The following is a 111,671-nucleotide window of genomic DNA, read 5'->3' as shown; positions in this document are numbered from 1 at the left end:
TTTTTACAATATGGCCATTATGCATGAATGCAACGCGGTCGCAGAGCTCTTGAGCTATGGAAAGCACGTGTGTGCAGAGAAAAATGGTGTTACCTTGTTTTGTGTAATCTTTGAAAAATGTTTTAACCTTTTTTTGAATAAGCGGGTCAAGATTGACAAGCGGTTCATCAATAAAGGCAAGTTTTGGTTCAAAGAAGAACGCTTGGCTCATCATGAGTTTTTGGCGTGTTCCGCGCGACAAGTCTTTACTGAGTTTGTGTTTTTGAGAATCAAAAGAAAGAAACTCAAACCAATGTTTCATTTTTTTCTCAGCGTCTTTGACGTGTCTGATTTCGCTGACAAAGCGCAAGTACTCTTCACTGGTAAGAAATGAGGGAGGAACTTCTTGTTCGGGAATCACTCCAACCTGTTTTCGTGAACTAACTGGTTTTTCAATTACGTTTGTATCAAGCACGCGAATAGATCCGTGGTCTGGCGCGCTTTGTCCGGTAAGAAGGCGAATCATTGTTGATTTTCCCGCGCCGTTTGGTCCAATAAGACCAAAAATTTCTCCCTGTTCAACGCTTAGTGATACGTTATTAACTGCTTTGAGCGAGCCGTACGTTTTTGTTAGGTTAGACACATCAATAACTGCTCCCATACGCATATCTGTAGTCTTAGAAATTATATATCTTTCACTATGCTGAATATCGCGTCTTGGTACGTGTTTTTGTCAGAGAAATAAACGCGAACTCCTAAGTGTTCGAGATGTGCTAAAACAAGTTTATTGGTGAACTCTTTTTGAAACGGGCAGATAAAAAGGATGGTGTCAAATCCGGCAGCATGTGCTTTTATCCCGTTATAGAGTACGCGCTGTGCTATCCACTTGTATGAATTCTCAAACTCAATTGCAAGAGCGGGCTTGTTTTCTTTGAAGAGTGCAATATCAATGCGCGAGCCAAGCGGTGTTCGGTATTCTGCTTTTGCATTGACTGAAAGTGATTCGCACACGTGCGTAACGTTTTCAATCATGGATGCAAGCTTCACACTAGATGCTGATAATCTGGAAAATAAAAAAGGAATGGTTTTGCACACAATTATTGTGTGAATTATGATGCGCTGGACACGTTTTTACCAGTCTTCATCGTCTGAGTCTTCGTCGTCATCGTCTTCAGGGTCATCTTCGTCATCAAATTGGTATTTTTCTATCATCGTTTAATTCACCTTCTTTTTGTGTAGTATAAACAATCACCAAAGTGTTTGTTCTACTCTTCCCTACAACAGGCGCTTTTTATATGCGTTATGCAAAATCATTTATAAACTATTTAAAACAGTGACGGGTGATACAAAAATATTTAATTCAGTTCTACTGCTAGAGTCATACTATGACTGATGCGCTCTACCTTGATGATTCGTATCTTAGAATCTGGACTGCCCGCGTTGTTTCTCTCAAAGATGACACTTATGTTGTGCTTGACAAAACTGCGTTTTATCCTACTGGTGGAGGACAACCCAGTGATACGGGAGTGATAAGAAAGGAGGGTCAGGCGTTTCGTGTGGTGTTTGTGGGAAAATTTAACGGCACTATAAGTCATGAAGTTGATGCGCCCGGTCTTGCTGTTGGTGACATAGTTTCATGCGAAATTGACTGGCAGCGCAGATACGCACTCATGCGCGCACACACGGCATCGCACGTGCTTAGCGCAGTGCTTCTCAAAACAGCACACGCTAAAATTACGGGAAACCAGCTTGGTCTTGACAAGTCACGTATGGATTTTTCTATGGACGATTATTCCCCAGAAAAGCTGCAGCAATTTGTGAATGCCGCAAACAGTTTGCTTGCAAAATGCATTCCTATTACTATTTCATATATTACGCGTGAACAAGCACGCGCAAAACCTGAGCTTGCGCGTCTTGCAAAAGGCTTGTTAGGAAAAATCACCACCCTGCGTGTAGTTACCATAGGCGAGGTTGATGAGCAGGCAGATGGGGGAACGCACGTGAAAAACACGCAGGAAGTAGGTGCTATTAGACTGCTTAAAACAGATAATAAGGGAAAAAACAATCGCCGACTCTATTTTGAACTGGTTTGATTAAAGGTACAAGAACCCTTCGCGATGCGTTGGTTTTCGCAAAATCTCTTGCAACATTCGCTGTGATGCTGAGTCAGTGAAGATAAGTCTAAGATAGGTCTGTATTGTGCCAAGAATTTCTTCTGTTTGTTCCGCCACGTCTTCAAGCCCATGCGTTTTTGCATCATCTTGTGCGGTTTTGAGTGTGTGGATGAATCGCTGAAAATATTCATCGCCTTCTTTTGTTTGCAGTTGTGTAATGTTTTTGCTTTTTCCCTGCAAGTGTTGCGCGTACGAGCAGATAAGAGTGCCAAGAACGCGTGTTCGTTCTTTTAGTGATGATTGTTTCATAAACGAATCAAGCCACGCGCAGTACTCAGCAGGGGGCAGTTCGTTGAGTTTAGCATAATCAATATCCATACTTCTTTTTTTAAAAAAACGTGTTCAAAAGCTTTACTGCACTCAATGGTAGAGAAATTGTTCAAGATACGAGTGTTTTTTATTCTTTCCGGTGAGTGTTTCAAGCCCTTCTAACGCGTTTGTCGCGCGCCAAAACAGGTCAGGCAAATTCTTCTTTTTTGAGAAATAGTGTATCACTTTCATTGCGTTATACGCTTTATCAAGATTAAGGCGAAACTCATCTGAATGAAGCGCGCTTTCACTTAGCGCTTTTGAAATGTAGCGCTCATACAAAACCTTGCACGTGACAAGCACATTCCCCATGGAAAGGTTGCATGCGCTTAGTTTTCGAAGCGTGTGCAAGTACTCACTGAGCGTTTGGGTGTCAACATCCTCAAAGTCCATACATTCCCGATTAGCGGACATTGAGTATAATAATGTTTTTGTATGCAAATATGCGTAATAATTGTTGGTATAGCTCATGAAAATTGTTAATTTCGCGCATTTCTTTAAAGACACGCGAAGCGTGCTTGAACTCAATGGGGAACTGCCCAAGCTTGAAAGGGGTTACCCAAAAGATGGCAATCTCATGCTGAGCTTGAGCAATGAGAAAGGGGAGCGAAAAGCATTCAAGCTTTCAGTTGTTGAAGCGTCACGTCTTGTGTTTGCACTTCAAAACTTTATTATGAAACACGAAGATGAATTTGCACGCCTAAGCGAGCGTACACCGGCAAAAGCCGGTTTAAGCGCGCCTTTGAGCGAGCGTACACCGGCAAAAGCCGGTTTAAGCACTCCTCTAAGCGCGCGTAACGCGGATAACCAAAAATCGTCGTTAGACAAAGACAAAAACGTGGCGTCAGCATCTATGGAGAGCGACCCGCTCAAAGACATTCTTATTTGAACACGTCACGCTTTGAGCAGTTTGAGAAATGGCATGTATGATTTCGTGTTTATGATATGCTTGTCTTGTGCGTATCCTCTGCGTGCCATGCCAATTCCTGCATCCATGCAGTGAAGTGAATCAGTATTATGTGCGTCAGTGTTGATGATAAGTTTGCATCCTGCGTTTATTGCTGCATGAATGTGCTCGTCTCGAAGGTCAAGCCGCTCGGGTGACGCGTTGATTTCAAGATACGTGTTTGTTTCCTTGCTGGTGTTAAACACGCGTTCCCAATCAAGGGTGTAGCCTTCACGCTTTCCAATAACGCGCCCGGTAGGGTGTGCAATAATGCGCACGTACTCGTTTTGCATAGCTGCAAGGATACGAGTTGTGAGTTGCTGTTTTGTTTGGTGAAACCCGCTATGAATTGAGGCAATCACATAATCAAAATCTTTGAGCGCGTCATTTTTGAGGGTGAGTTTTCCTTTTGAATCAATATCCACTTCTGCACCCTGTAAGACGTGAAAGTCTTGTTTGTCAATTTCTTTTCGCTGTTTTGCTATTTGTTGTTTGTTCATGGCTCCTGCTATTTTGAGCGTTCCTGCATGGTCGCTAATGCCCATGTATGCGTAGCCCATTTTTTTGCAGGCATGAATCATCTCACCAACGCTGTTTGCTCCGTCACTGTAGTGGGTATGCATTTGCACATCTCCGTGAACCTTTGCTACGAGTGTTGGAATCTTTTTGTTTTTTGCGAGTTCAATCTCGCCTTGATTTTCGCGCAGTTCTGGGGAAATGTACTGGAGTCCAAGTCCTGCGTACACGCTTTTTTCGTTTTTCCCTGCAATGCGTTTTTCTCCTCTAAAAAGACCGTATTCTGAGAGTTTCAAACCTTTTTTTTGCGCGATTTTTCGCAGTGCAATATTATGATATTTTGAACCAGTAAAGTATTGGGCAGCGCTTCCAAAACTATTCTTGTCAACCACGCGCACATCAACGTGCAGACCGTTTTTAAGCACAAAGCTTGTTTTCGTGCTTCCTTTTGCAAGCATGCGCTCTATGCGTTCAAACGCATTAATGTGCGTGATGAGTTTTTTTGGCTGGGTTGACGTGACGAGAATGTCAATATCACCAATAGTTTCAGTGTAGCGGCGATAACTTCCTGCAATAAGAAATAATCCTGCAGCAGGGTTACGCGTGATGTGTGTTTTGAGCGCGTCAATGTCACGCACCACGTGGCCGCGAACATGGCGGTCTTTTGTTTTTTGCGCAAAATGAATCGCTTCTAATAGGTTTTTTTCGCGTTTCTTACCCATACCTTCAAGGTTTCTGATTTTTCCTTCTTCTGCTGCTTTTTTGAGGCTGGCAAGATTTGTTATGTGTAGCGCGTCGTACAAGTGTTTGATGGTTTTTGGTCCAAGCCCCTCAATGCGTGAGAGTTCTTCAATATTTACCTTGCTCTTTTTCTTGAGCCTTTCGTAATAGCGAAGCGAGCCGGTTTTAATGAGTTCAGCAATTTTTTTTGCAATTGAGCTTCCTACATGAGGAATGTCTTCGAGCAATCCTTTCTGGTACACGTCATTGATGTCTTCACTCATAAAAGCAATGCTTTGTGCTGCTGCACGGTACGCGCGGGGTTTCCATTGCACGTCTTCTAATTCAAGAAGGTCTGCTATTGCTTCAAGTACGCGTGCAACACGTGTATTATCCATAGGTTATACTCCCCTGTATTGTTTTGTTTTTGTCGTGCATAAAAACATTCTGTACTCTGTTTTTGTTGCAAAAAAGAAAAAAAAGAAAAAAAATGCAGAGGAGAGGTGGTGAACATGAGGGGGGTTTTTGTCTCCCCCCATTTGCTGCGAACACCCTTTTTTTTGGCGTGGGAAGGATGTAGTCGCGTGCTTTTGGTGAATGTCGTTTTGTTGGACTCCCGAATGCCCTTGTTTGACACTATTCTCTTGTCACCCTATTTATAAAGCCATTATGAAATCATAATCAAGACGCATGGTTCACAAGACTTAAAAGGCAAAACGCGCAGGTACGAGATAATGGATGTTTCTCTTTTAGGCGTAACAAATAGTGTATTAGAGCTTGCAATTTCTTGTATCACATTTATTATTGGTTTGTACTTGTTTAGAATCCAGCTTGTTACGCGGGAGCGAAAGCACAAATTGCTTGGCATCGGGTTTTTGCTTATTAGCATAGCCTTTATCACAAAAGTGGGCCTTAATATTGCAGAATTGTATTTTTCGTTTTCAAACCTGTTTTTGCGTTCTGTGTGGATTCTTGCGTATTCAGCATTTCTGCTTTTTGGCTACACAACCCTTGACAAGCTTTTTTTAGATATCCGCAGGTATCGCTTGTTTGCACTTCAAATTATTATTTACGTGTTAAGCTTGTTTCTTATCTACACGTATTCCCCTCTCTTCCATGAACTGATTGGTGCAATCCTGCTTACGTTTCCCGTGCTTTATTTTTACGAGAACTACGCTAAAAAACGCTCAAGAAACGCTCTATTGGTTCTTTTAGCCTTTTTCGGGCTTTTAGTAAGCCATTTGAGCTATTTCCTAATATTTATAAATAGTTCACTATTTTTTGTGGACAATCTCGTGCGTGTGGCGTCGTATGGCGTCCTTTTGAGCGTGTATGTTCTCACACGCTCATCCTAGGCGAAAAAAAGGTGGGGTGAGTAAAAACAACAATGGCTAAGAAGCGAAATCGGTTGCAAATCATTTATGATATTCTTAAAACCATCAAAATGAATCCTTCAATCAAGCGCACGCACTTAATGTACAAGACAAACTTAACATATATTCGCCTTGCAAGCTATCTTGATGAACTTGAAAAAAAGAAGCTGGTTGTGATTGGTGATGAAATCCACTTAACTACGGAAGGAAAAGCATTTCTTGACCACGTGGGAAAAATGCAAAAGTTTGTGGACAGTTTTGGTCTTTAGTCTTGAACAAAGAAGATGTCTTTTGTGTGTTCAATCACGCGGCCTTTCAAACCTTGTTTTGCGGTTATGCTCAAAACGCGGGCAGTAGTCCACGTTTTTTTGAGCACAGAAAACACCACGCGTTTTGAAACGCGTTTCATTTCACGAATCGCGCGCTCAGGTTCAGATACGTCCTGGAGCAGGGTAAGCGAGAGCGCGGTATCAAAACTTTTGTCCTTAAATGGCAGTGCGCACGCGTCACCAATGACTTTTATGCCGCTCAGGTGTGCGAGCATGCCTGGTGAGCTGTCAAGACCAACCACGTTTTTGATGTGTTTAGTAATAATTCCTGTTCCGCAGCCTATGTCAAGGGTTTTTCCCTGAACAAATGTTTTGAGCGCGTCCCACTTTTCTTCCTGTTCGCGCCCATACAATTCATCATATCCTTTGCTAATCGCGTTATAATACGCGCGTGTTTTTTTCATCCTTTTGTCACCAAAAGAGGTGTTACGCGCGCGACCGTGTTTGAAATGCCTGCACCTGCAACACTTGCAATCACTTCATCAACATCCTTGTACGCGCCAGGTGCTTCTTCTGCAAGCAGGAGGGGGTTGGTTGCTTTTGCAAGAATGCCTTTTTTTTCAAGCTGGGCTTGAATGTTTGCACCCTTAAACTCGCGAATCGCTCCTTTACGGCTCATTTGTCTGCCCGCGCCATGACATGAACTGCCAAAACTCTTTTCCATTGCGCCTTGGGTTCCTGAGAGAATATAACTTGCAGTTCCCATGCTGCCTGCAATGAGTACGGGTTGTCCTGCACGGCGATACGCACTTGGCACTTTCTCGTGACCAGGTGCAAACGAGCGTGTCGCGCCTTTTCGATGCACCATTACTTCTTTTTTCTTTCCGTTAATGGTGTGGATTTCTTTTTTTGCAATGTTGTGGCACACATCATACAAGAGAGTTAAGCCTAGTTCGTGCCAGTCTTTTTTGAACACGCGAGAAAATGCTTCGCGAACAAAGCTGGTGATCATTTGGCGGTTTGCAAACGCAAAATTCACGCCACACACCATTGCTTCATAATAGTCAATGCCTTGCGTGCTTTGCACGGGTGCGCACACGAGTTGCGGGTCGGGAAGCCAGATGTTGTTTTCTTTAACTGCGCGGTTCATGATGCGCAAGTAATCGCTTGCAATTTGGTGGCCAAAGCCCCTGCTTCCGCAATGAATCATAACAACCACTTGGTCTTTGGAGAGTCCGTATGCGTCTGCAATTGTTTTGTCAAACACCTGTTCAACGCGCTGCACTTCAAGAAAGTGGTTTCCCGCGCCAAGCGTGCCAAGCTGGGGCATGCCTCGTTTTCGCGCGTCTCTGCTCACTTTTGCGGGGTTTGCTCCAGGCATGTTTCCGTTTTCTTCACTGTGTGCAGTATCTTCTTTGATGCCATACCCGTTATCAACGCACCATTGTGCGCCGCGTTCCATGACTTCATCAAGTTGGGCAGCAGTGAGTTTAATCCTGCTTTTTGACCCAACACCCGCGCGCACGCGTTTGAATAATTCATTTGTGAGCTCGCGCTTTACTGCTTGAACATCTTTTGTAACAAGAGTTGTGGTGAGCATGCGAATACCGCAATTAATGTCAAAACCAGTCATGCCTGCGCTGATAATGCCCTCTTGCAGGTCAAATGCGCCTACTGCGCCAACTGGAAGACCATACCCCCAGTGAAGGTCAGGCATGCCAACAACAGGCTCAATAATGCCCGGGAGGCATGCTACATTGGTGAGTTGTTCAAATGCTTTGTCATCACCAGAATCAATAATGTTCTTGCTTGCAAAGATGTGTGCGTCAACGCGCATTTTTTCCCGAACTGTTTTTGGCAGTTTCCAGGTAAAGTCATTGATTTTCTCAAGCTTGTCTCTTATCATTATATATCCACCACCACGTTTGCAACCCATGCATTCTTTTTTTGGGAGACTGAGTAATTATAATAGGTAACTCCTTTTACGTGTGTCTGAATAAGGTTTGTGTTTGTTTTCATGCCGTGTGCGGTTGCGTTCACGTTTTTTCCGCGTATGGTTACGTGAAAGTCTTTGAGCATGACCTGTTTTGTTTCAAAAGTGATAAGCACTTGTGTGAGAAAATTGTAGAGTTGTTCTTCAATATCGCTTCCCTGCGTTTTGATACGGTATTTTTTTTGTCTGCTTACTTTTTTTGTGTCATACATGATGTTAACCATGCCAAGGGCTGCGTCTTCAAACAGTGCTTCTTTTTTCTTAGCAGTAACGCGAAACATAACATCACTTGTAAGGTCGTCAACGTACTTGTAGCTCATTATTTAATAGCGCGTACTAAACATTTATTAAGCCTTGTGAGTGTCTTGTTTGCCAAATGACTGCTCAATCATTAAAGGAATTGTATTTGGCATCTGGAATCTGGAAGGAGCCACGACACGAGTTCTTAGAGTATATTAACACAAATAAGCCCTCATATGTCGAGGGGGTTGTTATTACTAAATTACATAATGCCGTAATGCAAGTGGTACCTCATTTTCGTTCGTTTTTTTCTGGAGAAAAAAATCCTGCCCAAATCCTTGTTGACGGGTCTGTGTTTGAAACACACACCCTTGAGGAATTCTTTTCTGTGCTTGAACACCATGAATACGTGCATGCAAAAGAGCACACGCTTGAAAAAAAGCCGGTGTGGCGTTCATCATTTGAAGACCACCTGTACCTTTTACTAAAACAACATCCTGAATTGTGGAATGGTTTTGTTACCTTTCCAAAAAACACGCACTCAAAAAGAAACTTTTTTCTCTCAAAACTCTCGCCCCTGTTTTTAGATAAAATTTATCTTGGTGATGAGCGCTATTGCGCGTTTGAAGCAGAACTTGCGCAACGTATTTGGCATGTGCATGAAACATTTGATGAGTTTCTTGCAAACATTAAGAATAGAATTTCAACTGCAAAACAGTCTCAAGAGGTTCACCCCCACCAAACGATACTGTTTGATACTCGTATCCTAGGTGAATCAAAACTCACGTTTGAATCTCTTCAACAGGTAGCACAGTATATGGAAGCGCGCGTGTCATACCTTTTTCCCGCCGGCGAACTTCCCGCATATGTTGAAGAATTAGGCCACATACTTACAAACGATACGCCATCACGGTATGCGCATGACACATTCATAAACAGTACGTGTTATCTTGACCGCGTAAAAGAGCCTAAAAGAGGGTTTTATCTCGAAAAATCAGAAGAATTAGATGATATTATTTGCAAAACAGATGAACTTGTTGAACTTTTTCGCGCACAATTTTCAGGACGCAAGACATAACGTTTAAATAGTATTCTGCATTTTTGACTTAAGTGAATACTTCATGGGTCATCAGGTAGGATTTCGACACCGCCCACGCAGAGGTAGCCTGCAGTTTTGGCCACGCGTGCGTGCAAAGCGACCATATCCTTCTGTTGCATCATGGCCCCGCTCAACTGAAGCAAAACTACTTGGTTTTGCCGGGTATAAGGCGGGCATGACCCGTGTGCTTGCAATTGACAACAAAAAAACATCGCAAACAAAAGGCGCTGAAATCGCGCTTCCGGTTACTATTATTGAAGTGCCACCTCTCAAATTCTTTGGTCTTCGCTTATACTCGCAATCTCTTGAAGGTCTTGCGCCTCTTACTGAAGTGTGGGCTGACACAAAAGACAAATATCTTGTGCGAAAAATCAAAACACCAAAAACGTTCGCGTCAGAAAAAACACTTGCGCAGGTGCAAGAAAAACTCAAAGATGCTGCTGAAATCCGCATGCTTGCTCACACCCAACCACACCTTGCACGGCTCGGAAAGAAACGACCCGACGTGTTTGAACTCAAAGTTGGCGGAGAACTCACCGCTGCGTTTGAATACGCAAAAAACCTGCTTGGAAAAGAGCTTCGTATATCAGACGTGTTTGACAAAGGAGAGTACGTTGACACGTTCTCAGTGAGTAAGGGAAAAGGTTTTCAAGGTTCAGTTAAGCGTTTTGGCGTCCGTATCCTGCAGCACAAAGCAGAGAAAGTTAAGCGTAAAGCAGGAACACTTGGTCCATGGACACCAAAGAAAACATCCTTTCGAGTGCCACAACATGGTCAAATGGGTTTCCACTCACGCGCAGAATACAATAAACAAATCCTCCAAGTTGGTGAAACTCTCAAAATCAAGGGCGGGATTGTTAACTATGGAGACATTACTCATGATTACGTGCTTGTTCAAGGAAGCATTCCGGGCTCAAAAAAGCGTCTTATTATCTTGCGAAAAGCACTGAGACCCTCACAAAAAACACGACATGCCGCACCTGAGCTCACACACGTGGCATTGAGGTCACAACAATGACAAGCGTAAACGTTATCTCACTCAAAGGCGAAAAGAAAGCAACAACCACGCTTCCAAAACAGTTTAGTGAAGCCTATCGCCCTGAAATCATTAAACGTGCATTCCAAGCACAGGAATCCCATAGCAGACAACCCTATGGTCCAAGCGCGCTTGCAGGAAAATTATTTTCAGTATACTTATCAAAACGCCGACGAAAATATCGCGGTGTCTACGGCAAAGGTCGTTCAAGAACGCCTCGAAAAGTGCTTTGGAGACGCGGAACCCAGTTTAATCTGCGCGCCGCAGTTGTGCCTTTTGCTGTTGGCGGACGACGTGCACACCCTCCAAAACCAGAAGCTGAACGCATGAAGAAAGTCAACCAAAAAGAGCGCAGACTCGCAATCCGCTCAGCACTTGCTGCAAGCACTAATATTGAGCTTGTGAGAAAAAAACACGCTCTTAACAACATCAAAACGCTTCCAATCGTGTTTGAAGACGCGTTTGAAAAAACAAAGAAAACAAAGGACGTGGCAAACGCGCTTACTGCAGCAGGACTGGTAAGCGAGCTTGAGCGCGTGAGCAAAAAAGGAGTGCGTGCAGGAAAAGGAACTATGCGCGCAAGAAAATACAAAACCAAAAAAGGTCCGCTTGTTGTTGTTTCAGGCGCGTGTGACGCACAAAACGCGATTAAAAACATTCCCGGAACCGATGTTGTACACGTCAAAAACTTGAACGTCAGCGCGCTTGCGCCAGGAGCACACGCAGGCAGGCTTATTATTTTCACTCAATCAGCACTCAAAATCCTTGAAACTGAGGCGCTATTCACATGAACACGCTTAAATACCCGTTAACAACCGAGAAGTCAGTGCGGCTCGTTGAGTCAGAAAACACGCTCACGTTTATTGTTGATGAGCGCGCAAACCGAACGAGTGTACGAAAAGATGTTGAAACCGCCTTTAAGGTTAAGGTTAAAAACGTGCGCATACTCAAAACTTCAAAGGGACTTAAAAAGGCCTTTGTCATGCTTGCAAAACAAAGCAACGCACTTGATGTGGCAACTGACCTTGGAATGATGTAACCATGCCAAAACGTATACCCCTGCAACGACGTGGAAGAGCAAAACCTAAATTTAGGCCACGCACTCACAAATCACTTGGCAAAATCGAACTTCCAAAACAAGAAAACACGGGTATTATCCTTGATTTATTGCATGATAACATTAAAAGCGCACCCATCATGAAAGTTAGGTTTGGCAAAGATGTCATGCTTCTTGCCGCAACCAACGGCTCGCGCGTTGGCGAAAACATTATGATTCACAAACTCGCAGACCTTCCTGAAGGCTCACTCGTGTGCAATGTTGAATCGCGACCCGGTGCGGGACCAAAGCTTATTCGCTCAGCTGGCGGTGCTGGAAGAATTGTTGGCAAAGAAGGAAAGCTCACTAGCGTTCTTCTCCCGTCAAAAGAAATCAAAAAAATTCACAGCGAATGCCGCGCTATTGTCGGCAGAGTTGCGGGTGCTGGAATGACTGAAAAACCCATGCTTAAAGCAGGCGCAGGCTTTTATGCAATGAAAGCAAAAGGAATTATTTGGCCGCGCGTGCGTGCAACAAAGAAAAACGCAGTAGACCACCCATTTGGCGGCGGCGGAAAAACTCTTGGAAAGAAAAAGACCGTCAGCAGACACGCATCACCCGGACGAAAGGTTGGTTCAATTAGTGCACGTAGAACCGGTAAACGAAGAGGAAAAAAGTAGGTAACCAATAATGGCAAAAAAGAGATTTTCGCAACGAAAAGGGCAAAAACAATCAAGCGATGATTTGCTCTTTAGAAAAAAAGAGTTCAAATACAGAGGTAACTCTCTTGAAGAATTGCAAGCACTTAGCCTTGATGAACTCAAGAAACTTCTTCCCGCACGCGCGCGAAGAAGCGTTGAACGCGGATTCTCAGAACGCCACCAAAAACTCCTTGAAAAAATCAAAAAAACACCGCTCCCTGAAGAAGGAAAGAAAATCAAAATCATCAAAACACATTCACGCGACATGCTCGTACTCCCAAACATGGTCGGTTACGTTCTTGGCGTGCATAACGGCAAAGAATATGTTGAAGTACGCGTACGACCCCGCATGGTAGGTCACTATCTTGGCGAATTCGCACTCACGCGAAAACCTGTTTCCCACGGTTCTCCGGGTATTGGCGCGTCAAAATCAAGTATGGCATCTGCGAGTAAGAAGTAACTATGACAAAACACTATATGAACGTAAAAGAGAACACTGCCCGTGCAAGCACGAGCTATGCTCCAATCTCGTTCAAACACTCAGTGGAAGTGTGCAACTATATTCGCGGAAAAAAAGTATCGCTTGCACTCTCATATCTTGAACGCGTCAAAGACAAAAAAGCAGCTATCCCCTTTAAGAGATACAACAAAGACATGTCACATAAACGCGGCATGGGACCGGGCAGGTACCCGGTTAAAGCATGCGACCACGTTATTAAGCTCATCTCTAACGCAGTTAAAAACGCTGAAGACAAGGGATTAAACACGCAAAGTCTTATCATCACTGAAGCGGTTGCAAACCGTTCAATGTCACGAAGCTGGCTCAAACGCTATGGGCGGGGCAAGCTTACAAGCATGTGGCTTGTAGTTGAGGAAACAGAAAAAGTTGAACGAGCAAAAGAAACCAAAAAACCCGCAAAAAAGGCTGAAAAAAAGCAAGAAACAGCAGAGAAAAAAGAACCAAAAAAAACTGCGCCTAAAACAACACATGAGGAAAAACAATGATTGAGCGAAAATTCATCTCAGAAAAGGTACGAGAAGTAAAAATTAAGCAATACTTAAAAGAAACATTCTCAAAAAGCGCGTATAGTCACACAGAACTTCAAAAAACACCGCTTGGCATGCGTGTTGTCATTTACACCTCAAAACCAGGTCTTGTTGTTGGCGCTGGAGGCGCAAACATCAAAGCAGTAAACATAGTGCTTCAAAAACGCTTCAATCTTGAAAATCCGCAAGTTGATGTTGAAGAAGTCAAACAACCTTCCCTTGACGCGCAAATTATGAGCGAACGACTCGCGTTTCAGCTCACGCGCTGGGGCGTTCAGCGGTTCAAAAAAATAGGTTACTCAGCACAAGAAGAAATCATGAGAGCTGGTGCAAAAGGTGTTGAAATCCTGGTGTCAGGAAAAGTGCCGGGAAAACGCGCAACAACATGGCCATTTAGAGCAGGATATCTGCCAAAAACCGGCTACGTGTCAGACTATGATGTTGATGAAGGATTCACAACTGCAAAACTCAGGCCAGGTATTGTTGGCGTAACTGTTCGCATTCTACGCGCTGACGTTCGCATGCCTGATGAAATCACGATTTACGATATCAAAAAACAAGACTTAAGCACAGTGCAGCCAAAAAAAGAAATAAAAGAAGAAAAAACTGCTCAAACAAAAAAAGACGCTGAAGAGAAAAAAGAAGCAACACCCGGCATGCAGGAAAAAAAGCAAACACAAAGCATAAACAAAGAAAAACCCGCAAAAAAGGCTGAAAAAAAGCAAGAAACCCCTGTTGCTAAAAACACGAAAAAAAATGAGGAAAAAACAGCATGAAAGCAAAAGACATTCGAAACATGGAGGAGAAAAAACGCGCAGAACTCCTTTTTGAGCTGCAAAAAGAACTCATGCGATTACGTTCACAAGTGCGCTCAGGACTCACTCCTGACAATCCATCACGCATAAAACATGTGAGAAAGGATATTGCGCGCTTACTAACTATTAACAATGGAGGCTCAAACTAGAGAATGAGTAAAATTTGCTCAAACTGCGGCTTTCCCGAGGATTTGTGCGTATGTGAAAGCCTTGCAAAAGAGCAGCAAAAAATACGCGTTCGAGTTGAAAAACGCCGCTACAGAAAAGATTACACCCTTGTTGAAGGATTTGATGAAAAAAGCATTGACGTCAAAAGCGTGGCAAAACAACTCAAAAACAAACTCGCGTGCGGAGGCACGTTCAAAAACGGCATCGTGGAATTGCAAGGAAACCACCGGGACAAGATTCAGCCCGTACTCGTGGCGCTTGGTTTTCCCGAAGAAAGCATAGACGTCCTCTAAAATCACATGAACACAATCGAAAACGTGCTCAAAGATGAGCTCATCGGGCTTCACGTTGAAGTAGTAGCAAGCAAGAACAAAGACCAAATCGGGCTTAAAGGGCGCGTAGTTGACGAAACAAAAAACATGCTCGTAATCGCGCAAAACAGCACAGAGAAAAAGGTATATAAAGCCCAAACAAGTTTCAAGTTCACGCTCAAAGACGGACAAAACGTGCTCGTAGACGGGATTTTACTCCTTGCACGACCCGAAGAGCGCATCAAAAAAACAATCAGGAAAACACGATGGTAACAAAAACAATACCGCAACCAAAAAACATTGGCATCAAAGTAGTTCCACCAAAAGACACGTGTGACGACCCAAAATGCCCATTTCATGGTTCACTAAGCGTTCGCGGAAAAATCTTTAGCGGTACGGTCACTTCAGACAAAATGCACAAAACCGTTAAAGTAGAATGGGAGCGACGCGTATACGTGCCAAAATATGAGCGATACAGAAAAGAAAAATCCCGCGTAACCGCGCACAACCCGCCCTGCATTAGTGCAAAACAAGGCGAAGAAGTGAAGGTTATGGAAACACGAAAGCTCTCAAAAACCAAAACGTTTTGCGTAATTGAGGTGAAACGAGCATGAGACCAATTCCCTCAACAGTGGGAAGACCGCTTCCTATTGGCGCAGAAATTAAAGTGGTTGATAACAGCGGAGCAAAAATCATTAAAGTCATTGGCGTCAAAAAATACGGCGGAGTAAAGCGAAGAATCGCCGCTGCAGGTGTTGGTGACATTGTTGTTGCAAGCGTGAAAGCAGGAAAACCTGAAATTCGCAAAACCGTAGTAAACGCGGTTGTTATCCGCCAACGCAAAGAATTCCAGCGCCCTGACGGCACGCGTGTTTGTTTTGAAGACAACGCAGCAGTCCTCGTTACTGACATGGTGGGCAGCCCAAAAGGAAGCCGCATCAAAGGCGCTGTTGCACGGGAAGTTGTGCAACGATACCCTACGCTGGGTAAAATATGCAGTATTGTAGTGTGATAATTACTATGAACATATGGAGCAGGTTTTGGAACGCAAGCAAGAAAGCATCAAAACAGCGCAAGTACCGTTTTAATGCTCCAAATCACGTGCGAAGAAAGCTTATGGGAGCGCACCTTGCAAAAGAACTTGCAAAAAAATACAACACGCGCAGCGCGCCTGTTCGCGTTGGCGACACCGTCCAAGTCATGCGCGGCGAGTTTAGCGGGAAAAAAGGAAAAGTTGAGCGCGTTGACACGCGAAAACAACGAGTCTACATTGAAAAAGTGTCAATTGCAAAAAAAGACGGCACTCCCGTGCAACGACCCATACACCCTTCAAACCTTATGATAACCTCAGTCACAAGTGATTCAAAACGATTTGCAAAGGCGAGTAAAAAATGAAAACAAAACGATTGACCGCGCCAAAAACGTGGCCTATTAAACGAAAACACGGAAAGTGGATAATCTCACTTAAAGGCAGCAATCCACAATTAAGCATACCTATCACGATTATTTTGCGCGACGTGCTTGGCATTTGTGAAAACAAAAAAGACGTCAAACGCTTGCTCCATCTTGGCAAAGTTGTTGTAAATAAGAAAAAAATCGCTGACACAAGCACGGCAGTCAACCTTTTTGACGTTGTTGAGCTTGTTGATGAAAAACAAGCATGGCGGCTCTCGCTTACTGAAAAAGGAATTTTCACCCTTGTTCCTATTAAAAGCGATGAAACAGACAAGAAGCTTGTGCGCGTCATTGGAAAGAAAATGCTTCCTGGAAAAAAATTGCAACTCAATTGCAATGATGGAACAAACATTTTGGCAGGAAAAACTGTTGCACAAACTGGCGATTCACTTCTCATCTCGCTTCCAGAAAAGAACATCCTCAAACACGTTAAACTCGAAAAAGGAGCGCTTCTCTTTGTAACTGGCGGTTCTCACATAGGCGAGCTTGCAAAAATGAGCGATTTTCAACGGTTCAAAGGACCGCAACAAGACCGAATCGTACTCTCTGAAAAGAAATCACAATTTGAAACATTGGAGGATTATGGCTTTGTGCTTGGAACTGACAAGGCAGTAATAACCATACGATGAAAGACGTGCTCGTAGAAAAAGTGACACTCAACATTGGTGTTGGAGAAGCAGGAGATAGAGTTAACCATGCAGTTACTATTCTCGACCGCATTGCAAACCAAAAAGCAGTCAAAACGTATGGAAAAAAGAGAATTCCAACCTGGAACGTTCGACCCGGTCTTCCTATTGGCGCAAAAGTGACGGTGCGCGGAGCAAAAGCAGTTGCGCTACTCAAGCGATTGTTTGAAGCAAATGACAAGAAACTGCGCGAGAGACAGTTTGACCGTGAGGGAAACGTTGCTTTTGGCATTCGAAGCTATATTGATATTCCTGATGTTCGCTATGACCCTGAAGTCGGTATTTTCGGTCTTGACGTGTGCGTCACGCTCAAGCGAAGAGGCTACCGCATAAAAGAACGAAAAATAGCAAACGCAAACGTTGGCACAGCACATAAGATTAAAAAAGAGGAAGCAATTGATTTCGTAAAGACCGCGTTTGAGGTGAATATTGTATGACATCAGGTTCGTGGACAAAAATCCTTAAACAATTGAAAAACAACAAAGCAAAGAAAACACGCTTCCTCAAACACAACAAACCAAAACAACCAAAGTTTGGCAAGGGTTCACGACGCTGCCGCGTGTGCTGGCGTTATGGCGCGCACAACCGTAAATACGGTTTAAACGTGTGTCGTCAATGCTTTAGAGAACTCGCACCAGAACTTGGATTCAAAAAATACGGGTGAACAAAAACTACCATGTCAAGAATGACCCTTATGAGTGATGCACTCAATCAGCTCACAATGTACGAAGAACTTGGTAGAAAGGAGTGTACTCTTATTCCTGTTTCAAATCTTATTATTGACGTGCTCAAAAAGCTCAAAGACCTCAACTACATCGGCGAGTTTGAAATTATTGAAAGCCAGCGCGGAAAAATCGTGAACGTACATTTACTTGGGAAAATCAACAAGTGCCACGCTATTAGGCCGGAATTTAGCGTTAAAGTCGCTGATTTTGAAAAATATGAGAAACGATTTCTTCCTGCACGAAATTTTGGCTCGCTTATTCTTACCACGCCAAAAGGGGTGTTGAGCCATCAGGAAGCAAAGTCAAAAAAATTAGGGGGCAAGTTGCTTGCATACGTGTATTAACTATGAAAGACGAATTATCTATTCCTCAAGGAGTAGACGTGCAACTCGAAAACCACATCCTGACCGCGAAAAAAGCAGGCATGACTCTCTCACGACCGATGCGCCACCCACTTCTTACTATCACACAGGTTGAAAACGTTCTTGTTTTTGAAACAAAAAAAGAAACGCGAAACCACAAAAAAATTCTCAAAACCTTCAAATCTCACGCGAAAAACGTTATTGCTGGCGTGCAAGAACCCTACACGTACACGCTTAAGATTTGCAGTTCACACTTTCCAATGGACGTTTCAAAACAAGGAAATGAAATCATTGTCAAAAACTTCCTTGGAGAGCGAAAACCCCGCAAAGCAACGGTGTTTGAGGGAGTTGACGTTGCTATTCAAGGAAATATCATCACCGTACGCTCTCCTGATAAGGAAGCAGCAGGACAAACAGCAGCAAACATTGAACAATCAACTCGTCTTACGCTTCATGATCGCAGACGCTTTCAAGATGGTATTTACATAACCGTTAAGGCAGGTAGAGTGCTATGAGTTTGAGAATTAGACGCGTAATGAAACGAAGAAAACCCGTTTTCACGCACCAAGAAAGCCACAAGAGAAAACGACTCTCACGAAATGGCTACAAAAAATCAGACGGGTACGGCCGAGGCCAGCGCGTTGGAAAAAGGGGAAAGAAATTCTCACCAAAAGTTGGCTATGCAAGCCCTAAGAGCGTGCGCGGACTGCATGCATGCGGAAAACCCGAAGTGTATGTGAACTCAATTGGCGAGTTTGAACGCGTGGACGGCGATGTAGTGGTTCGTCTCTCCTCAAAGCTGGGTCTTCGCTCAAAAGAAGTAATTGCGCGCAGAGCAGTGGAGAAAAAAATCCGCATCCTCAATTTTAAGGCTCAAGACTTCCTCAAAACGCTTGAAGAAACGCTCAAAGCCCGTAAAGATAAAAGAAGCGCGTTTGTAAAAGCACGTGCACAAAAGCAAAAGCGCAAAGAAGAAAAAGAAGAAAAGAAAGCAAAAGAAGGCGCAGACACGAAAAAAGAAGAGAAAAAAGACGATATCAAAAAGCTTGAAATGATGGAAGGAAGCAAAAAGAAAGCTCCTAAGCAAAAACATGTAAAACAACAGGACTTTCAAAAAGAAAAAACAAAAGGACTTCAGGGTGTGTAACTAAATGACTGATTTAAGCGCTCAAAAACGAATGGCAGCCGAGATTCTTGACGTTGGCAGGAATCGCATTAAAATCAGTGATAACAAAGAACACGCTGAAGAGCTCAAACAAGCAATCACGCGTGAAGACGTGAAGCGACTCATTGTTAAAGGTCTTATTAGTTGCGCAACCGTAAAAGGAACCTCGCGAGGACGAATCAAAATCAAAAACACGCAAAAAAAGAAAGGCCGACGAAGCGGTCCTGGAACAAAACGCGGGCGAGCAACATCACGAACACCAAAGAAACGGGCATGGATAATTAAAGCGCGCGCGCAGCGAGACCTCCTAAAAACCCTTAAAGGAAACAAAAAAGTCACAAACAAGACATTTACTAAAATGTACTCGCTTGTCAAAGGCGGATTTTTCCGAAGCCGAGCGCACATTAAAACGTATTTAGGAGATAATGATTTGTTTGTAAAACAAAAGAAGTGAACCCCACTATGGCAAAAAATGCAACTTACGCAGTAAAATTTCGTCGAAGAATTGAAGGCAAGACTAACTATAAAAGACGTCTTGGACTTCTCAAAAGCGGCATGCCACGATTAGTGGTAAGAATCACAAACACGCGTGTTATCGTCCAGTTTGTTGCATACGAACACGCAGGCGACAAAGTCCTTCTCACAACCAGTTCAGACATGCTAAAAAGCCATGGCTGGAAAGGTTCAACAAAAAACGTTCCTGCAGCATATCTTACCGGCTTGCTTGCAGGAAAACAATCGCCAGTAAAACAAGCAGTGCTTGACTCAGGCATAAGCCATCCAAACCAGCGCATGTTTGCTGTTCTCAAAGGCGTGCTTGATACGGGAGTAAGCGTTGCACACAGTCCTGACACGCTTCCTTCTGATGAGCGCATCAGTGGCGCGCACCTGCAGGAATCTGTTGCAAAGCAGATTGCACGCGTAAGAGCACGTATTGAGTCGGGTGCTGCAAAAAGAGTTAAAAAGGAACAACCGGTTAAAAAAGCAGCAAAGCCAGCAAAAAAAACAGCACAAAAGCCGGCAAAAAAGTGATACTACATGAATCCACAACCCTCACGTCAACGAAGAAACGCGCGACCCGGTCAAAAGCGGGATAATCGTCAGGGTGCGAGACGTCCTCGACGTGAAGAAATGCCAAAAGAAGAATGGAAGCCAAAGACGGATTTAGGACGACGTGTAAAGGCAGGAGAATTTGAATCACTCAATGACATTCTCAAAGCAGGTTTGCGCATTACTGAACCTGAAATCGTTGATTTTCTTGTTCCAAACGTACAAGTTGATTTTATTAATATTGGTCAGTCCAAAGGAAAATTCGGTGGGGGTAAGCGAAGAATTTATCGCGTAACCCAGAAAAAAACTGCTGAAGGAAACAAAATCAAATTCACTGCTATGTGCGTTGTTGGCAGCCCTGAAGAAGGATTTGTTGGCCTTGGATGGGGTTCATCAGGAGAAACCGTTCCTGCACGCACAAAAGCGGAGCGAAGCGCAAAAATGAGCATTATCAAAGTACTCAAAGGTTCAGGCTCATGGGAGTCAACAGTTGACGAACCGCACTCATTCCCGTTTAAAGTAAGCGGAAAAGAAGGAAGCGTTCGTCTCACATTTATTCCTGCAGCAAAAGGCACAGGTCTTGCTGTTGATGATTCATCAAAACAATTGCTTCGCATGGCTGGATTCAAGGATGCGTGGAGCATTACAAGCGGACAAACTCAAACGCGAATCAACTTAGTAAAAGCTGCATTCAAAGCGCTTAAGCAAACACGAGAGATGAGAACATGACCCTTGCAATAATTCGTCTAAGAGGAAGCGTGAACACGAGCACGGATGTAGAATACGCGCTTAAGTCACTCAACCTCACGCGCGTTAATCACTGTTCGCTTGTAAATGATTCGCCGTCTTTGCGCGGCATGTTAAAGCGCGTTCGCGACTACGCTACGTATGGTGATGTGCATGAAGAAACTCTCAAGGAATTGATTGCAAAACGCGGACGAAAAGTCGGCGACAAAAAGCTTTCAGCAAAAGAAGTTGATGACGTGCTCAAATCCCTTAAAGAAGGAAAAACGCTCAAACAAGCAGGCATCAAACCCCTGTTTCGTCTCAGACCCGCTCGAAAAGGACTTAAAGACACGAAAAAACACTATCCTCGCGGGGACCTTGGTGATCGGGGCGAAGCTATTAATGATTTACTCAAACGAATGATGTGAACACTACCATGGTTGTACATAAACGAAAAAAATTCTCAAACACGCGCGTTCCGCACAAACAACACGGAAAGCGGCATCGTGGTAGTGGAAACCGTGGCGGTGTTGGTAGAGCAGGCCGCGGTAAGCGCGGAAAACAAAAAAACCAGATGCCGGCATTCCTTGGAACGCTTGGCAAGTACCGGCTCAAGCCAAAAACAAAACCGCTTGCAATCAAAAACATCAGCGACCTTCCAGAAAGCGGCAAAGTTGAACTTAAACATACGAAACTGCTTGGAACAGGCAGCGTGCGCGCAAAACTCACGGTGACCTGTACGGTTGCTTCGAAAAAAGCAATTGAAAAAATTGAAGCAAAAGGCGGCAGTGTCGCGCAAACAAACCCGCGCGCTAAAGAAGAGTAAACCTTTTTTATTCCCGTCTTGCTCTAAGTATGCATGGCTGGTCCTATCTCGCACGTGGTGCTTGCAGCACGCGTATTTGACACGTATTTTTCAGACAAGGACAAAAAAGAATTTTTCATTGCAACGCTTCTTCCTGACATCCGCTACCTTGCCGGATTCAAGCGCGATTTCACGCACAAACGCAGCGTTGATTTCAAACATATTCAGGCAATGGATTCATTTGATGCTGGCTTGTATTTTCATAGTTACGTGGACATTCTTCGCATACGCATCCTGCAATCAGCATACGTGTCGCAAGGCGTCATGACGCCGCGCACGTACTCGGGGAGTTTTAAAATTGCTGAAGACTTAATTCTCCACAGCAAGATACTGGACTGGACGCCATTTATTCACTATCTTGATACGGTAGTTGCAGGAGAGCGCGCGTTTGGCATTCGCGAGAATATTCTCACACAATGGCATAGCGCAACACAAGACATTTTTAGAACAAAACATACCGCAAAGACGCTTAAAAGAATAGGTTTTAGCGCGCAAAAAATCGTGCGCGTGCAAGAACAAGTTGCGCACATTAATGCCTTGCCCGAAGTTAAAAAGAGCGTGCTCGCGTTTTATGAGCATTTTGCAGAACATGTGGCCAAGCACCCTAAATTGGTATTTCACAAGCGGAGTGTTTAGCAGAACAAAGCCTTTTTAAACGCTTGACATTTTAGAACTTTGGTTATGAGTTGGCTTTCAAACCTGCCAGAAATCAAAGCTCCAACGGGCAGAATCAATCTTAACTCAAAGTTGATGTGGACTCTAGCGGCGCTTGTGATTTATTTTATTCTTGGTTCAATTCCTATTTACGGTTTGAGCCCTGCATATAAAAGCCAGTTTGAAACGCTTGCTATCCTGCTTGCGGCAAATTTTGGCTCGCTCCTGTCTCTTGGTATTGGGCCAATCGTGACGGCAAGCATCATCCTCCAGCTCTTGCAGGGCGCAGGCGTGTTTAAAATAGATACGTCAACGCCTGAAGGAAAAGCAAAGTTTCAGGGATTGCAAAAAGTGTTTGGCATTGTGTTTATTGTTTTTGAAAACGCGCTCTACGTGATGAGTGGCGCGCTCCCGTCTGCTGACGGCTCGCCGTTTACTATTATGCTTATGATTGTGCAGCTTATTGTTGCAGGCCTTGTCGTGCTCTACTTAGATGAGCTGGTAAGCAAGTATGGCGTGGGTTCTGGCATCAGCTTGTTTATTGCAGCAGGCGTGTCTGCCCAAATCTTTGCAAACGGTTTGAGCCCGCTTCCTGACCCCACCAACCCAAGCCTGCCAACAGGCCAAGTCTGGAAAGTGCTTGCGTTGTTCTTGCAAGGACAGCTTGAAGCCGTGCTCTGGCCTCTTGTTTCGATTGTAGCAACTATTGTTGTTTTTGGCTTGTCTGTGTATTTGCAGGCAACCAAGGTAGAGATACCGCTGAGCTTTGGAAGGGTGCGGGGCCACAGCATTAAGTGGCCGCTTAAATTCATTTACACAAGTAACATTCCAGTTATTCTTGTAGCTGCGCTTATTGCAAGCATGCAGTTTTGGGGTTTGATGATGTTTAACCTTGGTATTCCCCTTCTCGGTTCGTTCGAGCCTTCAAGTGATGGGCAAATGGTTGCAGCAAGCGGTCTTGTTAAATATATGAATCCGCCTACGCTGCGAAAAATTATTCTTGCTCCTGAAGTAAGTGATTTCATCTCATTTGGTGTGTACTTGTTTATGATGAGTTTTGGTGCCATGTTCTTTTCCATATTGTGGGTGATGATAGGAAATCAAGACCCCGGAACCGTTGCTGACCAAATCTTGTCATCTAACCTGCAAATTCCTGGCTTCAGGCGCGACAAGCGTATTATTACGCGCATGCTTGCGCGCTACATCACGCCGCTTACCGTGCTTGGGGGTTTGAGTGTGGGTATTCTTGCTGCTGTTGCAGACTTGCTTGGCGCACTCTCTCGGGGAACGGGTATTTTGCTGTCTGTTATGATTGTTTATGGCATGTACGAGCAAATCTCTCGCGAGAGTATGGAGGATGCAAACCCTCTTATAAGAAAACTGTTGAAGTGATAGTAGAATGGTACAATTAATGGTTCATACAGCACGAGAATTTCTCCAGCTTGGGGGCATTATCATATTTGCAATTCTTCTCAACATTGCAAGCCAGTTTATTTACAAAAAGTTCTCAAATCAAGGCAAACTTCAAGAAATTAACGCAACAATTAAGGAGTTGCAAAAAGGCATCAAAGAATTGACTGATTCTGATGCTAAGCTCAAAGCGCAGTCAGAAATCCTCTCACTGAGCCAAAGCAAGTTTCAGTACACGCTCAAGCCTATGCTCGCGTCAAGTGCCTTATTTATCGTGTCATTTCCCTTTATCAGCAACCTTTTTAAAGGATTCACTCTTTTGGTGTTTGAGAAATCATACCCCATTATCGGTCCTGATGTGGGGTGGTTGCTTACCTACATCTTCATCTCAATTATCGCCTCAATGGTGATTCGAAAGAAGATGGGTGTGAGCATATAATCAAAAAAAGATTCGTGATAATTCATGAGACGAGCACAAAGAAGCAGAAGTCTAAAACGCGTAAAAAAGCGTGTTCCTAGCGGTGAGTCCCGGCTCTCTTTTAAAAAAGAGCTTCCTGGTAAGATTGTGTGCGCAGAATGCGGCAGTGAATTGCATGGCATTGCGCGTGAAAAACCAATTCGGTTTAGCAATTTAAACAAGTCCGCGCGCACGGTTTCAAGAAAGTATGGTGGCATGCTTTGCAGTTCGTGTTCTCGTGAATCAATTCGAAAAGAAGCAAGAGTGATGTTTGCATGATGAATATTGGAAGAGTGTGTGTAAAAATTGCTGGCAGAGAAGCGGGCAGTATTGCGGTCATTGTTGACCATGTTGATGATACCTTTGTGCTTATTGATGGCGTGGTTAAGCGAAGAAAATGCAATAAAAACCATCTTGAGCCAACCTCAAAAATTATTGAGATAAAGCCAAAAGCTGAGAAAAAAGAAGTGCTTGACAAATTGGTTGCAGCAGGTCTTCTTCCTGACGCTCTTGCTAAAAAAGCAAGCGAGAAGAAATCAAAAACGCCGGGCGAAAAACCCGTTGCAAAACGTGCCATGAAAACGGCTGAAAAGAAAGTCAAGAAAAAAACCGCTCCAAAAAAAGCTGAGCCAAAAGCTGAAAAAAAAGAAGCAGCGCCAAAGAAGTCCGCTCCAAAAAAGAAAGCGCCTGCAAAAAAAGCAGCTAAGCCTGCAAAGAAATAATCTCTTTTTTTTACAAGCATTTATATGCCTGTTTTGACCACAACTAGGTATGAAACTCGCGTTTGTGTTTCTTGCTCTTTTTTTACTGGCCGGCTGCACGCAGCTTGCAAGCAGTGACCAGCAAAACCTTTCAGACCAAACCAAGTTTTCAGATTGTCTTTCTTTTTGCCAAGCTCAGCCGCATATTCAGTGCGTTGGTGAGTGGGACGTAACGGGCGTGATTCCAAACTGTCAGTGTAATTATGTGTGCGCCATTGTTCAGTAAAACGTTTTTATACTTGCTGATTTTTTCAAGCAGATATGATACTAAAACAAAATGCTGTTGCAGGCACGTATGGGGTTGACCCTGCTACGCGCAGCGTTAAAGAGCGTTTTGTGTCAGGCATTATTATTCTTGATAAACCAAGAGGTCCTCGGTCACAGCAGGCAATGGATTTTTTAAAGCGCGTTTTGCACGTAAAAAAAGCAGGATATTCAGGTACTCTTGACCCAAACGTGACTGGCGTGTTGCCTGTTGGATTGAATAATGCAACGCGGGTCTTGCAATTTTTGCTTCTTGCGCCAAAAGAATATGTGTGCGTGATGCGTTTGCACGCTGATGTTCCAGAAGCGCGTGTGCGCGAAGTCATGAACGATTTTTTAGGCACCATAACACAGCGCGTGCCAAAGCGGTCAGCAGTCAAGCGTCAGGTGCGCGAGCGAAGCGTGCACACCGTTGACCTTATTGAAATCAAAGGCAGAGCCGTGCTTTTTAAGACAAACGTGCAGTCTGGAACGTACATTCGTATGCTGTGCCATGATATTGGAGAAAAACTGGGGTGCGGCGCGAACATGGCTGAGCTTCGAAGAACGCGTGTTGCTGACCTTACTGAAGAGTATGCAGTAACCCTTGACCAGTTGCGTTTTGCGTATGATGCGTGGCAAGCAGGCAATGATGAGTATCTTGCAAAGGTTATTCATCCTATTGAGGTTGCAACAACGCATCTTAAAAAAATGGTGATTATTGATTCAGCAGTTGCAAGCGTGGCACATGGTGCTGCTCTTAAGATTCCCGGTATTGCTTGGCTTGATGAGGGTATTGAGCGGGGTGAGGCGGTTGGCGTGTTCACCCTTAAAGGTGAGCTTGTAGGTGTTGGTGCGGCGCGTTTGTCAAGTGCTGCAATTGACATGAATAATGAAGGAGTTGCTGTTGATGTGCACACCGTTATGATTGACCGTTCATTATATCCTAAGGCGTGGAAAAAACAAAATGAAAAGGAGTCTGAATAATACTTTTAGTGGGGTGGTGCTGAGAGTGTTTGACCAAACAATTATCCCAAAAAAAATGGGCACGTGCACAAAAATGTCCCTCAACATTTTTTTGTGTCCATTACTTTTTTTTGATGTAAGGCCAAACACCCTCTCCCTACTTTTATCTTGATGTGTTTTGATTTTTTTAAGGGTTTGTGTAGTGTTTTGACACTGTTTTAACACACACGTTAATAAACAATAGTGCCGGACTCAATGACAGAAACGTTATTAACAAACATAGGCTTTGGAGTTACAAGAAAGTATGAAATCGTTTAAACATTCACGAATTTATGATGTTCCTGTTATTGGTAGCTTGTATGGCGTTCTAAGAAATTTTAAGTGGGAGTATTTTCGCTTTGATTTTGAACCAACACCGGAGAATTATATTGATTGGGATTTAGTCACGTCAGTTACGGGAAAATATGCTGAACTTGGCGGCATGAGCGGGTTGTTTAGTTTGATTGGTAACAGCTTGCTTCGAAACCGAATCTTTGGTGAGCCTTATGACACGCTGCTAAACGTTGTTCTTGGCACGGCAAGTATTGGCTTGTTTGGTCTTGGTTCGCTTATTAATTCGCGAAAGCGCAGAATTGACTGGGAGTACATTGCTAAGCGTAGCACAAAAAATGGGTATGGTGAGCAAATTGCTGACATCCAAAAGAACATTATGCACATGCAAAACGACATTGGCGAGCTTCGAAATTATGTGCTTCCAAAAAGCGAGCTTGAAGACGTGCTTGAGGATTAATGCGTTCTTGAGAAAAACCTTTTTATACATTCCTGTGTTGTCTATTTCGTTGATGACGCCTGATATTATTTCCTATGCGGTAAAAAACGGGTTTATTTGGGGTCCTGAGCCTGAGATTTATGGAGGTTCAGCAGGTTTTTACACGTTTGGTCCGTTGGGTAAGTTGTTAAAGAATAATGCAGAAAACGCGTTGCGCTCTGTTTTTATTAAAAACAATTTTTGGGAAGTTGAGTGTCCGAGCGTGATGCCAAAGCGCGTGTGGGAAGCAAGCGGTCACGTGGGGGGTTTTACTGACCCGCTTATCAAGGATGTTGACGGAAACGTGTATCGCGCTGATAAAATCATTCAGGATTGGGCTGAAAAAAACGGCAAAGACTATGACACGCTGGGCATTAATGAAAAAGACTTTGACCAGTTGCGCCGCGTTATTAGCAAGAACAAAATCAAAGCGCCAAACAGCAAAACCCTTGTGCCTGAAGTGACTGCCCACGATTTGATGATGAAAACCGTGCTTGGCTATGATACAGAAGCATATAATCGCCCGGAAACGGCAACAACCACATACCTGCCTTTTAATCGGTATTACGATTTTTTTAGAAAAAAAGTGCCGTTTGGCGTGTTCCAGATTGGTAAAGCATTTAGAAATGAGATTAGTCCGCGCCAGAACGTGCTTCGCGGTCGTGAGTTTACTCAAGCAGAAGCGCAACTCTTCATCACGCCTGAGTTCGAAAACAAGTTTGAATCCTTTACTGAGGTGAGCAAAAAAGAATTGCCGCTTTGGGATTGGAAAGCGCAAAAAAGCAAGAAGAGTGTTATCTTGCGAACCGTGGGCAATGCAATTGAGAAAAAAATCGTAAAAAAGCAGGCGTACGCGTGGTGTTTGTACGTTGCGTATTGTGCGCTTGAAGAAATGGGTTTTCCAAAAGAAAAAATCAGGTTTAGACAGCATTTTCCTGATGAGATGGCTCACTACGCTGATGACGCGTGGGATTTGGAAGTGAAGACGAACACGTTTGGTTGGGTTGAGGTGTGTGGCGTGCATGACCGTACTGATTATGATTTGAAGCGTCACGCAGAGTTTTCCGGCCAAAAAATGCTCACTGAAGATAAGCGTGTGCCTCACATTCTTGAAATCGCGTTTGGTCCTGACCGCTTAACGTTTTGCTTGATTGATTTATTTGTCAGAGAAGAAAAGGAGCGAACCGTGTTTAAGATTCCTCAAAAAATGGCGCCCATCAAAGCAGCGGTGTTTCCCTTAGTTAAGAAAGACGGTTTGCCTAATCTTGCAAAAAAAGTGTATGAAACCTTGCTTGATGAGGGGATTATTGCATCATTTGATATGACGGGTAGTATTGGTCGCATGTATCGGCGGATGGATGAGAAGGGCACGCCCTATTGCATAACAATTGATTTTGATTCGCTCAAGCAAAAGACCGTGACTGTGCGCGACCGTGACAGCATGAAACAGCGCAGAATAACGATTGACGAGCTTGCTCAATCAATAAAAGAGCTTGTTTTGGGTAAGAAGAAATTCAGTCACGTTGGCAGTGCAGTGACGTAATGGACATTGCAGAGAAGTGTTTATTCTGTAAATAGCGGAATCTATCTGTTTGAAAAAAGCATGGTTAGTCATGTTACTAACGTAGGGTTTAGGTGCGGTATAGACTCTCATTAACATTGGAATTTAACGACGTTGTTTAAGTTCGGAGCGAAACGGAGCGACAGTATGACGCAGAAGGCAATTTTTATTGTAGCTCAAATTTAATTATTTTTACTGGACTATTTTTTTCAACGTGGCGATTATAGTATTTAGAATACGTTTTATACCTTTCTTTATCTGATGAGAATTTTTCGTGTCCATCCCAATCTTCATCAGTTAGTTCTCCAAAAGTTGTTTCTTTTACTTCAATTAATTTTGCTTTTGCAAATTCTTCTTTTGTTTCCCAAACTAAAAAAGAAACAATATCTCCTACTGATAGATTGTCATCATCAAATAATCGCCAAGTTGTATTTTTTTCTCCCTGTAAAATTAATTTACTTAACGATTCACGAAATTTGAGCGTCTTCATAAGAGCATAAAATAACTGCTTATTTTTAAAAATTGCCTTTGAGTAATATTGAAACTAACATAATATTAATTAATATATAGCTAAACATATTAGAAGTGAGATATGATACCTGCTGATTTGTTAGAAACACGCGTTGAGATGTGGGGCGAGCGTATGCTTGAACAGCTTGAAAAATCTCTTTTGCATGACCAATCACTTGACTCGCCGGTGAGCGCTGCGTACCCTGCATTGCGCTCGTATGACTTTTTGCGCCAGTCAATTGACAACGCCTCTGACGTGATTGTCTCAGAGTTGAACATCACACAACAGGATGGTGCAGCATATTTTTCAGCCCGAAAAAAACATGAAAAACCGCTTATCGGGCGCTTCCGGTCGTTTAAAAAAGATGAGCTTGTTGAAAGCGCTATAGAGTACATTACAACCGTGGTTGGGGGTTTTGGTAGTGGCTCGCTTGCAATTGCGCGTGAAGTGCAACACACCGTGCTTGACCGTTTTAAACCATACTTGAGTGCTCCAGAATCTCCCGCGCTCGTACCATTCGTGTTCAGCACTAAAACCACGTTTGCTCAAACCATAAAAAACCCTTTGGAAGAAATTGATTTTTTTGATGTGCTGCCGTATAGGGGGTGCACGATTAAGCCAAGCACCATGCGCCCCTGTTGTGATGGTCCATATCTGTTTAGTGCGGTAAACGCGTCACGCGGAACGGTTATTGATTTTGGACAGAAAAGCATGGTAATTCCCTCTCTTATGCATCCCCAAAGCGTTGTTACGGCTTTTGCAACACTTCTTTATGTAGCATTTCCCTGTGAGGGTTCGTGTCCAAAAGATATTGGTCCAAAAGTAGCACAAGACGTGTGGAATGATATTATTGGCAAAAAACAGGTGCGCATTTAAGTTAGCACGACTTCGCCGTTATCATTGATGTCAAAAAAGATTTTTTCAGTGGGTTCTTTTGTTGCTTCAATTTTGTCAACAGTAAAGAAGCGTTGTTTTTCATCTTCCTGCATTTGAATTGTTACTTGCGTGAGTGATTCAAGGGTCATTAAGGTCTTTTCACCCGGCACGCCTTCATCAACTACATAGAATCCAAGTGTGTTTTCAATGCGCGCTTTTGCACAATAAATTTCAATAAATCGCAGCATTTTTTGCGCGTCATTCCACAAAAAGAATTCTGACAACGTGTCAAAGCAAATTACGACTTTTTGTTTTTTTGGCAGTTTTTCTTTTATCTTTAAAATCTCAATAGTTAAGCCATTGAGGTTTGCAAGACTGGCAAGAATGTGCTTGCCATCGTTTTTCATGCCTTTCCACGAGTGCGCGTCAATAATAATAAGTTTGCCTTTCTTGTAGTATGGTCTAAATTGAGGCACTTCATCAAGCAGCTGGTTCTTATCACGGTCAGTTGTGATAAATAGGCAATAATACCCTGCTTTGAGTTGGTTGAGGGCAAGGGTGTGAATCATAACCGATTTTGCCGTGCCGGGTTTTCCTGAGATAATAACATTAAATCCTTCAGGGATGCCGCCACTAATCTGGGCGTCAAGTTTTTCAAGTCCAGTAGGTATTCGTTTCATAATACGTGTACTCAGTATACATACAATGGGGTGATTTAAGACTTGCGAAGGTGTGTTTGTATATGGTGTGCGCTTAGGTTATATGCGCGTTGAACGCGTCAAGGTCCATGATAAGATACACGTCAAGTGCAACGCCTCTGTTGTGTTTATGAACAGAGAGAATAACATCATACTCATCTTTTTTTGTTTTGAAGCCTGCAAAAAAGGTGTTATCATACACGTCTGCGCGGTATGTGTGGCTTTTTCCTAATTCTTCTAAGCAGTGTTTCTCTTTGTTAAGCTCAAGCGCGCTGAGTATGCGCTGTTTTATTTCATCTTCAACAATCATGCCTTGTTCATAGCTTTGTATACTCTCATTATAGGTGAGGAAGAGGGGGTTTGAATAATTAAGAATAATACCATTCTGGCTTAATTCACGTATGTTTGAATCAATAATGTCCCAGTCGCCGTAGTCGTCAAATTTTCTGCACTCAGTTTTTTTGGGGTTCTGGTCGTTGAGCACGAGAAACTCAAGTTCACCAACGCGCACTGGTGGCGCGGTGTTGTTAAGCAGGGCGATGTCTATTCTCTTTTCAAGCACGCTAAGAAAGTCTTGTATGTGCGCGTACATTTTTTTGGCGTGAGACAGGGCATAATGAAACTTTCCTTGTGCAAGATTGGTGAGTGTTTCGTAGCGTATGGAAAACGCGTTGTGATACGCGCGTTGGGCGGGCACGTGCAGTCGTTCTTTTATGGCAAGACTCTTGTCAAAAACAAAGAGCATCGTGTAGATTTCTTCATCAAGGTTTTGTGATTCATAAAATGCGTGGAGCGCAGTACTCAATTCAGTTTGGTACGCTAAAACGTGCTTTTTGAGTTTGCCAAGCTCGTTTTTGTCTGGTTTTTTGTATTTTTTCGTGCGTTTTGCAATATCAAAAATGGTTTTCATAGGCGTGTTATGGCATGAACTCATCTGTGCCATCCTCATCCATGCTTTTTTTGTTTTTAACCCACGCGGGCGTGTTATCTTCATCAGGATAAATGCGGTTTGTGTATGTTGAGTCTTTTCGCTTAAGAAGCACGATACGGCTTGGCACGCTCTCATCACACACCTCATAATTAGGTAGGTGTGCAAGAACCCTGTGCGTAAATGCTTTGACTTCGTCGTGCGTGGGCATGTTGTCGTGTGACAAGCGTTTTGTTGCGTACCCTAAGTGCATGTATGCTTTGATTTCTAAAAAGTCAGTGTGTGTGCGCTCAAAAATCGCGCCATAGTCTTTAAACAAATCCTCCGCGTCGTTAATGCTTTTTATGAGTGTAAACCTGACCACGCGTCTGCAGGGAAGCTTTGGGTACAAATCAATGGTGTCATTGAGTTTTTTCCACGCAAGGGGCACAACCGCTTTGTTAACTTTTTTAAATAACTCTTCATTTGGCGCGTCAAGACTCAAGTAGAGTTGGGTTGGAAGTGAATTCTCATCTAGCATGCGCTGAATCATTTCTGTTTGCAATCCATTGGTAACAACAAAAATGCTACGCGCGCCATGCTCTTCTTTTAAGTGTTGTATCATTTCTGGCAAGTAGGGGTACATGGTTGGCTCGCCTGAAAGTGAGATGGCAAAATGGGTTGGGATAAGACCTTCTTCATAGCGTTCCATTGGCACTTTTGGATGGTTTTTAAATCCTGCAAGAAGGCGTTTGCGTTCTTTTAAGATGCCGGGAATAATTTGTTGAGGCGTGTCAACCTGATTTTTTTTGATGTCAGTGACTTTGTAAAACTCGTTTGAGCGCCAGCAAAAAACGCAGCGCTCAGTGCACCACGCTACGGTTGGCGTCATTTGCGCGCAGCGGTGCGTGTGAATACCATAAAATTTTTGCTTGTAGCACACGCTCTCCTGGCGCAGGCTTTTTTTGTTCCAAGAACAAATCTGTACGCCACTGTGCTCTCCTACAATCCCGTATTTCTTTTTTACCAGTTGTTCGCGAATTTTTGGGGCGAGCGCGAGTTTTTCATCAACCATTGTTGTTGTATCACTTTCGCCACGCTTTAAAAAGGTTTACTTTTCTTCATGTTGCTAAGCGTTGTGAAAGCCATTTCTTGAGCGGTTCAGGAACGTTTTTGTAAGAGAGTGCGAGCTCTTTTGTGCCTATATTGAGCGTGAGCGCATGGGTGAGAAAGGGATTGTTCCATACGGGTTGTTTTCCAAGCTCGTGTGCTTGTCTGTTTGCAAAAAGAAGTGCTTTTTCAACAAATTTATGCGCTAATGACTGGTGTTGGTAGAGGCGCGTTAGAAATGCTATAGCAAACGCCTCCGCGCTCACCGGGTTGTTACTTGCAAATACAAGCCCTGTGTGTGGTGTTTCTACATGTGATTTAATGAATGGTATGATATATTGGTCTGGACCTATACTTGTTTGCGCTTTGGTTGCAACAAAGAGGGTTGCGCGCAATTTTTCTTGCACTGCAAGCATGATTTCAGTCATGGCTTTGAAAAAATCGCGATGCGCAAAGCTTGTTTTCATGCCGGTATGTTTAGCATAGCGGGATATGCCAAAATAGAAGGGACCGTGCGAATGGAATTCAAGCCTGCTGTCTTCACGTAATAACCCCACAAGGCTTTTGAATCCAAGCGTGACGCCTGCTTGCGCGTGCGTGCTGAGGCGCGGAAGGTTGATAATGTGATCTGTTTTTTGTACCCATTTTGTGATATATAATCCATCATCCCATGAAAACAGTTTTTTGTGTGTGAACTTGAAAAAGCCCTCTTGCCACCCCTCTTCTTCAAATGCGACGAATTTCAAGTCGTCTCGCAATTTCATGCCTGAGTGTTGATACGCCTGTCTTGTTGAACCGGTAAGTCCTTGAGGTGAGTGAATAACATGACCAATACCTGACTGGTCTCCAACAACAACACGCGCTCCTTTTTCTTCAAGAATGCGAGATACTTCATCAACTGCAAGCGGGTGTGTAGTTGCAGGGTATTCTCCCGGGCTGTTGAGTGCTGGCTTGAGAAGTACAAGCTCTCCTTTTTTGAGCCATTCGCACGCGTTGGTTGTTTTAAGGAAGGTGTTTCGAATCGCGCTACGAATCACGCGCTCGGTTGCATTAATTGGCACGCCTTCAATAAAAACAGTTCCCATATTGTTTAGTGTTAGTGCATGATTTTGTTTAAAGATTGTGTTTTTTAAAAAAAAGAAATACACGGTTGTGGCAATATTTTTATCCTCAGCGCGTATCTAATAACCCATGCGAAACCTGCTTTTCGTATTACCCCTTCTTTTTGTGATAGGCTGTACGAGCCTAACAACTCCTGCGGGGGTTAGTGAAGAGCAAAATGCGTCATCTGAGGGGTTGGGCAGTCTTGCAATGGATATTGTTAATTACGCGTACACGCAAAATCCTCTTGTTGTGCGCGCGGGTGATACTGTGACGTGGACCAATCAGGATTCAGTAGCGCACACTGTTACGTCAATAACTGGCGTATTTGATAGCGGTCTTTTTGGCAAGGGTCAATCTTTTAGTTTCACTTTTAGTGAAGCTGGCGAGTTTGAGTATTATTGCACCCTCCACCCCTACATGAAAGGCACGATTATTGTTGTGGCGTGAGCCGTGTGTTTTTGGTGTTTCTAAAACAGGTCTTGTGGCGTGAGCAGGTGCGTGAGCGGTGCGCTTAGTTGCGCTTCACCTCGCTTTACTACAACGCAGCAGCCAACAACTTTGGCGCCGGTATGTTCAAGTGCTTGGATTGTGTCTCTTAAACTTCCGCCCGTGGTGCACACGTCATCAACAATGGCTATGCAGTCGTTGCTGTGAGGAACGTAGCCGTCAATCACTGCTTTGGTGCCATGGTCTTTTACCGCGTCTCGCACGAGTGTGAGCGCAACATTGTACTGTGCTGAGAGAGCGCTTGCAAGCGGGATTCCACCATATCCTGATGCGGCAATGCACGTGACGCTTTTGTCAATGAGCTTCCACATCTCTTTTGCAATTGCATTTAAGAGTCTTGGATTGCCGTATGCTTTTTTAACGTCCACGTAGAATGTTGCGGTCTTACCGTTTCTGAGTGTCACCGCACTGGTTCGCACAATGTCCTGTTCTTTTAAAAGCGCAATCAAATCGTTTTTCATACTAAACACGAGAACTGTCTTGATATAAAAAGGAGCGCAGGGAAAGGGATTCGAACCCCTGCTCCCCGAGGGGAACGGGCTCTCAAGGCCCGCGCATTAGACCACTCTGCCATCCCTGCACAAGTAGTTAAGATACACTGCGTCGTGTTTTAAAAGGTTATTCCTTATTTAGAAACGCTTCTTTGCATGTGTCAAATGCACTAATGGCGCGCCACTTTTGCGTGTGCTCTCAAATTGCAACGTGGTATACCCAATATGGTACTTGGCAAGTTTTTGTTTGAGCGCGTCATTTAATTCCTCGCTTTTTTGAATACTATCAAAACTCACCACCACATGCGCGCTCAGCACATTAATGCGCGAACAGAGCGTCCACACGTGCACGTGATGCACGTCAGTCACGCCTTTTTGCTTCTTCATGGTCGCAATAAGCGCGTCAACATCAACATCCACGGGCGTGCCTTGCAAGAGTACGTGCATGCTGCGATTAATCAAACGCACCGCTTGAATAAGAATGAACACGCCAATTACAGCGCCAAGAAGACCATCAACCCAGTACGCGCCGGTCAACCAGATGAGTGCTGCGCCAAGAATTACACCAACGCTGGTAATTGTGTCAGAAAGCACGTGCAAGTACGCGCTTTGCACGTTAAGGTCGTCTTCATGAAAATTAAATTTTTTGAGCACAAACACGTTTGCCACAAGACCAATAAGTGCAATACCAAGCACGTGCAAGCTCAAAACGGGTTCAGGATTCACAATACGTTGAATTGCTTCAACAAAAATGTATGCGCTTGCTCCAGTAAGAAAAGAGCCATTAATAAGCGCAACAATCACTTCAACACGATGAAATCCAAACGTGATAGTTTTGCTTGGAATCCTGCACGACACGGTGATTGCAGAAATCACAAGCACAAGCGAGAATGCGTCTAAAAAAACGTGAAGCGCGTCGCTTGCAAGGCTTAGGCTGTTGGTGAGAAATCCGCCCACGAGTTCAAGCGTAAACACGCTAAACGTGATGATAAGCGCCCAGTACACGCCGCTCACGCCGGGCTCATCATGTGAATGTGGCATAGCGTAGTAAAAGAACGTTTTGATTATTAATGGTTGCGTTTCGTGACGTACGGTAGTTCTTCTTCAATCATGTCTTCAAGCATGAGTTCTCTAAATTCCTTAAATGCTTCATAATCATGAGAATAATCAGTTTCAATACTGCAAACCTCTCTCACGCCCGGAGGAATCAGCACGTACGTATCAAGTGTCGGATTACCTTGCCGGTCTGTGCTTATAACTGCGTCATCCATGCAAAACCGCGTGTTCCATTGCTTGAACCGCTTGCTATCAACTCTTGTGTACTTGTACATGAGCAGAACGTCAACAAAGGCCGGCTCAAGTCGTGCGATTTCATGATACGCTCTTTGAAGCGTTCTTCCCGTAACAACATCATTATCAAACATGACAACACGCTTATTGCTACCTCTTTGTTCGCGCGTATGTTATGGTTTTTGGTTCTCACAAAGGAGTTGGGAGGTTTAGCGTAAATGCTTTAAAGCAATACGTCCACGAGAAAAAGAGTATGTTTTGCGAGAAATGTGGTACCCTTGGTGTGCCTACCGCGAAAGGATTGGTCTGTCCTACCTGTGGGGGGCGTGTAAAAAGCAGGTACCATGCTCAACACCCTAAAAAAGTTGAGCCACGACCTCTTAGCGGTCGCGTGCCAAAACAGGAAGGCTCAATTGAGCATGAATGCAAACGGTGCGGGCACTCACACAGCTCGTTTGATGTCGTGCCCCCAACGTATGGAGATGAGTATAGCACGTTCTTTTTTAAGTGCCCAAAGTGTGGATATGTTGAGCGCGACGAAATCGTGCCTATGTGAGTGAACGTAATGGTTGATGTTCTTGGAGTCAGTGCAAAAGAGTATTGGACAAGCGAACGCTCAAAAGAATACGAATCAAAACGCAACGTGCAAAAAACCCAAGAACGCATGACCCGAGAACTGCTTGCACTTCAACCTGTTTTAGGTTTTGTGCTTGATGCGGGATGCGGCTCAGGCTTTTCAACGCGCGTGCTCAAACAACACGCGCGCACTATTGGCATTGACATAAGCGAACACATGTGCGTGCTTGCACGAGAAAAGGGTTTAGACGTGGTGTGCGCAGACTTCTCGCGCATTCCTTTCAAAACAGGCTCGTTTGATTTTGTTGTGTCTATAAGTGCGCTCCAATGGGCGACCGGCAGAACGCGCGACGAGCTTCTTATCGCGTATGCAAACGTGCTTTTTGAGTTTAATCGCGTGCTTAAATCAAAGGGACGTGTGCTTTTGCAATTCTATCCAGGTACGCAAGCGGAGTTTGATGTGTTTCTTGGTCTTGCAAAGCGCTGGTTTAAACCAGCAGTGCATGAGGTGGGTAGTGGGAAAAACGCTAAGCGCTATGTTGTGTTAAAAAAGAAGAAATAAACATGGTTTTAGGTTGCTGCTTGTGCCACACAAGTCGTGTCTGTTGCTGTCCCGCTTGGAAGTGTTATGTGCAGGCCATATGTTTCTGAAACAGTCAAATAAAGACCGTCTGTAGCTTCTTCAATTGTCCACGTAACACTAATAGAGTCTCCGACGGCAAGAAGGTCTGATTCAGTGAAGTCAACGACTTCGCTGTTCTCCTTGTAGGCAAGGTCAGTTCCATCCTCATCTCTGAGCGTAAGCGAAACTGTTCCGCCGCGAATTGGTTGGGTTCCAACGTTGTGAATGTTTACCGTAATGTCTGTTGAGAATGGTTCTATAGTTGTGCTTTCACATCGTTTGAAGCGGATGTCCACGCGGTTTTGCGCGCTCTGTGAGATTTGTGTTGTTGACTCCTCCACGCCGGATTGCGTTGACCTTTGAACGTTACTCAACCAGAAGTTGACTGAGCCTGCAACAGCAACCGTTATCATAAGAAGGAGTACGATGGCAATAATTGGTGTGATTCCCTTCCTATTCATCATACTAAGACAAATAATGCCCATAGACCTATTTAAACATTGTTTTTAGACGCAAAATTCATAAACTATCTAGTGCTAATCACTAGTTGGAGGGAATCATTATGGCAAATAATAATGTGTGCATTAATTGCGGTGCCGAACTTGACGAAAAAACAGGCAAGGCAAAAGCTGCAAAAAAACAAAAATACTACGGCAAAGAAAAAAAGAAAGCAACAAAAAAACCAGCTAAGAAAAAATAAGTACTTTCATTTTTTCTTTATTTTTTTTGAGATAGGTAGTGGGGTTTTGCATCAGTTTCTAAATTAAACGTTTTGAGTTGTGCGACCGTAAGCGGTGTTACTACTCTGCTTACAAGTGCGTTGAGTGAATACGGCAGGCGGATAAGACGGGACACGCCTTCACTTACCCATTCATCATGTTCAATACCGGCACGCAAAATCTCTGCGCTTAGTTCTTTTCGCTGCGCGCGTGTCATGGTGTATGCCTGTTTGTCAAACACGTGCACGTGAAAACCTCTTCCTGAAAACACGATTTTAACGTGTTTGAATCCTTTTTGTTTGAGAAGCTCGTAGAGCCTGAGCGTGTTTTGCTTGGTTGTTTCAAAACAGCTCATGCAAAAGGTGAACGTTTGATTGCGTTTCATGCGCTCTTCAAGCGACCCGCATGTGGGGCACGCAATATTTTCCGGGTCAACATCAAAACATAATTCCTGGCCAAGAAAATTCTTCCAGTTCCAAAACTCGTTAAGGTCGTGTTCTGCGCAGTTTTTAAGGTTGCCATACACGTTCCGGTCGTAGTACGCGCTTTCAGGAAGGTAGTGGAGTAAATCCTTTTTGAGTGATTGTTTTGTTGTGTCAAGCAAAACAAGCACGTAATCTTTGTCTTTTGCAAATTCCTTTTTGTACACGCGCGTGAGCATGCCGATTTTTATGGCAAATAACACGCTTTTTTTTGCAAGCCAAGAACGCACCTGTTTTGCGTTGAATTCATGTGTGTAGAATAGTTCGCGCTCGCGCAACGTTGCGGGTCGCATGCCGTTTGGAAATGAATAGCGCATTATTCATTAGAAGAGAGCAGAAAGATAAAAAAGATTGTGTGAAGCCGCTTAGGCTTCAAGGAGTTGCTCAAGGTCTGATGCTTTGTTTTTGCCACGTTTTGCATTAATTGCGTCTTTTGTAGCGTAGAGCGTTCCGGTTGCAAGTCCGCCAAGAGTTGTTGCTTCTGCATCAAGCGGGTCTACCACTCCTGCAAGCGGCGTGCTTGAAAGAACCGGCGTGTTTGCGCAGTAGCCTTGCATGACTTCCCAGCCAACACCGGTTGCAAGCGCCCCAAGAATACCTGCTGTTTTTGAAAGGTAGCCGGGAGCTCCTATCTCATCGCTTATGGTGTCAATGACTTTGTATGCTGCAACGCCCATTGCGCCGTGTGTGACTTTGTCATTCATGGAGTACGCGAACGGCATGGTCACGAGTGAGGCAAGAAAGAGCGGGTCTTTTATCAGTCGTTTTACTGTTTTTTTGGTTACTTGCTTGATTTTGTTCCACACCTGTTGGTAGTGGGGAAGAAGCAGTTCATGCATCTGCTCATAATCAAAATCGGTTTGGTTGTAATCAATAGTTGCCATAGTAGTTTTTTTTCCCTCGATTTGATGCTGAAATCCCACTTTCCATATTTAAATCTTTGCTTTTTAGTTTCTTTAAATAGTGTTCATAGTTTTGCATTTTTTTGCTTGTTTTTTTTCCAATACGCGCATTTCGCGTTAAAAACGCATGTTGGGCATTTTGGGTTTCGGGCAAGGCACGTTTGTCTGCCAAACAGGACCATTAAGTGGTTGATTTCAATCCAGTATTTTTCTGGAATCATTTTCACCAGCAGTGCTTCAGTTTCTTCAGGAGTGGCGCTCTCAACAATGCCAAGACGGTTGCTGATGCGGTGCACATGCACGTCAACAGGAATTGCAGCGCGCTCAAACCCGTAGACAAGCACGCAGTTCGCGGTTTTTCGCCCAACACCAGGCAGGGTGAGTAATTGTTCAATAGAATCAGGCGTCTTGCCATTAAAGCGTGTGAGAATGTCTTTGCTGATAGCGTGGATTCGTTGCGCTTTCACGCGATAAAACCCGCTTGGTTTTATCAATTCTTCAACGTCATGTGTTGGCGCGCGGGCAAGCTTTTCTGGCGTGTCAAGGCGCGCAAAGAGGCGCGCGCTTGCTACTTGCGTGTTTTCATCACGCGTGCGCTGAGAGAGCACGGTTGAAATCAGGACTTTAAAGGGGTCAGTGTAGCGCACTACTGGCGCGCGCCAGTTAACCATTTTGTGCAAGCCGTGCATGAGCTCATCAGGAGTGAGGGTCACCTATATTTTTATGCGGGGTTTGGCTAAAAACCTTTATATCAACGTAGCTGGTTTTATGTATGGGGATGGTGCATTTCAAGCGGGGCAGGGACGCACGCAAAGCTTTTTTAGAGCGTGATATTTCAAAAAGCATTGCTGTGCATCAAATTCCTGAAGAAAAACACACGGCAGTTGGTTCATACATTAAGAGCGCGGTATACGGGGGTCTTGATGGTATTGTTACCACGTTTGCTGTTGTTGCCGGTGTTGCAGGAGCTTCGCTTGATGCGAGTATTGTGTTGATTCTTGGCTTTGCAAACCTGATTGCTGATGGCATTTCCATGGCAGTAGGCGATTATTTGAGCACGAAATCAGAGCGCGAATACCAGCAGAGCGAGCGTACACGTGAAGAATGGGAGATGCGCCATTATCCTGAAGGTGAGCGAAACGAAATGATTGACTTATACCAGCAAAAAGGGTATGAGAAGAAAGATGCGATTACTATTGTTGATACGCTTCTCAAAAAGCCACGCGCGTTTGTTGACACTATGATGGTCGATGAACTGGGCATTCTTGAAGAAAAAGAATCACCCGTGTACAACGCGCTTGTTACATTTGGCTCGTTTGCAGCATTTGGGTTTATTCCGCTCTTCTCGTATGTAATTGCCTTGCTCTTCTCCTTGAACGCAGATATGTTTCCAATTGCTATTGTGTTTACCGCAGTCACCTTGTTTGTGCTTGGCGCGCTGCGCTATTTTGTAACGGGAACAAACTGGATTCGCGCAGGTCTTGAAATGCTTGTTGTGGGGGGGCTTGCCGCATTCGTGGCATATGGCATTGGAGCAGTGATTGGTGCACTCGTAGGTGTTTAGGCGCGAACAATAATAGGAATATCTGACGCGCACGTTTTTTGTATGTCATAGAGCGCGGCTGCGTCAAACGGCGTTGTGTGTTTGAACTGGGGGTCGAGGGTTTTTGTTGGACGAAATTGCTGAATGCAGTATTGTTGTGCTCCTTTAATTTCCTTAAGAATGCGTGGCACGTCTTGTTTTGAAACAACGCCGGGAACAAACGTGGTGCGAAACTCGTGACTAATTCCGCTCTTGATGATGAAACGAATGCTTGCACGCAACGCGTTTGCATTGGTTTTCACGCCAGTTGCGCGCGTGTACGCGTCAAGAGGTGCTTTAATGTCCATAGCAACGTAATCAACCAATTCACCATCAACCAATTCTTTGAGAAACGCGGGGTTTGTGCCGTTTGTGTCAAGTTTGACACTAAGACCGAGCGCTTTTACACCTTCAAGAAATGGTTTGAGCGCTTTGTGCAGGGTAGGCTCGCCTCCAGTCACGCACACGCTGTCAATAATTTTTTTGCGCCGTGCAATATCAGCAAGCACATCACGCTCGCTGAGTGGTTGTGATGCCGGTTCCACGAGTTCGGGGTTGTGGCAATACGGACAGCGAAAATTGCAGCCGCCTGTGAACACAACAAAGCTCACATGCTGTGGGTAATCAATGAGTGACGTTTTCTGCACACCTGCAATCATTGCTTCTAATCTTCTCCGCGTTTTGCAAACCCGCTTTGATGGGACACGTGCTCGTTATACGTTCTTCTGTCCTTAAACTCTTCCCGCTTGCCATGATTCCAGTTCTGAACCGGCCTAAAATAGCCAACCACGCGGCTAAACACTTCACAGGGCAGGGTCTGCACTGTTGTGCCCTCATTATTCGCGCTCTCAACACCAAACGACGCGTACTGGAGTGGTGTGTGTGTTTGCGGGCAACTCTGATGCTCTCCAGTAAGATACCCATGCACTGGACAAATGCTAAATGTAGGTGTCATGGTAAAATAGGGTAGTTTATAGTTGTGGGCAATACGTTTTACCAGCATTTTGCAGGATTCACGGTCAATTAAGCGTTCACCCATAAAGCCGTGAAGAACCGTCCCCCCTGTGTACTTAGTTTGCAACGCGTCTTGGAGTTCAAGTGCTTCAAAAATGTCATCTGTTGAACCAACCGGCAAGTGGGTTGAATTTGTGTAGTACGGTTCAGCGCCTTCTGCTGCATTTGACTCGTTTGCAACAATAATGTCGGGGTAGAGTTTTTTGTCAATGCGTGCTAGTCTATACGCGGTCCCCTCTGCCGGTGTTGCTTCAAGGTTGTAAATGTTTTCTGTTTCTTCTTGAAAATCCTGAAGGTGTGCGCGCATGAAATCCATAACTTCAAGAGCAAACGCGCGACCCTGCGGGTCAACAAGGGTTTTATTCATGAAATTAACCAACGCTTCATTCATGCCTACAATGCCAATGGTTGAAAAGTGGTTTTTGAGCGTGCCAAGATAGCGCTTGCTGTAAGGCATAAGTCCGTTGTCCATATTCTTTTGCACGAGTTTGCGCTTGATTTCAAGACTTTTCTTTGCAACTTGCATGAGGTATTCTAAACGTTTGAAAAATTCCTCTTTTGTTTTTGAAAGAAACCCAACGCGCGGAAGGTTGATAGTGACAACGCCAAGACTTCCTGTCATTTCTGCAGCGCCAAACAATCCGCCTCCGCGTTTTCGCAGTTCGCGAAGATCCATTTGCAGTCGACAGCACATGCTGCGAACGTCTGAAGGGTTCAAATCACTGTTGATGAAATTCTGAAAATAAGGAATGCCATATTTAGCAGTCATCTCAAACAACATATTCGCGTTTTCGCTCTCCCAGTTAAATTCTTTGGTGATGTTATAGGTGGGAATGGGAAAGGTAAACACCCTGCCGCTTGCATCGCCTTCCATCATAACTTCCATGAATGCGCGGTTAATCACATCCATTTCTTTTTGGCATTCGCCATACGTGAAACTCATTGCCTCCCCGCCAAGAAGCGCGGGCGTTTCTTTCATGTCGTCTGGAACAATCCAGTCAAAGGTGAGGTTTGAAAAGGGGGTCTGTCCGCCCCAGCGGCTGGGCACATTCATGTTAAAAATAAATCCCTGAATTGCCTGCTTAACTTTTTCATACGGCAAGTTGTCTTGTTTTATAAAGGGCGCAAGATACGTGTCAAAACTTGAGAATGCTTGTGCTCCCGCCCACTCATTTTGCAGGGTGCCAATAAAATTAATCATTTGCCACAACGCGCTGTCCAAATGTTTTGCGGGTTTGCTGTCTGTTTTTCCAAGAACTCCATTAAATCCTTCAGTAAGGAGTTGGCGCAGGCTCCAGCCCGCACAATACCCGCTAATACCCATACTTAAGTCGTGGATGTGCAGGTCTCCTCTGCGGTGCGCTTCGCCCACCTCGCGCGGGTACACTTTTGAGAGCGTGTAATTTGCCATAATAGCACCGGTGGTGTGCATCATAAGGCCTGAAAGCGAGTAGGTCATGTTGCCGTTTTCTTTTACGCGCCAGTCAACCTGGTCAAGATAGCCGTCCATGAGCTCGTGTACATTGACAAACAAGTGTTTCATGTCGCGAATTTGGCTGTGCTGCTCGCGATAGAGAATATATGCTTTTGCTGTTTTTGCATGACCATTTTCTATAAGGATTTTTTCTACAAGGTCCTGTATTTCTTCAACACTTGCAATTGTGTCTTCAAATTGTTCGAGAACTGCGCGCTCAACGTGGTTTGCAATCATGCTTGCAAGTTGCCGGTCTTTTCCCCCCACTGCTTGTGCCGCATTAAATATGGCATTAGTTATTTTTTCTTTATCAAAATCAACGATTCTTCCATCCCGTTTACGTACCTGTGTAACCATTTGTGTTCATCTCTTTAAGCTTTTTAAGTTCGTTTTCGAATTGAGTGATGTCAGTAAAGGAACGATACACCGAAGCAAACCGGATATAGGCAATGCGGTCAATGGTGCGAAGCTTTTCTACGACCAGTTCTCCAATCTCGCTACTGGTTATTTCATTATTGCCACGCTGACGCAGTTCGCTTTCAAGCTCGTCAACTGCGTGCTCAACCTGTTCATGAGACACGGGTCGTTTCTCGCATGATTTGAGAATGCCGTCCACAATTTTTTGTCTATGAAATCGTTCGCGAGAGCCATCTTTTTTGACAACCCGAAGTTTTATGTCTTCAACGCGTTCGTAGGTGGTAAAACGCTTTCCGCACTGCAAACATTCTCTTCGCCGGCGATTCACGTGATTTGCACTCTCACGGATATCAGTAACTTTCAAATCATCTGATGTGCAGTATGGACAACGCATTGGTGTATTCCCCCCATAAACTACAACACGTTGTGTTCTACCATTTGGGAGACCACAACATATTTGCTACATCATAGCGCATTGTTTCTTATAAATATTCTGTAGTCATGTGAAAGTGACTTTCACACACAGGGCGTAATCCATATTAATGCGTGCCCGCTCTCATCTGTATAATGCATAGTAAAGAAACGTTTGAAGTAAATTTCTTTTTTTACTTATTTATTAGTGTGCTTGTTTTGTCGGTGTTTGTAGTTGCAGTCATGCCGGTTCTTGCTATCAATCAACTTATGTGGACTACTTTTCCTGCACTCTCGCTTACCCATCTCTTGTTTCGCGCGCTTGGTTTTGCTCTGTCAATAAACATATTTTTCTTTACTATTCCCCTTATGATAGCAATTGGCCAGCGTGTGCTGCGCGTGTTTGGGTTTAGTATTCGTCCAGGCACGTTTAGTATCCGAAGCAGGCGGGGCATGTCCTGGTTATTATATAACTCCTTTTTGGAATCATCACTGCGCCTTCCTTACATTCTCAACATTCCCCAGGTCAATAAATGGCTGCTTAAACTGCTTGGCGCAAAAGTGGGCAAAAAAACCACGATTAGCGGAAAATTTCTTGACCCGTCGCTCTTTGAGATAGGCAATAACACGCTTACCTCAAACGTGGTTGTCTCAGCCCACTTGCAGCAGGAGGGAAAAGTAACCGTTGCGCCGGTTAAAATTGGCAGCAATTGCCTGATTGGGTATGGCACACTTATTCTTCCTGGTGCAGTGATTGATGACGATGTGGTTATTGGTGCAAATTCACTTGTTCCTATGAACAAACATGTCACAAAAGGAGTGTGGACCGGGGCTCCGGTAAAAAGAATTCGCAATTAAGTTCTTCATAACTGTCTTTACGGGTTGGAAATATTTATATTTGGTTTTTTAAAAGAATGCTTAAACCATATGGGGATACTTATGAAAAACTCGGAAGTCGTTATGTTAGACTCAAATAAAACCTATGAACTTAATCCAGACACGTTTGAAGGAAGTGAAATGTCACTTTCCGATTTTAGCACACGACTTACACAAACACCCTCGCTTGGTTTTCGCGCATACCAACGCTTGTACGCTGCGCTGCGCATGTTTGGACGCGGTGAAGAGCAGAAGCCGTGGAACATTCCCCGATGGAATTTCCTTGATTATCCAATAAATGAAGGCGCACGTTATACTTATGGTGCAATTTATGGTCAAGAGCGCGCTGCAGATAATTTCATAAAATATTTGAATGCAGCAATTCTTGACCCTGCTCTTCAGGCAAAAACTGCGCTCTTTTATGGTCCAACTGCAACGGGTAAGACTAATATTGTGAAAATAATGTCAGACACGCTTGACTTGTTTGGCACGAAACCTCAAGGTGAAATGTACACCGTTCAGTTTGACGTTTCTGATTACAAAAAACACTTTGGCGGACTCACCAGTGTTCGATGCCCTGCGCATGAAACCCCGCTTAATTTCATGCAATCAGCAGAATTGCATGACCTGCTTGCTGATGTGAATGAGAGTTTACCAAAATGGCAGCACATCCAGTCGGGTTCAGCAGCGCATCGCTGTCCAAGCTGTTCGTTTGTGACAAAAACCCTTCGTGATAACGGGGTTAGCAACATGTCAGACCTGATGAGCGTGGTGAAATTAAGTCCCTTCCATGACGTGCGCCCCTACGAGGTTCGACCAAAAAACATGAAATCCTTTAACTCAGAAGAATTGTTTGGAGGAAACTCTGACTTATCCCGCGCAGCGCTTTTTGGCGGTTTTGGCCACCCCCTTACCTTTCATTTTGGTCGTATGGGCGGCATGATAAACAGCTGGTCATCACAACGACATTTGACTACCTTCTCAGAAATGTACAAGAATCCTGAGGAAACAAAATTCTTAGACTCGCTTCTTGATGTCATCCAGGATCGTATTGTGATGCCAAACAACTTTCCCGTGCAGCTTGATACTGTTATGGTTGGTACCACTAACCTTGGCGAGTATGAGAAAGCACGAAATGATAAATCACTTGCTGAATACTTGCAACGCCGTATCAGACCCTTTGAGATGAGTTCTATTCTCGTGATAGACGACCTTACGCGCGCGGTAAAAAATCGCGTGTATGGTACCTCAAATGGCGTGCACATTCCACCACGGTTTGTAGAAAAATTCCTCTCACCGCTTGGCGTGCTCTCCGCCCTTGATGAACCTGCATCTGATTTGAAAGTGTCATTGCTCCAAAAAGCAAAAGTGTACAATGGAGAAATGCCTCACGGCATTGAAAAAGAATTGCAGGCACTTCATGAGGAATTGTTGCGAGAAGCGCACAATAAACCCTTTGGCAAGAAAACAGAGGGAATCTATTATGGCGTTCCGTTCTCGTTCTTCCAAGACCTTAAGGATGTGTTTGAATCAAAAGTTCGCGCACTTCCTGCATCAACACGCGATAACTTCTTTGACAAAGACCATGAGGATGGGTGTATTTCGCTCTTGCCTATTGAGAAAACACTTGAAGACCTTGTTGCACGGTATGATGGCATTAATGACGCAACTCGCCTGCGCATTACTGAAGAAGCGCTTGGCGAAGCAATGAATGAGTACAAGAAATCAGTTGTGCGCGATGTTCGCAGAGCAATTATTGGTGATGCAACACTCACCGACCTGAGCGTAAAATATATTACGCAATCCTATGCTGAAGTTAATGGCAGAAACAAATACCTTGATGCGCGCGGTCTAGAACAGCACATTGACTCTGAGTTTCTCTCGCGTATTGAAAAAGCATCAGGCGTTTCAAATCCAAAACAGTTTAGACAGTTTGTTGCAGACAACCTTCGATACCGCCAAAAAGATATGAAAAATAAGAGTTTCCAAAAAAACGGAAACATTTATGCGGTTCTTGCCAAAACGCTTCTTGAAGAAGATTCGTCATTTCGCAGGGCAATGGAAGAGTACGCGCAGTCGTATATTCTTCCTGCTAAAGTAAGTGATATTACCGTGCTCTTTAGCGAATCAAACAATGAGTTGATTACAACTATGAAATCAAGCGGGTATTGTAAAGCTTGCGTAAGCGTTGCTATTGGTTACGCATCAGAAGCACGCAGAGGCGTTAACCACGTCCACTAAGTGGGCATAACACCCTCTTTTGGGTTTTTGAGCTCTTCTTTGAAAAGCGCACAACCCCGTGTTTGCAAGAAGAGTGTGAGGCGGCTAATATGGATGGTAATGGACGGATAAGTGAAGCATTTGAATCGCTACTGGATAAGGAGCGCTTTCAGGCATTTATCAATTCATATGCGCCACTCACGTTAAAAGAGTATATGTCAACCGTGGTAAAAGGAAAAAAGGTGGGGATGGGTTTTGGTGATATTACTGAATCAAGCCCTGAGCGTTTGTATCGTATCCTTTCTGATGGCAAAATAAGCCACCCTAATGGCATGCAGGAATACCTTTTTTTTAGAACAGGAGACCATCCCGTAACCGGCTTATCTGACGTGTTAAACACACTTACTGACCGGTTGTATCAGGCATCATTGCTCTATAAGCAGGGAAAAGTGCCGCTTATTCTTCTTGTGGGTCCAACTGGCAGTGGTAAAACCCATATTGGTCAGCGTCTTGAAGAAGGGCTTGTTGAGGAATTAGAACGAAACCCGCGCTACACATTTGGCTTTAAAAAACATGGCGAAACGGCAAACGGAGCGTATAACTGTCCGCTCTCTGAAGAACCGCTTCACTTACTGACCTCAAAACGGTCGTTATTGCCTTCGTTTATCACAACATCCCACAATCATGCAGGCGAGCTTTGTTCTTCATGCACCGTAGAATACAGCAAGCGCCTTATTGATGAAGCATCTGGTTTTCGCGAGTTTGCTGAAAAATTCTCAGATGACGGGTTTACCCGTTATAGGGATGAGGACACGCAGGCATCACAAGAACTGGAAGGTGGCGCGTCAAAAATTCTTGACATGATTGGCGAATTTGTGAAAGTTATCCGGCTCAAGCCAAATGTTGCTTCAATTGAGCTTACGGATAAGAATTTTTACAAAAAATTTCCGCGTGCAATTGAAAGTGCGAGCAGAGGCATTCTCAACATTGCTATTGATGACAGAGACCTTGACCATGTCCCTGATATCAGCTACCAATTATTGCTTAATCTTGCAGATAAACGCGTTACTGATGAGACGGGCAAGAGTTCACAGCCTGACCTTACTGCATTCTTGTATGGAAATGAGAATGTTGCAAAAGAAATAGAAAATCGCGCTCCTTTTGAAGACCGCATTCTTCCCGTGTACGTTCGAAGAAACCTTTCCTATTCTGAAGAACAAAAAATCTATGAACGCGCAAACATACCCTTCAAGCACTTTTCACCAGGCATTATGAAATTGGTTTCAATGTTTAGTGTGGCAACCCGGGTCAAACATGACGGTGACTCTATTGCCGAGCTCTTTGATGATGATGACCCATCCCTGTTTGAAATTATTGATGTGTACGACCGCTTTGAAACGTACAAGCAACTGAGCAAAAAAGAATTTGAATTTGTGCACAACCGTTTGCGTGTTGGAAAAAATGTGCCGCCTAGTGATGGCTGGACAGAGGGTTTTTCTGCCCGCCGCGTTGTTGCTGATTTGTTTGAATTAAAGGCGCGCTCAAAACATGAATGCTTCACTCTTGACTCACTTCTTGATTTTGTAAAAGCCAAGGCAGATACTGATGATGACTACATTGGCGAGTTTTACCCGCACGCAACTGAGTTTGTCATGCGAGAAATTGGTGACGTTGTTGAATCAGATGTGAGTCTTGCCTATCGTTCAGTGGTGTTTGATAGTGAAGGCGGTCTTGAGCGTTTAGAAACGTTTTTCTCAACGTATCTTGACCTTATTAAGAAAAAGGCACTTGAACGAATAAGCGAAGTTGATGTTGCTGGTCGTGGAAGAGTGCCTATTGATGAGCATATCAGTGAGCTCGTAGCGCGGCTTAATGTTATTGATGGGGAATCACTCAAAAAAGAAGTTGACGACTGGTATTATGACAAAGAAAGCAAGCCGCTGTTTTCACAAATTGTTGAAGAAAATCCGTGGCTTATTGAGGGTGGAGAAACCCTTGATGACTATATTGATTGGGAACAATTTGCCGGTGAGGGGGGTTTGAATTCTCAAGACAAAGAACGCCTGCAAAAACTGCTTGACAAACTCGAACATAAAGGGTATTGTGATGAGTGTGGCATTTCAACCCTTAGATACTACGCGCGAGAGGTGATACGCTGATGAGTTATAAGAGCCGTAAAAAGTATAAAAATCGCGTAAAAAACGCAAAAAAAGGTGCGTGGGGCAAAAAACAATACCAGCAAATTCCTCGCGTGCGAAAAGGACAAGTCCAGCCGGTTCGCATCCCGGTAGTAAGTCTTCCTGGCATCCGCTATGGTCCAAGAAGAGAAGGGATTGGCAGCACGCCTGGTGTTGGTACAGGACCAGGAAAACCTGGCGACCCGCTTCATCCAAGACAACCCGGTCGGGATGGCGAAGCAGGAAATGAGCCAGTAGATTCAATTTATGAAGACACGCAAAAACAAGAGCTTATCGAATACATGCGTGACGAACTTGAGCTTGACTTTGTTAAGCCAGGAAAAGAAAAAACGCTCAAATCACTTAATTTTCCTGCAATTGTCAAAAACGGTGAGGACTCGCTCTTTTCTCTTGAACACACGGTTGAAGAATCATTTTCACGCCAAATCTTTGAAAACGCGCTTGAGAAAACAAACGTGCTTTCTGCAATCAGCACACTTGAAGGATTGGTAGAAACCATTTCCACGCTTCCCCACGGTATTGAAGACCTGCCCCACGAGTACGTGCTTTCAAAAATAAGGCGCGGACAAGAGGAGATTTGTTTGCTCAAGCCTGACATGGCTCTGGTAAAAGGCGCGTTTAATGGTGCAGCGCGCAAACTGCGTTTTGACTTACAGCTTGAAGACTTTAGATACTTGCTTCCTAAAGATTCTTACAAGCATGAGCAAAATGCAATTGCGATTTTTATTCGTGACGTTTCCGGCTCAATTAGCGATGAAGAAATGCGCCTGTCATACGAGCTTACTGAACTTACTGAATTATGGTTAAGCGAAGCGTATGAACATGTTGATTCAGTGTTTATTGCGCATAACGCGCAGGCGTGGGAAGAAACACGTGAAGGCTATTATCGTCTTAAAAGTGATGGTGGTACCATGTTTGTTCCTGCATACGAGATTATGCGCGCTATGTTTGATGGCAATACATATCCTAAAAAGACTGCTGACAAGCGAACTATCAATACTGAAACAACAGACGTGTACGTGGTGCACATGACTGACGGGCAAGTATGGGGTGATGATGACCCGGTTGGGTATTTGGTAAGTGACATCTTCAAGGATATTACGCGTTTTTGCTATTATGAGATGGACTTTACTAGTAGTGATTCAAGCAGGTTTAGTAAAGAGCTTGAATCCATTCTTGATATCACCATAGCTAACGTCTCGTATCGTGAGCTTATTCGCATGCATCGCTCAACGAGTTTAGAAGAGGGAGTGTGGCCTGCAATGAAAACCTTTTTTGGAAAAAAGAAAGCGTAAATGGAGCTGAATGATATCTATGAAAATAAAGTATGACCGCGATTTTACAACGGCAAAAAAGCAGAGACCTGTTGATGAGTCTGACCCAACGCCGGAACAAGCGCTTCTTCCTGCACGAAAACCAAAAATCAGGGTTTTTGAAGGATATTTGCAAAACAAGGAATTAACAAAAGAAGCGTCAAATATTTCTAACTGGATGCAAAAGAATCTCAATCTCTTGTATGGTGACACTGATTTTTATCTCGTTGATTTAGAAGGCCTCTCAGAAATTGTTGCAAAAGGAGGTTGGAAAGCACGACCTGACCACTGGTCGCTTGGCCAAGAGTTTGAAGTGCAGCGAAAAGGGCATAGCATGGGTAATTGGATTGTGTATGAAATCGTTGCATCAACGGGTGTGTGGAAAAAAGGCCATGTTGAGCCAAACAGCGCGTATATTTATAATGTGAACAACATGACTGATGTCAAGCTTGTTATGGCGCACGTGTTTGGCCACATGCATGTGGACCATAATAATGCGTATGCGCGCAAATTCAGACCCATCTCGCCTTTTGGGTACATGAATTTCCAGCAGGAACGCTACCAGGAGCTTGAAGACTTGGTTGGTGAAGATGCAGTAGATGAAATACGGGATGTTGCAAGCATTCTCAATACGCTCACTGATTTTTATGAAGACCTGCCAAAACGTGATTTGCAAGCGATTGCAAACATGGACAAGGAAAATCCGCTCACGTTTTTAGATGATGTCTTGAATAATTCAAAGAAAATGCGTGAGCGCGTAGTTAAAGCCCGCTCTGAGCACAAAAAAACGCAACACCCTCCAAAACGAACCTATAACGTGCTTGAGTTTGTGGCCCACTACTCCACTAAGCTTGAGGACTGGCAGCGGGAAGTGTTGCTTCTTGAAAACGGCATCACCCGCTTTGATTATCGCATTGAAAATCTCAAAGTCTTGCACGAAGGATTTTCTGCAAGTGTTGACTTATTGTATGCTATGAACAATAATCTTCCAATTGGAGAGACTATTGACTGGATTAAGCACCGAACAAATGGCATGCTTCATCCTCGTGAAGGATTAAACCCGTACCGTATTGGTCTTGACCTGCTTATGCACGTGATTGAGAAGTGGGGCTCAGGGCGTTTTGGTCTTGACTACGAACTTGATGAAAAAGCATCACGACGCAATTTAAACATTGATTTTAATTCGCTTGATTTCAAAAAAGGATGGAATAAAGTGCTTGAGATTGCTGCAACTCACATTGACTATAGTCTCTTTGAGGAGTATTTTACGCCTGAATTCTTTGCTGAAAAAGCACGCGACCTCATGGTGTATGAGGAGAACAAGAGCCGTTGGTGGTGGTGGAACCCTGAAGCACAAATAACCAGCAGAGAGTTTGATGATGTGAAACGCGCCCTGCTTTTTGGCAAGTACAATATGGGTCTGCCGCGCATTGCAGTATCTGCGGGCGGCGGCGACTTCAATGGTCAGGGCGGGCTTCATCTGGTGCATGATGTTAAAACCGTGCTTAACATGGGTCTTGAACCGCGTCAAGTGACGTTGCAACCCTATCTTACTAACCAATCGCTTAAAGCGCTTTATCAGGTGTGGGGAAAACCGGTTTTTCTTGAAACCATTGATGAGAATAACAATCATATTCGCATGATATACTCTGATGGAAAATTTAGTGAGATTCAAAAGAATAGTGCTAAACAGAATGGGTGGCGTTAGGGCGAATAATTTATAACACATTAGTGCGGGTGAATCACTATGGATTTCAATTTGGAAAACGTTTTTAATGAATCAGAGAGCCTTGTTGACTTAATTAATAAGGTATGCGCGTTCAACAAAGAGCATGGCCAAAGCGGGGTAACCTGCACAAAAATTCTTGAGCGAGTCAAACAAGTCTATGAACTTGGCGACATGGCAAAAGACATTTCACCATGGGGTATTGCAGAAACCAGAACCGGCATGCAGCCAACCTCGTTTGGTGTTGACTACCATCAGAGTAATGCAAACCTGATAACCCCACAATACATTGCGCAAGCAAAAGAAGCATGGCCTCAATTGTCAAACAAGTACGCAACAGGCTGCGCTGATTGTGGAACGCTTAAAATACAGAACGAACGCTAGGGTTTTTTTGGGCGCAAGATTAAAAACAAAACCATGAGCGTAGAGTAAGGTATGAACAAACAGGTAATCTTACTGCTCGGATTCTTTGGTATGGGTGTTGTGCTGCTTGTCTTGTTTAACTCCTTTTTTTTTATCAGTTCAGAGTATTCGCGCTATTCAGATGCCCAACTTGTTAAACGCTTTCCCCTGCAAATTAATACCTCACCCACCGAGTTTTACCCGCTTGAAGAAACCTCACCCGTTCTTAATGCGTCTTTAACGTGGTTCTTGTCAATTAATCAAAGTGATATGAGCACGCCGTGGGTTTTGAAAAACATTCTTGAATCATGTACATACCCGTCTCTTGTCAAAAAAGCGCGTGAACTGTATGCATACACTATTCGCTCTTTATTTGAACCATCCTATGAAATTTTAATATATGACCAGTCAGTGCGCGCAAACAATGTGTCAGCACTCACGTTTGTTTCACGCGCGCTTCTTTGTAACACTAATGAGTCATACTTTTCTAAAGATTACGCGCAAGCACTTGATGCGCATCAAAATAGTGGCGGAGAATACGTTTCAGACGCGTATTTTAAAGCGCATTTTGTTCTTGCGCTTATGTTTGCAAAAGAGCGGGGATGCATTAGTGATGAATTTGCCACGGCACTTATTGAAAAAAACGCGGCAGAACTTGCAGCGCAAAACAATGAAAACGCGTTTGTTGATGATGCGTTTGTTGAAATCGCAGCAGTTATTGCCTATGCGCAACCTGATTTGTATGATGATATCTGGACTCAAAAAATCGTGGACGCGCAGGACAGTTTTGGGTTTTGGTCTGGTATTGAAACGAGCAGGTATCCAAACACGCACACATCTTCACTCGCGTTATGGGCGCTTGTTATGCGTAATGGTTGTGATGGCTGGTAGTTAAAACCACGTGTTCAAATTCTTTTGCGGTTTTTCTTTTTCCCAGCCAACAGCGTCGTAGATGCGTTCAATCTTGCCGCCGGTCACTTCTTCAATGTGTTTATCCACATTGACAACGGTTCCTTTGGGCACGTCCCAGTCATTTGAGAATGCAATAACATCAGTAGGGGGTTTTCCTGGCACGTCTTTAACATACATAACATAAAAGCGCGAACCAACATCAAAATTCGCATCCATATGTTTGTTTGCGTATTTTGCTGCGCGAACTGAGGGGCGGTCAACTTTGTATGCGGTGATTGGTTTTTTGAGCGGTGAGGAAATGCCTATTTCTTCAAAGCGCGCGTTTCCTTTGCGAATTTGTTCGCGCACGTGCCGCAAATACTCGTTTACGTCTTCACGTGTTTTGCCTGAAAAAAGCATTTCAAGCACGTGTTGCTGGGTTTGCTTGGCAAGCTCAGAGCTGTCTGAGCGAACGGTTTCAAGACCGGTAACTGAGATTTCAGGAGGGATGTCTTTTCCTTTATACCACGTGATAAGTCCTGCATAGCGTTTTTTAGTTTCAGGAAATAAGAGGAGTTTGTAGTAGAGTTTTTCAAACTCAACGCTGAGCATGTTTTTTGGCGCGTTATACCGGTCAAGCAGTTTTTGGTATGATGCATTGAGAATTTCTGCAACGCTTTTGCCTTCTGCTATACTGTTGTGCGCGTCTTTTTTTGTGACAAAAATACTGTCTGTATCCCCGTAGAGGACGGTGTAACCGTTTTTTTCTGCAATGTTCTTGCTCCACAATACTGTGTCTCTGCCAACTTTTGTGATAGCATCGCCCACGCCTTTTTTGTAGAGGCGAAAATGAGGGTTTGCTGATACGCCATAAAAACTGTTCATCACAATCTTTATTGCGTACTGTTTTGCTTCCAAGCGTTTATATTCCTCACTGCCCTTCTTGTGCGTGTCGCGCTCTTTTTGGATTAGAATTCGGCGATTGAAGATGTGTTCAAGAATTTCTGGAAAAATGCCCGCACGCGTTTTTGAAAAATAGGTGTGGTCAATAGTCACGCAATCCTGCTCTTTTTTGTTAAGAATGGTTTCAGGGCTGATATTGCAGCTGATAATGATGTTTGGGTACAGTGATTTGAGGTCAACAACTGCAACATTTTCATGCAATCCTTTTACTGGGTCAAGTACGATTGCTCCTTTGAGTCTGGTTCGTTTTTGCACGCCTGCTTTTGTTGGCAACACGTACTTGTCTTTGCAGTAGGTAAGAATAAACGAGTCTGAGGTGCGCATGCTCATAATCACGTCATCAAAATCGCAGTGTGCCATGCGCCTCACTTCATCATAGTAGTCAATGATTTTTCGCTTCTGATCAATTTCGTATACAAGATACGTGTCTTTTGCGTTGTATTCAATAAACGTGTCAAAGTTCTCACGCCACATGTTTCCCCACGTTTTTGGCATGGCAATCTTTTTTGCATTAAGTTCCTGGCTGCTAATGTGGTCAAGGGTGTAGAACTTCATTTGTCCCATCACCATCTTGCGATATCCCGTAAGCAGGTCAAAAATGATGCGTCCTTTAATCACGGGGTTTGTGCCGCTAAATCCACCGCGGATTTTTGTGTAATTAAGAGGGGAGAGCGCGTTTGGGTCAAGTCCAAGTGCTTCCATGCGTTTGATAAGGTAGTAAATGTCAAAATGCTTCACGTTCCAGCCGGTAATAACATCCGGGTCAACGCGGTTGAAATACGCGATGAGATTTGCAAACAGGTCTTTTTCAGTTGCTTCTTTTACAATGGTTGCTTTGACGCGCATGGTTTTGCCGTTAATCTCGAATTTGTAGGTTTTTTTTTCTTGTTCTGTTTTAAAATCGTTGCGCCAGGTGAGAATTGTGCACTCCTTGTCAAATGAGTCAAAAAGCGCGATAGCAGTTACTTCATGGTCTGCCTGCTCAATATTTGGCCGCGTGTTATCGGTGTTTGTTTCAATGTCAAGATAGCACACGCGAAGCGGGTCTTGTTCAATCGCGTCATACGTGTCTATTACGTAGCGATTGGTAAAGAGAATGTCTGCTTCAAACGTGTGTTCAAAGTTTTTTCGCAACTCTTTGACGTGCGCGGGAATGTTGCAAACCACTTTAACAACTGCTTGGCCATCAAGGGTTGTTTTTTTTGTTTCTGCTTCAACGCGCACTACGTGTTCTAGTTTTTCCGCTTTTTTTTGGTCTTTTGCAAGCACAAAAAAGTAGGGTTCAACGCCAGTGACTATGTCTACGCGTTTCTTCTTATCCGCACCGCGTGAGAACACGTGAATGAGGGGTTTGTCCTCTTTGACTTCATATTCAACTTTAAACATGTGAATAACACGTTAGAAAAATTTCGCTATTTTAAAGTCTTGCTCTCTGCACCAAATGAGATTCTGGGCGGGAGAGAAACGTTTTTGAATAATGCGCAAGGAGAAGTATACAAACAGGGGAGTGTAGTGCAGTTGCGCGCAAGTAGTTTGGTGCATAGGGTGATTATTTTCATAGCCCTTGGCGTGTTCATTTCTGGCGCGTTCGCGCATGAAGATGCGCAGAGGGCTGGCGTGCTTGCATGGTTCTTTTGGGATGTTATACTGGTTGGCTCTTTTGTTTCCGGCGTTTTTGTCATTCTTGCCGTGAGCATGAAAAAACCATCAAAGTTGCAGAAAAAAGTATTTTTTCTTGGCATTGTGGTTCCTCTTATTCTGGTTTCAGGGTATCTTGTGGTTGGCACGCTTTTTATGAACGTCACGTCTGAGACCGGTGGACCTGTGCACTGGCACGCTGATTTTGAGATTTATAATTGTGGTAGCCCTGTTGATATTATTGACCCAAGCGGGTTATCAAACCGTGTTGGCACGTCGGTGTTTCATGTGCATGGGGATAATCGCATGCACGTTGAAGGAGTGGTTGTTAACATAAGTGATGTGACGCTCCGCGAGTTTTTTGAAGTGATTGGGGGCCGTGTTGATGACTACTCGCTCTTATTGCCCACTTCTAATGGTATTGTAACTATGGATACGAGAATCGGTTGTGATGGCACGCCTGCGGTGTTTAATATTTTTGTGCTTCGCGTGCAAGACGCTCGCGCGGGCATGACAACAAACATGCAGTACACGCTCACGCGTATTGACTCGTTTGACGAATACGTTCCTGCGCCATTTGCGTACGTGCCGCCAGGGGATTGTGTTATTGTGGAATTTGGTGCGCAAACAAATACAACTGATGCCCTATGCGATTCGTACGAGCGCGCAATAGAGCGCGGAGATGTAGTGGAGGCTGAGAGTAGTGGCGGTTGAAGCGTACCTTCCCACACTTGGAACTGTTCTTATCACTGCAGTAATTGACTCGGTAAACCCGTGTGCTATTGGCGTGCTTATTCTTATGATTTCAGTGATTATGAGCGCAAAACAGTCTGTTTCAAGAATGCTGTTGCTTGGTTTGCTTTATATTACATCAATTTTTACCGTATATTTGCTTGCAGGTCTTGGTCTTACCTACGCGTTTACCGTGTTTCCGCTCGTGCTCACCGAGTATATTTCAATAGTGGTTGGCATGCTTATTATTGGTGCAGGCCTCATTGAGATTAAAGATTTTTTTTGGTATGGTAAAGGTTTTTCACTTACCATTCCGCATCGTTTTTCAAAAAAATTGCGTGAACGAGCCATGCGCATTTCGATTCCAGGCGTTATGATTCTTGGCGCGTTTGTTGCTGCAGTTGAACTGCCGTGCACGGGCGCGCCGTATCTTGCAATTATCACGCTTTTATCACAGTACTTTGACGTGACTGCTGGCCTGCTTTTAGTGCTCTATAATCTTATTTTTGTCTCTCCGCTTGTAGTTATTCTTGTTCTTGTTGCGTTTGGAAAAGAACTGTATGAGGTTAAAAAGTGGCATGAGCTAAACAAGCCGTTCATGCGCTTGCTTGCTGGCCTGCTTCTTATTTTCATGGGATGGTTGCTTATTCTTATTTCAAATGGTACTATCAATTTTGGCTGAGTAAGGTGTTTAAGCACCAAATGTGTGTATGGGCAGTATGGCAAAAAAAGCGTCAAAATCGCGCGGAGAATTGTGCGCAAACTGTCTTAAGAAGCTAGGTTCAAAAACAGTAACTAAAAATGAATTGAAGTTTTGCTGTCAAAAATGCTGTGATGTGAACACGAAAAAACAGGAAACTGCTGTGTGCGAGTTTTGCTAAACAGCACGTGGTGCGCAGGTTTCTTCAACCAGTGATTCTAGCGTTGCTGTACACTCACTGCAAAACGTTTCTGGTTTTGGATGTCCTGTTTGCATCACGCAATCGCTGTGGTGTTTAAGGTCGTAGTGGTGACCAAGCTCATGAATGCCTGTTGCGCGTTGTTTTTCTTCGCTCATGTCGCCTGCGACTAATGCGTGCCCATTCTGGTAAAACCCGTTAATTGCGCGATAATCCCCATACGTGCTTTGCACAAGCGGTCCGTCCAAAAAAAGCAGAATGTTCTTGCCTGCATGGTGCTTGTTCAAGTGTGCAAACAGCGCGTCTTTATCATAGAGTTTTCTGTCCTCAGAGCCAAGCGTGCCGTTTGCATAGAATTTGCTTAATTCGTTTCTGCATTCAAAAGGAATCTCAAGAGTATCATAGGCTATTTCTTCAATTAAGCCGCTAAACGCGCTTGTGAGGGGAGTTTCAACCGCTAAAAGAGGATTGAGGATGTGTAGTTTCATAGGTAATTGACACAACGCTGTGTTGTATCCCTTTTAAAATGTTGTGGTTTTTTCCGACAGGATTAAAAACAATAATTAACTATTGTTGATTAGGTTTTATGATAAGCCTCCTCTTGAATCATATCTTGAGTAAGTGTTTAGCTGGCGGCTTGTTTTGTTCGTTCGCCAAGTAATTCTTCAAGCCTGCTTCTGAGCATCTCGTTTTCGCTGATGTTTGGGAAGAGGTGAAGTGCTGCTTCTTCCATGTACTTGCAGGGGATGATGTCAATTTTTCCTTTGTAACTGTCAAGTATGATATCTTTTGCGTTTTTCTCACTTATAATTACTTTTTTTAGCCCGCGCTCCATTGCGCCTTCAATTTTCCATTTCACGCCGCCAACTTCTTTGAGTTCTCCATGAACATTCATTGATGAGGTTAAGCCAATGCTTTGGTCGATACGCGCGTTGTAGAGCGCACTCATGCCCGCAATGGTGAGCGCTAGTGTTGCGCTGTCCCCGTCGCTTGCTTGTTTAAAATCATAAAACTGGAGTCGTACTTGTTTATCAAGTGGTTTGTTATAGACGCGTAGTAGATTTGTGTCAACCTGTTTTAAAGATAATTCAAGATAGGATTCGTTCACTTCTTTTTCTTTTTGTATTCTTCCAATATAGGCTACTCCCGCTTCATGTTCGTTTTTTGGAACTGCTTGGGAGAGGATTGGTGAAACTAAACCCTGATAGATTGATGGTATAACTGCAAGCGCGTTTACCTGGCCTTTTTTTAAGCCGCTTGTCATGATTTCTTTGTAGTTTTCCATCATCTGATTGAGTTTGTCTACGTGTTTGTGTTCAACTGATTTTTTCTTTTCTATTGCAATTCTAAAGTGTTCATGCGTTATGTAATTTCCTTCTTGTTGCGCGTAGAACTTTCTTTGATAAAATTCGTCTCTTGCAGAGCGTATAACCCCTTTGAGCGGTCGTAGCTGTGTTGAAACGTGACCATCTTGGGGGGACCATGATTTAAGCCATTCAACCATCTCTATGACTGCTTCTCGCGTCCAGGGGATGTACATAACATCCTGCACAAGCGAGAACATGTTTTCTTCTCTTTTTGTACGGTGTTCTTGATTGTTTCTTGGATATTTTATAAAGAGGTCATCAACAATTCTCTCTACCGTTTGCTTGTAGCTTAGGTGTCCTCTTGCGTATTTGTGCGCTACGTCTGGTATGAAGTGTTCTTCAAAGAGTTTGTCAAGAGACAGTTCTCCATAGTAGTTTACGCCATACATGGTTCTGACGAGTTGTTGGCGTTCAATGCTTAAATCTTGTAGGTCTTGTTCTTCATACATTTTTTTCGTGAACAGAACCCATTCTTTTTTATTCAGGTGGGGATAGAGTGTGCTTCTTGTTTCTTCGAGAATTGCTTTTATTTCTTCTTCATTTCCCATTTTCAACGTTTTGAGCGTGGTTCGCACATTGTTAAGGTCATCTTCATACACAGAGAGCGGAAAATACGCATATTCTCTGAGATTTTCTGGGGTTATGCTCTGGGATACAGGCATGATTACTTGTATTGCCTTGTCAAGAAGTCGTGAGCGAAATGCAGGGTTTGCGAGTATCCCTTCAAGATTGTTTGTTGCCATGACAAGCCTAAAATCGCATGGCGCTGGTGCAGTGCTTACGCTTGCCGCACTGTTGCTTCCTGATGAGCCAAGACTTCGTATTGGCCATGATTTATCTTCCCACGCGGTAAGCAGCCAGTTGAGGATTTGTTCGTTGAGCGAACGAGCTTCATCAATGACGAGCACGCCTTTGTGTGCTTTGTGTATTTCTCCTGCTTCAACCCGCTTGTACGCAGGCGTGCCAAGCCCACCGCTCTGGTAGGGGTCGTGGCGCACATATCCAAATAAGTCTGATGTTTCAGCACCGGTTACTTCACGGCAGGGGGGTGTTAGCTTGTCGCTGTTGTCAACGAGTTTTTTTGGTTTCTTGTTTTTTTGTGAAAAAAAGTAACTGAACGGTTTTTTTCCGTGTGAGCCAAGCAGCGGACCCCACCCTAGTGCAGTTGCAAGGCCGCCAACGACTGCGTCAAAAACCAGTTTTCCTCCTGCAAACGCGGTTCCTTTGACCAGCTCAAATGCGTTCACAAGAGTATCATACGAAAAGTAGGCTATGGGAAGAATTGCGACCCCTGCAAGGATTTGGAAAAAACGATACGCATCTTTGTGTTCTTGGCGCCATTGCAAGAAAAAATCTCCGTTTTTTCCTTCAAGAAAATGATTGTATTCTTTTAAGCTTCCAACAGGCACTGCAGTTATGAGCGGTTTATTTTCTTCAGCTTCTTCAGGATTTGGTTCGCAGAGCAAGTCAACAAGTTGTGGTTCTCCAAATATAGCAAGGAGTTCTGCAAGGCTCTTTGCTAAGTGAGATTTTCCGTTACCCGGCTCTCCTAAGAGCAAGAGGGATTGTCCTGTTTCTGCTGCATCAATAACCTGGCTTTTGACATAGTCTGGCCCGATATACTGATTTATTTTCAGCCACGGCAGAGCTAATGCTTCGTGTATGATTTGTTGGTCTATTGTTCTTACGCCGCTGTTTTCCCGCTCTTTTTTATCCCGCCTGTACGTGCTTAGCGTGATTGCGTGCGCGAGGTCAATGTCTGCATTGACATCATTGAGTAATCGCTCAAGGTCATGGCTTACATGGCCTTTTGGAAGGTATGAAAATGCATGTCCTTTTAATTGTTGCATATGTTTGAGATTGTGGTATGCAACAACTAATTCTTCTTTTCGCTTTTTTTTTAAATGAGAGCACATCATGCTCATATTTTTGCTTGTGTTGTAAGTAGGCAGACCAAAGTTCTTCAGTTGTTTCAAAGTCCCAGCCTGCTTGTGTTTCTCCCGTAGTAGCAAAGTAATTTCTTTTTTCCTCTTGGGTGAGGTTATCAATCTTGCATTTTGGCGCATTAACTAAATGTATGCGTTTTTTTGCTTCTATAGCTGTTTTTGTGGGCACAATTCTCTACTTTCTAGAAAAATGTTTAATAAACTTATAGGTAATTGAATTATACGCTTTGCATAATGCTGTTTTGTAGTTACTCCTCTGTTGAGAGTCGTTGTTTGAGTCGTGTTATCTGGTTGCGCAGTTGTATGGCAAGCTCGAAATTGAGCTGGTCTGCTGCTTCTTGCATGTCGATTTCAAGCTGGGAGATAATGGCAGGTATTTCTTTTTTTGGCACGTGTTTTGTGTCTTTAACCGTGGTAATTTCTTTTCCCACTTCTTTTTTGATGGTTTTTGGTGTGATGCCGTGTTTTTTGTTGTACGCGGTTTGAATGTTTCGTCTGCGTTCTGTTTCAGCAATAGCAAACCTAATCGAGTCGGTTATCTTGTCGCAAAAGAGTATGACTTTTGATTCAGCATTTCGTGCAGCTCTGCCAATGGTTTGAATAAGTGAGGTGTCGTTTCGCAAGAATCCTTGTTTGTCTGCGTCAAGAATGGCAACAAGTGCGACTTCAGGAATGTCAAGGCCTTCTCGAAGCAGGTTGATGCCAACAAGCACGTCAAAGTCGCCTGCGCGCAGTTGTCTGATTATTTCACTTCGCTCTAGCGTGTCAATCTCGGAGTGCAGGTAGCGAACGCGCACACCTTTTGTGCTTAAAAATTCGGTGAGTTCTTCTGCCAAGTGCTTGGTGAGTGTGGTAACCAGTGTGCGGTTTCCTTTCTTTGTTGTAGCAGTAATTTCAGAAAGAAGCGTGTTCATTTGTCCGGTGATTGGTTGTGTTTCAATACGGGGGTCTACAAGTCCAGTTGGGCGGATGATTTGTTCAACAATGTTGCTGCTATGTTTTTTTTCATAGTCTGCGGGTGTTGCTGAAACAAAGATGGCGTTTTTAAGATAGGTTTCAAATTCATTAAACTTGAGCGGGCGGTTGTCAAATGCGGAAGGAAGGCGAAACCCATATCTGACAAGTGATTCTTTTCGCGCAACATCCCCATTAAACATGCCCCGCACTTGCGGAATGGTTTGGTGGCTTTCATCAATAACAACAAGAAAGTCTTTTGGAAAGTAATCAAGCAAGCAGTAGGGTGCTTTGCCGGGTTTTCGTTTGTCAAAATGGCGCGAGTAGTTTTCAATGCCGTTGCAGTAGCCCAGCTCTTTTATCATCTCTAAATCGTATTCAACTCTTTTTTTGAGCCGGTGTTTGATAAGGAGGTCATCAATTTTTGGAAGTTCACGCTCAAGTTCTTTTCGAATAGTCTTTATTGCATCTTCTTTGTCTTGTTTGTCAACGACAAAATGTTTTGCAGGAAATAAAAAGAAATCATTGAGCACGGTTTTTTCAAAAAAATTGAAGGGGTCTACAAGACTGAGCTTTTTTACTGTATCTCCATCGAATTCTACGCGCAGCACATGCCCTAAGTGCACGTCTACACTGTTTCCACGTACGCGAAACGTGCCCCACGTGAATTCCATATCGTTTCGTTCATATTGCATGTCAAGCAGCTTTCCTAAGAAGTCTCGTCGTGAAAGTTTCATGCCTGTTTTGAGATTAAATGAGAGTTTGTAGTAATTTTTTGGGTTTCCAAGACCATAAATGCAGCTCACACTTGCAACAATGATAACGTCTTTTCGTGTCATAAGCGAGTGCGTTGCTGAGAGCCGCATCTGCTCTATTTTTGGGTTAATGCTCAATTCTTTTTCAATGTACGTGTCGCTTGCAGGCAGGTATGATTCTGGCTGGTAGTAGTCGTAGTAACTCACAAAGTATTCTACTTTATTTTCAGGAAAGAATTCTTTGAATTCCTGGTAGAGTTGGGCTGCAAGTGTTTTGTTGTGTGCAATAACAAGCGTTGGCTTGTTAAGTTTTTGAATGGCATTGCTTATGGTAAATGTTTTGCCGCTTCCAGTCACGCCAAGCAGGGTTTGTTTGGTTTTGCCTGACTTAAAGCCGTCTATGAGTTGTTTAATCGCTTTAGGCTGGTCTCCTTCTGGTTTGAATCCGGCTTTGAGAGTAAATGTTTCAGTCATGGTATGAATCCTTTTTTGCGCAATAATTGGTGGTAGGTGATTGCAAACCGGTGTGATTCGTCGCGCACGTTCATAAGTAGTCGCAGCCCGTCTGATTTCTTGTCAAGGCGCAGGGGTTCTGGTTTTCCGGGCATATATAATTCTTCCTCTTGTTTTGCAAGGGACACAAGAGGGATGTGTGCGTTAATTTCACGAAGTGCTTTTATTGCTGCGTTTAATTGTCCGCGTCCCCCGTCAATAAGGATGAGGTCAGGATACTGTTTTGATTCGGCTTTGAGCCGGGTGTATCTTCGTTTTACAATTTCATAGATGCCTTGAAAGTCGTCATTGCTTTGGTACGAGCGCATCTTAAAGCGGCGGTAGCCTGTTTTGTCTGCTGTGCCATTTACAAATCGCACCATTGAGCCTACAACGTATGTTCCTTGCGTGTGTGAGACGTCAAATCCTTCAATCACGACCGGGTTAAAGTTGAGTTCAAGTTTTTCTTTTAAGTCAGTAACGCGATAGTTTTCTTTAACAAGACTGACTTCTACATTGCGTTTGACAAGGTCGAGCAGTTCTTTTCTGCTGCCTCGCTGTGGAATGTGTATTCGCACGTTTGCGCCGCGCACGTGCGTTAAGTAGATTTGAATAGTCTTGTCAGCAAGGGGGTGGGGAATAAGGATGCGGGAGGGAATGGGGTTTTCTGCGTAGTATTGTTTGATAAACTCGTCGAGAAAATCCTCAGAGTGGGGGAAACTGAATTCCTGTTTTGTTGCGAGCACGCCTTTGTTAAGGGTAAAAACAATCATGTGGACTGTGTTGTCTTCGCGCACAAAGTTCATCACGTTTTCGTCATAGTTTCGTTTTTGTTCAACGTTTTGGCGCACTTCCAAATATTCAAGTGCGTGGAGCTGGTCGCGGATTGTTTTTGCTTGTTCGTAGTGCTGTGTGTGTGATTGTTCGTGCATTTCATTTTTCAGTTCTTTTTTGAGTGCATTAACATTTCCTTTAAGAAAGTGTTTAACTGTTTCAACGCGCGAGTCATATTCGTGGCGTGTTTCTTTTGCTTCACAAGGTGCGTTACACAGTCCGATGTGGTAGCGCAGGCACGCCCGTTTTGGGAGTCGCTTGCACGTTCTGAGTTTGAAGCTGTTAACAAGCAATTTTCGCACGAGTTCGCGGTATTCTCCACTCACAAACGGACCGTAGAGACTTCCGCGTGCGTCTTTTTTTCTGCTTGTTAAGAGTCTTGGATATGTTTCGTCAGTAACAAGTAAGTATGCATAACTGCGTGCGTCTTTGAGGAGGATGTTGTATTTTGGCTGGTGTTGTTTGACAAGATTATTTTCTAAAATAAGGGCTTCAACTTCGTTTGAGGTGACAAACAGTTCAATGTCTGCAGTCTCATTTACGAGTGCTTTAGTTTTGGGGTCTTCATGCGTTTTTGTAAAATAACTTGACACGCGTTTTTTGAGGTTTTTTGCTTTGCCAATGTAGATAATAGCTGCGTCTGTGTTTTTGTACGCGTAACATCCAGGGTCAGTTGGCAGTAGTTTTAGGTCAATCATGGTAAGAGTCGTTTTAAAAACGCGCCAGTATGGCTTTGCGTGTTTTTTGCTACGTGTTCGGGGGTTCCTTGTGCAATAATGCGTCCGCCGCCGTTGCCTCCTTCAGGTCCAAGGTCAAGAATGTGGTCAGCGTTTTTTATGATGTCAAGATTGTGTTCAATAACGATGATGGTGTTTCCTTTGTTTACGAGGTGTTGTAATACGAGAATAAGTTTTTTTACATCATCAAAGTGCAGACCGGTTGTTGGTTCGTCAAGTAGGTAGAGGTTATTTCCATTGTCTCGTTTTGCAAGTTCGCGTGTGAGCTTGATGCGTTGTGCTTCGCCTCCTGAGAGCGTGGTAGATGATTGTCCAAGCTTGACGTACGTGAGTCCGACATCCTGGAGTGTTTTTAGCTTGCGATAAATTTTTGGGATGTGGTAAAAAAAGTCAAGGGCTTCTTCCACGCTCATGTCCAGTACTTCGCTGATGTTTTTTCCTTTGTAATAAACTTCAAGTGTTTCATCGTTGTAGCGTGCACCTTTGCACTCTTCGCACGTGACATACACGTCAGGCAGGAAGTGCATTTCAATTTTAATAAGACCGTCGCCTTGGCACGTTTCGCACCTGCCCCCGCTCACGTTAAATGAGAACCTGCCGGGTTGGTAGCCGCGCAGTTTGCTTTCTTTTGTTTGTGAAAACAAGTTTCGCACGTCATCAAATACTTTGGTGTAGGTTGCGGGGTTGCTTCGCGGGGTTCTGCCAATAGGTGACTGGTCTATCATGACGAGTTTGTCAATGCTTTTTGGGATTTGTACGTTTTTGTATCCATCAACAATCACGTTTTCTTTTGACAGTTCTTTTTTGAGTGCTTTGTAGAGCACTTCGTAAATAAGGGTTGATTTCCCGCTGCCGCTTACTCCACTTACAACAGTGAGTACCCGTGTTGGGAAGTGTGTGGTAATGTTTTTGAGATTGTGTTTTGTAACGCCGGTAAGTGAAAGGTATTCTGTGCTCTTTCTTCTCTCGCTTGGCACGGGAATTGTTTTTTCTCCACTTAGGTATTGTCCGGTAAGGGATTTTTTGTTTTGCTCAATTTGTTTTGGTGTGCCTTTAGCAACGATGTAGCCACCATTAAATCCTGCGCCGGGTCCAAGGTCAATTACGTGGTCTGCTTCGCGAATCGTGTCTTCATCGTGTTCTACAACAATAAGGGTGTTTCCAATATCGCGCAGTTTTTTGAGGGTTTCAATGAGCTTGTTGTTGTCGCGCTGGTGGAGTCCAATGCTTGGCTCGTCAAGCACGTACATGACTCCGGTGAGGTTTGCACCAATTTGGGTTGCAAGGCGTATGCGTTGTGCTTCCCCGCCTGAGAGGGTTCGCGCTGAGCGTGATAGGGTAAGGTAATCAAGTCCAACATTATTCAAAAATGAGAGTCTTGAGTTGAGTTCTTTTAAGATTTGTTTTGCAATTTCTTTTTCTTTTTCACTGAGTTCAAGACGCTTGAAGAAGGTAAGCGAGTCTTTAACGCTCATGTCGGTTAGGTCAATAATGTTTTTGTCAGCGATTTTTACTGCAAGACTGGTTGGGTTGAGGCGTTTTCCATGGCATGCTTTGCAGTCAAGTATGCTCATGAATTTTTCAATCTCGCGTCTTCGATAGTCTGATTTGGTTTCTTTGTATAATCGTTCAAGCTGGTTTACTACGCCTTCCCATTCTTTTTGAAAGGTGAATGAGGAGTCGCGTTCTTCTGAGGCGTATTTGAACTTGATTTTGTTGTCACTGCCAAACAGGAGTGCTTCGCGTTGTTTTTTGGTAAGTTTTTCAATTGGTGTAAACAAGTTGAACTTGTAGTGTTTTGCAACAGCGCTGAGTTGCTGGCCTGTCCAGCTGGTTGACACGTTGCGGTATGGTGCGAGCGCGCCGTCAATAATACTCAGGCTCTTGTTTGGTATGATAAGTTCGGGGTTGATTTTTTGTTTGAAGCCAAGCCCGTGGCATTCTTTGCACGCGCCAAAGGGTGCGTTAAATGAGAACATGCGTGGTTGGAGTTCTTCAACAGCAAGACCACATTCAGGACATGACATGCTTTGTGAGTAGAGTCGTTCTGTTTCACCGTTTACAATAACAACCAGTCCTTCTGCTTTTTTGAGTGCGTTTTCAACCCCTTCGGTCACGCGTTGAGCGTCTTTAGTACTGGTTTTGTCAATGACAACTTCAATATCATGTTTTTTGTAGCGTTCAAGTTCAAGGGCTTCTTGTGTGCTTTTGATGTCGCCGTTCACGCGCATGTGCGCGTATCCTTCTTTTCTGAGTGTTTCAACAAGTTTTTCGTAGGTTCCTTTCTTTTGCCGTACCAGTGGTGCAAGTAGGGTGATGTTTTTTTCTCTAAAATCGTTGAGCACGTCTTTTGCAATGTTTTGCGCTGATTTTCGCACAATGGGGATGGCGTGGTCAGGGCAGTACGGCGTGCCGATGCGTGCAAATAAGAGGCGTAAGTAATCATAAATCTCAGTGACTGTGCCTACTGTGCTTCGCGGGTTTTTGCTGGTTGTTTTTTGTTCAATAGCAATAGCAGGGGATAATCCTTCAATACTGTCAACATCGGGCTTGTTCATGAGTCCTAGAAACTGGCGTGCGTAAGCTGAAAGTGACTCAACGTAGCGCCGCTGTCCTTCTGCGTAGAGTGTGTCAAATGCGAGCGTGCTTTTTCCGCTTCCAGAAAGCCCGGTAACTACAGTAAGGTTATTTTTTGGGATAGTCACGTCTAGGTCTTTGAGGTTGTGCTCTCGTGCTCCTTTTACAATGATGTTGTCATGCATAGGCTGATACGTGCAACAAGATGAAAGAAGCCTTTTTAACAGTTGTGAAGTTCTGACCGCTTAACCGCTTTTGAGCGCGGGAGAAACATTAATATAGTCTCATATTTTTGCGTGATGTTCATGTTAGATACTCTTTTGTTTGCAGGTTCGCGCGCGGTAGCGTCAAACGCGTTACTTTCAGGAATGGGCGGGGTTGCGTGCGGGTATGAGCGGGCGCGTGTGTATCAGTACTTGCCTCTTGCAGTCACGGTGGCGTCAAATGTTGTTACTATGTTGTATAGCAGATTTTTGTTTTCATTGTATGCGGGTGTGTTTTCTTTTGCTATGGGTTATGTGATTTCAAATTTGTTAAGCACTGCTAAAAAGAGCGAGTTAGAAGGGTTAGTTGAGTAAACGCGCCTTATTTTTTCTTAACAATTTTCATGTATGCCCACCAGAAGGTGTAGCTGAATATGAGCGACACGACGCCCACGTATACAAGCCCAAGCAGGCTCATTGCAATCCAGCCCCATCCTCCGCCAAGCATCATGTAATCCCACATGAATGCCATACTTATGTGTTTTCCTCCGTGTCAGTGTATCGTTGTTTGCAGTGTTCGCTGCAAAACCATTTTCCGTCATAGTCAAGACCGCTTCCTTTGACTTCTTCCATCTTGCATATTGGGTCAATGCGTTTTTGTTTTTTTTTCAAAAAATCAAACATATGTTAGGATAGGGATGTTTACCTATATAAATCATTGAGCACGCCTTGCTTTATTCTTCTTGAGTAAAATATTTGTAGAGCGCAGCCGCTATGAGGACGATGGTTTGTGGCGTGAGTTCAGGTTTTTCGCGTTCGTGCCCGCTAAACGCGTAGAGGTGCGTGTCGTCTTTATCGTCGTCTTGTTTGCGGGGTTGTGGTGTTCGGGGCGTGGTGCATGCAAGGTCTTCGAGGAGGGTGATGTTTTTTTGCGTGAGTCGTTTGCGAATGTGTGGCAAGACCATACTGTGTTTGGTTAAGTGTTTTCGGTGGAGAAAGTCAAGTGTGAGCGTGCCTGGTTTGTACCTGATAAGATGGCCGTTGTAGTATTGTGTTTCTTCAAAGTTGTTTTCTATGAGTTGGGTCGTGTTTTTTTCTTGTGACGCGTACTCGCCGAGTTTGATGCCGTGCGCGTACAGGGTTGCTTCGTAGGGGTTGTGTGTTTCTATAAGTGTGACTAGGTCTGTGAGGGGTTGGTTTGTGTTAAGGTGGCTCGTGATTTTTTGGCTGCCGTTGTGTTTTGTGTAAGTAATGAATGCGTTAGTCATCGCATTTTTTGAACTCAAAAGACAGTATTTAAACGTTTAGTAATTCCCAAATTGTGTTGTTTGCGTTTTTCCGGCTCTTGCCATTGTGCGTGGTTACAAGACATATTTTTTATTGATACCAAACTAATTTTGTAGATTTTGTTGAAATCTTACTTGAAAAAAGACAGGCTATAAGAAAGATTAGTGTGGTTCAGTACGAGACAAAAAGGAATAGTCTTGATCCTATTTTGAGAAACACACATTATGTATTCATAAATCGATATAGCTTTTTTTTAATAATGACACGTAAGGTTTTTGTGGATGAGAATGGTTATTATCGCTATGTTGATACTCAAAGACTTGTTCATAGAGAATTAGCCTATCGTTATCTGTATAATAACAAGGATTATCCGCTACCTTTTAAAAAATATTTTGTTCATCACAAAGATTCTGATAAAAAAAATAATAACATAGACAATTTAGAAATAATAACTAAAAAGAAACATTCTGAAATTCATAACTTTGATTCTCATTCGGACAGAGCGGTTTCATTAAATATTGCCCGTAATGGTGGTCATTCATTCGGTGATCCGGTATTGGTTAAGAATAATGTTTTGGTTAGTAACCGATTTTTGTTTATTTCTGTTTTTCTTATAGGTCTGTTTATTTTTAATTTACTTGATTTTAATATGCTATTCGATTTGCTCACAGGTCACATTGTTACAGTAAATGTGCCAATAGGTGCCGGTGTTACTAATTCAAAAGATAACATTTGTGAAGAGAAGATAAAATATTATCTTGGTAGCGGTGTAGCTTTGGTTTTTGAGAATTTTATGGGAAATTGGAATAGTCCGGGTATGGACCCTCTTAATCCTCCCTTCTTTTGGATTAGGAATACGCTGAACTATTCTATTATTGTATCTGCTCAAGGTTGGACTCATTCGGGAGATTCGCGTCCATTTAACGAAACTATTGCTTTATTGCCTTTAGAATTTAAAAAAGTCTATATTACTAGTGGGGGTGGAGGTTCTTTTGATATTGATTCGTTTAATTCGAAGATACTTAGTCCAATTAATTTGAGTATACGAAGAGAAAAAGTTTGCGAATAAGACCTATGTTTGACGTCATTTATTCTTAACTTGGTATAGTTTTTAAATAATTAACATTTTTATTTTTATCTGTAACTCTTGAAGATATAGCTACAAAAATAGATGAATTGATGGATGAACAATAATGGTAAAAGAAGAAATAATGTACAAAGGCACTACAATTACAATGGAATGGATTGAAACACTCGTTCCTCCTTTTGATGCACCTATTATGCAGGTCTCTGGGGTTTGTTTGAATGAGAATGGGGATATCTTAGTAGTTAAGAAAAAAGATAAGTGGAGTTTACCGGGAGGGCATCCTGAAAATGAAGAAACGCCCGCACAAACCCTGCAACGAGAAATTATGGAAGAAGCAGGTATTAGAATTGATGAATTCAAACTTTTAGGCGCTATTCGTGTAACTCATCCTAATAATCCAAAAGAGAAAGGCGGCGAAACGTACTATCAACTTAGATACTACGCAAAAGCAAGCAAACTATTGTCTATAAAACCTGACCCTGCAACGGGGTATACCTTTGAAAGAAAGTTTGTGAAGCCTGAAGAGTTTATTGAGTATACGAAATGGGGTATTGTAGGAGAAACTATCATTAAAAAGGCAGTAGACATACATGAAAGTGCCGAAGGAGGGGCAATAGAAAGATAGTTTAGTTCCTACTAATACTCCTTAGATTATGATTTTTAAACTTAGTTTTTTAGGATTTTATTTAGGACCCTGTTGACACTATCTAAGAGTAGTTGCGGTTTGAGAAAATTTTGGAATAGTTGAGCTGAGAAAGAATAAAGTTTCTTGCACGTCCAGAGAAGTTCTGTGTTCTATACATTGACTCATTTTGGAAAGCTAATGCACCTGTTGATATTAAGAGGGATTTGGGAATAAAAGATTTTTTATTATTGAACATGTTGCAAAAGAACTGCATGCCAAGAGTATATGTTAATAGTAATGTTTTCATAAGTCTTATTCAAAGTGAGTTTGGTCGTAACTTAGAGTTTATGGACCTGCGAAGCATAGAGTTTATGAACACATCTTTCGATTGTAAATATACAATGGTTGTTTCTGATTTAGTAATTGCCGAATTCTGTCAAATTACTAGACTAGACGAATCAGACTTTATGGCTCTTTTTGATAAAAACCCTAAGAAGTTAGAAGTTCAGCGTATAACCCAAAAGGATATTGATTTCTCTAAAAAGATTGTAACCAAATTTGTTAAAGGAATAAAAGATGCGCGTCATGCTGCCAGTGCGATACATAATCATTGTAAATTTATCTGTACGTGGAATGTTAAGGATTTTAAGAAATTAGAAAGAAAATATGATATTCTTGTTAGAAGACCAGAAGAATTATAATTCCAGTTTATTTTTTCTTGCAAGTTGCTTCATAAGCTCATCTGAGTCTTCCGTTGAAATAAAGGGTGATGTCATCTTTGCTTCTCTATTCTTTGATTTTTTTCTGAGCTCCAGAATTTGCGTATATAATTCGTCTTTCTCTAAGGATCTAAGTTTATCTCTAACTGCCTCTCTAACAAGTTCTGCTTTAGACGAGTAATAACCTTTAGAAATATACATATCCATATCTCTAAATTGTTCTTTAGAAAATTGTAGTGTCGTAGATTTCTGAGCCATGTTTATAGTTAGCAAAGTATCCATATTTAAATATTTATATGAATATCATATGGAATCAATATAATAACTGAGGAATGGTCAAAACCAATTACAAGACCGTACCAGATTTGGTCATTCTTGTATACTTTTCCTTTGATAAGTGAGTTAAACTTGATAAGATTCCGCTCATTAATCATTATATCAAATTGCATTCGTGGAGGTATTTTCGAGCTTGTGTTTTAAAATCTTGGTTTTTGAATCTAGTGTTGAATAACTCCCTGCTTGACTTAATCTGGGAATCGATAAGCATTTTTTGCTGTTTGAATAGTGAAGTATCCTCTCGTAATTGTCTAGCATAATATTCAACGTAATCTAGGTCAACCCAAGTTTTCATAATATTTTATCACCGCTTCATACGTTTCAAACTTTTCTTTTTTTAGGATATCTACAAAAAATATTCGTAAATGTCGTGCATCAGCAATATCTTTTTTCCCAGTAAGTACCAGTTCTTTGTAGAGAATTTCAAATTCTAATTGCGGAATTTTGAACTCAAAATCTTTAATTTTTATCTTTTGTGGATGATTAAATTCAAATGATTTTGTCCGTTTCGTTTCATTGAAGGGTACAATTTCCATGTTAGGGAACATTTGATTACTTCTTGCGAATCTGATATTGTTTACTTCCTGAATATATTTGTATGCCATGTCCGCGGAATCGCCTTGGTAGCACCAAAAACCATTTTCTGTGAGTTCGTTAAATAGTTGAGTAAACGTTTCTTCACTAAGAGGGGGGAGGAGCAGGTCAACATCTTCTGTACCTCGTGTTCTTCCTGTTGCAATACTTACATATCCACTAACAATTAGGTAATCAGAATGTTTTTTTAATATGTTGAGAAAATCTTTAACAAATATGTCTAATTCGGTTAAATCTCTTTCAATAATTATAGTGTCATTATCTATATGATACGCGTTAGGCACAGTCCGTTAATCATCTTCTGGAGTTATTACTCTTTCTCTTGTGAATAACCACTAATTAAGGTAGTAAAGAGGGAGTGCCGAAGGAGGGATTCGAACCCTCGGACCTCCACGTTTCCCAGCTTGATTATTGCTTAATCTCATCACGAAGTCAGAGTTCATAAGCAGTTACTTATGAGCATCGCCAATACCTACCAAATCACGTCACGTTTTTGTTGGAAGAATATTTGTGGCGCTCTAACCAGGCTGAGCTACTTCGGCATTGATAGTAGGCTGTTTGCATCTTCCAATGACATGATTATATGGTAATATTCCGTACCATTTTTAAAGATTTGCTTGGACACAGTAGACAATACATCAAACTCGCTAAGAATCTTCACAACGTCTTCACACAATCCGTTACTTGCCGTACAATAATGAAAGGAATTGTTTGATTTCCCACCATCTGTCAACAATAAGCCTTGAATCAAAGCTCTTTTTTCGTCCTTGTTAAACTGATTAACAATACTTGGAAATCGGATAATCTTTGATTTTTTTCCTTCAGGAAAACCAAGAATTCTTGTAAAAAACCGGTAAATTATTTTTGACTTAATCTCAGATACGAAATAATCAGACTGTTTTCGTCTTGTATAGTTGCGCGTTTTGATCATAAATAATTCTTCAAAGCACTGATTATAACGTTCAATTGTTGATGGCTTATTGTTCGTAAAAACAATAGGCACTCTCTCCTTTCTCATCCATTCGTCAAAGGTTGAAGAAGGAATGTCAAAATCATTTAGGATAACATCTTTTTTGAGTTTAATTTTAGTTGTGTCAGAAAGTTTTACGCGAATCCAAAGTTGTCTTGCGTCACTGTTATCATGCAGTTTTATTAAATTGAACACAAGAACATTTGCAATTAGGTAATCAATTTAGTTTCGCAACAGTATGTCCAGTAATATCAAACCGCAAAACCCTTAACATCACAATACTCTTTGTTAGTAGTATGACAACAAATCTATGCATATATCATAAAAACTGTATTGATGGTACTACGAGTGCTGCAGTGTTTTTAACAAAATTTCCAAACTCAAAAACAATCCCGTTTGACTACAATTACACACAAAGCAATATTCAGTCACTTGCAAATCAGCTTGATTTAGACACGCATCTGTATTTGATTGATTTTTCATTCAAACCTGAGCAAATACAAACCCTTCTTGATACAGGCGCGCATCTCACTATTCTTGACCACCACGTGGGCGTGAACAAAACCCTTGAACAAATCAAGCACGAATGCTTTGCCTACACGTTTGATAATAATGAAAGTGGCACATCTATTGCGTGGAAACACTTTTTTGGAGAACCCGTACCTCGCCTTGTAGAACTCGTCAAAGACAGGGATATTTGGGCGTGGAAGCATGGAGATGAGACAAAGCATGCAAACAATTATTTGAGCCTGTTTATTAATAAACCTGAAAAAATGAAAGAGGTTCTCAAACAAGATGCAGCGCTCATAATTGAGAGGGGTTCGTACATGAGTGCGTATGCTGATGATTTAGTGCACACACTTGAAACCCGACTCACCCCGGTTACTATTTCGGTGGGAGAGTATGTGGTTCTAGCTTACAACACGCCTCTTTTCCATTCAGAAGTAGGACATTATTTTGCAAAAAAGAATAAACAGGCTGTTGCCGTGTTTAGCTATATTGATGATGGAGTGAAAGTGAGTTTTCGCGGACAAGACAATGACAAACCGCTTGCGCGCGAGATTGCAGAACTTTTAGGGGGCGGGGGTCATGACAATGCTGCCTCAGCGCGTGTGAGTGTGAAACAATTTATTGACATGATTGTCTTATAGTCCAAAGATTGAAAGAATGCTTGAAATACCCAGTCCAAGCGTGCTCAAAAGTGCTCCGCCAATTGCGCCAAGCTTTGCTGCACTGCCTGTGGCAATAGAGAGGTAATCGTGTGCAGCAGAGAACGTGAGCGATTCGCCCCATACCGTTTCGTTACTCTCGTTAATGCTCAATCCCACAACGTGGTCTCCAATTGTGTGCGGGATGATTTGAAACTGGAAACCCTCGCTTGCGTGCAATACTTCAATTGCGTAATCAATCACGTCAAGCGCTTTTTCTTCTTTGCTTGTGAGTGTGTGCTCAAAGTCTGCTTTTCTTGCGGTAAATGGCTCGATTTTAAGCGTGTAGGATTCGACCATTTCATGCTCTTTACTTAATAGCAAGGTAAGTTCTCGTTCACTCTTTGCTTTTTTGAGATTGCTAATGAGCACGGTGAGCGTAAGCGATTTTTTGTAATTGCCAACGCGCTCGGGAAGGTGGGTTTCAACCCATAAATCACTATACTGGAATTCTTCAAAGCGTTCAAGAAGAGTGGTCATCAAGCGGTCAACAATCGTGAACGCGCCCGGCCTGTCTTTTTGCGCGCGCGCAATAAGCTCATCAAGTACGTCAAGAGATATGCGTGAGCCATTGCCTTTTTTGAGCTCGTAGAGACCGTCTGGTTTTATGACATGTCGTATTTTGGTGTTGAAAATTTGTTGTCCGCGCTCAGGAATCACTTGCTTTAAGTATGTGAGCAAGAGTACTGTTTCAATTGCGCGCTCAACACGTTCTTTTTGGGAAAATTCTTTTGCGTATGATTTTTTTATAAGCGCAGATACCATGCTTGTCCACTCATCAAAGCGCAATTGTGCTGCAGGGTCCATAGTTGAGCGAAGCGTGTCAGTAATGAAGTTGTCAAGAAGCAGGGGCACTTTTGGTGATTTGTAATATTTTGAGAGACTTCCTGGTTGAAAATTAATGTGGGGGATGGTAATAAGAAATATCATGCTCGCACATGACATGAGTGATGAGAACACGACAAACATCATGATAATCACGCTTGTTTTTATCACGCTGTCAACAAGGAATACAAACAGCAAAAACGCGATGAATGCATTTATGAAAATAATGCTTGTTTTGAAAATGGATACAATAACGTTTTTGCGCAATTGCCTAAAACCAGCAAGACTCTCAACTTGCAGGCCTTTTGTGCGAAGTACGTGAATTTCTTCGCTAAAACTTCGATACACGCGTACGCTCATGATAACAAGAATAAATGAGCCGCCAAGAAGCGCGAAATAGCCAAGAGGCGCAGTGCGCAAAAATGCAGTATTATTTTCTACTAGCGCAAAAGGCGTGGTAAACGCGAGAAACACGGCTAGACCAAAAAACGCTCTTCGCAACCACACTTCTCCTCGAAACAGCACGCGGTATTTCCCTCTCTGTGGTGAATTGGTGCAGTAATGGCATAAAAAGGTATTTCTTAACGCGAAAACAAACGCTTTACGCGTGCTGTGAGGCTTTGTCTTTTCTTAAACAAAAAGAGCGCGATAGTAATTGCAAGTGGCGCAATGCTACCAATAAGCAAGCCGTAGACAAGAATGAGTATTGCAAGAATGATTTGTCCAACGCCGCTATCGCCCCACGGCGTTGTGAGCACAATGATAAGTGCTGCAATAACGTTCCATACCACGAGTGTGGTCGCAAAAAATTCTTTTCTAACACCTACGCGTGAGAACAAAACTCCAAACACGATTACGTAAGCGAGCGCAAGCAGGACGAGCAGCGGGGTTTTTGCAAGAAAATAGAGTGATTGAAGTGCAAGCAGCGCGCTTAAGGCGTAGAGAACAAGGTTTGCGCGTGCACGCGGCTTCATACCCGTATTGGTTTGTTGTGAGAACATAACTGTTTAGTGGACTGGGCGAGAATCGAACTCGCAGTCTCCGCCATGCCAAGGCGGCGTCATACCACTAGACCACCAGCCCAAAAAGGTTAGGAATTGTAAGCGTCAGACCATTTTTATAGATTGCTTTTTTTCCTGGTGGGTAACACGCGTGTTTCTCGCGTTTAGCGTGTTATAGGTTGTCCAAGGGGCTTTTCACGTTTTTAATTGATGAATGCCCAAGAAGTTTTTGTATTTCCTTAAAGAAAAATTGAATTATTTTCATTTATCCCTTTTGTTTTAGAATAGTCTAAAAATTTTTTAACATGATAAGGATAGGATTTTATTGATTGTTTTGAATAATTTCTTAATTCTAATCCATTTTCTAATTTAATTGAAAGACCGTGCTTAATTTCGCATAATGTTCCAAATATATACTTTTTGCGATAAAAATTTCCTATAATAACTAGTTAAACTCAATAAATTTGAAGTCCTAAAAATTAGATAGGGCAGTTTTCCTAAATTATAACCATCTAGAAGATTTTCTCACTTCTTGATTATTTTTCAGCTTGATAAAGATTAAGCCGAGAATTATAACAATGAACATCACTAAAAAGCTTCCATAAAGAAACCTGTTTAAGAGGTGTAAAATATATTGTTCAATAGTGGGGTCGGAATAAGGAAATGAAAATACCCGAAATACAAAAGCTTTTAGCCCATGGATGATAACAGAATATAAAACACCTAAAAACAAGAGATTCTTAAAATTAAAATCATAATACAAAGTGAGCTTAATTACCGAAAAAGCTACCATGAGGGCCCATAAAGCCTGTGTCAGAGCTAGTATATAAGGATAATTTCTGCTTAGTGGAAGCGCAACATAATACTGCAATATTACAACTAAAATAGAAATTAAAATATAATATTTTATTGGCCCGACATACTCTTTTAAAGTTTTTCCAAATATTTTCATCTTCCAAACAACCTCCTGAAAAAATCAATTATAATCCTGAATAAATCTTTTTCTTTTTTTGGTTCAATACTTTCTTTTTCGCCAGCTTTTTCATCTATATCCATCGTATTTCTCCTTGGAGTAATATCCCACTAAGTGCATTATTTATTAGATGCTCGTTTTTTAAGTCGTTAAGATTGGCGACTGCAAAGATTTGTAGGGTTCTTTGCATTTTTTTCTCGAACTCTGCTTTTCTTGGAAAGTCTTTTTTATTTTCACTTATAACAACAAAGTCGAAGTCGCTGTTTTTTGTATCATGTCCTGTTGTTCCTGAGCCAAAAAAAATGACGGTTGGCTTAAGATAAAATTTATCTAACGCTTCAAGGATGCCGGAATTTCTTATTTTTGTTATGTTGTAATATAGCTTGAGGTCTCTATACGTTGTGCTTTCGATGTCTGCACTGTATAAGTCAAATATGCGCTCTTTTTCATACTTGAGAACGCCCTTCTTTGCAAAGTATTTTAGTTGCTTACTTGCAGTTGCAGGGGTTATTTTAAGCAGTCTTGCAACTTCTCTTACATTGAACTTTCTGGCTGGCTCTTCCAGGAAGATTTTTAAAGTGTTTAATTCTTTGAACACGTGTTTAATTAAATAAACAGATGTTTATAAATGTAACGCTAGCGTTATCTCAATCTTGAGAATATCTAAAACATTCTCTTTAACATTTTCTTCGGTTATGAGTTTTTTCATTGCAGTTCCCTGATGAGCCTTTTACATTTTTCTATTGCTTGTTTTGCTGTTTCAAAGTCCATTCTTTTTCCGTAGTATGTGAGTGAGTTTCTTTTGAATCTTAAATCGTCAAATAGCATGAATAAATCTTCTCTCTCTTTAACATGTCTCGAATATAGAATCCTATGCAGACATGATTTAATACGTTGAACCCTTCCTTAAAGGCTATTGCCTGCAAAAGCTCTAAAAGAGAGGTGTAGTAATCTTCAAAGACAAAATTGCAGTTCTTCTCGGTTATTTTTTTTATTAGGTTTATTCTTTCTTTAGCAGTCTCTTTTAAGGATTCTGCTCTTAGAACATCTGGCGAAACAGTTTTTGCGGATTTGTTTGTTAAGCAGTCTGCCCAGTCTTTTTCTTTCATGTAAATACCTCAATGTAATTGTTCAGTGTTAGCCCATTTATGATGTTGTTTGCTAAATGCAGATTAGTTATTTCTTTTATGTTTTTGTGTTGGAATACTTGTATCTTGCGCTTGAGCTGCTTTTCATACTTTGCAAGAACGGCTTTATTTTTTGAAGGCGTCTCGATGTAGATGTCTATATCACTCTCTTCGGTGTCTTCTCCTCTTGCGTATGAGCCGAAAAGGACTATTGCGGGATTGCTCAGCTCTATTCTTATATACTCAATTAGACCGGATTCGTGCAATTGCCTTATATTGTAGAGCTTTTTTTCCAAAAGGTATTTCTCACTTCTGCTTGCGGTATAGAAACTGACATTTCCTGTTTTCTGAATTGCTAAAATACCCCCCTCTTTCATCTGTTTTTCCATGCATTTCTCAACTTGTTGAGATACTATTAAACTTTTCTTCTACTTGCTTTTCTTCTTGCAGAATTGGGTTATGCGCTAATCTCAAAGGTTAAAGGGTCGCGGTAGTCTGGTGAAACGCTCTTCCACGGAAACACAATAAACTTTGGCAGAGTCATAACTTTCTCACCATAAAAATCAGGCCTAAACTCGCTGCGCCCAAACGTTCTGTCTGAGAGAACTGCTGTTTTGGCGCCCTCACCAAAATAATCAAGCGCGCGCTCAAGGGTTTTTCCCGTTGCCACATCATCATCAACAACAAGCACGCTTCGCCCTTTGTAAGCCCCTTGCGGAAGCTCAGTAAATTGCACGGGAAAATTCACGTCCTGCAAAAAAGGAATCATACTAAAACGTGATGCAGACCGGGTTTTGATAGCAATACTATCAAGCGGCACATCAAGCTTTTGCGATAAATAACGCGCAAGCGGCATGCCGCCACGTTTTACACCAATAACTGCGTCAAAATCAAATCCAGACGCGTCTACCTGCTCGTACACGCTCTGCGCAAGCAACTCAACTTCTGCATCGCTTTTTGCATGGATAAACTTCCCAAAAAAGAGCGCATCCAAGGGTTTTACTGCTAATCTCTCAAGAGACACAACAAAATTCATACCAGATTTGCTAACAAGCGCGCTTATAAGTGTTTCCACTTAAATACTACGCGTCTAAAAGCTTTGTTTGGCCTTCTTCACCGCTTTTTCTCCGTATTTCTTGTGCAAGCATTTTAAGCTCTTTGACCTGAGCATTTGGACCAAGCTGGGTGCTCACAAAGCCCTGATACGTGTCAAAAAACGTTCTTGTATCACGTTCTGCAGAATGAAACTCTGCTAAAACCCCATGAAGCGGATAAAGCTTAGCATGCGCGTGATTCACACCCGTTCCCTCAACAACAAGCGCAACACGAGACACGGATAACCCTTTTTCAAGAACGCGCACAACCCGTTTTGAAGCAATCATAAAACGCTTGAAAACGTCATCATCAATGAAACTAATGTTTGAAGCATAGTGCTTTTTTGTAAGAACCAGCGTCATCCCCCTTGTGTTTGGGGCAACATCAAGAATGGCAACATGGTCATCATCCTCCCAGAGCATGACTGAAGGGATTTCACCCGCAACGATTTTGCAAAAAATACAATCACGCATGACAGTAGTGTTCTAGGTTTTGACTGCTTATTAAATTTTTCCCGTGCGCGCACGCCTGCCACCCTGTTTATAGTAAACAATATTCTTTAAAATCACCACGTGTCTAGAATAAGAGTATGGCAAAACAAAAGGGTCTGATAAAAAAAACCACCACATCACGCCTCCATTTCACGCCATGGTACGTGGCAACGATTATAGCAGGACTCATATTCAAACCCCTACTCATCACACCCTTTGTAGTCGCACCGCTTATAGAACTATACCGAAAAACAACCAATTACACGGTTACTGATGAGCGTCTGACAAGCGAGTTCTCCCTGTTTAATAAAAGAAGCGAGAGCGTTGGCTTTGAAGCTATTACCAAAGTTGAAGTCAATCAAAACATGATTCAACGCTTTGTTGGCGTGGGCGATGTTAAAATCAAAACATTTGGCAGTGACGGGTACTCGCTCACGTTCAAAGGCATTCTAAAACCCTACAAAATAGAATCACTTATTTACGACCAGATGCGCGAAACACGAAAGAAAACCGGTTCATTTGAGTCTGCGAAAAAAACATAGAAAACCCGTGTGTGCTATCATCTTGCTCTTTGGTCTTAGTATTGCGTCAGTTCTCCAGTCCCGTTTTATGATTTCAGTCACCTCTTCAAGCACAAAACCCGCAAAACGCGCTTTTTCAACCTGATTAATAGTCGGAACATACACAACCACATAACCACCCAGTTTCACAAATGACGGGTCAACACGCCACGGTTCTTTCAAGTCAAGGGTTGCCACATCCACATTTTTAACCTTCACACCATCATACACGTCAGCTTCTTTGAGCACCACGTTTTTTGCGCCAAACAACGCAATATTGTGCGCGATTATTTTGATAAAATCATCCCTGCGTTCATAACAATACACTTTCTTTGCATGCAATGATAAAAACAGCGAGAGCGCGCCACTACCCCCGCCCGCGTCAAACACCACACTATTCCGGGTAATGCCGGTGCGCGCAACAATATAGCCCGCATCCTTTAACGTAATAATTTGCGGTCCGCGCCGCATAAGTTCAAACAAATCAGCACTATTTGCATCAGCATAAAGAAATGCATAACCCGAATGGCTTTTCACCACTTTTGGCGGGTTTTCCAAATCCTTTTTTAACACAACCCCATTATTGGTGTGAATATCACCATCACCCCGCACGCGGTGAATAAGCCCCTCTTGATTGATAAGCACGCGTACCATACGTGTTTAAATGGGAAAAACAAGTTTAAAACAGTATGCACTACGAGCTCGTATGTCAAACAACGCCCGGACTAGAAGCGTTTGCAAAAACAGATGTTGAACAAACACTGAGCAAAAAAGCAACCATCAAAAACGGTTTTGTGCGCGTCAAAACAAACGACCTGCTTGATATTGCGCGGCTCAATTACGCATCACGCGTGGTTGAACGCGTAGACCTTTTGCTCGCAGAATACTCCTTCTCCCATTTTGATGAACTTATAGCGCGCGCAGCAAGCGCAGATTTCTCCCCTTTTTTTAAAAAAACAAAAACCTTTGCCGTATCCTGCGAACGCGCAGGAACACACGAATTCAAATCACATGACGTGAACGCTGAAATGGGTGGCGTAGTCATGGATAACCTCAAAAAAACAAAAGGATGGAAACCCAAAGTTGACTTAACCTACCCTGACCTAAACGTATCAGCTATTATTACCAACAACACCTGCATGGTTGGTCTTAACACAAGCGGGGAATCACTTAACAAACGCGGCTATAAAGTCTATCACGCGCCAAACCCTCTTCGCCCAAGCCTTGCAAACGCACTGCTTACCTATAACGGGTGGAATCCTGACAAACACTTGCTTGTTGACCCCCACTGTGGGGATGGCACGCTTATTATTGAAGCAGCACTTTTGGCGTTTGCTATGCCACCTGGTGCTGAGCGAAAAGAAAAATTCTCATTTCTCAACTGGGACGTGCTCTCAAAACAGGAGGTGCGCCAAACATACCAGGAATATGACGCGCTTGCAAACACGTCACGAAACGTGCGCGTGCAAGGAATGGATACGTTTGTAAAAAACGTTGACGGCAGCAACAAGAACGCTCGGCTTGCCGGCGTTGCACGCCAAGTCAATTTTTCGCGCTACAACCTTGACTGGCTTGATGACAAGTACGGAAAACAAGAGGTTAACACCTTTATTGTATTTCCACCCGTGCTTCACTCAAATAAAGAAGCAGTTGTCAAATTTTATAAAGAATTATTCTACCAAGCAGAATACTTAGTCAAACGGCGCATGACTATTCTCACAAACCAGCACGACATGGTGCGCGATTTAGCAGAAGAATTCAAATTCAAAATCCAATCGCGCCACGAACTTGGATACGGCACGCCAAGCTATGCAATAATTAATCTAAAGCACGCGTAAAGCAAATTTTTAAATGCAAAGCCCGTCTTATTGAGAGTAGTATGTCAAATCAAGAGGGTTTTAGCACAGAATTTCTCAAATCACGAAACGCGCATCACAACACTATCTTCAAGATTGATGATATTCACGAATTTGGCGAGTTTATTCGACGAGCACTCACTAACCTTGATTACAGTATTCACCAGCATGATGTGCACGTAGCAAAACACCCTGACGCGCGTCACGCGCTTGCTAACGCCTCGCACAACGCGTTTATGGTGCGCACGCGCGCAAAAAGAAAAATCATGCAGGGAACCAAGTTCTCACGCGTATGGAAACTATGCGCACTTCTTGCCCTTGGCACTTTTGGCTTCTATTTATTTTTCTCATCACCATCCCAGTACGCGTCCTTGCAAACCCTGTTTGGAATCTTTACTATTAGCGCACTCGTCTTGTTTCTTATCAAAGAAACCGCAAGCATCACGGTGTGGGTAAAAGCCCTTGGCGTCTTTGACCCAACAAAAAAAGAAGGACTCTGCCTTGCTCTTGTGAGCGGACACCCGACAAAAGAGGATAACACTACTACCTACCATCTTGATGAAAACATGGCTGAGATTTGCCACGCGCTTAATGCAAACTTTATCCGCCCCAAAAAAATGAGCCATCTTCTCAAAAAAGATGCGCAAAAAATAATAAGCGAAAAACTTGCTGAGAGCACAAAAGAGTTGAGCCGCGTCAATACCGCACTTGCAAATGGCGAACTCCTCGCTGATGAAGGCGAATCCCAAAAACAACACGCTCTTGAACGAAAAAAGAGCCTGGAAATTTCACAAGAGCTTCTCTTATTATGAAACGCGGACAAATTCAAATACTCACAGAATTTTTAGGTTTTGCAGTGGGCATTGTTGTGGTCATTGCAGTCACGTACCTGTTCTCACAATACTTAGGACCCCTTGTGATTAATGAAGCAATGGACTTCCATCTTAAAAACGTGGTAAAACAAATTCAAACATCAGCATCATCTATTGAGTATTACGCAAACGTGTTTGAAGACAAAACAATCACACTCCGCATAGACCTTCCCTCCCGCATTAATCGATACTCGTATGAAGTATTTGTTGACGGCAACATGCTGTGCGCAAGCGTTCCTGGAACCCTCTATGAAGCGTGCGAAAACAACACGCAAGACATTCGCGGCGTATTCATATCAGGCTCGCGCATGAATCTAAAAATAGAACGTTTTGACGCATCATGGCTGGTTACCATGAGTAGCACTTAAAGAGGAAGTTGCTCATCAGCACGCTTCATCAAAAAAAAACACGATAGTGTGAACGTATTCTTGTACGCCACGTGGGTGGTTTATGCAGTATCATAATTATAATGCTTTAGAGAAGCAGGAATATGAAGACTGCAATAAGAATGAGAATAAGCCATTTTGCAATGCTTTCAAGAAAATTCATGGCAATAATCAGCGCGAGCAAAATAATAATGCCAAGCGCGATATTTGTTTGCGTATCTGAAAGGCCAAGCGCTTCGCTAATCACTTGTTTTTGCTGACCTAAAAAGCTTGACGCGTTTCCTGCAAATGCAAACACGCTTGAGGTAGTATTTAGAATTTCTTGCGTGTTGCTTAATGCCGAAACCGCATCATCAATTGTTGACACGTTAAACCCGTGTGCAAACGCGAAAAGCGTGGGTAAGAGTAAGAGAATAAAAAACCATCGAAACTTGTTCATGTGATTTTTAAAATAATCAAACACCGAATCCCATAAAAGAAGAGGCACGGCAAGTAAGGGTATTGCAATAATCGCTGCAGTTTTGAGCTGGTCTGGAGAATGCATGATAACCACTTTGAGCGCAAGAATAGCAATAAAAAGAGAGAAAATCACAAACGCAGTGCTGAGCGTAAAAATCAGGTCAGAAACAAGTTCAAACACGCGTGATTTTTTCACGTGCTCTTTAATAAGTGCACGCGTGCTTTGTTTGAGTTCATAAATAAGAGCAAGCACAAACGCAATTTCACCTACTGCAAGAAAGTACGCGCCAAGCGGGTTTTTTGTTGCAAGTAAAAGCATGGTGCACAACCCAATAAAAACAATCGCGGTTACCAGTGTGAGAATTGTTGCTTTCAAGTCCTTGAGTTCTTTTGTGCCAACCTGAAGCTTGAGTTTTTGAGAAGACTTAATGACTGCCTCTTTTGCACGCGTACGATTCCGTTGAGGCGCTTTCTTCTTAGCCATTACTTTGTTATTGGGGCGTGCACGATTAAAAAACCTTTTTATGTGCGCTCAAACAGACAAATGCTTTTAAACCAATTAGAAACGTGAATGGGTGTGAAACAAGGTAATCTTGGAAAATATGTTAGCATAAAAAAGCCCAAAAAAACGCAGAAACAGCATTTTCTCCCAACTCCAGCTAATGCAAAAGTCGTGCACTTACAACGACTTCAAATGATGCAAGGAGAGCCATTTCAATTAGGCACTGATTATGAACATCTTATCCGTGAACTATGCAATGAATACTCGTACATGGGATGTGGTGAGGTGATATTTGAACCATCATTTGGCCAATACTTTCGGGTAAAAAACATCACATATTTTAACAATCACCCTACAAAAGAAGCAATTATTATCCCAAAAACACAATTTGTTATTCAGGATTTTGCAGAACCAAAGAAATCAACCCGCTTTACAAAAGAAAAAAATCTCACACTTGATGATGTGATAGGACAAGACCAAGCAAAACAACGCGCGCGCCTTATTTGCCATTATATAGAACAACCAGAACTGTTTGGTTCATTCCCCCCAAATATGAACTTATTCCAGGGCGGTCCTGGAACGGGAAAAACCTATCTTGCCCGCGTTATTGCGTCACAAACAAAAGCGCCCTTCTTTTTCTCAAGTGCAACTGCCCTTGTGGGAAACTATATTGGGGAAAGTGCAAAACAGATTCGGGAATTCTTTGAAGAAGCACTTGCTAAAGAACGTTCAGTTGTGTTTGTTGATGAGATTGACGGCATTGGATACAACCGCTCAAAAAATCAAAGCATGCGTGGTGACGCGCTTGAAACAGTTAATGCACTTCTCGTAAACCTTGACGAATTTGTCGAACACCCCGGTCACGTGTTTATTGGTGCAACAAATCTTAATACCGTTCTTGACCGGGCAGTTACCAGCAGACTTCGAAGCAGAATCGCGTTCAAACCATTTTCAGAACGTGAGCGCGAACTCTTTTTTAAGAACTATTTTAGTGGCGTAACAAAACCATTTGATGTTGACTTTTCACGCATTGCAAAACAAACGCCAAACTACTCGGGTCGGGATATGATTGGGTTGATTGAGCACGCATACCACGCATCCATTCTTGAAAACACGCAAAAAATTACCACTGAAGACGTGCTCAAACAGGTGGGTAGCGGTAAAAAGAAGAGCAGCCCTCCTGCGTTTGAATTTGTGTGATTACCCAATCACTATTTAAAAGAAGTGGTTAAAACAGCGCAAATTATTAAAAAAAGAAGGGTTTGTGATTGTAGTACAGGTGAATTAAAACCATGAAGATCGTAAAAAGTAAAGTACGTGAAGAACTAGACGGACTAAGAGCCTCATCAGATTTCTTCGATGCTCTTGAAAATGCAATTACTGCATTGATTAACGACGCAAAAAAGCGAGCAAAAGAAAACGGCAGAAAAACGCTTCGCCCTTATGATGTGTAAGCACATTTGAGCTTGGTTAATCAACTCTAATTTTTTTTGATATTTTTCTTTTATTTTTTTTCTCGTATTGAATAAATCTTTAAATAGTGCGTTAGAGTAGTAGCTTGGTATGACACGAAAGCACAAAAATGAGCTCGTTATCAACGTAAGCAAGAAACATCTTGGCTTTATTGGTATCGCGTTTGTTTTCTTTGTTGTAGGATTTATTGCTGCATCCGTTATGGGAACTACATCAACTCCTGAAACAACCGGCAGCGTAATCAATACGCCCACACAAGCACGTTCAGTAACGCTTACCTACATTGTTGATAGCTCGTGCAGTTCATGTTTTGACGTCAGCGTCAATAAGCAAATTCTTGAACAGTACACGAGCCAGTCAGGCATGAGCATTGTTGAACAAAGCATTGACGCATTAAGTGAAGAAGCACGAGCATATATTGAGAAATATGGCATCACAAAGATACCAACCTTTATTCTTGATAAGAACGCATCTTCAATTGCAAGCCTCATGCAGGTATGGCCGAGCGTTGGTGACGTGGCAAGTGATGGAACACTCGTGTTCAGGAGTCCAGAAATTTTTGAAGACAACTACCAAACAGTTGAGCAGGACGGTTCATTTACGCTCGTAGAGTATGTTGAACCACGATACAATGTTACCCTTGACGCAGACGACCCGATAAAAGGAGACCCAATGGCGCCAGTAACCATTGTTGAGTTTAGCGACTTCCAGTGCCCGTATTGCGCAACGTTTTACAAATCAACGCTTCAACAAATTGAAAGCGAGTACGTTGACACCGGAAACGTGCGTGTTGTGTTCAAAGACTACCCATTAAGCTTCCATGAGAACGCGCAAAAAGCAGCAGAAGCAGCGCAATGCGCACACGACCAGGACATGTTCTGGCAAATGCATGACACCTTGTTTGAGAACCAAGCAAACCTCACTATTTTAGAACTAAAAGCATACGCAAGCGGGTTAGGTCTTGACATGGATGCGTTTAATGCGTGCCTTGATAATTCAGAGAACGCTGCAGAAGTTGCAGCTGACATGGCTGAAGGCATTGCCCAGGGCGTGGGCGGAACTCCTGCATTCTTTGTGAATGGACGCTTTTTAAATGGTGCGCAACCATTTAACTTATTCCAGCAAATCATTGATGAAGAACTTGCAGCACGTGAAAACTAAAGAAAAAAAATTCTTTTTCTTTTCTTTTTTTTATTCTCTTTTTGTTTGATAACGATAATTCTTAAATAGTTCCACGCTATTAGAATGCGTTACTATGAATGAGGGAGACGAACCAAAAATTGAAATCATTCGAGAAAAGCCAGATGTTTCTCTAGAAGAAGAAAAAAAAGAACCAATTGAAGAAGAAGCACACAGCAAAGAAACCCCGGACTCAAAAGACGGAGAAGAAGTCATAGAAAAAAAGCATGCTGCTCCGCTTAATCCAGAGCCAAAGCAAGAGCACAAACCCCACGCTCCAAAAAAAGAAATTGTGATTAACATTGAAAAACACCACATAGCATACGTGTTAGTCGCGCTTGTATTTCTTGGGTTGGGTTTTGGCGCAAACCTGCTTATCAATGGACAAATTACTGGTCTAAGTTCTGGTGTGGACCAATTAAACATTCCACAAAACAGCAAAGCAGCACAGCTCATTGACGATGACCCCATAAAAGGAGACCCAAAGGCGCCAGTAACCATTGTTGAGTTTAGCGACTTCCAGTGCCCGTATTGCGCTCGCTTCTATTCTGAAACGCTTCCGCAAATCGTGGCAAACTACATTAACACAGGAAAAGCAAAATTAGTGTATCGGGATTTCCCGTTAAGCTTCCATGAGAACGCGCAAAAAGCAGCAGAAGCAGCAGAATGTGCTGACGAACAAGGTATGTTTTGGCAAATGCATGACACCTTGTTTGAGAACCAGAACGCACTTGGTGTTGCCAGTCTCAAACAGTACGCAAAAGACCTTGGACTTGACAGTGCCGCATTTGATGCGTGTCTTGACTCAGGAAGCATGACTGCTGAAACACTAGCAGATATGCAGGCAGGACAAAGTGTGGGTATTTCAGGAACGCCGGGCTTTTATGTCAATGACCAGCTTATCTCAGGCGCGCAACCATTTAGCGTATTTGAACAGGCAATTGAAGCTGCTCTCGAAAACTAATTCTCAAAATTTCTCTTTTTTTTTAACCGGTTCATTAGACAGCAAAAGAATTGAAAAGAAAAAAAATAAAAAATTTTGTAAGAATTGTTACTTCTTTTTTCTAGAAGATGATTTCTTTTTTGAAGCCATTTTTTTCACTGGTCTTTTCTTCATTGCTTTCTTGACCGGTTTCTTTTTTGATGCACTTTTCTTCACTGATTTTTTTGCAGCTTTTTTCATGGGCTTCTTTATTGCTTTTTTCTTTCGTGGTTTTACAATGAGAAATTCTTTTTTCTCTTCCTTTTTCATCCCCATTTTTTCCTTGAGCTTTGAAAACATGCTTTTCATTTTCTTCATTCCCTCTTACAATATGTATATTGCAAAGTGTATTATGTATCTTTAAACTTAAATAGTTTCTTCTTGTTGCATAAAAAAAAATAGTTAGTAGAAGGTGATAATATCTTTGTCGCAAAGTTTGTGTTGTTCTCCAATTTTTTGTCCTTGAAATTTTGCGCTGCTCCCCCAAATTTTTGCGTAACGAAATTCTTTGATGCGAATTTTTTTTGCAACATCACCTGCGGTAATTCCGTTTCGCGCAATAAGTGGTTTGCTTTTTATAATTTCTTTTCCCGGCTCCCGAGGGTATATTCGAACAACATCAAGTTTCTCCCATATTTTTTGTTTAAGCAGGTTTAGTCCTTTGCCTTTTTCAGCAGAGATAAACATTGCATTTGGTATGCGGGGTTTTGCAATGTCAACTTTGTTGACAACAACAAGTGATGAGACATAATGCCGGTTTGCAAGTATTGCATCTATCATTTCACTTTCGCTTATATCACTGCGGACAATAACTTCTGCATTTGAAAGTCTAAATTCCCGAAGTAATGCTTTGATTGTTTCTTCACTTGTTTTGGTAAGTGTTTTTGTAAATGAAATGTTGATACCGCCTTTTGATAATTTTTTTATCATGACATTCGGTTTTTCAACATCAAGGCGAAGCCCAGCATCATATAATTCTTTTTTGATAACTGCTAAGTGTTGCGGTTTTGTTGCATCAAGAACAATCAAGATGAGGTCAGCATTTCGAGCAACACTCATGATTTGTTTTCCCCCACCCCGGCCTTGAGATGCTTCTTCAATAATTCCGGGCAAGTCTACAAGCTGAATGCGCGTGTTGTTGTACTCCATCATGCCAGGAATTGCAGTTATCGTAGTAAACTCGTAAGCAGCAACTTTTGATTCAGCATTGGTGAGTTTGTTAAGCAGTGTTGATTTGCCAACTGAAGGAAAACCTACAATAACTGCGGTTCTGTCTCCTTCTTTTTTAACACCATAGCCTTCTCCTTTACTTTTAGAACTTCGTTTAATTTGTTCTTCTTTGAGCTTTGCAAGTTTTCCGCGAAGCGTTCCAATATGGTGTTCAGTTGCTTTGTTGTGTTTTGTTCGTGCAAGCTCTTCTTCAATGTCTTTGATTTGTTCTTCAACACTCATAATCTATTGCTCTAAAAGTTTGTAATGGTTTAAAAAATGTGCTGCTAGCGTATCTCAAATGTTTCAAACGAGTCAGAAACCGGTTTTTTCATTTCAACGCGCGTAACACGCGCTCCTGATGGTCCTTCATACAACCATGACACAAATTCGTTAACTGCTTCGTCTCTGCCTTGGGCTGCAGCCTCAACCGTGCCGTTTTTCTTGTTTTTCACAAATCCCGTGATTTGAAGCTCGTCTGCTTTTTTGTTTGGCGCTGTCCCTAAAGAAAACACCTTGCACGTTTCCATGAACTATTGCATGAATGCTTTTCATTGGTCTGTTACAAAACTAATTGATGATACGGTATCGCCAAGTCCCACCGTGCTTGCAACTTTTGAGGGAACTTTGTTTGGCACACCAATAAGATAATGATGTTTTTCTTCACGAATACCCTGATTGCAATCCACTTCACCAAGCGCAGTTATACCCTGTTGTGCAATGCGCGCATCGCGTATTGTGAGGAGGTCTTTTTTTGCTTTAAGCACGCCAAGCTTTGCTTTTGCGCCAGTTATAAGCGACGCGTTCTCGTGAGCTAAAAGCACGCGTTCTGGAGTGTTATATGTTTTGTCAAATACGCACAAGTAGTATCCGCTATTGTGCACGTGCACGCGCTCAAGATTGAGCGCTTTTTTGATGGTAAGCAGTGCGTCATACAGGCTTTGTGCTGAAAACAAAGAATCCTGCACGTGGCGTGCCTGCTTTTTTTTGCCAAGAGATTCTAGAATAAGAATTGATTCAACCTCATTCATGCCAAGACTGTGCACGCTTTTTGCAATGTAGTTGAGCGTCATTTTTCTTAACCATGCTTCTTCAATATTGGTGAATTCAAGGTGAATTTTGAGTGCTTTGTTTGCGCGCTTCATTTTACGGATTTGTCTTCGTGCAATGGTAAAATCTTTTTTTCTTGATTCATATTTTATCCATGAATAGCCTGAAAAGAATGCACGCGTCGAGTTTTTGACAATGTCTGCGATGTGTGCTTCAACGTGCTCGTCAAGATAGGGTTTGAGTTCTTTTGGCCGGTATGAAACAATAAAACGATTTGCACGCGGCGCGCCAAGCATGCCTTTTTTGAATTCAAAAATGCAATTTGTTTTAGTAAGCGCATCAGTTTGGTATGCGTTGTGCGGAGAAACAAGTTTGAACGCGTTGTTTTTAACTATTGGCGAGCGGGTGTGTTTGTCTTTGATACGGTCTGCAAGGTCTTTTGAGAGTTGTTGAACAAGAAACACATTTTCAATGCCAAGGGTTGCAAAAAGTCGTGATACAATTCCTGCTTGCCCGCCAATACGGCGTTCATCATAGGGAAATGAAAGTATTTTTTTGTATGGTTCATCTTCAGTAACTTCCCACTCTTCTGCTTTACCTGTTTTAATGCTTTGTCTTAATCCGCGTCCAAGGTCTCCTACATCATTGATGTGTGTTTCTTCATCTTTGTTTTTTGGCAGATGTTGCACGAATTTTGGCGTGACATATTTTATTGCATCAATATTTGCATTAAAACCAATAAGCACTGGACTGATATCTATTTTTTTTACAAGCCCGTTTAGGCGTGTGTTAAATTCTTTCTCCCAAAATGAGCGTATCATTTCAATAGCATGCGCGCTTCTTCAACGCTTTTATCTTTGAATATAATCGCTTGCAATGCCCTGCTTATCTTATCAGGAGTCTTGTGCTGCCACACATTTCTGCCAATTGCCATGCCTCCTGCGCCGGCATCAACAACAGCTCGTGCCATAGCAAGAACATGCTGGTCGCTCTTTTTTTCTCCGCCAGCAAAGAGCACGCGCGTATGCGGCGCAACCCGTGTCACGCTGCTAAGTCCGCTTAAGGTAGGGTAATGAATTTTGACCATGTCTGCTCCAATCTCCATGCCCAGGCGTGCAGCGTAGCGAATCACTTTAGGATTGCTCTTGTTTTTTGCGCGCGGATACATCCATGCAATAATGGGAAGACCATAATCGCGCGCTTCCTCCTCAGCTTGACCAAACTGTTTGAGCATGAGCGGTTCTTCTTCCACACCCACATAAATAGTAAAGCCAACCGCGTCCGCGCCAAGCCTGACTGCATCTTTAACGCTGGTGATTTGTGATGACATAATATCTTTATCATCTGCGGGAATGCTGGTTTTTCCGTTGAGCTTGAGAATGAGTGGAACTTTTCCTGCATACTCTTCAAAATATTTGAGCACCACGCCTTTGTGAAGAATAATTCCCGTGTACCCTTTTGTTGCAATTTTGAGCACGTAGTCAGGGTCAATGTTTTGTGCATTAAAATCGCGAGGTCCGTGTTCAATTCCTTGGTCCATAGCAAGAAAAAGTGAGCGATTGTTTTTTACAAGCCGTGAGAGGCGCGTTTTCTCCCCAATATCCATAGCATTTATTTGTGCAATGCCGGTTTATTAATCCTGCTATTAAGCACGCGTGTTTGAATATTTTTTTTCAAAAATCTAAAAGCCCGCAATCACCCATCCAAATGCAATAACGTTTATAATGTACCGAGCATTTAACTGTCGTTATGCCTGATGTAACATTTAACCTTCATGTTCACCAGCCGCGAAGAATTGTTAAAAACTATCAGTCAGGACACCTTTTTGATGAGGGTCTCAATAAGATTGTGCTTGACCGGTGTGCAGAAAAATCGTACTTGCGCACAAACGCGATTCTTCTTGAGGTGCTTTCTGATTTAAAATCTTTTAAAATGGGCATGTCAATTAGCGGCGTTTTTCTTGAAGAGTGTGAACGCCAACGACCTGACGTGCTTGAATCATTTCAGAGAATCGCACAAACCGGACAAGTTGAAGTTCTTGGAGAAACCTACTATCATTCCCTTGCATCAATTTATCCTGATAAAGATGAATTTCGCGAGCAAGTGCGCATGCATCGTGATGCAATCAAATCATTTCTTAGCCCAAAAGCAATTGGCAAAGTGATGCGAAACACTGAACTCATTCTTGATAATCCTACTGCGCGAGAAGCTGAAAAACTGGGATTTAAGGGAATTTTTAGTGAGGGAACTGAAAAAATATTGGAATGGCGCTCGCCAAATTACGTGTACAAAACACCAGACTCAAAAATTAAAGTGCTCTTGCGAAATTATCGCTTAAGCGATGATATTGGCTATCGCTTTAGCAGTAAATGGTGGGAAGAGTGGCCTCTTACTGCTGAAAAGTTTTCGCACTGGTTGGGCGTGAACCCAGGCCAAGTGGTAAACGTGTACTTGGATTATGAAACATTTGGCGAACACCACTGGCAAGAGAGCAACATCTTTCATTTTCTCAAAGCCCTGCCCTACTTTGTTGACCGCAATCCTCACACGCAATTTCTCACACCAACTGAAGCCGTTACTAAACATGAGCCAGTTGCAGAGCTTCCCTTGCATTGGGCAATATCATGGGCTGATATGGAACGCGATGTGAGTGCGTGGCTTGGTAACAACATGCAGGCACAATCTTTTAAACGAGTGCAGGGTATGGAAAAGCAGATTTTGCAAACAAAAAATGCAAAACTCATCTCGCAATGGCGGCATTTGCAGACAAGCGATAATTTGTATTACATGTGCGACAAGTGGTGGAATGAAGGGGACGTGCACAAATATTTCTCGCATTATGACACGCCAAAATCAGCGTATCATAATTACGGACGCGCAATGAATAACCTACTAAGAGAAGCCAAAGATGCGGTTAAAAAAGAAACAGCATAAACCCCGTATCACACGCTTTTTTGATTGTATGCACTAAAAAGTTCGCGTGTTTTAACTGCATGTTCAACAAAATCAATTTTTCGAAACACTTTCATTCCAACCAGTTCTGAAAACGTATTTGCAGGCATGTTATGCCCTGCTGACAATCCGCCTTCAGCACGCATAATATCATAAAACGGGGTTGAGGGCAAGTTCTTAAAGTATGATTGCACGCGTATTCCAAATGCGCGGGCAACTTCTTTTCTGACATGGTTATAGGGCAATGAAAGGATGCGGCCATGACGCGTTTGTTGCTCAATTGCATTAATCACGTGCACATAAAGGCGTGCGTGCTCGTTTGCGTAATAGTAGGGATTTTTTGCGTATTCTTCTGCATTCATGTTCACATCTGCACGCACAAACTCTTCTCGTGAGAGCATGTTATGCGCGTACGCATGCATTACACCGCCAAGGATATGCTGAACAGTCACGGCGTCAAGCGCGCACTCATTAATCCGGGCAAGAACACGAGATTCTGCTTCTTTAGTACATAATCCCGTGTACGCACCAAACGAACTTATATCAGAGCAAAGCGCCTCCAGGTGATGGGGAGTTTTTTGATAGGCATTATTAAATGCATACGCAGGCTCCAGCCCGCGCGTAAGTTGAGGATAATTATGTGCAAGAAATCCCTGTGTTGCCTGATAAACGCGATTAATAGTAAGCTCATCAAATATTTCATCAACAAAGTCGCCACCGCTAAAAAAACCAAACACATTGTGCGCGTGCTTGAGAACAGAACCAACACCGCCTCTTTTTGTGTGCTGCGTGCTTGCCACGCTGCCATATCCAGTTTTTGCGCCGCTGCCGCTTGTAAATCCCTGCACTGTGTTGCAACCTTTATAGAACGGTTTGAAAAAGCGGGCAACTCTTGTGCGTGCATTGGTAACATCTTTTTTTTGCGTGTGCTCAATCCACGCATCGCTAAATTGTTTGAAGGTGAGGTGGAGCTCGCCGTTAAAGCATGCACCAATTACTAGAGGACGCGGGCTTTTTTTCTCAAACAGAACATAGTCAATATGGGCAGAGCGAAGTGCGCGCGAAAAATCAGGAAGCGGTGTTGCAATAAGTTTGTTTGTTGACGGTTCTTTAATGGTGAACACTGCATCTTGTGCTTGCGTGATGTTTGTCCCGCTCAAAGGCCCAACACCCAGTGTTACTATGCCGCGCTCGTCAAGCCAGTGGTACTTATGTGTTTTGTGCGCGGTGTGTTCTTGTACGCCAAAGCGCGCGGGGGTAAGCGTTTTCGTGTTCTCAAGAGAATATTCCTGGTTGTAGCAGTCAACTCGTAGAACGCGAGGCATAGCATAATCACACAAACTCAATACTCTTAAAGATTGTTTCTCTACAAGAATGAGCAGATTCGTTCTGCAGCAACTTTTTCAGGATAGCGGTCTCGTTTGAAGGTTAGTTTTGGCTGTTTTCGTTTTTCACACGCATCCATGCGCTGGTCAAGCACGTATGAAGCAAACACGATAATACTTACAAACGCTGAGCCCAGCGGGATTTTGACAAAATACGGGTACACCACCCAGTCTGCAATGATTGCAATAAGAACTGAAACAAGAATCATAGTAGCGAGGTTAACCACGCGGTAGCGAATGTGTTTGTTGCTAAACCATTGATAGAGTACGGCAAGGGTTTTGACTGAGAACAATCCCATGAGAATAATAATTGAAAGCCAGTAGAAAAACTCAGTAGCGTGAACATAAAACGTGATAATGCCAAACTCAAACGCTTTCATCCAAGGGAGTTGAAACGAATAGTAGATAGTGAAAAGAAGAATAGGAAACACAAGCACAACATCCATAACATTAAGTTCACGCTTGAGTTCAATGGTAAATAAGTACACAAAAACCAGTACAAGTGTTATAACCAAGTTTCTCATCATCATAAGCGTGTCTGCAAGAATAAATGACGTGTTCATAATTTTTGCTATGTCAATGAGTTGCCAGAAAATAAGTAAGCCAATAGCGGATAAATACAAAATATCTGCCGGCTGGCGAAGCGGGCGTTTTCGCTTGGCAACGTGCGCTATAATTGCTAGCATGAAGATAATACCAATCACGTACGGAACGTAATAGACTATATTCTCCATACTATACTAACGAGAAGTTATTACTTTTAAAGCTTGCTTGGAATACGCACAACCCCGGGAAGCGATTTATCTGAAAGGTATTTCACAAGCGAACCGCCTCCTAAACTTACGTGAGTAAAATCACTATCCAAAAATCCGCATTCTTCAAGTGCAGTAGTAAGGTGTCCGCCGCCAATAATGCTTGTTGCTGGTGATGCTTTGAGCGCCTGAAGTGTTTGTTTTGTTGCACGCACAAAACCTTTTTCAGTAAAGCCAAGCGGTCCTTTCATAAGAACCGTTTTTGCGCGCGCAATCTGCGCTTTAATATCTGCAATTGTAAGCGGCCCTACATCCATGGTGTTTTGTTCAACCGGCAGGTTTTCTACGCGCACAACGCGCGTGTCTTCGAGCACAAAGTCTTTTGGCATGATAATCTTTTTTGAAAGCTGCAATTCTTTAAGGTCATACGCTTCGAGAAACGCATCTTTTTTGCCAAACACAATGCCTTTTTTCTTCCAGTACAATTCACCCATGACCCCGCAGAGAATGACCGCATCAGCATTCTTGCCAAGTGCGTGCATGACATCAACAAGTTCATCGCTTTTTGCACCACTCAAAATCATGACAAACGGTTTTTGCGGTTTTTTAAGTTTCTCTAAGGCTTCAATTTCGCGCCATACATTCGGCCCCTGAAAGCAGGGAATAACTCCAACAAATCCAACAACGCTTGCATGAGCGCGGTGTGCTACGCTAAATGCGTCAAGCACGAATGCATCAGCATATTTTGAGAGGGTTTGTACAAAGCGCGTTTTTGAAAAATCCTGCCCTTCTTTTGTTTCATTGCTCATAGTCCGTGTGTTTTTAAGAAGTATGGCCTGGCCATTTTGTAATGAATTAATTGCGCGTTGCGCTTTTTTCCCGTACAAGTCATCAACGTAGGTGACACGCGTTCCCGTTAGTTTTGAGAGTGCGCGGGCATGTTGGGTAAGGGAAATAAAGTCAGTGCCGCCCTTTCTTCCCTGATGTGCAAGAAGCACGATTCTCGCACCTTTTTTTTGCAAGTCTTTAATCGTGTTTGCGTGTGCTTTGAATCGTTTTGATACAATGATTTTTTTGTTTAAGAGCGCTGCATTAAGGTCAACGCGCACGAGAAGTAGTTTACCAAAGACGTCCATGCCAATCATTTGAGCGTCCTGCGTTAATAAGCCTTTATTCGTGAGCACTTATTTTTTTCTGCAAGGCAAAAAGAAGGTCAATCATTGCGTGCGTGTCAAGCGCGCAGTATGCTTCTAGCTGGGAGAAAATAGTTTCTTGTTCTTCTTTTGGCGTATCATGATGCACTGCGCGCACAAATTCATTACTTGCATCAAGTCCTTGTGCAATAGCAAGCGCGTCATAACTTTTTTTTGTGAGTGTTGGGAGCACTTTTTTAATCGAGCTTCTTCCCTGTTGGGAGGGGTGGTAATAGTGGAATTTTCTAAAGGGAAATTCTAAATCAATAATACGAGAGAGAATTGGTTCAATTACTGGTTTGTAAGGGGGAAATGCTTCTTTTAATTCTTTTAAACGACCTTTCTCATAGGTTTCATTATACACAACTATGCTTCCTGATGTGCCAACAGCCTGACTAAGCGCGCGCGCAAATGCTTCTCGCGGATCGCGTGCATCTTTAGCAAGAAATGAAATATGCTCTGCTTCTGCTCCGGGCGCGGGTATGATGTGAAGTGAAAACTGGAATGGAATGTGCTGGAATGGTCGTGTTCCGTCATAGAGGGGGATTGCTGTTGAGAACGATTCAAAATCAAGAAAGTAGAGCGGGTACGTAAGCGGGTCCATGAACGTTTTGAGTTCAGGCACGTTAAGGTGTTCGCGTCCTTGTTTTGTTGCACGCATCTGAATTTCCTGATACGCGCTAAGAGGGAAATGGTCAGGAATATCCTGTATGCGCATCACTCCTTCATCATAGAAGCGCCGCGCTTTTGCACCGGCTCGTGCAAGCTCAAATACATTATTTTTTTCAAGCACGCCCCAACACAGAACAGGCGCAAGACACGCTGAAGGCTGCATGCATTCACGGGGAGCAATGTCGTTAACCGTATCATAGGTGATAAGTTCTTGCATGCGCGCAATTTTTTGCGCAATGTTCTCGCTTTTGAGCATGACTTTTTTAGTAACATCTTCTTTTTTGAGAAGCGCTTCTAAATCAAGCGTGCCTTTGCGCACGTATTCATTGTTAATGTAAAGCACAAAACATTTTCGAATCAGTAATCCTGCGCCCTCATAACAATATTTTTGAAACGCAAGGTCGTGGAGAAAATCATCTTTAAGGTTGCTTGCTGATTTGACTTCAACAATATCCCATAACTTGTCTTCTACAGGGATAAGCACATCAGCACGCGCATAACACGACTGGTAGGTGAATGCTGCTTCAAAAAGAGTTTTTCGCGCGTTTTTGTACTCTTTTGATTTTGCCAGATTTTCAGTGAACGAGAGTGGCTCTAAGTCAATCCCGTGCGCAAACAACTTTTTTGCAAGGCGCCCAACAGTAATGCCTGCTTCTGCTGCGTAGTGCATACTGCTGCTGGTTTGTAGGTGTTCTGGCGCGTGGTAGCGTGCCCAAAGCGAACGAGAACACACAAGACCAGTGATATAATCTTTTTTTGTGAAATACTTCTTCATAGGTACGCGTATGTTGAAGCTCGCATGTGCTTTATAAATCTTTATTATAACAAAAAAAGAATAAAAAAACAAGAAGTTAGTTATTTGCGGTAGCGTGAGCGTCTTCTAAAACCAATAAGTGCATAGGCAAAAAAAGAGACGAGTGCGTACAGTTCCCACTGATGCGAAAACATGAACACGTAACGCAGTGAGAGTGCGTAGTTTGTCACTTGAGAAAGGTCAAACAACACGCGCGTTTTGCGACCGTGTCTATGATATCCAAGTGATTCATGCATGCGTGCCATGTGCACGAGCTTTCCGGGGTTGCCTTTTGCTTTACGAACAAGGGTTTGTTTTACACTCGCATCAAGCACGTAGTCTTTGAGCAGGTCCGCGCACTCGCGCACGTTCAAAGGAATAAGACGCATAGTGTGCCAGTGTTTAAAACCCTCAGGCACAAAACGTGCTGCTGCAATAATAGTATGGGTGTGTGCAAGTGTGGTGATAAGTTCCTTCTTTGAGGGGGTGAGTTCATGAAAGTTATCAATAACAAACACCATTGCATCTTTTTTAAGCAAACAGTCAAGCTGCGCGCTCAGTGAACCGCGAATGCCTGATGCAACAGATAATTCATGCACGCCTAGGTTTGGTGTTGGACAATACGCGCCTTTAACGCGTTGCAGCACATGACTTTTGCCACTGCCATACTCACCAATAAGAATGGTATGCACGCCAAGGGTAGCTAATTCATTGAGTTTTGCAAGAATCTGCGCTCTCATAGTGCTATACCCTGCTTTTTAAATAATCAAGCAAATACTTGACAAATTTTAAATAGGGTTTCATCATTTTCACAAACACAATGACTATTCCCCTGTCATGGTTTGTCAAAAAGCATGCACTGCTTGGCATGACGCGCCAATCAGATATAGCGTTGCGTGCGGGTTGTTCACGTCAATACGTGCATGAAGTGCTCTACGAACTTATTGCACAAGGTCTTGCTCGAAAAGAAAAAAAGAATGCTACTCACATAACTAAGCCAAAAAAAGTGTTGTTTTCGCTTGCAAGCGCATGGCGCATGCCCAATCCGTTGCAACTAAGCATGCCATTAAAAACACGCGCAGAACTGAGCGAATTTCTTTTCCGTATTGGTGTTGCACACGTATTTACCCTCACCGGCCTGCAGGTATGGGTTGAGGACACGGCAAAATTGCGCGCGTTTCAGGGGCGTGGTAACGTGTTTGTGTACTGCGATGCCCGCGTTGTCAACAGCTATGGCTTGAACGGGTATGTTGATGATGTGCAGCGTTTTTGTGATTTTTTCTCGCATGATGTTGAAAAAGCCCTGAGTTTTGCAAAGCATAAAGCACTTCTTTATGCGCATAATCATTAAAAGCGCAAAGCCATCTATGTCTTGTTTATGGAATCGTTACGCAGTCTTGTTCTAGATATTGATGGCTGTCTTGTGTCAGGCGCAAACACGTTGACCATACCCTTTCCTACTATTAATAGTGCGTTTAGCCGCATGATGAAACAGGGTGTTGAAATACATCTTAATTCTAATCGTTCTCTTCATTCTATTCTAGAATGGTATGAACCGTTCAACTTAAATGGCCACATCGTTGCCGAACGCGGGGCATATGTGTTTTACCCGCAAACCGGTGAGTCAAAAAGTTTTCATCAGGGTTTTGACTCAACCATGCTTTTTTCCTTGCTCGACGAGCATAAGATTAATTATGTGACTGGAGAAAACATTTCCTTAGTGTTCAAAAAGCCCGGCCATATAGCAAAAAAGTATGCAGAGCATGAAGATATTGTATTTGTTGAGACTGACCGCAAATATAACATGATTTTGTTCACGCGAAAAGTTGAGAATGGCACACTTGTATTTGACCATGACCTTAATCATGAGCTTGAAGACTTATTCACGCCGCACTACCCTTTGCATCACGTAAAAGCCTACGACCTTTATTGCGGTGTTGAATTTGTGCTTCCTCACATTGAAAAAGGAAATCTTATGCATCTTGCTAAAAAACCAGTTGCAAGTTTTGGCGATACCCTCCAGGATTGGAGCATGCTTGAAAAATCTGATTTTATGGGTTGTCCAAGCAACGCAGGAGAAGCGCTCAAAGAGCGCGTAAGCGCGCAAGACAATAATGGTTTTGTTTCGCAGTACAAGTATACACGGGGCTTGCTTGATTTTTTTAAGTATTTGCAAAAACAAGGTGTGCTCTAAAAACCGTGTTTATTTTTCTGGCAGCACAGCCCATGCAATTACATAACCCATAATGCCTGCTGGAGGGTTTACCAGCGTGAGTGCAAGCCAGAGAATGCGAACAAGCAGGGGGTCGAGCTTGAAGCGTTTTGCCATGCCGCCGGCAATACCTGCAAGATAGCGGTCTTTTTTGCTGCGGTATAAGGGTTTATTTTTCCAAAAAAAGAGGCGTTTTCGCTTTTTTTTCCGGTCAGCAAGGAGCACGTAGGCGAGTACGCCAAGTACAGACAAAATAATGATAATAGCAAACCACAACATTTTTTCTTCTGCGCGCAGGTGTGAGCGAAGCACGTCAGCAAGTGCCCACGCCCAAATTAAAAACGCAAGGAGCACGACAAAAAGCAAGGTTGCTGGAAAAAACGGGAATGAGACAAGCCAGGGTTGGAATACCCGAATTGTACTGCCAAGCATACTACTCACTCAGGCGCGGGAAGTATAAAAACGTGACTGATACAAACATTTAAAAAGTGTGAATAAATGGGTTATTGAGTAATGACACGTGATTGCCTTCATTAACTGCAACGTTTTTGCTAATGTTAATACGGCGAACCGTTCTCCCCTGTTGGGTGTTTGTCTTCACTTATGGCCCGAGTCGTATACGGGTTAGTATCCCACGCTGTGGCCGTGGGGAACCGGGTTCGATTCCCGGCTCGGGCCCTTCAACCATCTCTTGTGAGAGCAAGAAGAGGGTTTTGTGCAATAATTAATAAAGATGATATACCATGACTAGAGATATGACTGTTGAAAACGTGAAGGGCACAAAAGACCGTGGCCCGCAAGAAATGCTCGTGCAAGAACGCGTTGTTGACACCATTAAACAGGCATTTCTCGCGTACGGATTTGTGCCGCTTGGCACGCCCGCGCTTGAAAACTTTGATGTTCTCTCAGCTAAGGGCGCTGGCGGGGATGCAATAAAAAAAGAAACATACAACTTCAAGATTGCAGGCAGACATTTAGGGCTTAAATACGACCAGACCGTTCCTCTTGCGCGCTACATTGCAATGAATCCTCATTTTGTCACGCCGTTCAAACGCTACCAGTATGACCGCGCGTGGCGATATGAAGATATTAAGACCGGACGATATCGTGAATTCTACCAATTTGATATTGACACCGTAGGAAGCGAGTCAATGCGGGCTGAAGCAGAATTGCTTGCCGCAGTAGCGCGTGCCATTCGCTTGCTTGGCTTTAAAGAATTTGTGATTCGCATAAATGACCGCAAACTCTTAAACGCCTGTATGACTAAGGCAGGTCTTAATCCTAAAAAATCACTTGACGCGTTTCGGGCTATTGACAAGCTTGAAAAAATCGGGAAAAAAGGCGTGCTCTTTGAGCTAATCGGTTTAGGTATAGATGAGCGTACGGCAAAAAAACTTCTTGATTACACAGGGCTTCGCGGAAACGCGGAGAGTGTTCTTGCACGTCTTGAAAAAGAATTTGTCAATGAAGAGGGGTTTCAAGAGCTCTCGCGACTCATGCGTTTTGTAAACGCGTATGGCATTGGAAAAAACGTGCAATTGGATTTGAGCATTGCTCGCGGTCTTGATTATTACACCGGTCCTGTTTTTGAAGTTGAAATATCTGACGCAGGATTGGGAAGCGTTGGCTCTGGTGGCCGGTATGATAACATGATTGGTTTATTTCTTGGACAAAAAATTCCTGCTGTTGGGTTCTCATTTGGCGTGAGCAGAATTGTTGATGTGCTTAAAATTGCAGGCATGGTTAAAGAAGTTGAAAGCGTGACTGACGTGTTCGTGTGCGCAGTAAATGAAAGCGCGTTAGAGAATGCGATTATGCTTAGCGTGCAGCTTCGTGATGCAGGTCTTAACGTGGAGACTGATGTTGTTTCTAAGAATTTGAAAAAACAAATCGCGTACGCGGACAAAAAACAAATACCCTTCATTATTGTGCTTGGTCCAAAAGAGATTGAAAAAGGAATTGCAACAATTCGGGATATGAAATCAGGTAAAGAAACGCGTGCAAAGCTTGAGCGCATTGCACCGCTTCTTTTAAAAAATAAATAACAAAAACAAACGGAATTGTGAGAGGGCATAGCCGCCCTCAAACGCTTCTCGTTATGTTTTTTTTTCTGCGAATCCCCTGTTTGCAGTTAATTCCCTCTAAATTACCCAAACGCAGTGTATTTGAATGAAGCATCAGTTTTTTCAACACTTTTTTTCGCGCTTGACTCAAGCCCTGTCATTGCCCGTATGGCATCAATGTTTTCTGGAATCACAATGCTCTCTGAGTGAACCATGTGCATCCAGTGCACGTCTTTTCCCTGAACGCTAATGGTTTCATCCCATATAACAACTTCAGGCATGTCATAGCGCGGTCGAAGCAAGTCCCGATAGCGTTCGTGAACAGACGCAGTTGAATCAAAGCCGTGCGCGGCTTTGAGAACTGCAACACGTGGCGTTGCCATAAATGCAGTAACTAATTGTTCGCGTGAAAGTGGTGTTTTGATTTTTGCATGCACCATGTGCACGTGTGCAAGTGTTGTGGGCACTTTTACTGCCATGGTTGTGATTTTAATGTTTTTGAGAACCGTGTTCACGTCAGGACCATGATGTGAGGGTATGTAGGGCACAGGAACAATCGCGTTCATTGGTCCTTCTCGCGCATCCCAGGGGTCAGTTCCTCTGCGAACAAGCGAAACGTGTACTTCTTTGATATCTGCTTTTTTGCTCAGTGTGTAAAGTGTTCTGATAATTGATGTTGTGTTGCAGCTGACTACACGCACGAATTGTTTTGTTTTTGCTTCGTTATAATTTGCAAACGCGTTGAAACTCGTATGCGCAATATTCGCGTTCGCGCCTCCTTGAAAAATCACTTTCACACCATACCGTTCATAGAGCGGTTTGTTTTTTGCGTCAACACCTTTTGGCGTGCAATCAACAACTACATCAACCTTACCGGTTTTAAGCGCGTCTTCGAGTGTTCCTTGTATAGGATAGGTTCCTTCTGAAAAATTTTTAACAAAGTCCGCATTACTTGCATACACGTTAACACCATAGAGTGGCGCGCCTTTTTGCGTGTTTGTTCGCAGCGCTGATGTTGGAAACGCATCAGCAATGCCAAAGAGTTTCATATCTTTTTGAATATGAACCGCGTGCGCAACGCGCTTACCAATAACGCCCACCCCGTTAACAAGAACGTTAACCATAGAAATATAAATTCTAAGTGAGTTAATAAACATTATGAAACGAGAAATGCCGCGCCCGGTTTCGCGAAGGGGCGGTCGCTTTGCGCACAAGATTGTTGATAAACTATTTGGTACCCGTTTTGATGGTATTGCATTCTTGTATGATATTACTGGCGCGCTCATGTATTTTTTTATTGGCGTGTTTTCTGCAAGCCTGATTCTGGGCAATGGTGTGTGGTGGCTTGGCGGCGGCGTGTTTGCAATTGCACTTTACGTGCTAAGAACATTTCTGCTTCGCAATCGTTTGATGAGTCCGCGTTATTTTTAATAATTACTTTTTTTAGCTGAGTTTTTTTGGGTCTTGTAAGTATGTTTTGAGTGTTTCAATAAACTTTGCTGTGTTTGCGCCATCAGTGACGCGATGGTCAAACGTAACTGAGAGTGGCAAAAACTTTCGCACGCCAACACCGTCTTTTGTAGGAACAATCCGTTCATTAATCCTGCCCATGCCAAGAATCCCTGCTTCAGGAGGGTTCACAACAGGTGTGGCCCATGTGCCGCCAAAACTGCCCCAGTTTGTAATGCTAAACGTGCTTCCTTTCAGGTCCTGGAGGTTTAGCTTTTTTGCACGCGCTTTTTTTCCAAGGTCTTCTAATTCCTTTGCTAAACTAAACACGTTTTTTTGGTCAACGCCTTTTACTACGGGTACGACAAGCCCGTCATTAGTGTCAACGGCAATGCCAAAATTATAATATTTTTTAACGATTATTTGCTCGCCCTCTGCGTCAAATTCGCTGTTAAGAATAGGGTGTTTTTTGAGTGCAAGAAGCACAGCGCGCATGATAAACGGCAAAAATGTTACGTGCACGTTCTTTTTGAGTCCTTGTTCTTTTGCTTTTTTGCGCACATCCCACAACGTGGTCACGTCAGCTTCGTCCATGACGGTCACGAGAGGCGCGACTTTATGGTTTTCACTGAGGTTTTTTGCAACGCTTTTTTGGATGCCTTTGAGCGGGATTCGTTCCACGTATCCATAAAAATCATATTTTTTTTGAACTACTGTTTTTGGTGCTTTTTGTGCACCTTCTTTTCTGAGAAATAATTTTCCGCTCACTGGTTCATTACTTGCTTCTGCAATGCTGCCAACAACGCCAGGACCGCTTTTTTCCTCTTGTTTGGCGTGTGATGTCTTGCCTTTTTTGCCGTCATCAATGGTAATAAGTAACGCGCCGACTTTGAGAGTGGCGCCCTCTTTTGCGTGAAGGCGTGTTATTTTTCCTTTTGTGGGGCTTGGAATATTTACTACTGCCTTATCTGTTTCGATTTCAACCAGGGTTTGGTCTTGTTTTACCGTGTCGCCTTTTTTGACGTGCCACTTAATTATTTCTCCTTCAGATATTCCTTCGCCAACATCAGGAAATGCAAATTCGTATACCATTAGTGTACCTCATGATAATTTATAACGCGCGCTATTGCTTTAACAATGCGTGTAGGGTTTGGAAGATAGTGTTCTTCAAGTTTGTAGAGTGGAAAAATCGTGCTAAAACCTGTCACGCGCTCAACAGGTGCCGCAAGTTGTTTGAATGCGCCTTCATTAATACGCGCAATGATTTCAGCGCCAACACCAAAGCTGCGCGGCGCTTCATGCACTACAACGCAGCGACCGGTTTTCTTAACTGAGTCAATAATTGTTTTTGTGTCAAGCGGTGAGATGGTTCGAAGATTAATAAGTTCAGCATTCACATCACCCAGGCGTGTAACCACGTCACGCAGGGGTTTCATCATAGCACCCCAACCAATAAGCGTGATGTCACTGCCTTCTTTTTCAACATGTGCCTGTTCAAGGGCTAGGGTGTATTCTTTTTTTGGTACGTCTTGTTTGATTGAGCGATACACTTTTTTTGGTTCTAAAAATATAACCGGGTCAGGGTCGCGAATTGCGCTGATAAGCAGTCCTTTTGCGTCATAGGGGTTTGAAGGAATCACAACTTTGAGCCCGGGCGTGTGTGCAAAGAGTGCTTCCATGCTCTCTGAGTGGTGTTCAAGCGCGCGAACCCCGCCTGAGTATGGTGCGCGAACAACAAGGGGACACGAGTAGTGTCCGCGTGAGCGGGTGCGCATGCGTGATGCGTGGCTTATAAGCTGGTTGAAGCCAGGATAGATAAATCCTGAGAATTGAATTTCAGCAACCGGCAAGAGTCCGTTGATTGCCATGCCAATTGATGTTCCAATAATGCCTGCTTCAGCAAGAGGCGTGTCTATAACGCGTTCTTTTCCAAATGTTTTGAGAAGTCCTTCAGTAACGCGAAATACCCCTCCGTCAATGCCAACATCTTCTCCGATCACGACAACGCGCGTGTTGTTTTGCATTTCCTGGCGGAGTGCGAGGTTGAGTGCTTCAACCATATTCATCTCAGTCATGTGATGTGTGTTATTCCCTCCGTGATAACCAACACAAACCACGCAGTTTTGAACCTTTTGTTTGCAATGGGTTGCGCTTATACTGGTTATAGAGTTTTTGTGCTTTTGTTTGTTCCTCTTTTGTAAGACTTCCTATTGTGTATGCATTATTAGTAAGCGAGCGCGTGAGGTGGGTGATAATAGTTTTAACACTCACCTGCGGTGCGTAGGCATCAAGACCTGAAAGAAGGTTTCGCAGTTCTGCATAGTCTTGTTGTGAGTAACGGGTCATGATGTCAAGCATGGTGTGCACACGTGAGTCTTCTGATTTTTTGTGCAGGATAATTCCTTGGAGCAGCACACTTTTTGAAGTGAGTCTGCTTGCGTTTCCGCACACTTTTGTGTTGCCTACATACACACCTGATTTTTGGTCAACACGTGCGGGTATGCCAATCTCATCAAGCGCATTTACGATTTTTGCACATAAGTGTTCGTACACGTGCAAAGGATTATTCAAGTTGGGTAGGGGTAGCGCATGTTTTGGCATGATAAGCGTGTAAGAAAAGTCATGGGTGTCATGATGGAATACTGCATCTCCTCCGCTTGGCATGCGCACAAGCGTGTAGCCATGCTCTCGTACTTTATCAAGATGAACGTCCTCAATGCTTTGCGCGTAAGAAAGAGAAATAGTTTTTCCTTTCCAGCGGTAATAAATAAGTGTTGGCGGTGCTTTTTGCGCTTCAATGCCTTCAAGAAGCACGTTGTCAAGGGCAACAACCATTTCTGGCTCGTATGTTTGTAAGGGTATTACTCGAATATTCACCGCGTCCTCCAGGTTCACGCACGCCTCACCTTCACTTCTCAAACACAGAGGTATACTCATCTTTAAGCGTTTGTGGCATTTCTTTATAGGTATACGCAAATAGGTCTTTTGGGCTTGGCGCGGGCGTGCTTTCAAATGCGCGAAGCGCGTCATCAATTTTTTTTGCAACGCGTTTTGCAAGCTGGGCTTCTTTTTTTGCATTCCACACACCCTTGTTTGAAAGGTATGCTTTAAAGCGAATAATCGGGTCTCGCTTCTCCCACTCTTTGCGTTCTTTTTCTTCGCGGTAGCGCGTTGCATCATCTGAAGTGGTGTGGTCTCCCAGGCGATATGTATAGCATTCAATAAGCGTTGGTCCGCCGCCGTTGCGCGCTTTTGTAAGTGCTTCACGCGCGGCAGCGTACACACCAAGAATATCATTACCGTCCACGTGCACGCCTTTAAAACCGTACGCAATTGCTTTTTGCGCATATGATTCTGCAGCAGTTTGGTTTTGGTGCCGTGTTGAAATAGCAAACTGATTGTTTTGGCACACAAACACGACAGGCGCGTTGAAAACACCGGCAAAATTCATTGCTTCATGGAATTCTCCTTCACTTGTTGCACCATCACCAAAGAACGTGACAACCGCGCCAGCTTCGCCTTTAATGCGCATGCTCATTGCAATGCCTACCGCGTGGAGGGGCTGGCTTCCAACAGGTATTGATGCTGGCAGGTCTTTTTCGCCTTTTGCAGGGATGCTTCCTCGCTCATCACCGCCATAGTAGAGGAGTATGTTTTGCAGGGGGAGTCCGCGTTGCAGGTATGCAGCAGTTTCACGAAATGAAGGAACAAGCCAGTCTTTTTTTTGCATAGCATGAGCAACACCAATTTGTGCTGCTTCCTGACCAGTCACGGTTACTGCCGTGCCAATCCTGCCTTGTCGTTGGAGTGCGAGAATTTTTTTGTCAAATTCGCGGGTCAGCACCATTGTTGCGTACATGCTCTCCAGGTTTTTGTCCGAGAGTTTTGGCTCGCGTGCTCGGTCTACATTTCCTTTTGCATCTAATATGGGGGCGTATGAAATACTATACGCATCCTGTTTTGTTTTCATAGAGTACCGTTATTTTTTTGTTTTTAACGCAGGTTTCTTTTTTGGTTTTGTTCCTTTAGTTGCCCATGCTTTGAACGTTTTATAGTCTGTTGAGCCGCACAAGTATTCTGTTGTATTCTCATTATAAAAAAAAGGTACGCCGCCACAGCGTCCCTTATCACTCTCATGAAATTCGCGCGCGTTTTTTTCGTCGTGCCAGACTTCTTTTTTAGTGATTTTAAGCCCTGTCTCTTTTTCGAGCTTTTTTATGTGCGGTTCCATTTCTTTGCAGTGTACGCATTCAGTTCCGTAGTATTCAATGAGTTTTCCCATGCTCTTTGCCTCCCTGATATTGTTTGGTTTTTTGTTTATTAAAAAACTAGTGATTTTTGGTTCATAACATTCTTATCATCGGCCTGCATAGAACAGGAGTGTGGTAACTGCATTGTTTATTGGTCGATTCCAACCATTCCATAAAGGGCACATGCATGCCCTTGAGTATATTGCGCAAAAAAATGAGCGCATTATTATCGGGATTGGTTCAGCAAATAGTGAGCAGACCATTACAAATCCGTTTACGCTTAGTGAGCGAAGACACATGATTATGCGCGCGTTAGAAACGTTTCAAACCCCGTTTGAATTAGTGCCGATTGATGACGTGCATGACCTTGCAAAATGGCGCGCGCTTGTTTCTGCGCTCCGCTTTGGGAGTGTGTACTCAAATAATGAATTTGTGGTTCGCGCATTATATCGTTCTCATGATGTGGAGCGCATACCCCGCATGGTAAAAGCAAATGGTTCAGAAATCCGCCGGCGTATCATCCAAAATGACCCTTCCTGGCAGGAGTTTGTTCCTGTTGCGGTTCGTGACTATCTTATTTCAATTGGAGTGGGGGCGCGTTTGCGCGAATTATTTAGTAAAGAATAATGTTTTAATACATAAACGCGCTTGTAATATAATATGCTTAAAAATTTTGATCCAATTGAGATGTTTTGCAATCTGTATTTGGATAAAAGCAGAAAGCGCGCAAAAACAGTCAGCTTCTCTCTTGCCCTTGGCGTAATCATGTTTCTTGTTGGTTCAGCTATGCTTGCAAAAAGTCTGGGATACATTCCTGCAAATGTGAGCGTGGGAGGCGTGTTTTTCGTGCTCACTGGTGTGATTGTTCTTTTTAATGCGTTTATAAAAAGTTTGAGTTAGCGCAATAAACTTTGAGAAAGCAGTTGCTTAGCAAATTCTGAAAGTTTTTCAGTTGGCGCTACGCGTTCAATTTGTTCAAGTGCTTGATTCACGCGCGAGTCCCAGAGCGGGTTGTGCACTTCACGTTTTCGCCTGTGCAGGAATTCAGTTGTGATAAAATTGGTTTTGTTTTCAAGAAAGCGAAAATAATTTCTCAAATGATCGCCCGCATGCGTGCTTGAGAGCAGTTCAAAAGCATCCTCTTCAAGTGATTCAATCGAATTTCGTATAAATAATTCATGAAATCCCAGTCGTTTGAGTTCAAGCTCAAGCTTTGTGAGTTTAGTGTGAATAAGTTTGTCCATTCCCCGTTTAGTTTTAACGCGCACCGTATAGATAAAGATTATGTTGTGTCAGAAGGAAGGTGTGAAAGAAAGGATTGCACAATACGTGTCGGGTTTTTTGCGTTTACAACCCCGCTTGCAACAAGAACGCCATATGCGCCGAGCTCTGTTGCCGCGCGCACGTCTTTTTTGGTTTTTACCCCGGCGCCAACAAGAACGGGCACGCGCGAGTTCTTTACTGCAGCAAGAATATTATCCGGTTGAGCGCGTGATACACTCACGTCTCCTGCTATAAGTTCAGGCGGTTCAAAAGCAACAAAGTCAGGTTTGAGTTTTGAGACTTTACGCGCATGCTGGGCTGTTGGTGAACAAACAATTGAGGTCATTGAGAGGGTTTTTAGAATGCGGATAGTATGATTAATATTAGTGAGGCTTATGGGGTGTTCTGAGTGATTGATAAGTGAGCCGCGCACGCCATGATGTTTGAGCGTTTGAGGGCTTATAAATCCGGTATTTCGTCCAGGTGTAATTGGGTCTACGTGTTGTGCAAATACTTGTTTTTTGATAAACGGAAGGTCAATAAGTTGGGGACAAACAAAAACGCATTTATTAATAAGAATTTTTTTTGCAAGTTCAATTGCATGCGTTCCGCTTGCGTGCTCATACGTCTTGAAATTGACTATAAGACGCGGCGCATCTATCATAATATTATTATAATACGTGTCGCCTTATAATGATTTGTTATGAAACTGAGCGTGCGCCCAAAAGACGAAACATATTTTCTTGCAAACAGGCACGTGTTTTTTCATCGCGGGGCAAACGCGAAATTTGAGAACAAGTGGCATGGCCTGTGGGTTGGTGACTATAAAGTTTTTGATTCATTTTCATATGAGATTCGCGTGGACGGCAAAACTATTGACTTGCTTGAGCACGCAACTAATTTTTCGTATCATGGTTCAAAATCAGTGCATGCATATGGCATAAGCGGCCTGCACGTTGAAGAGATTTGTTTTATTCCGCAAAAAGTGCCGGCTCTTGTATCAGTTCTCTCATTGAAAAATGATTCAAACAAGGACATACACGTGCAAGTGGTATTGCGTGCGCATGTTAATCACCGCGCGCGTGAAATAAACTGGCACAATACGGAGTATAAAACGCTTTTTGAAAAGCATGGTGAATATGTGAGTGTAAAAAGCTCAAATGAACGGTACGCGTTGTTTGGTTCGAAAAAAGGTTTTACCGTCTCATTTTCAAATCAGGGCGTGTTTAACGAGTATGTTGACGGCAAAGACAAACAGCGAACGTTTATGCCTGGCGACTATGTGGTAAACGTGCCCATAAAAGCAGGTGAGCGCGTGAAAGTGCCCTTCTTTTTTGGAGCAACAACACGAGGTCTCAAAGACATGTTAGTTAGTTTTATTGATTTGCGGGATTATTATGAAAAGCGTTTTCAGGAAGTTTCACGCCATTTCAAACATGTTTCTGACTCATTTGAAGTAGTTATCACGCCAGAAATCGAAGAACTTGTTGCGTGGAGCACTATTAATCTTGAACTGCTCAAACATGATTCTCACCTGTTTGCGGGGTTGCCGTGGTTTTCACAATATTGGGGTCGTGATACGCTTTGGAGTTTGAACGCGTTTTTGCATGTTGGCGCGTTTGATTTTGTCAAACGCATTCTCAAACACTATTTGAGCGTGCTTGCAAAAGGAAATGCAGAGGTTCCTGCCGGAACCGTGCCGAATGTGGAATATCTTTCGGGTGAACGGGATTATAACAGTCTTGATGCAACTCCTTTGCTCGTGCTTGCAGTAGGAGA

At 43.0% G+C, this 111,671-nt stretch carries 131 protein-coding genes, 4 tRNA genes and 2 pseudogenes (2 of these 137 only partly in view); 72 read left to right on the top strand and 65 right to left on the bottom strand.

What is annotated here, in order from left to right:
• Both COT72_02240 and COT72_02235 read right to left on the bottom strand, forming a co-directional pair.
• Positions 1-646: the 5' portion of an ABC transporter ATP-binding protein gene (locus COT72_02240; protein PIO00502.1), read on the bottom strand. The gene continues 71 nt to the left of window position 1, outside the view; only the first 646 of its 717 coding nucleotides appear in the window; the start codon lies at positions 644-646; its stop codon lies beyond the left edge, outside the window.
• A gap of 17 nt (positions 647-663) precedes the next feature.
• Positions 664-1,026 (bottom strand): hypothetical protein, encoded by a 363-nt coding sequence (locus COT72_02235; GenBank protein ID PIO00501.1) that lies wholly within the window; start codon positions 1,024-1,026, stop codon positions 664-666.
• Between the two features lie 338 nt (positions 1,027-1,364).
• On the opposite strand from COT72_02235, the gene COT72_02230 reads away from it, so the two are divergent.
• Positions 1,365-2,072 (top strand): alanyl-tRNA editing protein AlaX, encoded by a 708-nt coding sequence (locus COT72_02230; GenBank protein ID PIO00500.1) that lies wholly within the window; start codon positions 1,365-1,367, stop codon positions 2,070-2,072.
• Here COT72_02230 and COT72_02225 read toward each other — a convergent pair whose 3' ends face one another.
• Complete coding sequence (locus COT72_02225) at positions 2,073-2,471, bottom strand: hypothetical protein (protein PIO00499.1); 399 nt, start codon at positions 2,469-2,471, stop codon at positions 2,073-2,075.
• 42 nt (positions 2,472-2,513) lie between these two features.
• Entirely contained in the window at positions 2,514-2,855 is a 342-nt protein-coding gene (locus COT72_02220) for a hypothetical protein (protein ID PIO00498.1), read from the bottom strand.
• A 76-nt stretch (positions 2,856-2,931) separates the two neighbouring features.
• Between COT72_02220 and COT72_02215 the strand changes: the two genes are divergently transcribed.
• A complete protein-coding gene (locus COT72_02215) occupies positions 2,932-3,351 on the top strand; it encodes a hypothetical protein (GenBank protein ID PIO00497.1) in 420 nt (139 codons plus the stop codon).
• A 5-nt stretch (positions 3,352-3,356) separates the two neighbouring features.
• On the opposite strand, the gene COT72_02210 is transcribed toward COT72_02215, so the two are convergent.
• A complete protein-coding gene (locus tag COT72_02210) occupies positions 3,357-5,042 on the bottom strand; it encodes a DNA polymerase III (protein PIO00496.1) in 1,686 nt (561 codons plus the stop codon).
• 336 nt (positions 5,043-5,378) lie between these two features.
• Here COT72_02210 and COT72_02205 point away from each other — a divergent pair, with 336 nt between their 5' ends.
• Together COT72_02205 and COT72_02200 are read left to right on the top strand one after the other, a co-directional pair.
• Positions 5,379-5,999 (top strand): hypothetical protein, encoded by a 621-nt coding sequence (locus tag COT72_02205; GenBank protein ID PIO00495.1) that lies wholly within the window; start codon positions 5,379-5,381, stop codon positions 5,997-5,999.
• Between the two features lie 32 nt (positions 6,000-6,031).
• Positions 6,032-6,286 (top strand): hypothetical protein, encoded by a 255-nt coding sequence (locus tag COT72_02200; protein ID PIO00494.1) that lies wholly within the window; start codon positions 6,032-6,034, stop codon positions 6,284-6,286.
• Here COT72_02200 and COT72_02195 read toward each other — a convergent pair.
• From COT72_02195 to COT72_02185, 3 genes are read right to left on the bottom strand one after another with little or no spacing between them, the layout of a single operon-like run.
• Positions 6,283-6,750: a hypothetical protein gene (locus COT72_02195; GenBank protein PIO00493.1), complete on the bottom strand. Its 468-nt coding sequence runs from the start codon at positions 6,748-6,750 to the stop codon at positions 6,283-6,285. The two genes, COT72_02200 and COT72_02195, sit on opposite strands and share 4 nt — an antisense overlap.
• Entirely contained in the window at positions 6,747-8,192 is a 1,446-nt protein-coding gene (locus COT72_02190; GenBank protein ID PIO00492.1) for an RNA-splicing ligase RtcB, read from the bottom strand. The genes COT72_02195 and COT72_02190 overlap by 4 nt, the downstream gene beginning before the upstream one ends.
• Entirely contained in the window at positions 8,192-8,599 is a 408-nt protein-coding gene (locus tag COT72_02185) for a hypothetical protein (protein ID PIO00491.1), read from the bottom strand. Before COT72_02185 ends, COT72_02190 begins: the two co-directional genes overlap by 1 nt.
• Positions 8,600-8,796: 197 nt before the next feature.
• Here COT72_02185 and COT72_02180 point away from each other — a divergent pair, with 197 nt between their 5' ends.
• From COT72_02180 to glyS, 33 genes and pseudogenes are all read left to right on the top strand, one after another.
• Positions 8,797-9,597 carry a hypothetical protein gene (locus COT72_02180; GenBank protein ID PIO00490.1) on the top strand — a complete coding sequence of 267 codons (801 nt, stop codon included), beginning with the start codon at positions 8,797-8,799 and terminating at the stop codon, positions 9,595-9,597.
• A 43-nt stretch (positions 9,598-9,640) separates the two neighbouring features.
• Entirely contained in the window at positions 9,641-10,636 is a 996-nt protein-coding gene (gene rpl3p, locus COT72_02175) for a 50S ribosomal protein L3 (protein PIO00489.1), read from the top strand.
• Positions 10,633-11,445, top strand: coding sequence for a 50S ribosomal protein L4 (locus COT72_02170; protein PIO00488.1), 813 nt, complete (start codon positions 10,633-10,635; stop codon positions 11,443-11,445). The genes rpl3p and COT72_02170 overlap by 4 nt, the downstream gene beginning before the upstream one ends.
• Positions 11,442-11,693 carry a 50S ribosomal protein L23 gene (locus COT72_02165; protein PIO00487.1) on the top strand — a complete coding sequence of 84 codons (252 nt, stop codon included), beginning with the start codon at positions 11,442-11,444 and terminating at the stop codon, positions 11,691-11,693. The genes COT72_02170 and COT72_02165 overlap by 4 nt, the downstream gene beginning before the upstream one ends.
• A gap of 2 nt (positions 11,694-11,695) precedes the next feature.
• On the top strand, positions 11,696-12,370 hold the full coding sequence (rpl2p, locus tag COT72_02160) for a 50S ribosomal protein L2 (GenBank protein ID PIO00486.1): 675 nt from the start codon (positions 11,696-11,698) through the stop codon (positions 12,368-12,370).
• A 10-nt stretch (positions 12,371-12,380) separates the two neighbouring features.
• On the top strand, positions 12,381-12,851 hold the full coding sequence (locus COT72_02155; GenBank protein PIO00485.1) for a 30S ribosomal protein S19: 471 nt from the start codon (positions 12,381-12,383) through the stop codon (positions 12,849-12,851).
• Positions 12,852-12,853: 2 nt separating this feature from the next.
• Positions 12,854-13,396, top strand: a complete 543-nt coding sequence (gene rplV / locus COT72_02150; protein ID PIO00484.1) for a 50S ribosomal protein L22 — start codon at positions 12,854-12,856, stop codon at positions 13,394-13,396.
• Entirely contained in the window at positions 13,393-14,214 is an 822-nt protein-coding gene (locus COT72_02145) for a 30S ribosomal protein S3 (protein PIO00483.1), read from the top strand. The genes rplV and COT72_02145 overlap by 4 nt, the downstream gene beginning before the upstream one ends.
• Entirely contained in the window at positions 14,211-14,402 is a 192-nt protein-coding gene (gene rpmC, locus COT72_02140) for a 50S ribosomal protein L29 (GenBank protein PIO00482.1), read from the top strand. Before COT72_02145 ends, rpmC begins: the two co-directional genes overlap by 4 nt.
• Before the next feature lie 3 nt (positions 14,403-14,405).
• Positions 14,406-14,714 (top strand): stress response translation initiation inhibitor YciH, encoded by a 309-nt coding sequence (locus tag COT72_02135; GenBank protein PIO00481.1) that lies wholly within the window; start codon positions 14,406-14,408, stop codon positions 14,712-14,714.
• Between the two features lie 6 nt (positions 14,715-14,720).
• Complete coding sequence (locus COT72_02130) at positions 14,721-15,005, top strand: hypothetical protein (protein PIO00480.1); 285 nt, start codon at positions 14,721-14,723, stop codon at positions 15,003-15,005.
• Positions 14,999-15,346, top strand: a complete 348-nt coding sequence (locus COT72_02125) for a 30S ribosomal protein S17 (protein ID PIO00479.1) — start codon at positions 14,999-15,001, stop codon at positions 15,344-15,346. The genes COT72_02130 and COT72_02125 overlap by 7 nt, the downstream gene beginning before the upstream one ends.
• Positions 15,343-15,744 carry a 50S ribosomal protein L14 gene (locus COT72_02120; GenBank protein ID PIO00478.1) on the top strand — a complete coding sequence of 134 codons (402 nt, stop codon included), beginning with the start codon at positions 15,343-15,345 and terminating at the stop codon, positions 15,742-15,744. The genes COT72_02125 and COT72_02120 overlap by 4 nt, the downstream gene beginning before the upstream one ends.
• Before the next feature lie 8 nt (positions 15,745-15,752).
• Positions 15,753-16,127 carry a 50S ribosomal protein L24 gene (locus tag COT72_02115; protein PIO00477.1) on the top strand — a complete coding sequence of 125 codons (375 nt, stop codon included), beginning with the start codon at positions 15,753-15,755 and terminating at the stop codon, positions 16,125-16,127.
• Positions 16,124-16,816 carry a 30S ribosomal protein S4e gene (locus COT72_02110; GenBank protein ID PIO00476.1) on the top strand — a complete coding sequence of 231 codons (693 nt, stop codon included), beginning with the start codon at positions 16,124-16,126 and terminating at the stop codon, positions 16,814-16,816. The genes COT72_02115 and COT72_02110 overlap by 4 nt, the downstream gene beginning before the upstream one ends.
• Positions 16,813-17,310 (top strand): 50S ribosomal protein L5, encoded by a 498-nt coding sequence (locus COT72_02105; GenBank protein ID PIO00475.1) that lies wholly within the window; start codon positions 16,813-16,815, stop codon positions 17,308-17,310. The genes COT72_02110 and COT72_02105 overlap by 4 nt, the downstream gene beginning before the upstream one ends.
• Entirely contained in the window at positions 17,307-17,537 is a 231-nt protein-coding gene (locus tag COT72_02100; protein ID PIO00474.1) for a 30S ribosomal protein S14, read from the top strand. The genes COT72_02105 and COT72_02100 overlap by 4 nt, the downstream gene beginning before the upstream one ends.
• Positions 17,538-17,549: 12 nt before the next feature.
• The gene (locus COT72_02095; protein PIO00473.1) at positions 17,550-17,942 is read left to right on the top strand and encodes a 30S ribosomal protein S8; all 393 of its coding nucleotides are present in this window, start codon (positions 17,550-17,552) and stop codon (positions 17,940-17,942) included.
• Positions 17,943-17,944: 2 nt separating this feature from the next.
• Positions 17,945-18,475: a 50S ribosomal protein L6 gene (gene rpl6p, locus COT72_02090; GenBank protein ID PIO00472.1), complete on the top strand. Its 531-nt coding sequence runs from the start codon at positions 17,945-17,947 to the stop codon at positions 18,473-18,475.
• Positions 18,472-19,107 carry a hypothetical protein gene (locus COT72_02085; GenBank protein ID PIO00471.1) on the top strand — a complete coding sequence of 212 codons (636 nt, stop codon included), beginning with the start codon at positions 18,472-18,474 and terminating at the stop codon, positions 19,105-19,107. The genes rpl6p and COT72_02085 overlap by 4 nt, the downstream gene beginning before the upstream one ends.
• Before the next feature lie 4 nt (positions 19,108-19,111).
• Positions 19,112-19,579: a 50S ribosomal protein L19e gene (locus COT72_02080; protein PIO00470.1), complete on the top strand. Its 468-nt coding sequence runs from the start codon at positions 19,112-19,114 to the stop codon at positions 19,577-19,579.
• Between the two features lie 8 nt (positions 19,580-19,587).
• Positions 19,588-20,157 (top strand): 50S ribosomal protein L18, encoded by a 570-nt coding sequence (locus tag COT72_02075; GenBank protein ID PIO00469.1) that lies wholly within the window; start codon positions 19,588-19,590, stop codon positions 20,155-20,157.
• 6 nt (positions 20,158-20,163) lie between these two features.
• A complete protein-coding gene (gene rpsE / locus COT72_02070) occupies positions 20,164-20,904 on the top strand; it encodes a 30S ribosomal protein S5 (protein PIO00468.1) in 741 nt (246 codons plus the stop codon).
• The gene (locus tag COT72_02065; GenBank protein PIO00467.1) at positions 20,901-21,329 is read left to right on the top strand and encodes a 50S ribosomal protein L30; all 429 of its coding nucleotides are present in this window, start codon (positions 20,901-20,903) and stop codon (positions 21,327-21,329) included. The genes rpsE and COT72_02065 overlap by 4 nt, the downstream gene beginning before the upstream one ends.
• Before the next feature lie 8 nt (positions 21,330-21,337).
• On the top strand, positions 21,338-21,727 hold the full coding sequence (locus COT72_02060) for a hypothetical protein (protein ID PIO00466.1): 390 nt from the start codon (positions 21,338-21,340) through the stop codon (positions 21,725-21,727).
• 33 nt (positions 21,728-21,760) lie between these two features.
• Entirely contained in the window at positions 21,761-22,402 is a 642-nt protein-coding gene (locus COT72_02055; protein PIO00465.1) for a hypothetical protein, read from the top strand.
• Between the two features lie 45 nt (positions 22,403-22,447).
• A complete protein-coding gene (secY, locus tag COT72_02050; protein PIO00464.1) occupies positions 22,448-23,812 on the top strand; it encodes a preprotein translocase subunit SecY in 1,365 nt (454 codons plus the stop codon).
• A 7-nt stretch (positions 23,813-23,819) separates the two neighbouring features.
• Positions 23,820-24,269 (top strand): hypothetical protein, encoded by a 450-nt coding sequence (locus COT72_02045; GenBank protein ID PIO00463.1) that lies wholly within the window; start codon positions 23,820-23,822, stop codon positions 24,267-24,269.
• Between the two features lie 24 nt (positions 24,270-24,293).
• A complete protein-coding gene (locus COT72_02040; protein ID PIO00462.1) occupies positions 24,294-24,566 on the top strand; it encodes a 50S ribosomal protein L34e in 273 nt (90 codons plus the stop codon).
• Positions 24,563-24,793: pseudogene (locus COT72_02035) on the top strand (50S ribosomal protein L14e). Before COT72_02040 ends, COT72_02035 begins: the two are co-directional and overlap by 4 nt.
• 265 nt (positions 24,794-25,058) lie before the next feature.
• On the top strand, positions 25,059-25,274 hold the full coding sequence (locus COT72_02030; protein PIO00461.1) for a hypothetical protein: 216 nt from the start codon (positions 25,059-25,061) through the stop codon (positions 25,272-25,274).
• A gap of 35 nt (positions 25,275-25,309) precedes the next feature.
• Positions 25,310-26,278: an RNA-guided pseudouridylation complex pseudouridine synthase subunit Cbf5 gene (locus COT72_02025; GenBank protein ID PIO00460.1), complete on the top strand. Its 969-nt coding sequence runs from the start codon at positions 25,310-25,312 to the stop codon at positions 26,276-26,278.
• 647 nt (positions 26,279-26,925) lie between these two features.
• Complete coding sequence (gene glyS, locus COT72_02020) at positions 26,926-28,608, top strand: glycine--tRNA ligase (GenBank protein ID PIO00459.1); 1,683 nt, start codon at positions 26,926-26,928, stop codon at positions 28,606-28,608.
• A gap of 184 nt (positions 28,609-28,792) precedes the next feature.
• Here the strand turns inward: glyS and COT72_02015 are convergent, their stop codons facing one another.
• Positions 28,793-29,116 carry a hypothetical protein gene (locus COT72_02015; GenBank protein PIO00458.1) on the bottom strand — a complete coding sequence of 108 codons (324 nt, stop codon included), beginning with the start codon at positions 29,114-29,116 and terminating at the stop codon, positions 28,793-28,795.
• A 102-nt stretch (positions 29,117-29,218) separates the two neighbouring features.
• Between COT72_02015 and COT72_02010 the strand changes: the two genes are divergently transcribed.
• Positions 29,219-30,013 (top strand): hypothetical protein, encoded by a 795-nt coding sequence (locus COT72_02010; GenBank protein PIO00457.1) that lies wholly within the window; start codon positions 29,219-29,221, stop codon positions 30,011-30,013.
• On the opposite strand, the gene COT72_02005 is transcribed toward COT72_02010, so the two are convergent.
• From COT72_02005 to COT72_01990, 4 genes are all read right to left on the bottom strand, one after another.
• A complete protein-coding gene (locus COT72_02005) occupies positions 30,010-30,693 on the bottom strand; it encodes a hypothetical protein (GenBank protein ID PIO00456.1) in 684 nt (227 codons plus the stop codon). The two genes, COT72_02010 and COT72_02005, sit on opposite strands and share 4 nt — an antisense overlap.
• A 73-nt stretch (positions 30,694-30,766) precedes the next feature.
• Positions 30,767-31,645: a hypothetical protein gene (locus tag COT72_02000; GenBank protein PIO00455.1), complete on the bottom strand. Its 879-nt coding sequence runs from the start codon at positions 31,643-31,645 to the stop codon at positions 30,767-30,769.
• A complete protein-coding gene (locus COT72_01995) occupies positions 31,629-32,693 on the bottom strand; it encodes a 4-demethylwyosine synthase TYW1 (GenBank protein ID PIO00454.1) in 1,065 nt (354 codons plus the stop codon). Before COT72_01995 ends, COT72_02000 begins: the two co-directional genes overlap by 17 nt.
• Positions 32,694-32,739: 46 nt before the next feature.
• The gene (locus tag COT72_01990; GenBank protein ID PIO00453.1) at positions 32,740-33,813 is read right to left on the bottom strand and encodes a hypothetical protein; all 1,074 of its coding nucleotides are present in this window, start codon (positions 33,811-33,813) and stop codon (positions 32,740-32,742) included.
• Between the two features lie 106 nt (positions 33,814-33,919).
• Here COT72_01990 and COT72_01985 point away from each other — a divergent pair, with 106 nt between their 5' ends.
• A complete protein-coding gene (locus tag COT72_01985; protein ID PIO00452.1) occupies positions 33,920-34,279 on the top strand; it encodes a hypothetical protein in 360 nt (119 codons plus the stop codon).
• A 20-nt stretch (positions 34,280-34,299) separates the two neighbouring features.
• On the opposite strand, the gene COT72_01980 is transcribed toward COT72_01985, so the two are convergent.
• The 4 genes from COT72_01980 to COT72_01965 all read right to left on the bottom strand — a co-directional run bounded on the left by COT72_01980 (position 34,300) and on the right by COT72_01965 (position 36,254).
• A complete protein-coding gene (locus COT72_01980; GenBank protein ID PIO00451.1) occupies positions 34,300-34,800 on the bottom strand; it encodes a hypothetical protein in 501 nt (166 codons plus the stop codon).
• Positions 34,801-34,835: 35 nt separating this feature from the next.
• A tRNA-Ser gene (locus COT72_01975) sits at positions 34,836-34,919 on the bottom strand.
• 49 nt (positions 34,920-34,968) lie between these two features.
• A complete protein-coding gene (locus tag COT72_01970) occupies positions 34,969-35,871 on the bottom strand; it encodes a cation transporter (GenBank protein ID PIO00450.1) in 903 nt (300 codons plus the stop codon).
• Positions 35,872-35,897: 26 nt separating this feature from the next.
• Positions 35,898-36,254, bottom strand: a complete 357-nt coding sequence (locus COT72_01965; GenBank protein ID PIO00449.1) for a hypothetical protein — start codon at positions 36,252-36,254, stop codon at positions 35,898-35,900.
• A gap of 41 nt (positions 36,255-36,295) precedes the next feature.
• Between COT72_01965 and COT72_01960 the strand changes: the two genes are divergently transcribed.
• Both COT72_01960 and COT72_01955 read left to right on the top strand, forming a co-directional pair.
• On the top strand, positions 36,296-36,676 hold the full coding sequence (locus COT72_01960) for a hypothetical protein (GenBank protein ID PIO00448.1): 381 nt from the start codon (positions 36,296-36,298) through the stop codon (positions 36,674-36,676).
• A gap of 9 nt (positions 36,677-36,685) precedes the next feature.
• Positions 36,686-37,258, top strand: a complete 573-nt coding sequence (locus tag COT72_01955) for a hypothetical protein (protein ID PIO00447.1) — start codon at positions 36,686-36,688, stop codon at positions 37,256-37,258.
• An 8-nt stretch (positions 37,259-37,266) separates the two neighbouring features.
• Here the strand turns inward: COT72_01955 and COT72_01950 are convergent, their stop codons facing one another.
• The 4 genes from COT72_01950 to COT72_01935 form a co-directional block, all read right to left on the bottom strand.
• Positions 37,267-37,803 carry a hypothetical protein gene (locus COT72_01950; GenBank protein PIO00446.1) on the bottom strand — a complete coding sequence of 179 codons (537 nt, stop codon included), beginning with the start codon at positions 37,801-37,803 and terminating at the stop codon, positions 37,267-37,269.
• Positions 37,804-38,035: 232 nt separating this feature from the next.
• On the bottom strand, positions 38,036-38,836 hold the full coding sequence (locus tag COT72_01945; GenBank protein ID PIO00445.1) for a DNA primase: 801 nt from the start codon (positions 38,834-38,836) through the stop codon (positions 38,036-38,038).
• Between the two features lie 48 nt (positions 38,837-38,884).
• Positions 38,885-39,442: a hypothetical protein gene (locus tag COT72_01940; protein ID PIO00444.1), complete on the bottom strand. Its 558-nt coding sequence runs from the start codon at positions 39,440-39,442 to the stop codon at positions 38,885-38,887.
• Positions 39,443-39,486: 44 nt separating this feature from the next.
• Entirely contained in the window at positions 39,487-40,110 is a 624-nt protein-coding gene (locus tag COT72_01935; GenBank protein PIO00514.1) for an endonuclease III, read from the bottom strand.
• A 92-nt stretch (positions 40,111-40,202) separates the two neighbouring features.
• Between COT72_01935 and COT72_01930 the strand changes: the two genes are divergently transcribed.
• On the top strand, positions 40,203-40,985 hold the full coding sequence (locus COT72_01930; GenBank protein ID PIO00513.1) for a hypothetical protein: 783 nt from the start codon (positions 40,203-40,205) through the stop codon (positions 40,983-40,985).
• Here the strand turns inward: COT72_01930 and COT72_01925 are convergent.
• The 3 genes from COT72_01925 to COT72_01915 are packed head-to-tail and all read right to left on the bottom strand — an operon-like array spanning position 40,982 to position 44,302.
• The gene (locus COT72_01925) at positions 40,982-41,662 is read right to left on the bottom strand and encodes an anaerobic ribonucleoside-triphosphate reductase activating protein (protein PIO00443.1); all 681 of its coding nucleotides are present in this window, start codon (positions 41,660-41,662) and stop codon (positions 40,982-40,984) included. The genes COT72_01930 and COT72_01925 overlap by 4 nt on opposite strands.
• Positions 41,663-41,667: 5 nt before the next feature.
• Positions 41,668-43,848, bottom strand: a complete 2,181-nt coding sequence (locus tag COT72_01920) for a ribonucleoside triphosphate reductase (protein PIO00442.1) — start codon at positions 43,846-43,848, stop codon at positions 41,668-41,670.
• The gene (locus COT72_01915; GenBank protein PIO00441.1) at positions 43,829-44,302 is read right to left on the bottom strand and encodes a transcriptional regulator NrdR; all 474 of its coding nucleotides are present in this window, start codon (positions 44,300-44,302) and stop codon (positions 43,829-43,831) included. The genes COT72_01920 and COT72_01915 overlap by 20 nt, the downstream gene beginning before the upstream one ends.
• Positions 44,303-44,475: 173 nt before the next feature.
• Here COT72_01915 and COT72_01910 point away from each other — a divergent pair, with 173 nt between their 5' ends.
• From COT72_01910 to COT72_01880, 7 genes are all read left to right on the top strand, one after another.
• On the top strand, positions 44,476-45,177 hold the full coding sequence (locus tag COT72_01910; protein PIO00440.1) for a hypothetical protein: 702 nt from the start codon (positions 44,476-44,478) through the stop codon (positions 45,175-45,177).
• Positions 45,178-45,246: 69 nt separating this feature from the next.
• Positions 45,247-47,436 (top strand): hypothetical protein, encoded by a 2,190-nt coding sequence (locus COT72_01905; protein PIO00439.1) that lies wholly within the window; start codon positions 45,247-45,249, stop codon positions 47,434-47,436.
• Between the two features lie 89 nt (positions 47,437-47,525).
• On the top strand, positions 47,526-49,574 hold the full coding sequence (locus COT72_01900; protein PIO00438.1) for a hypothetical protein: 2,049 nt from the start codon (positions 47,526-47,528) through the stop codon (positions 49,572-49,574).
• Positions 49,574-50,908 carry a hypothetical protein gene (locus COT72_01895; GenBank protein PIO00437.1) on the top strand — a complete coding sequence of 445 codons (1,335 nt, stop codon included), beginning with the start codon at positions 49,574-49,576 and terminating at the stop codon, positions 50,906-50,908. Before COT72_01900 ends, COT72_01895 begins: the two co-directional genes overlap by 1 nt.
• A gap of 10 nt (positions 50,909-50,918) precedes the next feature.
• Positions 50,919-52,634, top strand: a complete 1,716-nt coding sequence (locus COT72_01890) for a hypothetical protein (protein ID PIO00436.1) — start codon at positions 50,919-50,921, stop codon at positions 52,632-52,634.
• Positions 52,635-52,673: 39 nt separating this feature from the next.
• Positions 52,674-53,036 carry a hypothetical protein gene (locus COT72_01885; GenBank protein ID PIO00435.1) on the top strand — a complete coding sequence of 121 codons (363 nt, stop codon included), beginning with the start codon at positions 52,674-52,676 and terminating at the stop codon, positions 53,034-53,036.
• A gap of 51 nt (positions 53,037-53,087) precedes the next feature.
• The gene (locus COT72_01880; protein PIO00434.1) at positions 53,088-53,945 is read left to right on the top strand and encodes a hypothetical protein; all 858 of its coding nucleotides are present in this window, start codon (positions 53,088-53,090) and stop codon (positions 53,943-53,945) included.
• Here the strand turns inward: COT72_01880 and COT72_01875 are convergent, their stop codons facing one another.
• Entirely contained in the window at positions 53,946-56,294 is a 2,349-nt protein-coding gene (locus tag COT72_01875) for a hypothetical protein (GenBank protein ID PIO00433.1), read from the bottom strand.
• Between COT72_01875 and COT72_01870 the strand changes: the two genes are divergently transcribed.
• Together COT72_01870 and COT72_01865 are read left to right on the top strand one after the other, a co-directional pair.
• Positions 56,295-57,260, top strand: a complete 966-nt coding sequence (locus COT72_01870; protein ID PIO00432.1) for a hypothetical protein — start codon at positions 56,295-56,297, stop codon at positions 57,258-57,260.
• Positions 57,250-57,960: a hypothetical protein gene (locus COT72_01865; protein PIO00431.1), complete on the top strand. Its 711-nt coding sequence runs from the start codon at positions 57,250-57,252 to the stop codon at positions 57,958-57,960. Before COT72_01870 ends, COT72_01865 begins: the two co-directional genes overlap by 11 nt.
• Positions 57,961-58,155: 195 nt before the next feature.
• Here COT72_01865 and COT72_01860 read toward each other — a convergent pair whose 3' ends face one another.
• From COT72_01860 to COT72_01840, 5 genes are all read right to left on the bottom strand, one after another.
• A complete protein-coding gene (locus COT72_01860; protein PIO00430.1) occupies positions 58,156-58,665 on the bottom strand; it encodes a hypothetical protein in 510 nt (169 codons plus the stop codon).
• A gap of 137 nt (positions 58,666-58,802) precedes the next feature.
• Entirely contained in the window at positions 58,803-61,610 is a 2,808-nt protein-coding gene (locus COT72_01855; GenBank protein PIO00429.1) for a hypothetical protein, read from the bottom strand.
• A gap of 128 nt (positions 61,611-61,738) precedes the next feature.
• Entirely contained in the window at positions 61,739-63,673 is a 1,935-nt protein-coding gene (locus COT72_01850) for an excinuclease ABC subunit B (protein ID PIO00428.1), read from the bottom strand.
• Positions 63,670-65,223 carry an excinuclease ABC subunit C gene (gene uvrC / locus COT72_01845; protein ID PIO00427.1) on the bottom strand — a complete coding sequence of 518 codons (1,554 nt, stop codon included), beginning with the start codon at positions 65,221-65,223 and terminating at the stop codon, positions 63,670-63,672. Before uvrC ends, COT72_01850 begins: the two co-directional genes overlap by 4 nt.
• Positions 65,220-68,024 carry an excinuclease ABC subunit UvrA gene (locus COT72_01840; protein PIO00426.1) on the bottom strand — a complete coding sequence of 935 codons (2,805 nt, stop codon included), beginning with the start codon at positions 68,022-68,024 and terminating at the stop codon, positions 65,220-65,222. Before COT72_01840 ends, uvrC begins: the two co-directional genes overlap by 4 nt.
• Before the next feature lie 120 nt (positions 68,025-68,144).
• Between COT72_01840 and COT72_01835 the strand changes: the two genes are divergently transcribed.
• A complete protein-coding gene (locus COT72_01835) occupies positions 68,145-68,417 on the top strand; it encodes a hypothetical protein (protein PIO00425.1) in 273 nt (90 codons plus the stop codon).
• 359 nt (positions 68,418-68,776) lie between these two features.
• Here the strand turns inward: COT72_01835 and COT72_01830 are convergent, their stop codons facing one another.
• The gene (locus tag COT72_01830; protein PIO00424.1) at positions 68,777-69,310 is read right to left on the bottom strand and encodes a hypothetical protein; all 534 of its coding nucleotides are present in this window, start codon (positions 69,308-69,310) and stop codon (positions 68,777-68,779) included.
• Between the two features lie 278 nt (positions 69,311-69,588).
• Between COT72_01830 and COT72_01825 the strand changes: the two genes are divergently transcribed.
• From COT72_01825 to COT72_01815, 3 genes are all read left to right on the top strand, one after another.
• Positions 69,589-70,398 carry a hypothetical protein gene (locus COT72_01825; GenBank protein ID PIO00423.1) on the top strand — a complete coding sequence of 270 codons (810 nt, stop codon included), beginning with the start codon at positions 69,589-69,591 and terminating at the stop codon, positions 70,396-70,398.
• Positions 70,399-70,522: 124 nt separating this feature from the next.
• Complete coding sequence (locus tag COT72_01820; GenBank protein ID PIO00422.1) at positions 70,523-71,041, top strand: hypothetical protein; 519 nt, start codon at positions 70,523-70,525, stop codon at positions 71,039-71,041.
• A gap of 254 nt (positions 71,042-71,295) precedes the next feature.
• Complete coding sequence (locus tag COT72_01815) at positions 71,296-71,742, top strand: hypothetical protein (protein ID PIO00421.1); 447 nt, start codon at positions 71,296-71,298, stop codon at positions 71,740-71,742.
• On the opposite strand, the gene COT72_01810 is transcribed toward COT72_01815, so the two are convergent.
• From COT72_01810 to COT72_01795, 4 genes are all read right to left on the bottom strand, one after another.
• Entirely contained in the window at positions 71,737-72,042 is a 306-nt protein-coding gene (locus COT72_01810; GenBank protein ID PIO00420.1) for a hypothetical protein, read from the bottom strand. The genes COT72_01815 and COT72_01810 overlap by 6 nt on opposite strands.
• A gap of 332 nt (positions 72,043-72,374) precedes the next feature.
• The gene (locus COT72_01805) at positions 72,375-72,974 is read right to left on the bottom strand and encodes a hypothetical protein (protein PIO00419.1); all 600 of its coding nucleotides are present in this window, start codon (positions 72,972-72,974) and stop codon (positions 72,375-72,377) included.
• A 75-nt stretch (positions 72,975-73,049) separates the two neighbouring features.
• A tRNA-OTHER gene (locus tag COT72_01800) sits at positions 73,050-73,229 on the bottom strand.
• Positions 73,223-73,855, bottom strand: a complete 633-nt coding sequence (locus COT72_01795) for a hypothetical protein (GenBank protein PIO00418.1) — start codon at positions 73,853-73,855, stop codon at positions 73,223-73,225. The genes COT72_01800 and COT72_01795 overlap by 7 nt, the downstream gene beginning before the upstream one ends.
• 101 nt (positions 73,856-73,956) lie before the next feature.
• Between COT72_01795 and COT72_01790 the strand changes: the two genes are divergently transcribed.
• Positions 73,957-74,811: a phosphoesterase gene (locus COT72_01790; protein PIO00417.1), complete on the top strand. Its 855-nt coding sequence runs from the start codon at positions 73,957-73,959 to the stop codon at positions 74,809-74,811.
• On the opposite strand, the gene COT72_01785 is transcribed toward COT72_01790, so the two are convergent.
• The 9 genes from COT72_01785 to COT72_01745 form a co-directional block, all read right to left on the bottom strand.
• Positions 74,806-76,167 (bottom strand): hypothetical protein, encoded by a 1,362-nt coding sequence (locus COT72_01785; protein ID PIO00416.1) that lies wholly within the window; start codon positions 76,165-76,167, stop codon positions 74,806-74,808. The two genes, COT72_01790 and COT72_01785, sit on opposite strands and share 6 nt — an antisense overlap.
• Positions 76,168-76,274: 107 nt before the next feature.
• Complete coding sequence (locus COT72_01780; GenBank protein PIO00415.1) at positions 76,275-76,667, bottom strand: hypothetical protein; 393 nt, start codon at positions 76,665-76,667, stop codon at positions 76,275-76,277.
• A 37-nt stretch (positions 76,668-76,704) separates the two neighbouring features.
• Positions 76,705-76,776, bottom strand: a tRNA-Ala gene (locus COT72_01775).
• A gap of 420 nt (positions 76,777-77,196) precedes the next feature.
• Positions 77,197-77,646, bottom strand: coding sequence for a hypothetical protein (locus COT72_01770; GenBank protein ID PIO00414.1), 450 nt, complete (start codon positions 77,644-77,646; stop codon positions 77,197-77,199).
• A 94-nt stretch (positions 77,647-77,740) separates the two neighbouring features.
• On the bottom strand, positions 77,741-78,274 hold the full coding sequence (locus COT72_01765; GenBank protein PIO00413.1) for a hypothetical protein: 534 nt from the start codon (positions 78,272-78,274) through the stop codon (positions 77,741-77,743).
• Between the two features lie 202 nt (positions 78,275-78,476).
• The gene (locus tag COT72_01760; GenBank protein PIO00412.1) at positions 78,477-78,776 is read right to left on the bottom strand and encodes a hypothetical protein; all 300 of its coding nucleotides are present in this window, start codon (positions 78,774-78,776) and stop codon (positions 78,477-78,479) included.
• Positions 78,773-79,183, bottom strand: coding sequence for a hypothetical protein (locus COT72_01755; GenBank protein PIO00411.1), 411 nt, complete (start codon positions 79,181-79,183; stop codon positions 78,773-78,775). The genes COT72_01760 and COT72_01755 overlap by 4 nt, the downstream gene beginning before the upstream one ends.
• A 68-nt stretch (positions 79,184-79,251) precedes the next feature.
• Positions 79,252-79,869: a hypothetical protein gene (locus COT72_01750; protein PIO00410.1), complete on the bottom strand. Its 618-nt coding sequence runs from the start codon at positions 79,867-79,869 to the stop codon at positions 79,252-79,254.
• Positions 79,870-79,876: 7 nt separating this feature from the next.
• Entirely contained in the window at positions 79,877-80,362 is a 486-nt protein-coding gene (locus tag COT72_01745; GenBank protein PIO00409.1) for a diadenosine tetraphosphate hydrolase, read from the bottom strand.
• A 116-nt stretch (positions 80,363-80,478) separates the two neighbouring features.
• On the opposite strand from COT72_01745, the gene COT72_01740 reads away from it, so the two are divergent.
• Positions 80,479-80,922 (top strand): hypothetical protein, encoded by a 444-nt coding sequence (locus tag COT72_01740; protein PIO00408.1) that lies wholly within the window; start codon positions 80,479-80,481, stop codon positions 80,920-80,922.
• Here COT72_01740 and COT72_01735 read toward each other — a convergent pair.
• Positions 80,896-81,594: a hypothetical protein gene (locus tag COT72_01735; protein PIO00407.1), complete on the bottom strand. Its 699-nt coding sequence runs from the start codon at positions 81,592-81,594 to the stop codon at positions 80,896-80,898. The two genes, COT72_01740 and COT72_01735, sit on opposite strands and share 27 nt — an antisense overlap.
• A gap of 35 nt (positions 81,595-81,629) precedes the next feature.
• Here COT72_01735 and COT72_01730 point away from each other — a divergent pair, with 35 nt between their 5' ends.
• Genes COT72_01730 through COT72_01720 form a run of 3 tightly spaced genes read left to right on the top strand, consistent with a single transcriptional unit; the run spans position 81,630 to position 84,036 of the window.
• Entirely contained in the window at positions 81,630-82,778 is a 1,149-nt protein-coding gene (locus tag COT72_01730; protein ID PIO00406.1) for a hypothetical protein, read from the top strand.
• Between the two features lie 41 nt (positions 82,779-82,819).
• On the top strand, positions 82,820-83,608 hold the full coding sequence (locus COT72_01725; protein ID PIO00405.1) for a hypothetical protein: 789 nt from the start codon (positions 82,820-82,822) through the stop codon (positions 83,606-83,608).
• Complete coding sequence (locus COT72_01720) at positions 83,605-84,036, top strand: hypothetical protein (GenBank protein ID PIO00404.1); 432 nt, start codon at positions 83,605-83,607, stop codon at positions 84,034-84,036. The genes COT72_01725 and COT72_01720 overlap by 4 nt, the downstream gene beginning before the upstream one ends.
• Before the next feature lie 106 nt (positions 84,037-84,142).
• Here the strand turns inward: COT72_01720 and COT72_01715 are convergent, their stop codons facing one another.
• Positions 84,143-84,997 carry a hypothetical protein gene (locus tag COT72_01715; GenBank protein ID PIO00403.1) on the bottom strand — a complete coding sequence of 285 codons (855 nt, stop codon included), beginning with the start codon at positions 84,995-84,997 and terminating at the stop codon, positions 84,143-84,145.
• 87 nt (positions 84,998-85,084) lie between these two features.
• Between COT72_01715 and COT72_01710 the strand changes: the two genes are divergently transcribed.
• The 4 genes from COT72_01710 (at position 85,085) to COT72_01695 (ending at position 88,631) form a co-directional block, all read left to right on the top strand.
• Positions 85,085-86,215, top strand: coding sequence for a hypothetical protein (locus tag COT72_01710; protein ID PIO00402.1), 1,131 nt, complete (start codon positions 85,085-85,087; stop codon positions 86,213-86,215).
• A gap of 92 nt (positions 86,216-86,307) precedes the next feature.
• Positions 86,308-86,469 carry a DUF1931 domain-containing protein gene (locus tag COT72_01705; GenBank protein ID PIO00401.1) on the top strand — a complete coding sequence of 54 codons (162 nt, stop codon included), beginning with the start codon at positions 86,308-86,310 and terminating at the stop codon, positions 86,467-86,469.
• A 109-nt stretch (positions 86,470-86,578) separates the two neighbouring features.
• Entirely contained in the window at positions 86,579-87,649 is a 1,071-nt protein-coding gene (locus tag COT72_01700) for a hypothetical protein (GenBank protein PIO00400.1), read from the top strand.
• A 94-nt stretch (positions 87,650-87,743) separates the two neighbouring features.
• Positions 87,744-88,631, top strand: coding sequence for a disulfide bond formation protein DsbA (locus tag COT72_01695; GenBank protein ID PIO00399.1), 888 nt, complete (start codon positions 87,744-87,746; stop codon positions 88,629-88,631).
• 87 nt (positions 88,632-88,718) lie between these two features.
• Here COT72_01695 and COT72_01690 read toward each other — a convergent pair whose 3' ends face one another.
• The 5 genes and pseudogenes from COT72_01690 to COT72_01670 form a co-directional block, all read right to left on the bottom strand.
• A complete protein-coding gene (locus COT72_01690; protein PIO00398.1) occupies positions 88,719-88,967 on the bottom strand; it encodes a hypothetical protein in 249 nt (82 codons plus the stop codon).
• A gap of 84 nt (positions 88,968-89,051) precedes the next feature.
• Positions 89,052-90,101 carry a GTP-binding protein gene (locus COT72_01685; GenBank protein PIO00397.1) on the bottom strand — a complete coding sequence of 350 codons (1,050 nt, stop codon included), beginning with the start codon at positions 90,099-90,101 and terminating at the stop codon, positions 89,052-89,054.
• 44 nt (positions 90,102-90,145) lie between these two features.
• Positions 90,146-90,413: pseudogene (locus tag COT72_01680) on the bottom strand (acylphosphatase).
• Positions 90,410-91,729, bottom strand: a complete 1,320-nt coding sequence (locus COT72_01675; GenBank protein PIO00396.1) for a hypothetical protein — start codon at positions 91,727-91,729, stop codon at positions 90,410-90,412. The pseudogene COT72_01680 and the gene COT72_01675 overlap by 4 nt, the downstream one beginning before the upstream one ends.
• A complete protein-coding gene (locus COT72_01670) occupies positions 91,726-92,514 on the bottom strand; it encodes a fructose-bisphosphate aldolase (GenBank protein PIO00395.1) in 789 nt (262 codons plus the stop codon). Before COT72_01670 ends, COT72_01675 begins: the two co-directional genes overlap by 4 nt.
• Positions 92,515-92,657: 143 nt before the next feature.
• Here COT72_01670 and COT72_01665 point away from each other — a divergent pair, with 143 nt between their 5' ends.
• Positions 92,658-93,842, top strand: a complete 1,185-nt coding sequence (locus COT72_01665; GenBank protein ID PIO00394.1) for an alpha-amylase — start codon at positions 92,658-92,660, stop codon at positions 93,840-93,842.
• An 8-nt stretch (positions 93,843-93,850) separates the two neighbouring features.
• On the opposite strand, the gene COT72_01660 is transcribed toward COT72_01665, so the two are convergent.
• From COT72_01660 to COT72_01640, 5 genes are all read right to left on the bottom strand, one after another.
• Complete coding sequence (locus COT72_01660) at positions 93,851-95,185, bottom strand: hypothetical protein (protein PIO00393.1); 1,335 nt, start codon at positions 95,183-95,185, stop codon at positions 93,851-93,853.
• A gap of 41 nt (positions 95,186-95,226) precedes the next feature.
• Entirely contained in the window at positions 95,227-95,979 is a 753-nt protein-coding gene (locus tag COT72_01655) for a hypothetical protein (protein ID PIO00392.1), read from the bottom strand.
• 26 nt (positions 95,980-96,005) lie between these two features.
• Positions 96,006-97,142: a phosphoglycerate kinase gene (pgk, locus tag COT72_01650; protein PIO00391.1), complete on the bottom strand. Its 1,137-nt coding sequence runs from the start codon at positions 97,140-97,142 to the stop codon at positions 96,006-96,008.
• Between the two features lie 25 nt (positions 97,143-97,167).
• Entirely contained in the window at positions 97,168-98,637 is a 1,470-nt protein-coding gene (locus tag COT72_01645) for a DUF2779 domain-containing protein (GenBank protein ID PIO00390.1), read from the bottom strand.
• Positions 98,638-98,717: 80 nt separating this feature from the next.
• Positions 98,718-99,395 carry a hypothetical protein gene (locus COT72_01640; GenBank protein ID PIO00389.1) on the bottom strand — a complete coding sequence of 226 codons (678 nt, stop codon included), beginning with the start codon at positions 99,393-99,395 and terminating at the stop codon, positions 98,718-98,720.
• Positions 99,396-99,475: 80 nt separating this feature from the next.
• Between COT72_01640 and COT72_01635 the strand changes: the two genes are divergently transcribed.
• Complete coding sequence (locus COT72_01635; GenBank protein PIO00388.1) at positions 99,476-100,006, top strand: hypothetical protein; 531 nt, start codon at positions 99,476-99,478, stop codon at positions 100,004-100,006.
• A 27-nt stretch (positions 100,007-100,033) separates the two neighbouring features.
• Complete coding sequence (locus tag COT72_01630; GenBank protein PIO00387.1) at positions 100,034-100,849, top strand: hypothetical protein; 816 nt, start codon at positions 100,034-100,036, stop codon at positions 100,847-100,849.
• Positions 100,850-100,858: 9 nt separating this feature from the next.
• Here COT72_01630 and COT72_01625 read toward each other — a convergent pair whose 3' ends face one another.
• The gene (locus tag COT72_01625) at positions 100,859-101,299 is read right to left on the bottom strand and encodes a hypothetical protein (GenBank protein PIO00386.1); all 441 of its coding nucleotides are present in this window, start codon (positions 101,297-101,299) and stop codon (positions 100,859-100,861) included.
• Between the two features lie 174 nt (positions 101,300-101,473).
• On the opposite strand from COT72_01625, the gene COT72_01620 reads away from it, so the two are divergent.
• Positions 101,474-101,545, top strand: a tRNA-His gene (locus tag COT72_01620).
• 65 nt (positions 101,546-101,610) lie between these two features.
• Positions 101,611-102,912 carry a histidine--tRNA ligase gene (gene hisS / locus COT72_01615; GenBank protein ID PIO00385.1) on the top strand — a complete coding sequence of 434 codons (1,302 nt, stop codon included), beginning with the start codon at positions 101,611-101,613 and terminating at the stop codon, positions 102,910-102,912.
• A 101-nt stretch (positions 102,913-103,013) separates the two neighbouring features.
• On the opposite strand, the gene COT72_01610 is transcribed toward hisS, so the two are convergent.
• The 6 genes from COT72_01610 to COT72_01585 all read right to left on the bottom strand — a co-directional run bounded on the left by COT72_01610 (position 103,014) and on the right by COT72_01585 (position 108,661).
• The gene (locus COT72_01610; protein ID PIO00384.1) at positions 103,014-104,216 is read right to left on the bottom strand and encodes a type II glyceraldehyde-3-phosphate dehydrogenase; all 1,203 of its coding nucleotides are present in this window, start codon (positions 104,214-104,216) and stop codon (positions 103,014-103,016) included.
• A gap of 157 nt (positions 104,217-104,373) precedes the next feature.
• Positions 104,374-105,471, bottom strand: a complete 1,098-nt coding sequence (locus tag COT72_01605) for a 2-oxo acid dehydrogenase subunit E2 (GenBank protein PIO00383.1) — start codon at positions 105,469-105,471, stop codon at positions 104,374-104,376.
• Positions 105,471-106,454, bottom strand: a complete 984-nt coding sequence (locus tag COT72_01600; GenBank protein PIO00382.1) for an alpha-ketoacid dehydrogenase subunit beta — start codon at positions 106,452-106,454, stop codon at positions 105,471-105,473. Before COT72_01600 ends, COT72_01605 begins: the two co-directional genes overlap by 1 nt.
• A gap of 10 nt (positions 106,455-106,464) precedes the next feature.
• On the bottom strand, positions 106,465-107,409 hold the full coding sequence (locus COT72_01595; GenBank protein PIO00381.1) for a hypothetical protein: 945 nt from the start codon (positions 107,407-107,409) through the stop codon (positions 106,465-106,467).
• The gene (gene pdhA / locus COT72_01590; protein ID PIO00380.1) at positions 107,288-108,349 is read right to left on the bottom strand and encodes a pyruvate dehydrogenase (acetyl-transferring) E1 component subunit alpha; all 1,062 of its coding nucleotides are present in this window, start codon (positions 108,347-108,349) and stop codon (positions 107,288-107,290) included. The genes COT72_01595 and pdhA overlap by 122 nt, the downstream gene beginning before the upstream one ends.
• 9 nt (positions 108,350-108,358) lie before the next feature.
• Positions 108,359-108,661, bottom strand: a complete 303-nt coding sequence (locus COT72_01585) for a hypothetical protein (GenBank protein PIO00379.1) — start codon at positions 108,659-108,661, stop codon at positions 108,359-108,361.
• A gap of 151 nt (positions 108,662-108,812) precedes the next feature.
• On the opposite strand from COT72_01585, the gene COT72_01580 reads away from it, so the two are divergent.
• Positions 108,813-109,256 carry a nicotinate-nucleotide adenylyltransferase gene (locus COT72_01580; GenBank protein PIO00378.1) on the top strand — a complete coding sequence of 148 codons (444 nt, stop codon included), beginning with the start codon at positions 108,813-108,815 and terminating at the stop codon, positions 109,254-109,256.
• Positions 109,257-109,289: 33 nt separating this feature from the next.
• The gene (locus tag COT72_01575; GenBank protein PIO00377.1) at positions 109,290-109,529 is read left to right on the top strand and encodes a hypothetical protein; all 240 of its coding nucleotides are present in this window, start codon (positions 109,290-109,292) and stop codon (positions 109,527-109,529) included.
• On the opposite strand, the gene COT72_01570 is transcribed toward COT72_01575, so the two are convergent.
• Both COT72_01570 and COT72_01565 read right to left on the bottom strand, forming a co-directional pair.
• Entirely contained in the window at positions 109,526-109,873 is a 348-nt protein-coding gene (locus COT72_01570; protein ID PIO00376.1) for a hypothetical protein, read from the bottom strand. The two genes, COT72_01575 and COT72_01570, sit on opposite strands and share 4 nt — an antisense overlap.
• A 38-nt stretch (positions 109,874-109,911) precedes the next feature.
• The gene (locus COT72_01565) at positions 109,912-110,556 is read right to left on the bottom strand and encodes a triose-phosphate isomerase (protein PIO00375.1); all 645 of its coding nucleotides are present in this window, start codon (positions 110,554-110,556) and stop codon (positions 109,912-109,914) included.
• Between the two features lie 39 nt (positions 110,557-110,595).
• Between COT72_01565 and COT72_01560 the strand changes: the two genes are divergently transcribed.
• Positions 110,596-111,671 carry the 5' portion of a hypothetical protein gene (locus COT72_01560; protein ID PIO00374.1) on the top strand. The gene runs 1,018 nt beyond the window's last position, so 1,076 of the gene's 2,094 nt are visible here — the first part of the coding sequence; its start codon is at positions 110,596-110,598; its stop codon lies beyond the right edge, outside the window.

The sequence above is a fragment of the archaeon CG10_big_fil_rev_8_21_14_0_10_43_11 genome (assembly GCA_002763265.1).
Lineage (GTDB): Archaea > Nanobdellota > Nanobdellia > PEZQ01 > PEZQ01 > PEZQ01.
Note: the sequence above shows the minus strand (reverse complement) of the source record. Positions and strands in the feature narration are given on the sequence as shown.

Bases quoted from the DNA above. Each gene is read 5' to 3' on its own strand.
- COT72_02230 (PIO00500.1), top strand. From the start codon at position 1,365: ATGACTGATGCGCTCTACCTTGATGATTCGTATCTTAGAATCTGGACT.
- COT72_02225 (PIO00499.1), bottom strand. From the start codon at position 2,471: ATGGATATTGATTATGCTAAACTCAACGAACTGCCCCCTGCTGAGTAC.
- COT72_02220 (PIO00498.1), bottom strand. From the start codon at position 2,855: ATGGACTTTGAGGATGTTGACACCCAAACGCTCAGTGAGTACTTGCAC.
- COT72_02215 (PIO00497.1), top strand. From the start codon at position 2,932: ATGAAAATTGTTAATTTCGCGCATTTCTTTAAAGACACGCGAAGCGTG.
- COT72_02210 (PIO00496.1), bottom strand. From the start codon at position 5,042: ATGGATAATACACGTGTTGCACGCGTACTTGAAGCAATAGCAGACCTT.
- COT72_02205 (PIO00495.1), top strand. From the start codon at position 5,379: ATGGATGTTTCTCTTTTAGGCGTAACAAATAGTGTATTAGAGCTTGCA.
- COT72_02200 (PIO00494.1), top strand. From the start codon at position 6,032: ATGGCTAAGAAGCGAAATCGGTTGCAAATCATTTATGATATTCTTAAA.
- COT72_02195 (PIO00493.1), bottom strand. From the start codon at position 6,750: ATGAAAAAAACACGCGCGTATTATAACGCGATTAGCAAAGGATATGAT.
- COT72_02190 (PIO00492.1), bottom strand. From the start codon at position 8,192: ATGATAAGAGACAAGCTTGAGAAAATCAATGACTTTACCTGGAAACTG.
- COT72_02185 (PIO00491.1), bottom strand. From the start codon at position 8,599: ATGAGCTACAAGTACGTTGACGACCTTACAAGTGATGTTATGTTTCGC.
- COT72_02180 (PIO00490.1), top strand. From the start codon at position 8,797: ATGCAAGTGGTACCTCATTTTCGTTCGTTTTTTTCTGGAGAAAAAAAT.
- rpl3p (PIO00489.1), top strand. From the start codon at position 9,641: ATGGGTCATCAGGTAGGATTTCGACACCGCCCACGCAGAGGTAGCCTG.
- COT72_02170 (PIO00488.1), top strand. From the start codon at position 10,633: ATGACAAGCGTAAACGTTATCTCACTCAAAGGCGAAAAGAAAGCAACA.
- COT72_02165 (PIO00487.1), top strand. From the start codon at position 11,442: ATGAACACGCTTAAATACCCGTTAACAACCGAGAAGTCAGTGCGGCTC.
- rpl2p (PIO00486.1), top strand. From the start codon at position 11,696: ATGCCAAAACGTATACCCCTGCAACGACGTGGAAGAGCAAAACCTAAA.
- COT72_02155 (PIO00485.1), top strand. From the start codon at position 12,381: ATGGCAAAAAAGAGATTTTCGCAACGAAAAGGGCAAAAACAATCAAGC.
- rplV (PIO00484.1), top strand. From the start codon at position 12,854: ATGACAAAACACTATATGAACGTAAAAGAGAACACTGCCCGTGCAAGC.
- COT72_02145 (PIO00483.1), top strand. From the start codon at position 13,393: ATGATTGAGCGAAAATTCATCTCAGAAAAGGTACGAGAAGTAAAAATT.
- rpmC (PIO00482.1), top strand. From the start codon at position 14,211: ATGAAAGCAAAAGACATTCGAAACATGGAGGAGAAAAAACGCGCAGAA.
- COT72_02135 (PIO00481.1), top strand. From the start codon at position 14,406: ATGAGTAAAATTTGCTCAAACTGCGGCTTTCCCGAGGATTTGTGCGTA.
- COT72_02130 (PIO00480.1), top strand. From the start codon at position 14,721: ATGAACACAATCGAAAACGTGCTCAAAGATGAGCTCATCGGGCTTCAC.
- COT72_02125 (PIO00479.1), top strand. From the start codon at position 14,999: ATGGTAACAAAAACAATACCGCAACCAAAAAACATTGGCATCAAAGTA.
- COT72_02120 (PIO00478.1), top strand. From the start codon at position 15,343: ATGAGACCAATTCCCTCAACAGTGGGAAGACCGCTTCCTATTGGCGCA.
- COT72_02115 (PIO00477.1), top strand. From the start codon at position 15,753: ATGAACATATGGAGCAGGTTTTGGAACGCAAGCAAGAAAGCATCAAAA.
- COT72_02110 (PIO00476.1), top strand. From the start codon at position 16,124: ATGAAAACAAAACGATTGACCGCGCCAAAAACGTGGCCTATTAAACGA.
- COT72_02105 (PIO00475.1), top strand. From the start codon at position 16,813: ATGAAAGACGTGCTCGTAGAAAAAGTGACACTCAACATTGGTGTTGGA.
- COT72_02100 (PIO00474.1), top strand. From the start codon at position 17,307: ATGACATCAGGTTCGTGGACAAAAATCCTTAAACAATTGAAAAACAAC.
- COT72_02095 (PIO00473.1), top strand. From the start codon at position 17,550: ATGTCAAGAATGACCCTTATGAGTGATGCACTCAATCAGCTCACAATG.
- rpl6p (PIO00472.1), top strand. From the start codon at position 17,945: ATGAAAGACGAATTATCTATTCCTCAAGGAGTAGACGTGCAACTCGAA.
- COT72_02085 (PIO00471.1), top strand. From the start codon at position 18,472: ATGAGTTTGAGAATTAGACGCGTAATGAAACGAAGAAAACCCGTTTTC.
- COT72_02080 (PIO00470.1), top strand. From the start codon at position 19,112: ATGACTGATTTAAGCGCTCAAAAACGAATGGCAGCCGAGATTCTTGAC.
- COT72_02075 (PIO00469.1), top strand. From the start codon at position 19,588: ATGGCAAAAAATGCAACTTACGCAGTAAAATTTCGTCGAAGAATTGAA.
- rpsE (PIO00468.1), top strand. From the start codon at position 20,164: ATGAATCCACAACCCTCACGTCAACGAAGAAACGCGCGACCCGGTCAA.
- COT72_02065 (PIO00467.1), top strand. From the start codon at position 20,901: ATGACCCTTGCAATAATTCGTCTAAGAGGAAGCGTGAACACGAGCACG.
- COT72_02060 (PIO00466.1), top strand. From the start codon at position 21,338: ATGGTTGTACATAAACGAAAAAAATTCTCAAACACGCGCGTTCCGCAC.
- COT72_02055 (PIO00465.1), top strand. From the start codon at position 21,761: ATGGCTGGTCCTATCTCGCACGTGGTGCTTGCAGCACGCGTATTTGAC.
- secY (PIO00464.1), top strand. From the start codon at position 22,448: ATGAGTTGGCTTTCAAACCTGCCAGAAATCAAAGCTCCAACGGGCAGA.
- COT72_02045 (PIO00463.1), top strand. From the start codon at position 23,820: ATGGTACAATTAATGGTTCATACAGCACGAGAATTTCTCCAGCTTGGG.
- COT72_02040 (PIO00462.1), top strand. From the start codon at position 24,294: ATGAGACGAGCACAAAGAAGCAGAAGTCTAAAACGCGTAAAAAAGCGT.
- COT72_02030 (PIO00461.1), top strand. From the start codon at position 25,059: ATGAAACTCGCGTTTGTGTTTCTTGCTCTTTTTTTACTGGCCGGCTGC.
- COT72_02025 (PIO00460.1), top strand. From the start codon at position 25,310: ATGATACTAAAACAAAATGCTGTTGCAGGCACGTATGGGGTTGACCCT.
- glyS (PIO00459.1), top strand. From the start codon at position 26,926: ATGGGTATGGTGAGCAAATTGCTGACATCCAAAAGAACATTATGCACA.
- COT72_02015 (PIO00458.1), bottom strand. From the start codon at position 29,116: ATGAAGACGCTCAAATTTCGTGAATCGTTAAGTAAATTAATTTTACAG.
- COT72_02010 (PIO00457.1), top strand. From the start codon at position 29,219: ATGATACCTGCTGATTTGTTAGAAACACGCGTTGAGATGTGGGGCGAG.
- COT72_02005 (PIO00456.1), bottom strand. From the start codon at position 30,693: ATGAAACGAATACCTACTGGACTTGAAAAACTTGACGCCCAGATTAGT.
- COT72_02000 (PIO00455.1), bottom strand. From the start codon at position 31,645: ATGAGTTCATGCCATAACACGCCTATGAAAACCATTTTTGATATTGCA.
- COT72_01995 (PIO00454.1), bottom strand. From the start codon at position 32,693: ATGGTTGATGAAAAACTCGCGCTCGCCCCAAAAATTCGCGAACAACTG.
- COT72_01990 (PIO00453.1), bottom strand. From the start codon at position 33,813: ATGGGAACTGTTTTTATTGAAGGCGTGCCAATTAATGCAACCGAGCGC.
- COT72_01985 (PIO00452.1), top strand. From the start codon at position 33,920: ATGCGAAACCTGCTTTTCGTATTACCCCTTCTTTTTGTGATAGGCTGT.
- COT72_01980 (PIO00451.1), bottom strand. From the start codon at position 34,800: ATGAAAAACGATTTGATTGCGCTTTTAAAAGAACAGGACATTGTGCGA.
- COT72_01970 (PIO00450.1), bottom strand. From the start codon at position 35,871: ATGCCACATTCACATGATGAGCCCGGCGTGAGCGGCGTGTACTGGGCG.
- COT72_01965 (PIO00449.1), bottom strand. From the start codon at position 36,254: ATGTTTGATAATGATGTTGTTACGGGAAGAACGCTTCAAAGAGCGTAT.
- COT72_01960 (PIO00448.1), top strand. From the start codon at position 36,296: ATGGTTTTTGGTTCTCACAAAGGAGTTGGGAGGTTTAGCGTAAATGCT.
- COT72_01955 (PIO00447.1), top strand. From the start codon at position 36,686: ATGGTTGATGTTCTTGGAGTCAGTGCAAAAGAGTATTGGACAAGCGAA.
- COT72_01950 (PIO00446.1), bottom strand. From the start codon at position 37,803: ATGGGCATTATTTGTCTTAGTATGATGAATAGGAAGGGAATCACACCA.
- COT72_01945 (PIO00445.1), bottom strand. From the start codon at position 38,836: ATGCGCTATTCATTTCCAAACGGCATGCGACCCGCAACGTTGCGCGAG.
- COT72_01935 (PIO00514.1), bottom strand. From the start codon at position 40,110: ATGCACGGCTTGCACAAAATGGTTAACTGGCGCGCGCCAGTAGTGCGC.
- COT72_01925 (PIO00443.1), bottom strand. From the start codon at position 41,662: ATGATTGCAGGTGTGCAGAAAACGTCACTCATTGATTACCCACAGCAT.
- COT72_01920 (PIO00442.1), bottom strand. From the start codon at position 43,848: ATGGTTACACAGGTACGTAAACGGGATGGAAGAATCGTTGATTTTGAT.
- COT72_01915 (PIO00441.1), bottom strand. From the start codon at position 44,302: ATGCGTTGTCCATACTGCACATCAGATGATTTGAAAGTTACTGATATC.
- COT72_01910 (PIO00440.1), top strand. From the start codon at position 44,476: ATGCATAGTAAAGAAACGTTTGAAGTAAATTTCTTTTTTTACTTATTT.
- COT72_01905 (PIO00439.1), top strand. From the start codon at position 45,247: ATGGGGATACTTATGAAAAACTCGGAAGTCGTTATGTTAGACTCAAAT.
- COT72_01900 (PIO00438.1), top strand. From the start codon at position 47,526: ATGGATGGTAATGGACGGATAAGTGAAGCATTTGAATCGCTACTGGAT.
- COT72_01895 (PIO00437.1), top strand. From the start codon at position 49,574: ATGAGTTATAAGAGCCGTAAAAAGTATAAAAATCGCGTAAAAAACGCA.
- COT72_01890 (PIO00436.1), top strand. From the start codon at position 50,919: ATGATATCTATGAAAATAAAGTATGACCGCGATTTTACAACGGCAAAA.
- COT72_01885 (PIO00435.1), top strand. From the start codon at position 52,674: ATGGATTTCAATTTGGAAAACGTTTTTAATGAATCAGAGAGCCTTGTT.
- COT72_01880 (PIO00434.1), top strand. From the start codon at position 53,088: ATGAACAAACAGGTAATCTTACTGCTCGGATTCTTTGGTATGGGTGTT.
- COT72_01875 (PIO00433.1), bottom strand. From the start codon at position 56,294: ATGTTTAAAGTTGAATATGAAGTCAAAGAGGACAAACCCCTCATTCAC.
- COT72_01860 (PIO00430.1), bottom strand. From the start codon at position 58,665: ATGAAACTACACATCCTCAATCCTCTTTTAGCGGTTGAAACTCCCCTC.
- COT72_01855 (PIO00429.1), bottom strand. From the start codon at position 61,610: ATGCGCCAAAATGCAAGATTGATAACCTCACCCAAGAGGAAAAAAGAA.
- COT72_01850 (PIO00428.1), bottom strand. From the start codon at position 63,673: ATGACTGAAACATTTACTCTCAAAGCCGGATTCAAACCAGAAGGAGAC.
- uvrC (PIO00427.1), bottom strand. From the start codon at position 65,223: ATGATTGACCTAAAACTACTGCCAACTGACCCTGGATGTTACGCGTAC.
- COT72_01840 (PIO00426.1), bottom strand. From the start codon at position 68,024: ATGCATGACAACATCATTGTAAAAGGAGCACGAGAGCACAACCTCAAA.
- COT72_01835 (PIO00425.1), top strand. From the start codon at position 68,145: ATGTTAGATACTCTTTTGTTTGCAGGTTCGCGCGCGGTAGCGTCAAAC.
- COT72_01830 (PIO00424.1), bottom strand. From the start codon at position 69,310: ATGACTAACGCATTCATTACTTACACAAAACACAACGGCAGCCAAAAA.
- COT72_01825 (PIO00423.1), top strand. From the start codon at position 69,589: ATGACACGTAAGGTTTTTGTGGATGAGAATGGTTATTATCGCTATGTT.
- COT72_01820 (PIO00422.1), top strand. From the start codon at position 70,523: ATGGTAAAAGAAGAAATAATGTACAAAGGCACTACAATTACAATGGAA.
- COT72_01815 (PIO00421.1), top strand. From the start codon at position 71,296: ATGTTGCAAAAGAACTGCATGCCAAGAGTATATGTTAATAGTAATGTT.
- COT72_01810 (PIO00420.1), bottom strand. From the start codon at position 72,042: ATGGATACTTTGCTAACTATAAACATGGCTCAGAAATCTACGACACTA.
- COT72_01790 (PIO00417.1), top strand. From the start codon at position 73,957: ATGACAACAAATCTATGCATATATCATAAAAACTGTATTGATGGTACT.
- COT72_01780 (PIO00415.1), bottom strand. From the start codon at position 76,667: ATGAAGCCGCGTGCACGCGCAAACCTTGTTCTCTACGCCTTAAGCGCG.
- COT72_01770 (PIO00414.1), bottom strand. From the start codon at position 77,646: ATGAAAATATTTGGAAAAACTTTAAAAGAGTATGTCGGGCCAATAAAA.
- COT72_01760 (PIO00412.1), bottom strand. From the start codon at position 78,776: ATGAAAGAAAAAGACTGGGCAGACTGCTTAACAAACAAATCCGCAAAA.
- COT72_01755 (PIO00411.1), bottom strand. From the start codon at position 79,183: ATGGAAAAACAGATGAAAGAGGGGGGTATTTTAGCAATTCAGAAAACA.
- COT72_01745 (PIO00409.1), bottom strand. From the start codon at position 80,362: ATGCGTGATTGTATTTTTTGCAAAATCGTTGCGGGTGAAATCCCTTCA.
- COT72_01740 (PIO00408.1), top strand. From the start codon at position 80,479: ATGGCAAAACAAAAGGGTCTGATAAAAAAAACCACCACATCACGCCTC.
- COT72_01735 (PIO00407.1), bottom strand. From the start codon at position 81,594: ATGGTACGCGTGCTTATCAATCAAGAGGGGCTTATTCACCGCGTGCGG.
- COT72_01730 (PIO00406.1), top strand. From the start codon at position 81,630: ATGCACTACGAGCTCGTATGTCAAACAACGCCCGGACTAGAAGCGTTT.
- COT72_01725 (PIO00405.1), top strand. From the start codon at position 82,820: ATGTCAAATCAAGAGGGTTTTAGCACAGAATTTCTCAAATCACGAAAC.
- COT72_01720 (PIO00404.1), top strand. From the start codon at position 83,605: ATGAAACGCGGACAAATTCAAATACTCACAGAATTTTTAGGTTTTGCA.
- COT72_01715 (PIO00403.1), bottom strand. From the start codon at position 84,997: ATGGCTAAGAAGAAAGCGCCTCAACGGAATCGTACGCGTGCAAAAGAG.
- COT72_01710 (PIO00402.1), top strand. From the start codon at position 85,085: ATGGGTGTGAAACAAGGTAATCTTGGAAAATATGTTAGCATAAAAAAG.
- COT72_01705 (PIO00401.1), top strand. From the start codon at position 86,308: ATGAAGATCGTAAAAAGTAAAGTACGTGAAGAACTAGACGGACTAAGA.
- COT72_01700 (PIO00400.1), top strand. From the start codon at position 86,579: ATGACACGAAAGCACAAAAATGAGCTCGTTATCAACGTAAGCAAGAAA.
- COT72_01695 (PIO00399.1), top strand. From the start codon at position 87,744: ATGAATGAGGGAGACGAACCAAAAATTGAAATCATTCGAGAAAAGCCA.
- COT72_01690 (PIO00398.1), bottom strand. From the start codon at position 88,967: ATGAAGAAAATGAAAAGCATGTTTTCAAAGCTCAAGGAAAAAATGGGG.
- COT72_01685 (PIO00397.1), bottom strand. From the start codon at position 90,101: ATGAGTGTTGAAGAACAAATCAAAGACATTGAAGAAGAGCTTGCACGA.
- COT72_01675 (PIO00396.1), bottom strand. From the start codon at position 91,729: ATGATACGCTCATTTTGGGAGAAAGAATTTAACACACGCCTAAACGGG.
- COT72_01670 (PIO00395.1), bottom strand. From the start codon at position 92,514: ATGGATATTGGGGAGAAAACGCGCCTCTCACGGCTTGTAAAAAACAAT.
- COT72_01665 (PIO00394.1), top strand. From the start codon at position 92,658: ATGCCTGATGTAACATTTAACCTTCATGTTCACCAGCCGCGAAGAATT.
- COT72_01660 (PIO00393.1), bottom strand. From the start codon at position 95,185: ATGCCTCGCGTTCTACGAGTTGACTGCTACAACCAGGAATATTCTCTT.
- COT72_01655 (PIO00392.1), bottom strand. From the start codon at position 95,979: ATGGAGAATATAGTCTATTACGTTCCGTACGTGATTGGTATTATCTTC.
- pgk (PIO00391.1), bottom strand. From the start codon at position 97,142: ATGATTGGCATGGACGTCTTTGGTAAACTACTTCTCGTGCGCGTTGAC.
- COT72_01645 (PIO00390.1), bottom strand. From the start codon at position 98,637: ATGAAGAAGTATTTCACAAAAAAAGATTATATCACTGGTCTTGTGTGT.
- COT72_01640 (PIO00389.1), bottom strand. From the start codon at position 99,395: ATGAGAGCGCAGATTCTTGCAAAACTCAATGAATTAGCTACCCTTGGC.
- COT72_01635 (PIO00388.1), top strand. From the start codon at position 99,476: ATGACTATTCCCCTGTCATGGTTTGTCAAAAAGCATGCACTGCTTGGC.
- COT72_01630 (PIO00387.1), top strand. From the start codon at position 100,034: ATGGAATCGTTACGCAGTCTTGTTCTAGATATTGATGGCTGTCTTGTG.
- COT72_01625 (PIO00386.1), bottom strand. From the start codon at position 101,299: ATGCTTGGCAGTACAATTCGGGTATTCCAACCCTGGCTTGTCTCATTC.
- hisS (PIO00385.1), top strand. From the start codon at position 101,611: ATGACTAGAGATATGACTGTTGAAAACGTGAAGGGCACAAAAGACCGT.
- COT72_01610 (PIO00384.1), bottom strand. From the start codon at position 104,216: ATGAGCGCGCCAGTAATATCATACAAGAATGCAATACCATCAAAACGG.
- COT72_01605 (PIO00383.1), bottom strand. From the start codon at position 105,471: ATGGTATACGAATTTGCATTTCCTGATGTTGGCGAAGGAATATCTGAA.
- COT72_01600 (PIO00382.1), bottom strand. From the start codon at position 106,454: ATGACTGAGATGAATATGGTTGAAGCACTCAACCTCGCACTCCGCCAG.
- COT72_01595 (PIO00381.1), bottom strand. From the start codon at position 107,409: ATGACGCGCTTCGCGCATTTGAAAGCACGCCCGCGCCAAGCCCAAAAG.
- pdhA (PIO00380.1), bottom strand. From the start codon at position 108,349: ATGAAAACAAAACAGGATGCGTATAGTATTTCATACGCCCCCATATTA.
- COT72_01585 (PIO00379.1), bottom strand. From the start codon at position 108,661: ATGGGAAAACTCATTGAATACTACGGAACTGAATGCGTACACTGCAAA.
- COT72_01580 (PIO00378.1), top strand. From the start codon at position 108,813: ATGCATGCCCTTGAGTATATTGCGCAAAAAAATGAGCGCATTATTATC.
- COT72_01575 (PIO00377.1), top strand. From the start codon at position 109,290: ATGCTTAAAAATTTTGATCCAATTGAGATGTTTTGCAATCTGTATTTG.
- COT72_01570 (PIO00376.1), bottom strand. From the start codon at position 109,873: ATGGACAAACTTATTCACACTAAACTCACAAAGCTTGAGCTTGAACTC.
- COT72_01565 (PIO00375.1), bottom strand. From the start codon at position 110,556: ATGATAGATGCGCCGCGTCTTATAGTCAATTTCAAGACGTATGAGCAC.